Source organism: Halopseudomonas sp. MFKK-1, assembly GCF_027474385.1.
Taxonomy (GTDB): domain Bacteria; phylum Pseudomonadota; class Gammaproteobacteria; order Pseudomonadales; family Pseudomonadaceae; genus Halopseudomonas; species Halopseudomonas aestusnigri.
In genome coordinates, this window is sequence record NZ_CP114836.1 from 3660034 (window position 1) to 3775376 (window position 115343).

The 115343-nt window shown below is 59.5% G+C and carries 97 protein-coding genes, 5 tRNA genes and 1 other RNA gene (1 of these 103 running past the window's edge); 31 read left to right on the plus strand and 72 right to left on the minus strand.

The window, feature by feature from the left end; all coding sequences use genetic code 11:
* Both O5O48_RS16915 and O5O48_RS16920 read left to right on the plus strand, forming a co-directional pair.
* Window positions 1-476, plus strand: partial view of an esterase-like activity of phytase family protein gene (locus O5O48_RS16915; RefSeq protein ID WP_269687675.1) — the end only. 973 nt of this gene lie to the left of the window's left edge; only the last 476 of its 1449 coding nucleotides appear in the window; its start codon lies off the left edge, out of view; its stop codon occupies window positions 474-476.
* A 348-nt stretch (window positions 477-824) separates the two neighbouring features.
* Window positions 825-1490: an SGNH/GDSL hydrolase family protein gene (locus tag O5O48_RS16920; protein WP_269687676.1), complete on the plus strand. Its 666-nt coding sequence runs from the start codon at window positions 825-827 to the stop codon at window positions 1488-1490.
* A gap of 290 nt (window positions 1491-1780) precedes the next feature.
* Here O5O48_RS16920 and pgi read toward each other — a convergent pair whose 3' ends face one another.
* The 19 genes from pgi to O5O48_RS17015 all read right to left on the minus strand — a co-directional run bounded on the left by pgi (window position 1781) and on the right by O5O48_RS17015 (window position 31043).
* On the minus strand, window positions 1781-3430 hold the full coding sequence (gene pgi / locus O5O48_RS16925; RefSeq protein ID WP_269687677.1) for a glucose-6-phosphate isomerase: 1650 nt from the start codon (window positions 3428-3430) through the stop codon (window positions 1781-1783).
* A 1-nt stretch (window position 3431) separates the two neighbouring features.
* Entirely contained in the window at window positions 3432-4724 is a 1293-nt protein-coding gene (locus tag O5O48_RS16930) for a UDP-glucose dehydrogenase family protein (protein ID WP_269687678.1), read from the minus strand.
* Window positions 4725-4748: 24 nt separating this feature from the next.
* Window positions 4749-5630, minus strand: a complete 882-nt coding sequence (gene galU / locus O5O48_RS16935; protein WP_269687679.1) for a UTP--glucose-1-phosphate uridylyltransferase GalU — start codon at window positions 5628-5630, stop codon at window positions 4749-4751.
* A gap of 291 nt (window positions 5631-5921) precedes the next feature.
* A complete protein-coding gene (locus O5O48_RS16940; RefSeq protein WP_269687680.1) occupies window positions 5922-7100 on the minus strand; it encodes a DegT/DnrJ/EryC1/StrS family aminotransferase in 1179 nt (392 codons plus the stop codon).
* Window positions 7101-7157: 57 nt separating this feature from the next.
* Complete coding sequence (locus O5O48_RS16945) at window positions 7158-7775, minus strand: acetyltransferase (protein ID WP_269687681.1); 618 nt, start codon at window positions 7773-7775, stop codon at window positions 7158-7160.
* Complete coding sequence (locus tag O5O48_RS16950) at window positions 7772-8368, minus strand: sugar transferase (protein ID WP_269687682.1); 597 nt, start codon at window positions 8366-8368, stop codon at window positions 7772-7774. Before O5O48_RS16950 ends, O5O48_RS16945 begins: the two co-directional genes overlap by 4 nt.
* On the minus strand, window positions 8365-9519 hold the full coding sequence (locus O5O48_RS16955; protein WP_269687683.1) for a glycosyltransferase family 4 protein: 1155 nt from the start codon (window positions 9517-9519) through the stop codon (window positions 8365-8367). Before O5O48_RS16955 ends, O5O48_RS16950 begins: the two co-directional genes overlap by 4 nt.
* 20 nt (window positions 9520-9539) lie before the next feature.
* Window positions 9540-10724, minus strand: a complete 1185-nt coding sequence (locus O5O48_RS16960) for a glycosyltransferase family 4 protein (protein WP_269688727.1) — start codon at window positions 10722-10724, stop codon at window positions 9540-9542.
* Window positions 10714-11298, minus strand: coding sequence for an acyltransferase (locus O5O48_RS16965; RefSeq protein ID WP_269687684.1), 585 nt, complete (start codon window positions 11296-11298; stop codon window positions 10714-10716). The genes O5O48_RS16960 and O5O48_RS16965 overlap by 11 nt, the downstream gene beginning before the upstream one ends.
* A complete protein-coding gene (locus tag O5O48_RS16970) occupies window positions 11298-12491 on the minus strand; it encodes a hypothetical protein (RefSeq protein WP_269687685.1) in 1194 nt (397 codons plus the stop codon). The genes O5O48_RS16965 and O5O48_RS16970 overlap by 1 nt, the downstream gene beginning before the upstream one ends.
* The gene (locus O5O48_RS16975; protein WP_269687686.1) at window positions 12475-13575 is read right to left on the minus strand and encodes a glycosyltransferase; all 1101 of its coding nucleotides are present in this window, start codon (window positions 13573-13575) and stop codon (window positions 12475-12477) included. Before O5O48_RS16975 ends, O5O48_RS16970 begins: the two co-directional genes overlap by 17 nt.
* The gene (locus O5O48_RS16980) at window positions 13572-14741 is read right to left on the minus strand and encodes a polysaccharide pyruvyl transferase family protein (protein WP_269687687.1); all 1170 of its coding nucleotides are present in this window, start codon (window positions 14739-14741) and stop codon (window positions 13572-13574) included. The genes O5O48_RS16975 and O5O48_RS16980 overlap by 4 nt, the downstream gene beginning before the upstream one ends.
* Window positions 14738-16006: a hypothetical protein gene (locus O5O48_RS16985; RefSeq protein WP_269687688.1), complete on the minus strand. Its 1269-nt coding sequence runs from the start codon at window positions 16004-16006 to the stop codon at window positions 14738-14740. The genes O5O48_RS16980 and O5O48_RS16985 overlap by 4 nt, the downstream gene beginning before the upstream one ends.
* A 36-nt stretch (window positions 16007-16042) precedes the next feature.
* Window positions 16043-17068 carry an NAD-dependent epimerase/dehydratase family protein gene (locus O5O48_RS16990; RefSeq protein WP_269687689.1) on the minus strand — a complete coding sequence of 342 codons (1026 nt, stop codon included), beginning with the start codon at window positions 17066-17068 and terminating at the stop codon, window positions 16043-16045.
* A gap of 77 nt (window positions 17069-17145) precedes the next feature.
* Complete coding sequence (tviB, locus tag O5O48_RS16995; RefSeq protein ID WP_269687690.1) at window positions 17146-18423, minus strand: Vi polysaccharide biosynthesis UDP-N-acetylglucosamine C-6 dehydrogenase TviB; 1278 nt, start codon at window positions 18421-18423, stop codon at window positions 17146-17148.
* A gap of 93 nt (window positions 18424-18516) precedes the next feature.
* Window positions 18517-20346, minus strand: a complete 1830-nt coding sequence (glmS, locus tag O5O48_RS17000; protein ID WP_269687691.1) for a glutamine--fructose-6-phosphate transaminase (isomerizing) — start codon at window positions 20344-20346, stop codon at window positions 18517-18519.
* A gap of 571 nt (window positions 20347-20917) precedes the next feature.
* Entirely contained in the window at window positions 20918-22327 is a 1410-nt protein-coding gene (locus O5O48_RS17005; RefSeq protein WP_269687692.1) for an MBL fold metallo-hydrolase, read from the minus strand.
* Between the two features lie 262 nt (window positions 22328-22589).
* The gene (locus tag O5O48_RS17010) at window positions 22590-22928 is read right to left on the minus strand and encodes a tryptophan synthase subunit beta (protein WP_088278102.1); all 339 of its coding nucleotides are present in this window, start codon (window positions 22926-22928) and stop codon (window positions 22590-22592) included.
* A gap of 102 nt (window positions 22929-23030) precedes the next feature.
* Window positions 23031-31043: a retention module-containing protein gene (locus O5O48_RS17015; RefSeq protein WP_269687693.1), complete on the minus strand. Its 8013-nt coding sequence runs from the start codon at window positions 31041-31043 to the stop codon at window positions 23031-23033.
* A gap of 418 nt (window positions 31044-31461) precedes the next feature.
* On the opposite strand from O5O48_RS17015, the gene O5O48_RS17020 reads away from it, so the two are divergent.
* From O5O48_RS17020 to O5O48_RS17030, 3 genes are read left to right on the plus strand one after another with little or no spacing between them, the layout of a single operon-like run.
* Window positions 31462-32820 carry a TolC family outer membrane protein gene (locus tag O5O48_RS17020; RefSeq protein WP_228247244.1) on the plus strand — a complete coding sequence of 453 codons (1359 nt, stop codon included), beginning with the start codon at window positions 31462-31464 and terminating at the stop codon, window positions 32818-32820.
* A 22-nt stretch (window positions 32821-32842) separates the two neighbouring features.
* The gene (locus tag O5O48_RS17025) at window positions 32843-35017 is read left to right on the plus strand and encodes a type I secretion system permease/ATPase (RefSeq protein WP_269688728.1); all 2175 of its coding nucleotides are present in this window, start codon (window positions 32843-32845) and stop codon (window positions 35015-35017) included.
* A complete protein-coding gene (locus O5O48_RS17030; protein ID WP_269687694.1) occupies window positions 35001-36368 on the plus strand; it encodes an HlyD family type I secretion periplasmic adaptor subunit in 1368 nt (455 codons plus the stop codon). The genes O5O48_RS17025 and O5O48_RS17030 overlap by 17 nt, the downstream gene beginning before the upstream one ends.
* A gap of 5 nt (window positions 36369-36373) precedes the next feature.
* On the opposite strand, the gene O5O48_RS17035 is transcribed toward O5O48_RS17030, so the two are convergent.
* From O5O48_RS17035 to O5O48_RS17055, 5 genes are all read right to left on the minus strand, one after another.
* Complete coding sequence (locus O5O48_RS17035) at window positions 36374-36997, minus strand: DsbA family protein (protein WP_233049338.1); 624 nt, start codon at window positions 36995-36997, stop codon at window positions 36374-36376.
* 17 nt (window positions 36998-37014) lie between these two features.
* The gene (gene trhO / locus O5O48_RS17040; protein WP_233049337.1) at window positions 37015-37965 is read right to left on the minus strand and encodes an oxygen-dependent tRNA uridine(34) hydroxylase TrhO; all 951 of its coding nucleotides are present in this window, start codon (window positions 37963-37965) and stop codon (window positions 37015-37017) included.
* Window positions 37966-38069: 104 nt separating this feature from the next.
* On the minus strand, window positions 38070-38387 hold the full coding sequence (locus O5O48_RS17045; protein ID WP_410172334.1) for a BolA family protein: 318 nt from the start codon (window positions 38385-38387) through the stop codon (window positions 38070-38072).
* A gap of 277 nt (window positions 38388-38664) precedes the next feature.
* Entirely contained in the window at window positions 38665-39645 is a 981-nt protein-coding gene (locus tag O5O48_RS17050; protein ID WP_228247248.1) for a DMT family transporter, read from the minus strand.
* 102 nt (window positions 39646-39747) lie between these two features.
* Complete coding sequence (locus O5O48_RS17055) at window positions 39748-40695, minus strand: HPP family protein (protein ID WP_269687695.1); 948 nt, start codon at window positions 40693-40695, stop codon at window positions 39748-39750.
* A gap of 113 nt (window positions 40696-40808) precedes the next feature.
* On the opposite strand from O5O48_RS17055, the gene O5O48_RS17060 reads away from it, so the two are divergent.
* The 3 genes from O5O48_RS17060 (at window position 40809) to O5O48_RS17070 (ending at window position 46353) form a co-directional block, all read left to right on the plus strand.
* Window positions 40809-41159, plus strand: a complete 351-nt coding sequence (locus tag O5O48_RS17060) for a 4a-hydroxytetrahydrobiopterin dehydratase (RefSeq protein ID WP_269687696.1) — start codon at window positions 40809-40811, stop codon at window positions 41157-41159.
* A 395-nt stretch (window positions 41160-41554) separates the two neighbouring features.
* Window positions 41555-43510: a bifunctional tRNA (5-methylaminomethyl-2-thiouridine)(34)-methyltransferase MnmD/FAD-dependent 5-carboxymethylaminomethyl-2-thiouridine(34) oxidoreductase MnmC gene (mnmC, locus tag O5O48_RS17065; protein WP_269688729.1), complete on the plus strand. Its 1956-nt coding sequence runs from the start codon at window positions 41555-41557 to the stop codon at window positions 43508-43510.
* Between the two features lie 137 nt (window positions 43511-43647).
* Window positions 43648-46353, plus strand: a complete 2706-nt coding sequence (locus O5O48_RS17070) for a hybrid sensor histidine kinase/response regulator (RefSeq protein ID WP_269687697.1) — start codon at window positions 43648-43650, stop codon at window positions 46351-46353.
* Here O5O48_RS17070 and O5O48_RS17075 read toward each other — a convergent pair.
* Window positions 46331-47089 carry a sulfite exporter TauE/SafE family protein gene (locus O5O48_RS17075; RefSeq protein WP_228247254.1) on the minus strand — a complete coding sequence of 253 codons (759 nt, stop codon included), beginning with the start codon at window positions 47087-47089 and terminating at the stop codon, window positions 46331-46333. The genes O5O48_RS17070 and O5O48_RS17075 overlap by 23 nt on opposite strands.
* A gap of 70 nt (window positions 47090-47159) precedes the next feature.
* Here O5O48_RS17075 and O5O48_RS17080 point away from each other — a divergent pair, with 70 nt between their 5' ends.
* From O5O48_RS17080 to O5O48_RS17090, 3 genes are all read left to right on the plus strand, one after another.
* On the plus strand, window positions 47160-47399 hold the full coding sequence (locus O5O48_RS17080; protein ID WP_088276652.1) for a YheU family protein: 240 nt from the start codon (window positions 47160-47162) through the stop codon (window positions 47397-47399).
* Window positions 47400-47614: 215 nt separating this feature from the next.
* Window positions 47615-47920, plus strand: coding sequence for a hypothetical protein (locus O5O48_RS17085; RefSeq protein ID WP_088276654.1), 306 nt, complete (start codon window positions 47615-47617; stop codon window positions 47918-47920).
* Window positions 47921-48008: 88 nt separating this feature from the next.
* On the plus strand, window positions 48009-48872 hold the full coding sequence (locus O5O48_RS17090) for a pirin family protein (RefSeq protein ID WP_269687698.1): 864 nt from the start codon (window positions 48009-48011) through the stop codon (window positions 48870-48872).
* Between the two features lie 15 nt (window positions 48873-48887).
* Here the strand turns inward: O5O48_RS17090 and recR are convergent, their stop codons facing one another.
* The 3 genes from recR to dnaX are packed head-to-tail and all read right to left on the minus strand — an operon-like array spanning window position 48888 to window position 51931.
* On the minus strand, window positions 48888-49487 hold the full coding sequence (recR, locus tag O5O48_RS17095; protein ID WP_228247256.1) for a recombination mediator RecR: 600 nt from the start codon (window positions 49485-49487) through the stop codon (window positions 48888-48890).
* Window positions 49488-49490: 3 nt separating this feature from the next.
* Window positions 49491-49817: a YbaB/EbfC family nucleoid-associated protein gene (locus O5O48_RS17100; RefSeq protein WP_269687699.1), complete on the minus strand. Its 327-nt coding sequence runs from the start codon at window positions 49815-49817 to the stop codon at window positions 49491-49493.
* Window positions 49818-49834: 17 nt separating this feature from the next.
* Window positions 49835-51931 (minus strand): DNA polymerase III subunit gamma/tau, encoded by a 2097-nt coding sequence (dnaX, locus tag O5O48_RS17105; protein WP_269687700.1) that lies wholly within the window; start codon window positions 51929-51931, stop codon window positions 49835-49837.
* A gap of 220 nt (window positions 51932-52151) precedes the next feature.
* Between dnaX and O5O48_RS17110 the strand changes: the two genes are divergently transcribed.
* The gene (locus O5O48_RS17110; RefSeq protein WP_269687701.1) at window positions 52152-53807 is read left to right on the plus strand and encodes a methyl-accepting chemotaxis protein; all 1656 of its coding nucleotides are present in this window, start codon (window positions 52152-52154) and stop codon (window positions 53805-53807) included.
* Here O5O48_RS17110 and O5O48_RS17775 read toward each other — a convergent pair.
* From O5O48_RS17775 to O5O48_RS17130, 5 genes are all read right to left on the minus strand, one after another.
* On the minus strand, window positions 53692-54078 hold the full coding sequence (locus O5O48_RS17775) for a DUF6538 domain-containing protein (RefSeq protein ID WP_350227376.1): 387 nt from the start codon (window positions 54076-54078) through the stop codon (window positions 53692-53694). The genes O5O48_RS17110 and O5O48_RS17775 overlap by 116 nt on opposite strands.
* A gap of 67 nt (window positions 54079-54145) precedes the next feature.
* Window positions 54146-54242, minus strand: an RNA gene (gene ffs / locus O5O48_RS17115) — signal recognition particle sRNA small type.
* Between the two features lie 74 nt (window positions 54243-54316).
* Window positions 54317-55945, minus strand: coding sequence for a methyl-accepting chemotaxis protein (locus O5O48_RS17120; protein ID WP_233049325.1), 1629 nt, complete (start codon window positions 55943-55945; stop codon window positions 54317-54319).
* A gap of 248 nt (window positions 55946-56193) precedes the next feature.
* Window positions 56194-57123 carry an AEC family transporter gene (locus O5O48_RS17125; protein WP_233049323.1) on the minus strand — a complete coding sequence of 310 codons (930 nt, stop codon included), beginning with the start codon at window positions 57121-57123 and terminating at the stop codon, window positions 56194-56196.
* A 52-nt stretch (window positions 57124-57175) separates the two neighbouring features.
* On the minus strand, window positions 57176-57826 hold the full coding sequence (locus O5O48_RS17130; protein WP_269687702.1) for a thiopurine S-methyltransferase: 651 nt from the start codon (window positions 57824-57826) through the stop codon (window positions 57176-57178).
* Between the two features lie 111 nt (window positions 57827-57937).
* Here O5O48_RS17130 and O5O48_RS17135 point away from each other — a divergent pair, with 111 nt between their 5' ends.
* The 4 genes from O5O48_RS17135 (at window position 57938) to O5O48_RS17150 (ending at window position 63426) form a co-directional block, all read left to right on the plus strand.
* Window positions 57938-59680, plus strand: coding sequence for a potassium/proton antiporter (locus O5O48_RS17135; protein ID WP_269687703.1), 1743 nt, complete (start codon window positions 57938-57940; stop codon window positions 59678-59680).
* An 81-nt stretch (window positions 59681-59761) separates the two neighbouring features.
* Window positions 59762-62131 carry a heavy metal translocating P-type ATPase gene (locus tag O5O48_RS17140; protein WP_269687704.1) on the plus strand — a complete coding sequence of 790 codons (2370 nt, stop codon included), beginning with the start codon at window positions 59762-59764 and terminating at the stop codon, window positions 62129-62131.
* The gene (cueR, locus tag O5O48_RS17145; RefSeq protein WP_088276676.1) at window positions 62128-62517 is read left to right on the plus strand and encodes a Cu(I)-responsive transcriptional regulator; all 390 of its coding nucleotides are present in this window, start codon (window positions 62128-62130) and stop codon (window positions 62515-62517) included. Before O5O48_RS17140 ends, cueR begins: the two co-directional genes overlap by 4 nt.
* A gap of 21 nt (window positions 62518-62538) precedes the next feature.
* A complete protein-coding gene (locus O5O48_RS17150; RefSeq protein ID WP_228247264.1) occupies window positions 62539-63426 on the plus strand; it encodes a LysR family transcriptional regulator in 888 nt (295 codons plus the stop codon).
* On the opposite strand, the gene flgL is transcribed toward O5O48_RS17150, so the two are convergent.
* From flgL to O5O48_RS17215, 13 genes are all read right to left on the minus strand, one after another.
* Window positions 63410-64672 (minus strand): flagellar hook-associated protein FlgL, encoded by a 1263-nt coding sequence (gene flgL / locus O5O48_RS17155; protein ID WP_269687705.1) that lies wholly within the window; start codon window positions 64670-64672, stop codon window positions 63410-63412. The two genes, O5O48_RS17150 and flgL, sit on opposite strands and share 17 nt — an antisense overlap.
* A gap of 13 nt (window positions 64673-64685) precedes the next feature.
* Window positions 64686-66659: a flagellar hook-associated protein FlgK gene (gene flgK / locus O5O48_RS17160; RefSeq protein ID WP_228247266.1), complete on the minus strand. Its 1974-nt coding sequence runs from the start codon at window positions 66657-66659 to the stop codon at window positions 64686-64688.
* Window positions 66660-66661: 2 nt separating this feature from the next.
* Window positions 66662-67732 (minus strand): flagellar assembly peptidoglycan hydrolase FlgJ, encoded by a 1071-nt coding sequence (gene flgJ, locus O5O48_RS17165; RefSeq protein ID WP_233049315.1) that lies wholly within the window; start codon window positions 67730-67732, stop codon window positions 66662-66664.
* Between the two features lie 14 nt (window positions 67733-67746).
* Complete coding sequence (locus tag O5O48_RS17170; RefSeq protein ID WP_088276686.1) at window positions 67747-68847, minus strand: flagellar basal body P-ring protein FlgI; 1101 nt, start codon at window positions 68845-68847, stop codon at window positions 67747-67749.
* 13 nt (window positions 68848-68860) lie between these two features.
* A complete protein-coding gene (flgH, locus tag O5O48_RS17175) occupies window positions 68861-69538 on the minus strand; it encodes a flagellar basal body L-ring protein FlgH (protein ID WP_228247269.1) in 678 nt (225 codons plus the stop codon).
* Window positions 69539-69553: 15 nt separating this feature from the next.
* Window positions 69554-70339, minus strand: a complete 786-nt coding sequence (gene flgG / locus O5O48_RS17180) for a flagellar basal-body rod protein FlgG (RefSeq protein WP_088276690.1) — start codon at window positions 70337-70339, stop codon at window positions 69554-69556.
* Between the two features lie 42 nt (window positions 70340-70381).
* Complete coding sequence (gene flgF / locus O5O48_RS17185; RefSeq protein ID WP_228247270.1) at window positions 70382-71122, minus strand: flagellar basal-body rod protein FlgF; 741 nt, start codon at window positions 71120-71122, stop codon at window positions 70382-70384.
* Between the two features lie 213 nt (window positions 71123-71335).
* Window positions 71336-72733: a flagellar hook protein FlgE gene (locus tag O5O48_RS17190; protein WP_269687706.1), complete on the minus strand. Its 1398-nt coding sequence runs from the start codon at window positions 72731-72733 to the stop codon at window positions 71336-71338.
* Window positions 72734-72768: 35 nt separating this feature from the next.
* On the minus strand, window positions 72769-73449 hold the full coding sequence (gene flgD / locus O5O48_RS17195; RefSeq protein ID WP_228247271.1) for a flagellar hook assembly protein FlgD: 681 nt from the start codon (window positions 73447-73449) through the stop codon (window positions 72769-72771).
* 17 nt (window positions 73450-73466) lie between these two features.
* Window positions 73467-73907 carry a flagellar basal body rod protein FlgC gene (gene flgC / locus O5O48_RS17200; RefSeq protein ID WP_088276698.1) on the minus strand — a complete coding sequence of 147 codons (441 nt, stop codon included), beginning with the start codon at window positions 73905-73907 and terminating at the stop codon, window positions 73467-73469.
* Window positions 73908-73909: 2 nt separating this feature from the next.
* Window positions 73910-74326, minus strand: coding sequence for a flagellar basal body rod protein FlgB (flgB, locus tag O5O48_RS17205; RefSeq protein WP_269687707.1), 417 nt, complete (start codon window positions 74324-74326; stop codon window positions 73910-73912).
* A 250-nt stretch (window positions 74327-74576) separates the two neighbouring features.
* The gene (locus tag O5O48_RS17210; protein WP_228247273.1) at window positions 74577-75404 is read right to left on the minus strand and encodes a CheR family methyltransferase; all 828 of its coding nucleotides are present in this window, start codon (window positions 75402-75404) and stop codon (window positions 74577-74579) included.
* Between the two features lie 33 nt (window positions 75405-75437).
* The gene (locus O5O48_RS17215) at window positions 75438-76385 is read right to left on the minus strand and encodes a chemotaxis protein CheV (RefSeq protein WP_269687708.1); all 948 of its coding nucleotides are present in this window, start codon (window positions 76383-76385) and stop codon (window positions 75438-75440) included.
* 221 nt (window positions 76386-76606) lie between these two features.
* Here O5O48_RS17215 and flgA point away from each other — a divergent pair, with 221 nt between their 5' ends.
* The 5 genes from flgA (at window position 76607) to O5O48_RS17240 (ending at window position 79032) form a co-directional block, all read left to right on the plus strand.
* Window positions 76607-77203: a flagellar basal body P-ring formation chaperone FlgA gene (gene flgA, locus O5O48_RS17220; RefSeq protein ID WP_269687709.1), complete on the plus strand. Its 597-nt coding sequence runs from the start codon at window positions 76607-76609 to the stop codon at window positions 77201-77203.
* Window positions 77204-77205: 2 nt separating this feature from the next.
* Window positions 77206-77334, plus strand: coding sequence for a hypothetical protein (locus O5O48_RS17225; protein WP_266101882.1), 129 nt, complete (start codon window positions 77206-77208; stop codon window positions 77332-77334).
* 10 nt (window positions 77335-77344) lie between these two features.
* The gene (gene flgM, locus O5O48_RS17230) at window positions 77345-77671 is read left to right on the plus strand and encodes a flagellar biosynthesis anti-sigma factor FlgM (RefSeq protein ID WP_228247276.1); all 327 of its coding nucleotides are present in this window, start codon (window positions 77345-77347) and stop codon (window positions 77669-77671) included.
* Window positions 77672-77751: 80 nt separating this feature from the next.
* A complete protein-coding gene (locus O5O48_RS17235; protein ID WP_228247277.1) occupies window positions 77752-78210 on the plus strand; it encodes a flagella synthesis protein FlgN in 459 nt (152 codons plus the stop codon).
* Window positions 78211-78282: 72 nt separating this feature from the next.
* The gene (locus O5O48_RS17240) at window positions 78283-79032 is read left to right on the plus strand and encodes a flagellar brake protein (RefSeq protein ID WP_269687710.1); all 750 of its coding nucleotides are present in this window, start codon (window positions 78283-78285) and stop codon (window positions 79030-79032) included.
* On the opposite strand, the gene O5O48_RS17245 is transcribed toward O5O48_RS17240, so the two are convergent.
* On the minus strand, window positions 79029-80360 hold the full coding sequence (locus O5O48_RS17245) for an MFS transporter (protein WP_269687711.1): 1332 nt from the start codon (window positions 80358-80360) through the stop codon (window positions 79029-79031). The genes O5O48_RS17240 and O5O48_RS17245 overlap by 4 nt on opposite strands.
* Window positions 80361-80503: 143 nt before the next feature.
* Window positions 80504-80580, minus strand: a tRNA-Arg gene (locus O5O48_RS17250).
* A gap of 331 nt (window positions 80581-80911) precedes the next feature.
* Between O5O48_RS17250 and O5O48_RS17255 the strand changes: the two genes are divergently transcribed.
* Entirely contained in the window at window positions 80912-81235 is a 324-nt protein-coding gene (locus tag O5O48_RS17255) for an Arc family DNA-binding protein (RefSeq protein ID WP_233049306.1), read from the plus strand.
* Between the two features lie 99 nt (window positions 81236-81334).
* Here the strand turns inward: O5O48_RS17255 and O5O48_RS17260 are convergent, their stop codons facing one another.
* The 21 genes from O5O48_RS17260 to O5O48_RS17355 all read right to left on the minus strand — a co-directional run bounded on the left by O5O48_RS17260 (window position 81335) and on the right by O5O48_RS17355 (window position 99805).
* Window positions 81335-82471 carry a sodium ion-translocating decarboxylase subunit beta gene (locus tag O5O48_RS17260; RefSeq protein ID WP_228247281.1) on the minus strand — a complete coding sequence of 379 codons (1137 nt, stop codon included), beginning with the start codon at window positions 82469-82471 and terminating at the stop codon, window positions 81335-81337.
* Window positions 82472-82482: 11 nt separating this feature from the next.
* Complete coding sequence (gene oadA / locus O5O48_RS17265; RefSeq protein WP_228247282.1) at window positions 82483-84264, minus strand: sodium-extruding oxaloacetate decarboxylase subunit alpha; 1782 nt, start codon at window positions 84262-84264, stop codon at window positions 82483-82485.
* 53 nt (window positions 84265-84317) lie between these two features.
* A complete protein-coding gene (locus O5O48_RS17270; RefSeq protein WP_088276722.1) occupies window positions 84318-84575 on the minus strand; it encodes an OadG family protein in 258 nt (85 codons plus the stop codon).
* 186 nt (window positions 84576-84761) lie between these two features.
* Window positions 84762-86201, minus strand: coding sequence for a magnesium transporter (gene mgtE, locus O5O48_RS17275; protein ID WP_269687712.1), 1440 nt, complete (start codon window positions 86199-86201; stop codon window positions 84762-84764).
* A 166-nt stretch (window positions 86202-86367) separates the two neighbouring features.
* Window positions 86368-86444 (minus strand) — tRNA-Arg (locus O5O48_RS17280).
* A gap of 98 nt (window positions 86445-86542) precedes the next feature.
* A tRNA-Arg gene (locus tag O5O48_RS17285) sits at window positions 86543-86619 on the minus strand.
* A 98-nt stretch (window positions 86620-86717) separates the two neighbouring features.
* Window positions 86718-86794, minus strand: a tRNA-Arg gene (locus O5O48_RS17290).
* A 95-nt stretch (window positions 86795-86889) separates the two neighbouring features.
* Window positions 86890-86980 (minus strand) — tRNA-Ser (locus O5O48_RS17295).
* Window positions 86981-87039: 59 nt separating this feature from the next.
* Window positions 87040-87225 carry a carbon storage regulator CsrA gene (gene csrA / locus O5O48_RS17300; protein WP_083724804.1) on the minus strand — a complete coding sequence of 62 codons (186 nt, stop codon included), beginning with the start codon at window positions 87223-87225 and terminating at the stop codon, window positions 87040-87042.
* Window positions 87226-87386: 161 nt separating this feature from the next.
* Entirely contained in the window at window positions 87387-88622 is a 1236-nt protein-coding gene (locus tag O5O48_RS17305) for an aspartate kinase (protein ID WP_088276726.1), read from the minus strand.
* A 71-nt stretch (window positions 88623-88693) separates the two neighbouring features.
* Window positions 88694-91315 carry an alanine--tRNA ligase gene (gene alaS / locus O5O48_RS17310; RefSeq protein WP_269687713.1) on the minus strand — a complete coding sequence of 874 codons (2622 nt, stop codon included), beginning with the start codon at window positions 91313-91315 and terminating at the stop codon, window positions 88694-88696.
* A gap of 240 nt (window positions 91316-91555) precedes the next feature.
* Window positions 91556-92566 carry an arginine N-succinyltransferase gene (gene astA / locus O5O48_RS17315; RefSeq protein WP_088276731.1) on the minus strand — a complete coding sequence of 337 codons (1011 nt, stop codon included), beginning with the start codon at window positions 92564-92566 and terminating at the stop codon, window positions 91556-91558.
* A 1-nt stretch (window position 92567) separates the two neighbouring features.
* Window positions 92568-93587, minus strand: a complete 1020-nt coding sequence (locus O5O48_RS17320; protein ID WP_269687714.1) for an arginine N-succinyltransferase — start codon at window positions 93585-93587, stop codon at window positions 92568-92570.
* An 18-nt stretch (window positions 93588-93605) separates the two neighbouring features.
* Entirely contained in the window at window positions 93606-94775 is a 1170-nt protein-coding gene (locus tag O5O48_RS17325; RefSeq protein ID WP_434006967.1) for an aspartate aminotransferase family protein, read from the minus strand.
* Between the two features lie 108 nt (window positions 94776-94883).
* Entirely contained in the window at window positions 94884-95876 is a 993-nt protein-coding gene (locus O5O48_RS17330; protein ID WP_269687715.1) for a GlxA family transcriptional regulator, read from the minus strand.
* 193 nt (window positions 95877-96069) lie between these two features.
* Complete coding sequence (locus tag O5O48_RS17335) at window positions 96070-97257, minus strand: thiolase family protein (protein WP_228247593.1); 1188 nt, start codon at window positions 97255-97257, stop codon at window positions 96070-96072.
* A 192-nt stretch (window positions 97258-97449) separates the two neighbouring features.
* On the minus strand, window positions 97450-98262 hold the full coding sequence (locus tag O5O48_RS17340; protein ID WP_269687716.1) for an SDR family oxidoreductase: 813 nt from the start codon (window positions 98260-98262) through the stop codon (window positions 97450-97452).
* 178 nt (window positions 98263-98440) lie between these two features.
* Window positions 98441-99055 (minus strand): tRNA-uridine aminocarboxypropyltransferase, encoded by a 615-nt coding sequence (locus O5O48_RS17345; RefSeq protein WP_269687717.1) that lies wholly within the window; start codon window positions 99053-99055, stop codon window positions 98441-98443.
* Between the two features lie 59 nt (window positions 99056-99114).
* Complete coding sequence (gene ccoM, locus O5O48_RS17730) at window positions 99115-99231, minus strand: cytochrome c oxidase subunit CcoM (RefSeq protein ID WP_276530406.1); 117 nt, start codon at window positions 99229-99231, stop codon at window positions 99115-99117.
* Window positions 99232-99319: 88 nt separating this feature from the next.
* On the minus strand, window positions 99320-99499 hold the full coding sequence (locus O5O48_RS17350) for a hypothetical protein (protein ID WP_088276834.1): 180 nt from the start codon (window positions 99497-99499) through the stop codon (window positions 99320-99322).
* Window positions 99500-99547: 48 nt separating this feature from the next.
* Complete coding sequence (locus O5O48_RS17355; protein WP_088276745.1) at window positions 99548-99805, minus strand: hypothetical protein; 258 nt, start codon at window positions 99803-99805, stop codon at window positions 99548-99550.
* Between the two features lie 242 nt (window positions 99806-100047).
* Between O5O48_RS17355 and rapA the strand changes: the two genes are divergently transcribed.
* Window positions 100048-102885, plus strand: coding sequence for an RNA polymerase-associated protein RapA (gene rapA / locus O5O48_RS17360; RefSeq protein ID WP_269687718.1), 2838 nt, complete (start codon window positions 100048-100050; stop codon window positions 102883-102885).
* Window positions 102886-102913: 28 nt separating this feature from the next.
* Here rapA and O5O48_RS17365 read toward each other — a convergent pair whose 3' ends face one another.
* Both O5O48_RS17365 and O5O48_RS17370 read right to left on the minus strand, forming a co-directional pair.
* The gene (locus O5O48_RS17365) at window positions 102914-104095 is read right to left on the minus strand and encodes a patatin-like phospholipase family protein (protein ID WP_269687719.1); all 1182 of its coding nucleotides are present in this window, start codon (window positions 104093-104095) and stop codon (window positions 102914-102916) included.
* Entirely contained in the window at window positions 104095-105054 is a 960-nt protein-coding gene (locus O5O48_RS17370) for a lipid A biosynthesis lauroyl acyltransferase (protein ID WP_269687720.1), read from the minus strand. Before O5O48_RS17370 ends, O5O48_RS17365 begins: the two co-directional genes overlap by 1 nt.
* Window positions 105055-105267: 213 nt before the next feature.
* On the opposite strand from O5O48_RS17370, the gene minC reads away from it, so the two are divergent.
* The 5 genes from minC (at window position 105268) to O5O48_RS17395 (ending at window position 109239) form a co-directional block, all read left to right on the plus strand.
* Window positions 105268-106020 (plus strand): septum site-determining protein MinC, encoded by a 753-nt coding sequence (gene minC / locus O5O48_RS17375; RefSeq protein WP_269687721.1) that lies wholly within the window; start codon window positions 105268-105270, stop codon window positions 106018-106020.
* 143 nt (window positions 106021-106163) lie between these two features.
* The gene (gene minD / locus O5O48_RS17380; RefSeq protein WP_088276755.1) at window positions 106164-106973 is read left to right on the plus strand and encodes a septum site-determining protein MinD; all 810 of its coding nucleotides are present in this window, start codon (window positions 106164-106166) and stop codon (window positions 106971-106973) included.
* Complete coding sequence (gene minE / locus O5O48_RS17385) at window positions 106973-107230, plus strand: cell division topological specificity factor MinE (protein ID WP_088276757.1); 258 nt, start codon at window positions 106973-106975, stop codon at window positions 107228-107230. The genes minD and minE overlap by 1 nt, the downstream gene beginning before the upstream one ends.
* A 42-nt stretch (window positions 107231-107272) precedes the next feature.
* Complete coding sequence (locus O5O48_RS17390; RefSeq protein WP_233049294.1) at window positions 107273-107908, plus strand: RluA family pseudouridine synthase; 636 nt, start codon at window positions 107273-107275, stop codon at window positions 107906-107908.
* A 35-nt stretch (window positions 107909-107943) separates the two neighbouring features.
* The gene (locus O5O48_RS17395) at window positions 107944-109239 is read left to right on the plus strand and encodes a M18 family aminopeptidase (protein ID WP_269687722.1); all 1296 of its coding nucleotides are present in this window, start codon (window positions 107944-107946) and stop codon (window positions 109237-109239) included.
* 163 nt (window positions 109240-109402) lie between these two features.
* Here O5O48_RS17395 and O5O48_RS17400 read toward each other — a convergent pair whose 3' ends face one another.
* Window positions 109403-110356 (minus strand): NAD(P)H-quinone oxidoreductase, encoded by a 954-nt coding sequence (locus tag O5O48_RS17400; RefSeq protein ID WP_269687723.1) that lies wholly within the window; start codon window positions 110354-110356, stop codon window positions 109403-109405.
* A 97-nt stretch (window positions 110357-110453) separates the two neighbouring features.
* Here O5O48_RS17400 and O5O48_RS17405 point away from each other — a divergent pair, with 97 nt between their 5' ends.
* The 3 genes from O5O48_RS17405 to O5O48_RS17415 all read left to right on the plus strand — a co-directional run bounded on the left by O5O48_RS17405 (window position 110454) and on the right by O5O48_RS17415 (window position 115288).
* A complete protein-coding gene (locus tag O5O48_RS17405; protein ID WP_269687724.1) occupies window positions 110454-112550 on the plus strand; it encodes a carboxy terminal-processing peptidase in 2097 nt (698 codons plus the stop codon).
* Window positions 112551-112719: 169 nt separating this feature from the next.
* Window positions 112720-114510 carry a bifunctional diguanylate cyclase/phosphodiesterase gene (locus O5O48_RS17410; protein ID WP_233049291.1) on the plus strand — a complete coding sequence of 597 codons (1791 nt, stop codon included), beginning with the start codon at window positions 112720-112722 and terminating at the stop codon, window positions 114508-114510.
* A 49-nt stretch (window positions 114511-114559) separates the two neighbouring features.
* On the plus strand, window positions 114560-115288 hold the full coding sequence (locus tag O5O48_RS17415; protein ID WP_269687725.1) for a substrate-binding periplasmic protein: 729 nt from the start codon (window positions 114560-114562) through the stop codon (window positions 115286-115288).
* Window positions 115289-115343 lie beyond the last annotated feature (55 nt).

A 115343-nucleotide genomic window follows, 5' to 3' on the forward strand; every position in this document is an offset into this window, starting at 1 on the left:
CCGACTTCCTGGTACTCGAGCGCGACGGCAGCTTCCTGTATGGCGGCCCGAACGGCGCGGCCGGCGTGTCACCCAACGCACAGAAACAGGTCTACCGCATCGACCTGTCCACCGGCACCAACCTGGAAACCGTCGCCCTGCAACCCGGCATGGTACAGGACCCGGATCTGGGTCTGACCATCAACGGCAAGACGCTGGAAGAAGTAGTGCTGAACGGCGGCTGGGCGGCACTGGCAGCGGTCGGCATCTACCCGGTAGACAAGACTCTGGTGCTGGACATGGTGGTTGAGGCCAACTATCCGCACGACAAGATGGAAGGCCTGTGGCGCATCGACGATGGCCATCTGGGCGTGCTCAACGACGATGACTTCGCCACCTGGTCTACCGGCGGCGTGCTGGAGCAGAAAATGCTCGATGAAGCCACCATCGACGCGGGCCGCCTGTATATCCGCGAAGTGGATCTGTCGGTGGACTGATTCGCTGGCCTGGCTGCCCCCCGGAGCAACAGCCCACAAACGGCGGACACGCTACGCTTGGTCCACCCTACGGATCGCCGCTCTACCGTAGGGCGGAGTAAGCCAAAGGCGTCTCCGCCATTGAGGCATCAGCTCGCGCTCGTGCTGATCCACTGCACCCCAAACGGCGGACACGCTGCGCTTACTCCGCCCTACGTATGTTCGCCCCACTCGCCCGTTTGGGTGCTTGTTTACCCCGCCCCGCCGCCTAACATGCGCGATGCATATTGCGAAAATGTCTCCTTTTGTTTCAACACCTGATTCAGCCTTACTGGAGACCCGTCAGCACAACAACAAAAAGGAATGCCCATGCAAACTCTGTTCAAACGCGGTCTGGCCGCACTCGCCCTCAGCACCCTGGTCAGCCTGCCGGCCATGGCCAGTAACCCCGGCATCAGCAGCCCGGACACCATGATCCTTGGCGATTCGATCTTTGCCCTGTCCGGTGATATTCACGAGAACCTGGAAGCCGATCTGGACGAGAACATCGACACCTACGCCCGCTCCGGCTGCCAGCTGACCGGCGGTAACGTTCTCTGTTCACGGCTGTATTCGGTAGAAAACCAGTATGCCCGGGCGGACAAGAGCGGCATTCGTACGGTGATCTTCAATGGCGGCGGTAACGACATTCAGCTCAACAGCTGCCGTCCGTCGCTGAGCGCCTGCATGCCGCTGCTCAACGAGCTGGAAGATCGCATCGCCACCCTCGTGCAAAAGATGCGCAATGACGGTATCGAAGAGATCATCTTCCTCGGCTACTACAACGCCGCGGGCAGCGCCGAGAACCTGCAGGACATCAACAACTACAGCATGAACTACAAGGCTGCCGCCTACCCGGGCATGGGTGTGAAGTTTATCGATGTGCGCGCCGACTTCGCCGGCCGCGAGTCGATTTATATCACCAGTGACGGCATTCATCCGACCGCAGCCGGCTCGCGTGTGCTGTCCAACCGCATCCTGCAGGCCTTGGACTGATCCGCACTGCTAACTCCATGGTCGCCGGGGCTAAACGGCGGACACGCTTTGCTTAGTCCGCCCTACGCATTATCTCCGCCTTGGCCTGGCATCGTTATCGGCTGCGTCGCCGAGCCCTGCGACATATCGCGTGTAGGGTGGTCAACGCACCGCGTTGGCCACCGGGGTTAAGCGGCGGACACGCTACGCTTAGTCCGCCCTACGTATTATCTCCACCTTGGCCTGCATCGTTACCGGGGCTGAACGGCGGACACGCTGCGCTTAGTCCGCCCTACGCGTTGCGCCGCTGATCACGCGCTACCGGCCATGATCCGCGCCAGCAGGCCGGCGGTAGAGGCATCAGCGCCCGGCAGGCGCTCGATGTCGCCGCGGATGCAGGCCAACGCATCTACGGCGATACGTTTACCCATCTCCACGCCCCACTGGTCAAACGGGTTGATTTCCCAGATCACCGACTGCACGAACACCTTGTGTTCATACAACGCAATCAGCGCCCCCAGGCTGTAGGGCGTCAGTTCATCCAGCAGCAGGGTCGAGCTGGGTTGATTACCGCGATAGCGACGGTTACGCGGCAAGGTGTCGGCATCCTCTACCGCCGCATCACCGAGTGCCAGCAGCCGCGACTGGGCCAGACAGTTCGCCAATGCCAGCTCGTGCTGGGCCCTCAGTTCGGCCACGGCAAGGCTGTGCTGGGCCTCGCGGTAGCGCCGTGCCGGCACGATAAAGTCGCAGGTGACCGGCTCGGTCCCCTGGTGCAGCAATTGATAGAACGCATGCTGCGCGTTAGGGCCAATGGTGCCCCAGACAATCGGGCAGGTGGCGTAATCCACCGTGTCGCCGGCCAGATTGACCGACTTGCCGTTGGACTCCATCTCCAGTTGCTCAAGGTAGTTGGGCAACTCCTTGAGGCGTCCGTCGTAGGGCAGTACCGCGTGGGCGTTGATGCCCAGCATGTTGGTGTTCCAGATGCCGATCAGCCCCAGCAGCACCGGCAGGTTATCGGCCCAGGGCGTCTGACGGAAATGCTCGTCCATCGCATGCGCACCGGCCAGCAACTCACGAAAACCCGCCATGCCGATCGACAGCGCAATCGGCAGGCCAATGGCCGACCACAACGAAAACCGCCCGCCAACCCACTCCCACAGCGCCAACTGATTGGCCGGGGCAATACCCCACTCCGTCATGCGCTCGGCCGCTGCCGACACGCCGATAAAGTGGCAGGCCAAGAGCCCCGGCAGCTCGCCCAGCTCGCGCTCCAGCCAGCCGCGGGCGGTAGCGGCATTACTCAGCGTATCGATGGTGGAAAACGACTTGGATGAAATGATAAACAGCGTCGCATGGGGATTCAGGCCACCCAGCAGCTGCGACACCTGGCTGCCGTCCATGGTCGAGGCAAAGTGCACCCGCAGCGGCGAATCGTTAACCGGGCGAGAATCGGTGAGCGCCTCGGTGACCATCAGCGGGCCAAGGTCCGAGCCGCCAACGCCGATATTGACCACATCGGTAATCGCCTCACCGGTAGTGCCGCGCCACTGGCCGCTGCGTACCTTCTGCACGATGTCGTCCATGCGTTGCAACTGAGCCTGCACCTGGGCGTTGATGTCCTCCCCGGCCAGCACGCAGCCACGCTCGGCCGGCAGGCGCAGGGCCCAGTGCATCGCGGCCCGACCCTCGCTCGGGTTGACCGCAGCACCGGAGAACAGCTCGCTCATGTGCTCGGCCAGCCCCTGCTCGGCTGCCAGATCAAACAGCAGCGGCAGCGTGCGGGCGTCCAGCCGCTGCTTGGAAAAATCAAACAGCAGCGGGCCAAAGGCACGATGCAGGCTGTCAAAACGCCCTGCATCGGCGGCAAACAGCTCGGCCAGATGGCTGCTGCGCAGCTCCGCGGCATGCTGCATCAGCGCCTTCCAGGCGGCCTTGTGCGTCAATGAACTGCTCATGTCATCGCCGTCCTATGCCGTAGTAGGTAAAGCCGTTCTGCTTCATAAACGCCGGATCCCATACATTGCGGCCGTCGAGCAGCAGTGGCGCGGCCATCAGCTCGCGCAGGCGCGGCAGATCAGGGCTCCAGTAGGCTTTCCATTCGGTAACCAGCATCAGCGCATCGGCACCGGCGACCGCCGCATACGGGTCCTGATGCAGCACCAGATCATCGCGCTCACCCGCCCAGCGGGCCAGCGTGTCGAGAGCACGCGGATCATGCACATGCACCTCAACACCTTGGGCCCAGAGCGCTTCCAGCAATTTGAGCGCAGGCGCATTGTTGATGCGCGAGGTTTCCGGCTTGAACGCCACGCCCCACAGCGCCACCTTGCGGCCGCGCAGGTCGGTACCGTAATGACGCCACAGCTTGCGAAACAGCACCTCTTTCTGGCGCTCGTTGATGTTCAGCACCTCATCGAGCAACTGCGCCGCCAGGCCGCTGCCTTCGAGGGTAGAGGCAAGGCTCATTACATCGCGGGAAAAACTCAGCCCGCCGAAGCCGCAACCGGGATACAGGTAGGCATCGCCAATCCGCCGGTCAGCACCCATGCCCTGGCGCACCTGTTCGATATCCACATCCAGGCTGTCGGCCAGATTGGCCATATCGTTCATGTAGCTCAGACGGGTAGCGAGCATGCCGGTGATCGCCAGTTTGGTGAACTCCGCCTCACGCGGGCGCATCGGCATGATGGCGTCGCGACGGCGATTGAATGGCCGCAGCAGCTCGGTTACCAGTTGGCGGGCCCAGTCGGCATCAGCGCCCAGCAGCCAGCTGTCGGCACGCATGAAGCTTTGCAGCGCATTACCCTCGATCAGCAGATCCGGCAGGCTGACCACCGCCCCCGGCTGCGTCGGCGGCGTGTCGCAGTCGAGCAGGGTTTGTTGCAGCAACTCGCTGCTGCCCACCGCAAATGTGGACTGGTTCACCACCAGCCAGCGGCGCGTGCAGCGCTCCGGCAACGCGGCGATCAGCGAGAGAGCCTCGGGCATGCTGTCCGGGTTCAACGCCAGCCAGATCACCGCCAACGGCTGCGGCGGTGCGGCGAGCGGCGCAAGCATCAGCCTGCCGCCTTGCATCTGCTCAGCCATCAGGTCTGCCAGCCCGGCCTCCCGAAAGGGGCACTCGCCGCGCTGCAACTGCTCGGCATGCGGACCGGCCGGCAGATGCAACTGCACCTGGTTACCGGTCGAAGCCAGCGCCGTTGCGCTGACCAGGGCGCACAGCGTGTCACCGTAAACATCAACCTGCATGGTGCCTGTCCTCAGCCCGCGCGCTTACTGCGCATAGCGGGCCAGCAATCCCTTGAAATCCTGCCCCAACACCGGATGCTCCAGCCCGTAGGCCAGTGTCGCTTCCAGATAACCCAGCTTGCTGCCGCAGTCGAACGAGCGGCCACGCATGCGATAGGCCTCTGCCCCGGTCTGCTGCATCAGTGCCGCAATCGCATCGGTGAGCTGAATCTCGCCGCCGGCGCCCGGCTTTGTTGCTGCCAGCAGCTCGAAGATCTCACCCGGCAGCACATAGCGGCCCACAATCGCCAGATTGGAGGGTGCCGCCTCGCGGGCGGGCTTTTCCACCACCTGCTGCATCAGCGCCTGCTTGCCCTGATGCAACTGCGCGCCGCCCAGATCAACCACACCGTATTGATGCACCTGCTCCCACGGCACCGGCTCAACCATCACCTGCGCCTTGCCGGTGGCAGCGAAACGCTCGGTCATCGCCTGCAAGTCAGACGCTGCTCCCGCCTGGGCTACCAGCACATCCGGCAGCAACACCGCAAAGGGCTGATCGCCCACCACTGGGCGCGCGCAGGCCACCGCGTGACCCAGACCCAGCGCACGGCCCTGGCGCACCGCCGTAACCTTCAGCTCCGGCGGCGCAATCTCGCGCAGCACCTGCAGCAGGGCGTCCTTACCGCGCCGTGCCAGCTCGGCCTCAAGCTCGTAGTTAACGTCAAAGTGATCTTCAATGGCCTTCTTGCTCGCGTGGGTCACCAGCACAATCTCGTTGATGCCCGCCGCCAGCGCTTCCTCAACCACATACTGCACCACGGGCTTGTCCACCACGGTGACCATTTCCTTCGGAATCGCTTTGCTGGCCGGCAAAAACCGCGTGCCCAGCCCCGCTACGGGTAAAACAGCCTTGGTAACCTTCACGGCAACTCCTGATTATTCAAATTCATTCATCCTGTGGGGCGCGACGCCAACGTCCACCCTGCCCCAACCGGCCACGGCATGCCGTGGCCCTACGAATCGACGGCGGCATTAGACAACTGCGGTGCATCGCACACACTGCCCACGCACCAAACACCCCGCACCCGCAGGGACGCGGCATGCCGCGTCCGCACAGAAACCCATAACCCAACCAAGCAAGATTGGCACCACCCCAACGGGATCAATACGCCGCCAAAGAACGTCAACCCCTCTAAAACGGCGATCCCGCAACGATCAACGATGCCCAGCCTGCGCCAGTACTTGCTCAATCACTGCACAGGTTTTGGTCATCTCCGCCTCGGTCAGCGTAGGGTGCACCAGAAACATCAGACTGGTCTCACCCAGCTCACGCGCCACCGGCAAACGCTCCGCCGGCCGCCAACCCGTATCGTCAAACGCCTTCTCCAGATACACCTCGGAACAGGATCCCTGAAAACAGGGCACGCCCTCGGCCACGATCGCCTCGATAATACGGTCACGCGTCCAGCCAGCAGCCAGCTTATCCGGCACCACCTGAACGTAACACTTGTAATGGGCGTGCACACAATCGGCGGGGAATGCCGGTACGCGCACAACATCAAATGCGCGGCAGATATTCCAGATACGCTCCGCATTGCGCGTGCGCGCCGCCGTCCAGCCGGCCATGCGCCGCAGCTGAATTCGCCCGATCACCGCCTGCAGTTCGGTCATGCGCCAGTTGGTGCCAAAGCTCTCGTGCAGCCAGCGGAACCCCGGCGGATGCTCGCGCTCATATACCGCCTCCCAGCTCTTGCCGTGATCCTTGTAAGACCACATGCGCGACCACAGTTCGCGGTCGTTGGTCGTCACCATACCGCCTTCACCACCGGTGGTCATGATCTTGTCCTGACAGAACGACCACGCGCCCACATGCCCAATGGAGCCAACCGAACGCCCCTTGTAACGGGCACCGTGCGCCTGCGCACAATCCTCAATCACGAAGAGACCGTGCTTGGCCGCCAACGCCATGATCGGGTCCATATCGCACGGCCAACCCGCCAAGTGCACACAGATGATGGCTTTGGTACGTTCGCTCAGCACCGCGGCAATAGTCTCCGCAGTGATGTTCTGCGAGTCACGGTCCACATCCGCAAACACCGGCACGGCACCTGCCGTCACAATGCTCGAAGCGGACGCCAGAAAGGTACGCGGCGTGACAATCACCTCGTCACCCGGCCCAATGCCCAGCCCCTTCAGCGCCAGATCCAGCGCCTGCGTGCCATTGGACAGCGCAATGGCGTGATTGCAGTCGGCCCAGGCCGCAAACTCCTTCTCAAACTCGCGCCCCTCCTGCCCGGTCCAGTAATTGACCTTGTTGGACAAGAGCACCGCCTGCAGCGCGTCGGCTTCTTCTGAGGTGAACGACGGCCAGGGAGAAAACGGGGTGTTAAGCATCAATAAAAGCCCTTAAAAGACAGACCACACAACACTTGCTGTATGGCAACAAAACATTCAGCGGGGTCGTGCAGGCACGCCAATGAGGGTCACGACATCGGCAGTATCAGCAACGACAGCAGCACCGGCGCCAACAACGGCATCACGGCCAATCCGAACCAGTTGTCGAACACTGGCACCAATACCTATCCAGCTGCGCTCTGCAACAACAACGCCACCGGCAAGATTGGCACCCGGGCTGATATGCACGCCATCGCCGAGCACGCAGTCGTGGTCGACGGTGGCACCCGTGTTGATGATGACGCCCTTGCCTAGTTCGCTGTCGGCGTTAATCACCGCGCCGGCGAACACAACCGAGCCCAGACCAATGCGTGCATAACGGCTGACCTGGGCCGAAGGGTGTTGCAAAACAGGCAACTGCGCCCCGGCATCGAGCAACTGTTGCAGTTTGGTTAAGCGAATACTGTTGTTGCCAATCCCCACAACCACGCCTTGAAACTGCAAAAGGCTCTCTATGAGCTCTTTGGTGCCACCGATAACAGGCCAATGACCGTTAACCTTCAGCTCCGGCCAGCGATCATCAAAGAAGCTGACCTGCTCCCAACCACAGAGTTCGGCACAATCGGCAATTACCTTTCCGTGGCCGCTGGCACCCAGCACAGCAAGGTGTTTCACGAGTCGCTCCCGGTGAACTTCGACATGGTGGCCTCTCCTTCCGCACTGATGCCATCACGCACCAGTACCTTTTTTACGGTAAGAAACAACACCTTGATATCTAGCCAGAGCGACTGGTTATCCACGTACCAGACGTCCAGCTTGAACTTCTCTTCCCAGCTCAACGCATTGCGACCGTTCACCTGGGCCCAGCCAGTCAGCCCCGGCCGCACCTCATGCCGCCGCGCCTGCTCGGCTGAATACAGAGGCAAATATTCCATTAGCAGCGGCCGTGGCCCCACCAGACTCATATCGCCTTTAAGCACATTCCACAATTCCGGCAATTCATCTAGACTGGAAGAACGCAAAAACTGCCCAAAGGGCGTTAAGCGCTCAGCATCAGGCAGCGGATTACCGGCAGCATCCAGAGCATCTTTCATGGTGCGAAACTTGATCATCTCGAACGGCTGGCCATTCAAGCCCGGGCGCACCTGGCGAAATAACACGGGTGAGCCCATCTTCCGGCTGATTTGCCAAGCGACATACCCGATAACCGGAGCCAGCAACAACAATGCACAACCCGCCGCGACGATATCGAAGGCACGCTTGATCATTGAATCCCCATTTCTTTAAGCATGACAGCGTTCACTTTGTGCACATCGTACTTATCTTCCGCGATCTCACGCGAACGCTTGCCCATTCTAGCGGCCAGATCAGGGTCTTCAATGAATCGCGTCATAGCTTCGACCAACGCGTCCACTGACTTCACAGGTACAAGAAACCCGTTTTCACCATCAATAACCGTCTCGCGACAACCTGGAGCGTCGGTTGTGATGATGGGCCGACCCATTGCCATGGCCTCGAGAACTGATCGCGGGGTCCCCTCTCTGTAGGAGGGCAGTACAAAAACAGAACAACTAGCAATTGAAGGACGAACGTCTGAAACCCTCCCTAGATAAGAAATAACTCCATCTGCAACCCAAGAATTTAGCTCCGCTTCACAAATAGCGGTAGGGTTATTATCTAATCCTCCCAAGAGGTCGAACCTGATTCTAGGATAAGTTTGACGGACAATTCGAGCTGCGGCCACATACTCCCGCACCCCCTTATCCGAAAGCAGTCGGGCAGTCATCAAAAAACTAGTCGGAGCGGCGCGTTCACCAATGCTTTTGAAGCAAAAAAAATCAAGGTTAACACCAGAACCGTTTAAAATTACACTTTTAGATTCAGCAGAAAGTATATTCAAAGAGCGAAAAAGCGCTTCATCATCCGGATTCTGAAAAAAAACAAGATCGGCCTTACCCAAAGAAAGCCGATAAAGCATCTTAACTAACAACTGGACAAGCCTTCGCCTACCCTTCGCCTCCTGGGTAAAAGCATAACCAAGCCCGGTAATTAAAGCATACCGGCGATTTCGACCAACGAGCCAAGAAGCCAACATGCCATAGATAACAGGCTTAACTGTATAACAAAGAACAAAACTTGGCCTAATCGCTGCCACCAACCTAAAAAGAGCCAAACAGGACTTAATATCAGAAAGGGGATTCAAGCCTGTCCGACTTAACTTCAAACTATGGCATTTCACACCCCAGCTAGAAAGCAAATCAAAGGACTTAATGGAAGTGTGAAAATCCGGAGCCACAACATTCACTTGCATTCCAGCACTGACAATTTCCCTCAAAAGCTCGCCACGAAAATTTACCAGTGACTCTGCTGTTCCCGCAACCACCAGCACCACATCTGTAGATGACGCCTTTAAAATCATATAACCTCAAGACAGCAAATTTAAAAATCGGCGTTACAAATTGAAATATCCGACAACATATTTTTAAAAAAAGCCGAACGTCTACGCGCGAGCTTGTCTGACACGAAATCAAGGGAACGCACATAATTTTCTTTGCACGAAGAAACACGATAGTCCTCGTTATCAATCATGGCGATCAGCAGATTTTTTAGCGCAACATAGTCCCCTGAATTAAACAGATACCTTTCACCAAGGAGTTCGGGTATGCCGCCAACGCGAGAGCCGATACAAGGACAACCAACGCTCATCGCCTCAATCAGGGCACGGGGCAAACCTTCGGTCATACTAGGCTGAATATAAATATCAACACTCTCAAGCCAACGAAAAATTTCAGTTCCCGCTGAAAGCCGACCTAAAAAAACAACATGACTCGACATCCCCAAATCGGCAACTAATTTCTGATATCGACTGGAATCGCCACTACCAACGATTTGAAGTACGACGTCGTAACCAGCCCTAACCACATTATGTAGAGCTCTTATGGCCACATCAATGCCTTTGTAAGCCGCATCATAATTACCAATCAGACCTATCTTTACCCGCCCCCGCTTTGTGCGAGACAAAGCTAGAGCAGGATCAAACTCCAACTCAGCAACGTTAACATTTGAGCAAGAGATACTAACTCCCGATCTATTGGGATAACGCTGCTGCAAATAATGCTCAGTAACATAAATTACATACCTTGCACTTAAAACTCGCGCTTTAACCGCAAAAAAATCCCAAAAGGCCATAACTTTAGCCTTTAAACCACCATGGTGCCAATAAGAGTCGAAAGTGCAGCCGACCAACTCTATCACATAAGGTTTTTTTTGACGTATGGCTTCCTTTAAGACAACCATTCCAACTCTACTAGGAAGCCGAACCACGACAACATCAACCCCCCTCACCGCTAAATATATTTTTTCTGAAACGACGGAACTACCAAATACCATAAAGCGCAATCTAGAAAGGTTCGGCAAGAGCTCGAAGGAAACCCGAGGGCACGACGAAAGAGTCATTTTACTTTGAATTTTAACCTCTTTACCTTTTCTCCCTAAAACAACAAGCTCCGAAAAATGCTCTAAATATCTATCCCATGCACTTGACGGGAGACCACCGCGACTGTAAACGCTCTCCCCAGAAACATAGAAATAGTGGTCATGTGCAAACAAAGCTTTAACCTTCATTTTCACCTACTAGCTTTTTAATAATCCTGGCTGGAACACCAGCAACTACAGAGCCGGGAGGAACATTTGAAGTAACAACGGAGCCCGCAGCCACAATTGAACGACTACCAATACGAACACCCGGCATAACTCTAACCCCACAGCCAAGCCAAACATCAGATTCAATTACAACGTTACTATATGATACTGGAGCGTACTTAATAGGAACGTCAGCATCCCCAACAGTATGATTAAATGTAATAATCGAACAACCATGTGCGATTGAAACATTATCACCCACTACCAAGCCCCCTGCCCCATCTATGTAACAAAATTCATGGATTGATACATTAGAACCTAAAACAACCTCATTCAAATTTTTAAGAACAACAAATCTACCCACATACAAGGCATTCCCTAATGCGGCAGCTTCGGCTTTTACAAGACAGTATCTTAAGGCAACTGACGCGACCCCGGAATACGAACTAAAATGATCCCACAGAATCTTTCGAAATAGGGAAGGAGCTAACGAAATGACGTAGGTCAAGCCTGCCAAAAAACGCGCATGACGGCGAAACTTATCGCGACCAGACATCACTTCCTCCCATATCCACGAAAATTGCTACGAGCTATAAACTTGAGTGAAATTCGACGAAAAATATCCAACAGAATCACACCCAAAAAAACATACACATATGGCATCATCATTATTTTTTTTCTGACAATATTTCCAGACAAAGAACCAGCCTTATATTCAAGCCCATAAAAATCGCTTGAGTAGGAACCTATGAGGGCCATCACGGAAGCATAAATAACCAAGCCACTGACCATCATCAAATACTTTTCACGCACCGCGCGTGAAACCAGTGTAAAAAAAGACACAACAGTATATGCTACGAGCAAAATCCAAGCTTCTATATACAGATAGGAATAACCCTCCAAACCGACTTTAAAAGAAAATGGGTTTGGACTAACAATAAGGTACTGCGATATTAAAATGGAATTCACAACACCAGCAGCGCCGGAAAAAAGCATCACAAAAGCCAACGAGAAAAATGCCGCATAAAGCAGGATCTTTGAATACCCGTTAAGCACACAAATATATATGAAAACCACCACTCCAGAATATGGTCTAAGCGCCGTAGCCAGAACCAGGACAGCCATGAATAGAAAGATATTCTTTCGATAAAAAAGATATACAGCAAAACAACACAACGCCAGCGAAAGAACGTCTTTTGCATATATATTTGCATGATACAAAATCTGAGGCGACAAAAGAACCAACAAAACGGACCATCTATAACCTGACGACAATCCGAAACACACAACAGCCAGTAAAAGGGAAAGGTTAAACAACACCATCAACTGGGGATCATAAGGCCCACTAACAGAAAAAAGAGGATAAAGAATAACCCCTAAAACAGGATATGAGGAAGAAAACACAATCTTCGAATCAACAATACTACCAACAGCCCAGGCTACATATTCAAATGGAGAATAAATGTAATTATAGAAGCCATCATTAAACCTAATCTCATCTGGCCCAACCAAGACATCCAGATTTTTAAAATAATAGAAATTTATAGCATAAAATATTAGTGCAGCGCATGTCGCCCCGAAATAATGCAACAGTCCGAGCCTGCGAGACCTCAAATAAAATATCAAAAAAACAACAACAGAAAGAAATATAATTGAATACTCGCGCCCAACAGAATGCAAGCAAATTACGCTGCCAATGTATGAAAACAAAAATACTGCAGCAGCCTGCAGACTAGCATAGCGCTTCATAAATACTCTCAATTTTAATTTTTGAGTTCAGTATATTAAAATCAGACGCAAGCATCTTTGAGTTACATACATATGCTTGTTGAGGGCCAGCTAAAGAAAGCGATGATTCAAGTGCATCCGCCCACTCACTTACATTTAACGGCAAACGTGTAATACACTCCTTAGCCACATCAGCCTCTAGAGGTATGGCATCTGAAACCACACAACTAATACCCACTGACTGAGCCTCTATAAACGCCAAACCCAATCCTTCATAGATCGATGGAAACAGAAACACATCTGCCTCGATTAATTTCTGCAGTACAGAATCCGTCAAACCTGGAAATCTTATGCAATCGCTCACGGACATCTTCATAGCCATTTGCTCAAGGTTCTGTCTTAGCGCTCCTTCGCCATAAACCTCAATAACGAAGAATAAATTCCCCCTTCTCTTCAGTTCTGACGCCAATTCGATTAGAAATGCATGATTTTTTTGTTCAGTAAGGGAGCCGATTGAAATCATTTTTATCTTATCATCCGGGCCTTTGCGTTTCGCAGGCAAGGACGCTGGCAAGGTATTCATCAAAACACCGCAGTGAACAACAACAAAGTCCCCAAATCTAAATAAGTCATTCCCTGCGTCAACGCTTGCAGCAATACGCACCGTAGCCAGCCTATCAAATATAAAGCTTGAGACATAAGCTCTGAGGCTTTCAATCAATCTCGATCCATATCTTTTTGAGCGTAGTGCCTTTTTATCATTGTGCGAGCTCACTATCACTGGAACTCTTGCAAGTGCGGCCGCAACCACAAGAAACATTGAAAACTGGTATAGATGTGCATGAACAACATCGTACTCCCCAGACTTAACCAAGGCATAGAACTCACGAATAAACTTCAACTTGCCTTTTTTAAAATTTGGATGATGCAGAACTGAGCCTTTTTGCATCTTCTCATCCCAAACACCCTTGCTTCCAGATACAGATAACACGACGTGATTACAACGTACTGTTGGAAGTTTAGCCAAATCTATGATCCACTTTTCGACGCCTCCGGCGTCCAGCTTACTGACAACATGCAAAACGTTAATTACATTATCTTTCATATCTTCAAAGCCAGCTCTTGATAATATAATGCTTTAAGCTCTTCGAGCTTAGGCGCCTCAAGAATATCATCAACCATTGCCTCTGCCTTAGAGACGATATCTTCAGGACAATCATCAAATGTACACAATAACTGAGAACATCCCAAAGCACTTACGATACTTTCCACTTTGTGATCCCATTTCACAGCCATAGTTGGAACGCCTAATGAAATCGCAGGCAATACCGCATGCAAGCGCTGACCTATAAGAACGTCACATTCGCTTATTTGGCTTATCAAGCCGTTACACCCGGTTGGCGGCTGAATCACATTGACGGGTCTGTGTACACTTGGAATTAAATATTGCTCGATAAAAGCCTGATCAGACTCATTACCATTACTCATTATATGCAATTCAAACTCAGGACTAACCGCGTTCGCTATTGAAGCCCAAAATTTTCCGGCTCTTTTTCTAGTTATTGTTAGGTGAGAGTGGCGCCAAGCTTCAATAGGGTCCATAACCGCAAGTCCGAGCACCTTAACACCACTTCTTTGACTCGCCCTTTTGAGTTTCATATTTTCTTGATAGAGATCACAGGTAAATATGGCTGGATCACACAAACTTTTTACTTGCGCTGCAGTAGCAACCCCTTGCGTTATTAAATAATCTCTCGACGATTCATCCCTCGTAAACACTGAATCGTTCCCTATGGCATTTCGCAGAATCCATTTCGCGAGAAAACTTTTTCTTTGCGAACTTCCTACACACCAGTATACTTTCCGCTTATTATTCCCAGCCTTTGATAACAGAAAAAGCTGCAGTGGAAAGTTCAAAAAATTATCAATAAAGAGGTGTCCGCCGCCAACAACGACAAGATCAGCATCCTTGACCACCTGCTTCACTGCACAATAATTAGAACGGTAACGATATAAAAAAACCAGCAAATTCTTCAGCGCACGCGGCCAATATGACATTTTCTTTTCAGCGGCCAACATATATACCTGCGCATCCGTAGTTCGCTCAGCAGCTCCAAAGCCTATCTTTACTTCGTATGTGCCGAAGTTAAAATCATAGTATTGAAGCTCTACTGTGCGATACTTGTTTTTGAAAGTCTCGCCAATACAAGCCGCGATCAGCTGATCGCCTACGTTTTTTGATTTACCTACGCCAACGATTAGTATTTTCACTGCACACCCTTTAATGCAATACCTATAGCACTGACCCCATTTACTCTCAACAAGTAAATGAAACTCATAACGTTCCAAACCAAAGTAGCAACTAAAGTTCCGACACCCGCAGCAAGAATACCGAGCTCATCATAAAAGCTCATTAAAACCAAAATCTTTGCAACTACCGCCAACATTACAAATATTGACAAAGGCTTTTCATTACAATAAACCTTCATCAAAGTAAACGTTTGCCCAAACAATGAATTCACAAGACCTGAGGCAGCTAAAACTATCAATACAAGCTGAACGTCAGCTTCTTCGTATTGGGGACCAAATAGCGAAAGCAAATAATCTCCAAAAAAAACGCAAACAAGCAAATAAATAAAAGAAGCGAGCATTGACAAGACCACAGCAAAGGCTACCACTCCGTTTGCTTCTGGGGCATCGCCTGCTCGCTTTGCTCTGAGCAGAAGGGGTACGGCCGCTAGATTTATGGAAAATATCAGGACGGAAGAAACTATGGAGAGCTTTTGTGCAGCTGCGTATTTTGCAACAGCCTGAGGCTCATCAGCTACGCTCAGGAAGATAAAATCAATTGCAACCAGTAAGTTAACTAAAAAGCTGCATGCCAACACAAAAAACACAGGAACTACCATCGATGCATCTATAGCCCAACTGGGCTTGTTAACATCGACCCCATTTCGCCTGACAAATGCGTTCGTTGCGAGAAAAGACAAGCACATACAAAGACATGCAAGCAGAATAGGAGTCAACACTTCTTTGATACCCATCTGCCCTACTATAACCAGCAGAACGAATCCGAAGCCGCCCCTAACACTTTTATCTATAGCTTGATATCTCGACTGATTGTTTAAGTAAGCAGAAACACCTTGCTTAAAAGTATTATGCCCAACAGTGTACGCTGCAACTACATACAACAACACTTCAACACCTCCCATACCTTTGACAAAGCAGATATAGTAGGCTACTAGCGGAACAGAACTCAGAGTCAAATAAATAACAACTGCACCAGCCTTTTTTACTTTTTCCTCGAACTCTAATGCACTCCCGGATCGCATTACAATTGCATCCATACCTCCAGAACAATATATACCAATAAGCCCAGCTAATGACATAAACAGCGAGTAGCTAGCAAACGACTCAACGCCATAAACCCTTGATATATATATATTTGCTATAAAGTTCAGGGCCGAATACATGAACCCTATAAACCCTAAACCAAATACACCTTGGAGCAATCTCCTTTTTACATTAAAAGACATCAATGCAGTCCTTTTCCATCAAAGGCTGATAGCCCATCATTTAAAGAGACTTATGTACCAAGGCATCGCCAAATCAATGCCGGCATTAATATCGAAGCTCGGACTGTAACCGAGTAGCCGCTCTGCTTTATCAATATCAGCCTGGGAATGGCGCACATCACCTGCACGAAAGTCTCGATAGTGCGGTTCATTCCCGACAAGCACACCGTTAGTGCCGAGGCTTTGCTTTATGGCGTTGAATAACTGATTCAGCGTGGTGCGGTCACCCACAGCGACGTTGTATACCTGATTACGCGCATCGGCAGACTGTGCTGTCGCAGCTAGCAGATTGGCTTGCACGGTATTGTCGATATAACAAAAGTCACGACTGGTTTCGCCATCACCATTGATATAGACCGGCTCGCCCTGAATCATCGCTGCAGTCCACTTCGGAATCACCGCCGCGTAGGCCCCGTCCGGATCCTGGCGTTTGCCAAATACATTGAAGTAACGCAGCCCAATGGTGTTGAAGCCGTAGGTTTTGGCAAAGACGTCTGCATACAGTTCATTCACGTATTTGGTGACTGCATAAGGCGACAGCGGCTTGCCAATCACATCCTCCACTTTTGGCAACCCTGGATGGTCGCCGTAGGTGGAACTGCTGGCTGCATAGGTAAAGCTGTCTACCTTGGCGTCGCGGGCCGCTACCAACATATTCAGGAAGCCATCAATGTTGGTGGCGTTAGTGGTGATTGGGTCATTGATGGAGCGTGGCACTGAGCCAAGTGCGGCCTGATGCAAGACGTAGTTCACGCCTTCGCATGCCGTGCGGCAGTCATCCAGGTTGCGGATGTCCCCTTCTATAAAGCGGAAGCGTGCCCATTGTTCGGCAGTCACAAGGCTCTGCACTTCATCCAGGTTGCGTTGGTAGCCGGTGGCAAAGTTGTCCAGACCAATGACGGTCTGATCCAGTTTGAGCAGGGTTTCCAGCAGGTTGGAACCGATAAAGCCGGCAACGCCGGTAACCAGCCAGGTCTTTGGGTCTTGAGGCAGCGTCTGCAGCAGTTCTTCGTAACGGGTCATGGTGTTGTTCCGTAAAAACGATCAAGCCGGTTCGGCCATCGCGCGAACCGGCTTTGGTATCTGGTTAAGGGCCGCGCTTACAGGCGCAGGTCTGACTGGCCCTCTGGCAGTACATACTTAAGGTCATACAGCACATGCTGCGGCTTGCCGAGCTGACGGTAGTCCTGTTCGCTCATGGCAGCGAACTGCTGGTGGGCTACTGCGAGCACAATGCCGTCGTAACTGCCCGGTTGGGGCTTGGCTATCGGGGTAATGCCATACTCGTGCTGCGCCTCTTCAGCTGACACCCAGGGGTCGTATACGTCGACCGCAATGTCGTATTCGGCCAGTTCGCGCACGATGTCGATCACCTTGGTATTACGCAGATCGGGGCAGTTCTCCTTGAAGGTCAAGCCCATGATCAGTACGCGGGCACCTTCTACGTGGATGCGCTTTTTAAGCATGCCCTTGACCAGCTGAGATACGACGTAAGCCCCCATGCTGTCATTCAGGCGGCGTCCGGCCAGGATGATTTCCGGGTGGTAGCCGATGGCCTGGGCCTTATGGGTGAGGTAATACGGGTCTACGCCAATGCAGTGACCACCCACCAGGCCGGGACGGAACGGCAGGAAGTTCCATTTGGTGCCGGCTGCCTTGAGCACGGCCTCGGTATCAATGCCCATCTTGTTGAAGATCACCGCAAGCTCGTTGATCAGGGCGATGTTCAGGTCACGCTGGGTATTTTCAATGACCTTGGCGGCTTCAGCGACCTTGATGCTGGTCGCCTTATGTGTGCCTGCGGTGATGATCTGGTTGTAGAGCGCATCCACCAGATCTGCCACTTCAGGGGTGGAACCGGATGTCACTTTCTTGATGGTGGTGACGCGGTGTTCCTTGTCGCCCGGGTTGATGCGTTCGGGGCTGTAGCCGGCGAAGAAATCCTGATTGAACACCAGGCCGGATACCCGTTCCAGCACCGGAATGCACTCTTCTTCCGTTGCGCCGGGATAGACGGTGGATTCGTAGATGACAATGTCGCCGTGCTTAAGCGTTTTGCCGATGGTTTCCGACGCCTTGCGCAGGGGAGTCAGATCGGGTTGCTTGTGCTCATCAATGGGTGTGGGCACTGTGACGATATAGACGTTAGCCGCTTCAAGATCGGCAGTATCGGCAGAATAGGAAAGCAAGCAGGCTTGCTTGAGCTCCTGGTCGGAGACTTCCAGCGTGCTGTCATGGCCTTCGCGCAGGGCATTGATGCGCGATTGGTTGATATCGAAGCCGATAACCGGGCGCTGCTTGCCAAACTCGACCGCCAGCGGCAAGCCAACGTAGCCGAGGCCGATGATCGCGAGTTTGATGTCTTCCAGTTTGTGCATGCTGTTATCCGTATTGCGTTGACTATGTATAGAAGAAGAATCTGCGCACCGTCACTGGCAACCGTTCGGCTGCGACCAACGGTGCAAGTAGGGCTACTCCACCGTGACCGACTTGGCCAGATTACGGGGCTTATCTACATCCGTGCCCTTGATCAGGGCAACATGGTAGCTGAGTAGTTGCAGCGGGATGGTGTACAGAATCGGAGAAACAGTTTCGTACACCCAGGGCATGGCGATATGGGTGATGCCTTCACCGTCGTCAAGCGCGGCGCGTTCGCAGGCGAAGTTGATCAATTGCCCGCCGCGGGCGCGGACTTCCTGCAAGTTGGACTTGAGCTTCTCCAGCAGGCTGTCGCTGGGGGCGACGCTGACGACGGGCATGTCGTCGTCGACCAGGGCCAGTGGGCCGTGTTTTAGCTCGCCGGCGGCGTAGGCTTCTGCGTGAATGTAGGAAATTTCCTTGAGCTTGAGCGCCCCTTCCATCGCGATGGGGTAATGAGGCCCGCGGCCCAGGAACAAGGCGTGATGCTTTGCCTGAAACTGCTTTGCCAGCTCAGCAATCGCCGGGGCCAGCTCCAGTGTGTCGCTGATGCGGGCCGGCAGGCTGCGCAAAGCCCGCACATTGGCGGCGATGATTTCAGGGGCGCGCTCACGCACCTGGGCTAATGCCGTGGTCAGCCACAGCAGTGCAGTGAGTTGGGTGGTAAACGCCTTGGTGGAGGCCACACCAATTTCAGGGCCGGCATGGGTCAGCAACCGCCAGTCTGCCTCACGCACCAGGGAGCTGCCCGGCACGTTGCAAATCGCCAGGGTGCCCAGGTATTGCTGCTCGCGGGCATAGCGCAACGCAGCCAGGGTATCGGCCGTTTCTCCGGATTGGGAGATGGCGATCAGCAGGGTGCCATCGGGCACACAGACCTGACGGTAACGGTATTCGCTGGCGACCTCGACCTGACAGGGCAGGCCCGTCTGCTCTTCTATCCAGTAGCGGGCAACCATACCGGCGTGATAGCTGGTGCCGCAGGCGACGATGTGAATATTGCGGATCAGCGGCAACTGGCTTTCAGCCCCGGGGCCGAGGGCGGCGGTGAGGACATGATCATCCGCGAGCAGGCCATCCAGCGTGTCGGCGATGGCTGCGGGCTGCTCAAAGATTTCCTTGAGCATGAAGTGCTGATACTCGCCCTTTTCCATGCTCAGGGCCGCGTGCTGGTATTGCTGCACGGCGTGCTGCACCAGCTGGTTCTGCTTGCTCCAGATCTGGCAGTCGTCACGGGTCAGCCGGGCGTGTTCGCCTTCATCCAGATAGATAAAGCGGTCGGTCACCTGCAGCAGGGCCAGGGGGTCGGAGCCGATGTAATGCTCGCCGCTGCCAACGCCGATGACCAGCGGGCTGCCCATGCGGGCGCAATACAGGGTGTCGGGTTCATCCTGATGGATGATGCCGAGGGCAAAGGCACCGCGCAGTTCGGCCAGCGTGCAGCGCAGGGCGCTGAGCATGTTCTGCTGACGGCCGTAGTGGTGAGCCAGCAGGTGGGCGACCACTTCGGTGTCGGTCTCGGAGGTGAATACGTAGCCAAGTTCCTGCAGCTGCAGGCGCAACGGGTGGTGATTCTCGATGATGCCGTTGTGGACGATAGCCAGACGGTCGGAACAATGCGGGTGGGCGTTCTGCTCACTGGCCTTGCCATGGGTTGCCCAGCGGGTGTGGGCGATTCCCAGTTGGCCCATGAGCGGTTGCCGGGCGAGCCGCTGTTCAAGCTCGGCGACCTTGCCGGTGGAGCGGGCACGATTCACCGCTCCGGCAGCATCCAGCGCGGCAATGCCGGCCGAGTCGTAACCGCGATACTCCAGCCGCCGCAACCCTTCCAGCAGAACCGGGGTCAGGTCACGCGTGGCGATGCCACCTACAATTCCGCACATACCGTCAATCTTCCTTTGCAAGACTCGTGTCCCGTCACGAGGGGCAGTCGATTGCCGTTCGAGCAAAGCGCAACCGCATGGTTCATCGCTGACTGCCGACTAGCACAGGCAAACCCTGAAAACCGCGATTGGCTCACATCTTCAGGGTCATCCTGAAGTCGCCTGAACACGTCTGGCATGCGTCTCGAAGCAGCTCAATAGATGGCTTATTGCCACCAGCTTTTGACGAGAGGCGGGATCATAACCAGTGAGTCAAAGATGGTGCAAGCAACATTTTGACGCTGGTTTGCGCCGGGATTCTAACAGTCAAAACGTATGTTCGGGCAATAATACAAATGGATTATCGAGAATGATTCGCACGCAGTGTACGACGAATGGTTGAGAGGCTGTCGTTGCGGAGGGGGCGGCCACGACATGTCGTGGCCCTACATTCGGGTTGGGTGCACATTGGGCACAGCACGCTGTGCCGCGACAAAGGGCGGTGCGCGGGATGATTCTCTGCGACGCTGTGACGTGTCTCGCACCAGCCGTAGGGACGCGACATGTCGCGTCCGTGGTGGCTGACCCAGGGTCAGTCTGCAATCACAACGTTCAGCGACCGGTCCTGCGCTTTGGCATCAGCCCGCAGCTGCGCAGCCAATTCGGCTTTGGCTGCTGCGTCTCCGTGAACCAGACGCACTTCCCGCGGTGCAACCGGAATGTCGCGCACAAAGGCTATCAGCCCGGCCTGATCGGCGTGGGCGGAATAGCCTCCCAGTGAATGAACACCGGCGCGGATGGTGTAACGCTGACCGTCGAGTTCAACATACCCACCGGCGGGGCCGTATTGCTGGATGGCATGTCCGGGTGTGCCTTTGGCCTGGTAGCCGACAAACACGACGTTGTGCCGTATATCACCCAGCATGGCCTTGAGGTAGTTGACCACCCGGCCGGCATTGCACATGCCGCTGCCGGTAATTACCACGGCCGGCCGGCGGGTGTTGACCAGCCGGTTAAGCATCCGCTGGTGCTGGGCATGAGTCTGCACCTTGAGCAGTTGATCAAAGCCGAGCGGTCGCCGGCCGGCGGCAAGACGTGCCTGCCCTTCTGCGTTCCAGCTCTGGCGCAGCTCGCGGTACAGGGCGGTAAAACGCCCGGCCAGCGGCGCATCCAGAATGACGGGGATCTGCTGCCACTCGGGGTTGTCGTGCATGATGCCTTCGAGTTCGTAGAGCAGCTCCTGGGTACGGCCAATGCTGAAGGCCGGCACGATCACGGTACCGCCATCGGCCAGCGCCTGTTCCAGCACCCGCTGCAGGCGGGCACGCCGGGTGGCGCGATCTTCGTGCAGGCGGTCGCCGTAGGTGCTTTCCAGTATCAGCAAATCGGCGCGCTCGGGTGGCTGGGGCGGTTCGAGCAGGGGTGCGCCGGCGGCACCAAGATCGCCGGAGAAGACCACACGTTGGCTGCGCTGTTCCGGCGGATAGTCGATATCGATTTCAACATAGGCCGACCCGAGAATATGCCCCGCCGGCTGGAAGCGAATCCGGCAAATGAGATCGTCCCGGGTGATTAGGCTGACCCACTGCCCGTAGGCGTGCCCCTGGAGTAACGCGGAGACGGCGGCGACATAGCGCGAGGCCAGCGCCGCATCCGGGCGCACGCCAACCCGGAAGGCATCCTCCAGTACGGCAGGCAGCAGCAACGCCGAGGCGTCGGTAGCATGAACGGCCTGATCAAAACCGGCTGCCAGCAACCAGGGCAAGCGCCCCACGTGATCAACATGGACGTGGGTGAGCAGCAGTGCATGTACCGAGTCGAGGGGGAACTCGATGGCGAGCTGATCCTGGCCGGCACCGGCGCCGGAGGTCTCGGCGCCCTGGAATAGGCCGCAGTCGATCAGCAGGCTGTCGGTCGGTGTCATCCACAGTTGGTGGCAGGACCCGGTCACGCCGTTGACCGCGCCATGGTGCTGCACCCGCGGATAGGGGTGTTGGTTCATCAGCAAATTCCTTTTGCCTGGTTGTTATTGTCTGTTGCCGCAATCCGGCGGCGTATTGCATGCCCAGGATCATAAACGGATATGCCGGGCGATTCGGCGAACCCGGTCACGACGTGTGGCGAGCCTTGAGGCCGCAGGTGGTGGTGTCGGTGATTGGCATGATGCGGTTTGATGTGTAACCCATGTGCCCGGTTAGTACCCGGGGTCGCTGGATCCCCGCCTTCGCGGGGATGAGAGGAAAAGATGGGAGTGACGGGGTGAGCTAGATCAGTACATCCAGCTCGTCTTGATCGATCAGGCCGCTCAGTTCACTGAGCTTCGCCCGTTCGGCGGAGCGGCTGTTGAGTTTGGCGACGGCGGCTTCTGGCAGGTCGGTAATGCGAATGACGCCACGCTGCAACAGGACTTCGATCAGGTCTTCCAGCACCCGGATCATATCGGCATCGCTGCCTTGAAGACGTTGCAGGCTTTCCTTCATCGAGCGGCCCTGCTGCCACTCCATCAGTTCCCTTGCGTCATCGGCCAGCCATTCGGAGAAGCCGTTGCCGGCCTCGCTGGAAATCGCGCTGATTGCGCCATCGGTGTCACGCTTGACGTACATGCACTCCCCTTCTGCCGGAGGCTGGATTGATACAGCGACTATAGAACAAGGGCCGACACCGGTCACCCGATGTCGGCCCCTGGCCCTTGCTTTTACTGACGCTTAGACAATCAGGCTCGGATCCGGGCCTGCCAGCATGCTGTTGATATCAGACACGCTGAGCCCCTTGACCAGAATCACCTGATCCGCACCGCTGGCAATATCGCCTGTAGTGCTGATATTGAGCTGGGCACTAGCCACGCCATCAACCGAGGCGCTGGAGACCTGCAGATAGTCAGCAATTTCAGAGGGAGTGATATCGCCCAGCAGCGAACTGAGGTCAAGCACGTCGGTCCCGAGGGAGAAGTCCATGACCATGTCGACTGCCGGGGTGCCAACCGCGCCGGCATCACCGCTCTGCCAGACGAAGGTGTCAGAGCCGAGGCCACCGTAGAGGATGTCATTGCCCTGACCGCCGATCAGTACGTCATCGCCGGCACCGGCCATCAGCAGGTCGTTACCAGCACCGGCGGTGATGGTATCGGCCCCACCTTCGGTGGTGGTCTGGTCATAGAAGTCCAGCGGGTTGGCCCGCAGCAGTGCGATAACTTCTTCGGTGCTGGGCGCATGGCCGAGGGTGTCAGTCAGGTAATCGACAATACCCTGATAACCCATGCCGGCGTAGTCGGTACCCAGGCTGTCCGAGCTGACGGTGTCGCCATAAATGATGTCATCACCGGCTGTGCCGACCAGGGTGTCATCACCAACCTTCGGTACCACGGTCACGCTGCTGTCCAGAGCCAGCTCCAGGTCCTCTGCGGTATCGACGTTTTCAACCTCGCCGACCGGCCCTCTGATCCGCCACCCGTCGACCCAAACCGAGGCATTGCCTGTGGTATCGGTGTTGTCGAAGAAGCGGAGATAGTCCGTATTACTGCCGTCACCAATGCCAATGGCATTGATCTTGACGCTGTAGGGCTGCCCCACCAGCGAGGCCATGGCGCTTACTGCATCAGCCAGATCCCAGTACTGGGTGCTGTTGCCACTGCCGCCATCGGTCGGGTTACCGCTACTGTTCAGATGGAATGTCGGGTTACCGTCAGTCAGGAACAGCGCCAGGTTTTCAAAGTCAGGCGTACCAGGGGTCTGGGTATCGAACCAGCTCTTGGCTGCGCGCAGCACAGCCTCGTAGTTGGTGCCGCCCATATCGGTAGAGCCCGAGTAAGCTGCCAGGCCGGAAATTGCCAGCAGCAAAGCATTGAGCTGAGCCGGGCTGTTCAGTGAGTAGCTGGTTTCCTGGCCGACATCGCCACCGAAGGTGATCAGCCGGACGTTCACCACACCACCATGCGAGCCGAGGTCATTGACCAGTTTGGTGAGCGACTCTTTCATCAGTTCCAGACGGCTTTTGCCTGCGGTACCCGAGCTGTCATTCATACTTGCAGACAAATCCACCATCAGGGCGATGTTGTAGTCATCCGGCACAACGACACTGTAGGAGCCTTCGACATCACCGATGATGATGTCGTTGCCGCGCCCGGCGTTGAGGGTGTCATCTTCGGCGGTACCAACAATCAGCTGGTCAATCGCTGGTGAATTCACGTCGACGCTGAACTGGGCATCGTCGGTGTCGCCATCGGCATCGACGATCTCGACCCCGAAGTCCAGATGGGTATCTTCCGGCAGCAACGCGGTTTCGATATCCATCGAGGCCAGACGAATCTCATCACCATTGGTGCTGTCAAAGCCACCCTGGTGCTTGATGGTGACGCCATAGAAACCATCGATATTCAGATCATCGGCACTGATCAGAATCGTCGGTGAGGTGTCGGTCAGCGCGATGTCATTCAACGTGGCGATGACGTCACCGTTTTCATCCAGCACATCGATGCTGATTTTGGCGTCATCGCCGCTGCCATTGAAGTTGAACGTCAGGGTGGCTGAATCGACCAGTTTGGTCGCGTCCGCCGCCGGCAGGGTTGAAGTACCGGTGGCGTCAAAGAACGCCAGCGTCAGTGTTTCGCCAATTGAGAACAGGTTGTTGTCGGAGCCAATGCCCTGATTACCCCAGTTCACCTCGTCGGTGCTGCCGTTCTTGGTCGCGGTGAAGCGAATATCGGTCGCCCCATCATAGTTATTGATAACCTGAGACGCCCACAGCGTAGGAGCGATACCCCCGTTGATGCTGGTGAATACCACATCTTCCGAGCCGGTTGGCTTGGGCGTAACCAGATTAAATTCGTAGGTGCCATCCACCTTCATGAACAGGGTGAAGTAAGTGTAGCTGTCGGTACCGTCGGCATAACTGACGGTCAGCAGCTCACCCTGATACTCGCCGGCGTTGTAGACGTCTTCGCGCACGGCGGAGAATGCCTCACCCAAGCCTGCAGTATCGAAGCTCAAATTGATGCCGCTTTCCAGGTCGGATGCAACATCCGACAGGCCATCGGCACCACCGCTATAAAACCAGTTGCCGACGGTAACACCAGCCTCATTCGAGGTAGTCATATCGTCTACTGCAGAGATCAGGGGCACTGTGTCATACACACGGATGTTGACCAGTACCGGGTCTGCGGTATTGGTGCCGTCAGTGGCGGTGTAGTAGAAACTGTCGGTCAGATACGGATCGGCAAGCGGGTGATCCAGCACCGGCGCGTCATAGGTGAACTCGCCGTTGGCATAGACGGTAACCGTGCCACCCAGCGCGGTGGTCAACACAGCACCCGTCGAGCCGACGGCTGTACCGCCAGTGCCATCTGCATTGTTGGACACGCTCGATACGCTGCGGCCAGCCGGATCATTGAACAGGACGCCATTGATAGTGCCATCGGCGTCTGTATCCAGAGTGCTGCCCTCGGTGACCCCATACTGATCGGTGGTGCCACCAGAGAAGGAGTCGTTATCTTCGATCTGACCCTGCAGGCTGGCGGTGCCCAGCGTCGCCCCGTTCGGGTTGCTCAGGGTCATGGTCAGGTTTTCAAAGGTGTCTTCACCCCCCTCGAACAGCGCATCGTCAAAGGTCGGTACGCGGATTTCAGCGGTGGTTTCACCGGCCAGAATGGTCGCCACACCGGTGTAGGTGATCGGGCCAGTCAGGTCATTGGCTTCGGCGCTGCCATCCAGCATCAGCGTCCAGGTCACGGTGACGTCGGTGTCCGACGGTCCGCTCATCTCCAGGTTGAACACCAGGTCTTCGCCTTCCACGGCGATGGCGCCCACGCCCTGCACGTCGGTCTCGACCAGATCAATGACCGGGACCTCTTCGTTGTCTTCGATCTGACCCTGCAGGCTGGCGGTGCCCAGCGTCGCCCCGTTCGGGTTGCTCAGGGTCATGGTCAGGTTTTCAAAGGTGTCTTCACCACCCTCGAACAGCGCATCGTCAAAGGTCGGTACGCGGATTTCAGCGGTGGTTTCACCGGCCAGAATGGTCGCCACACCGGTGTAGGTGATCGGGCCAGTCAGGTCATTGGCTTCAGCGCTGCCATCCAGTGTCAGGGTCCAGGTCACGGTGACGTCGGTGTCCGACGGCCCGCTCATTTCCAGGTTGAACACCAGGTCTTCGCCTTCCACGGCGATGGCGCCCACGCCCTGCACGTCGGTCTCGACCAGATCAATGACCGGGACCTCTTCGTTGTCTTCGATCTGACCCTGCAGGCTGGCGGTGCCCAGCGTCGCCCCGTTCGGGTTGCTCAGGGTCATGGTCAGGTTTTCAAAGGTGTCTTCACCACCCTCGAACAGCGCATCGTCAAAGGTCGGTACGCGGATTTCAGCGGTGGTTTCACCGGCCAGAATGGTCGCCACACCGGTGTAGGTGATCGGGCCAGTCAGGTCATTGGCTTCAGCGCTGCCATCCAGTGTCAGGGTCCAGGTCACGGTGACGTCGGTGTCCGACGGCCCGCTCATTTCCAGGTTGAACACCAGGTCTTCGCCTTCCACGGCGATGGCGCCCACGCCCTGCACGTCGGTCTCGACCAGATCAATGACCGGGACCTCTTCGTTGTCTTCGATCTGACCCTGCAGGCTGGCGGTGCCCAGCGTCGCCCCGTTCGGGTTGCTCAGGGTCATGGTCAGGTTTTCAAAGGTGTCTTCACCACCCTCGAACAGCGCATCGTCAAAGGTCGGTACGCGGATTTCAGCGGTGGTTTCACCGGCCAGAATGGTCGCCACACCGGTGTAGGTGATCGGGCCAGTCAGGTCATTGGCTTCAGCGCTGCCATCCAGTGTCAGGGTCCAGGTCACGGTGACGTCGGTGTCCGACGGCCCGCTCATTTCCAGGTTGAACACCAGGTCTTCGCCTTCCACGGCGATGGCGCCCACGCCCTGCACGTCGGTCTCGACCAGATCAATGACCGGGACCTCTTCGTTGTCTTCGATCTGACCCTGCAGGCTGGCGGTGCCCAGCGTCGCCCCGTTCGGGTTGCTCAGGGTCATGGTCAGGTTTTCAAAGGTGTCTTCACCACCCTCGAACAGCGCATCGTCAAAGGTCGGTACGCGGATTTCAGCGGTGGTTTCACCGGCCAGAATGGTCGCCACACCGGTGTAGGTGATCGGGCCAGTCAGGTCATTGGCTTCAGCGCTGCCATCCAGTGTCAGGGTCCAGGTCACGGTGACGTCGGTGTCCGACGGCCCGCTCATTTCCAGGTTGAACACCAGGTCTTCGCCTTCCACGGCGATGGCGCCCACGCCCTGCACGTCGGTCTCGACCAGATCAATGACCGGGACCTCTTCGTTGTCTTCGATCTGACCCTGCAGGCTGGCGGTGCCCAGCGTCGCCCCGTTCGGGTTGCTCAGGGTCATGGTCAGGTTTTCAAAGGTGTCTTCACCACCCTCGAACAGCGCATCGTCAAAGGTCGGTACGCGGATTTCAGCGGTGGTTTCACCGGCCAGAATGGTCGCCACACCGGTGTAGGTGATCGGGCCAGTCAGGTCATTGGCTTCAGCGCTGCCATCCAGTGTCAGGGTCCAGGTCACGGTGACGTCGGTGTCCGACGGCCCGCTCATTTCCAGGTTGAACACCAGGTCTTCGCCTTCCACGGCGATGGCGCCCACGCCCTGCACGTCGGTCTCGACCAGATCAATGACCGGGACCTCTTCGTTGTCTTCGATCTGACCCTGCAGGCTGGCGGTGCCCAGCGTCGCCCCGTTCGGGTTGCTCAGGGTCATGGTCAGGTTTTCAAAGGTGTCTTCACCACCCTCGAACAGCGCATCGTCAAAGGTCGGTACGCGGATTTCAGCGGTGGTTTCACCGGCCAGAATGGTCGCCACACCGGTGTAGGTGATCGGGCCAGTCAGGTCATTGGCTTCAGCGCTGCCATCCAGTGTCAGGGTCCAGGTCACGGTGACGTCGGTGTCCGACGGCCCGCTCATTTCCAGGTTGAACACCAGGTCTTCGCCTTCCACGGCGATGGCGCCCACGCCCTGCACGTCGGTCTCGACCAGATCAATGACCGGGACCTCTTCGTTGTCTTCGATCTGACCCTGCAGGCTGGCGGTGCCCAGCGTCGCCCCGTTCGGGTTGCTCAGGGTCATGGTCAGGTTTTCAAAGGTGTCTTCACCACCCTCGAACAGCGCATCGTCAAAGGTCGGTACGCGGATTTCAGCGGTGGTTTCACCGGCCAGAATGGTCGCCACACCGGTGTAGGTGATCGGGCCAGTCAGGTCATTGGCTTCAGCGCTGCCATCCAGTGTCAGGGTCCAGGTCACGGTGACGTCGGTGTCCGACGGCCCGCTCATTTCCAGGTTGAACACCAGGTCTTCGCCTTCCACGGCGATGGCGCCCACGCCCTGCACGTCGGTCTCGACCAGATCAATGACCGGGACCTCTTCGTTGTCTTCGATCTGACCCTGCAGGCTGGCGGTGCCCAGCGTCGCCCCGTTCGGGTTGCTCAGGGTCATGGTCAGGTTTTCAAAGGTGTCTTCACCACCCTCGAACAGCGCATCGTCAAAGGTCGGTACGCGGATTTCAGCGGTGGTTTCACCGGCCAGAATGGTCGCCACACCGGTGTAGGTGATCGGGCCAGTCAGGTCATTGGCTTCAGCGCTGCCATCCAGTGTCAGGGTCCAGGTCACGGTGACGTCGGTGTCCGACGGCCCGCTCATTTCCAGGTTGAACACCAGGTCTTCGCCTTCCACGGCGATGGCGCCCACGCCCTGCACGTCGGTCTCGACCAGATCAATGACCGGGACCTCTTCGTTGTCTTCGATCTGACCCTGCAGGCTGGCGGTGCCCAGCGTCGCCCCGTTCGGGTTGCTCAGGGTCATGGTCAGGTTTTCAAAGGTGTCTTCACCACCCTCGAACAGCGCATCGTCAAAGGTCGGTACGCGGATTTCAGCGGTGGTTTCACCGGCCAGAATGGTCGCCACACCGGTGTAGGTGATCGGGCCAGTCAGGTCATTGGCTTCAGCGCTGCCATCCAGCGTCAGGGTCCAGGTCACGGTGACGTCGGTGTCCGACGGCCCGCTCATCTCCAGGTTGAACACCAGGTCTTCGCCTTCCACGGCGATGGCGCCCACGCCCTGCACGTCGGTCTCGACCAGATCAATGACCGGGATATCTTCGTTGTCTTCGATCTGACCCTGCAGGCTGGCAGTACCCAGCGTCGCCCCGTTCGGGTTGCTCAGGGTCATGGTCAGGTTTTCAAAGGTGCCTTCACCACCCTCGAACAGCGCATCGTCAAAGGTCGGTACGCGGATTTCAGCGGTGGTTTCACCGGCCAGAATGGTCGCCACACCGGTGTAGGTGATCGGGCCAGTCAGGTCATTGGCTTCAGCGCTGCCATCCAGTGTCAGGGTCCAGGTCACGGTGACGTCAGTGTCCGACGGCCCGCTCATTTCCAGGTTGAACACCAGGTCTTCGCCTTCCACGGCGATGGCGCCCACGCCCTGCACGTCGGTCTCGACCAGATCAATGACCGGGACCTCTTCGTTGTCTTCGATCTGACCAGTCACGCTGGTTGTGCTGCCCAGATTCGCACCCGATACCGAGGTCAGGGTCATGGTCAGGTTTTCGAAACTGCCCGCACCACCTTCGAACAAGCTGTCATCGAAGGTCGGAATGATGATCTGACCCGTCGTGCTGCCTGCCGGAATCAATACACTGCCGCTGTACTCGATCGGTGAAGTCAGGTCGTCGGCTTCGGCACTGCCCAGGGTCATTGTCCAGTTGACGGTCACGTCCTCATCGGACGCACCGCTCATGGTGATGCCGAATACCAGATCGCCGCCTTCGACGGTCTGTGCGCCGATACCATCAGCATCGTCCAGGTTGACGACCGGAATGGCGTCATTGTCTTCGATCAGGCCCACGGCAGACACATCACCCGACACCGCCGCGACAACATCGGTAATGGACACAACCAGGTCTTCAAAGGAACCTGGACCGCCTTCGAAAAGAGCGTCATCGAAGGTCGGAATCGACAGCAGATAACTGGTCTCACCGGCCGGAATGGTGACCGTACCGGTCAAGAGGGTGCCGCCGGGCAGATCATCGCCATCAGCCGAGCCCAGGGTGACGCTCCAGGTAAAGGTAACCGGCACCGTGCTGGGTGCAGAGAGGGACACCAGAAAGTCGAGAGAGCCGCCTTCCACCGCCTGCGCACCGTCTACATCGCCGCCGGGCTCAACCGGTGTAATGGAAATAACCGGGCCGCCATCCTCGGGCAGAAACAGGTCTTCGTCGTTGGGAATCTCAAGGGGAGCGGACGCAATCGGGCCGGTATCCAGGCCAACGTCGGGGGTCACACGCAGATCAAGACGATCAAGCAAAACGAAGGAATGGCCACCACCCTGACCACCGGCACCCGCTGCGCCGGCCGCCGGACCGGCCGCTGTCGCCTCAAGCAATTGGGTCGGGTCAACACCGGCTGCGATCGCCGCCTGAATGGCGTCAATATCCAGATCCTGGGGCTGGTCTGTTGCTGCGGCAGCTTCATCGTCGGCAACGCGGAAGGAAGAGTCACGACCCAGGTCGACCTCGCGACCATCGCTCAATTCAAGCGATACACTGCCCTGCTCGCCGGTAAATACCTGCTCACCGGCCATCAAGCGGTCGCCTTCAACCAGCAGGCGCTTCTCCCCGCTGGGCGCGACTGCAAAGACCTGACCGACAACCTGAGTAACTTTTGCGCTGGTAGCCATTTTCATGACTCCTTTCATTTCATGTGGACAACAGCCCCGGGACTGTCAATTCCTGACATCACCCGGGAACCCTCGGCTTCCCTTCACTACCCTCAACGCCGGCTCCGCTAGACTTCCCCTGACGAGACAGCCACCCTACGACGCGCGAGATTCAAAGCCAACCAATTGACGATGAAATAACATAAATATTCATTCGTCAATTTGATGACTATGTGTAAATATACTAAACCTTCAGGGAACACGCTCTTACTGTTTTAGATGCTTTGGCAATATAGCCGCAGGAAGCTGCTCCAATTTAGTATCAAAACAGTATTACAGAGATAGCTCTCCCGTCGAAAAGCCTGACTAGACTTGAGAGCATGCGTGGAGCCTGTCATCCACCGCACAAATACTACCGGCGCACCATCAAGGAGGATCTATGAAATCCTTAACCCCGTGGCAGTTTCTTGTACTGCCGCTGACCCTGTCCGTCTCTCTGGCGGTTTCGGCGCAGTCGCTGCCCGAAGCCATCCAGACCGCTATCGACAACCACCCGGAGCTGCGCGCTTCTGCCAGCAGCCGACTTTCAGCGGAAGAAGACCTCAGGGGAGCACGGGCAGGATATTACCCGACGGTTGATCTGACCGGCGGCTACGGCAGGGAAGGCACCGACAGTCCGGCCACTCGCGCTGCGGGTGAGCACTGGGAAAAACTGAACCGCGGCGAGGGCGCACTGCGTCTCGGGCAAATGCTGTTCGACGGCTTTGCCACCGCCAACGAGGTTGGCCGCAACGTCGCGACCGTCAACTCCCGCGCCTACCGCGTACTGAGCACCGCCGAGCAGATCGGCCTGGCCACTGCCGACGCCTACCATCAGGTACTGATGCGCCGCGAGATGGTACGCCTGGCTGAGGAAAACATGCGCAGCCACGAACGTGTTCATGATCAGATCCGCCTGCGCAGCGAGCGCGGCGTCGGCCGCAATGCCGACCTGGATCAGGCCGAAGCGCGTCTGGCCCTGGCCCGCAACAATCTGGTTACCGAACAGGCCAACCTGGCCGATGCCGAAGCAGTCTATTACAGCATCGTCAGCCAGCCACCGGGCGATCTGACACTGCCCGCGCCCATTACCGGCATGCTGCCCGAGTCGGTGGAAGCAGCACTGCAGGACATCCCCAATAACCCGTACATCAAGACCGCCGAGGCCGATCGCACCGCCGCCGAACGCCAGTACGAGGCCGCCAAGTCGCCCTTCTACCCGCGTTTTGACCTGGAGCTGTCACGCAACTTCGACAATGATCTGGACGGCACCGACGGCCACTACAACGAATGGCAGGCTATGGTGCGCATGCGCTACAACCTGTTCAGCGGCGGCCGTGACAAGGCTCGCATGGCGTCCAGCGCGCATCAGATCAACGAAGCAATCGAGATTCGCAATAACGCCTACCGTCAGTTGAGCGAAGAGTTGCGGCTGGCGTGGAACGCCATGGACAGCGCGCGCAAACAGGTGCCTATCGCCCAGCAGTACGTTGATCATACCGTTCGCGTTCGCGAAGCCTATCGCTCACAGTTCAACATCGGCGAGCGCACCCTGCTCGACCTGCTGGACAGCGAAAACGAGCTGTTTACTGCCCAGCGCCGGCTGACCGAAACCCGGTTCTCCGAGTACCTGGCGCAGTACCGCCTGCTGGCCGTAGCCGGCGAACTGCTGCGCAGCCAGTCGGTAGTCCCGCCGGCTGAATCCATGGCTCTGAGCGATTCCGGCTCTTCCAACTCCGATTTGCCGACAGGTCAATAACGTTTTGACAACGCCTGATGTACTGACGGGGCCGCAAGGCCCCGAACAGGGGGCGAGCAACAACGCGGGGGACGACCCCCGCAGCCGCTTCGACGATCCACTGCTTGATGCGCTGCTGATTCTCTGCACCTGCCTGCAGGTGCGGACCAGTCGTGGCGTGCTTGCCGCCGGCTTACCCCTGCGCGACCAGCGCCTGACGCCGGAGTTGCTGCCTCGCGCGGCGGCAAGGGCCAATCTGCAAGGTCGAATCCTCAATCGTCCGCTGGACCAGATTGACGCCATTGCCCTGCCCGCACTGCTGTTTCTCAAGGATGGCCGCAACGTTGTGCTTGAGTCCTGGCAGGACGGCAAGGCACGCCTGCTGACCAGTGAGTCCGCCGGCGGCGCCAAGCTGATGGACAAGTCGGCACTGGCAGAGCTGTATAGCGGCAAAGCCTTTTTTGCCCAGCCCAGACACCGCTTCGAAGTGCAGTTCGATTCCCCGCTGCCTCGCACGAAACACTGGTTCAAGGATACCCTGCGGCTTTCACGTCGCCTGTATTCCGATGCGATGGTGGCCAGCTTCCTGATCAATCTGATTGCGTTGATGACGCCGCTGTTTGTCATGAACGTCTACGATCGGGTGGTACCCAACCAGGCCACGACTACGCTGTGGGTACTGGCTATCGGCATATCGCTGGCACTGTTGTTTGATTTGATCCTGCGCACACTGCGCAGCTACTTCCTCGATCTTGCCGGGAAAAAGACCGACATCATCCTGTCGGCGACGCTGTTTGAGCGAATTCTCGGCATGAACCTCAAGGCCCGCCCGACGCGGGTCGGCAGTTTTGCGCAGAATATTCACGAGTTTCAGAGCCTGCGCGACTTTTTGACCTCGCTGACCCTGACCAGCCTGATTGATGTGCCGTTCTCACTGCTGATCCTGCTGGTAATCGGAATAATCGGCGGACCACTGGTCGCCATTCCGCTGCTGGCCTTTCCTCTGACGTTATTGCTGGGCTGGCTTATTCAGGGGCCGCTGTCGCGCTGCATAGATCAGACCCTGCACCTGTCGAGTGAACGCCAGGCGATGCTGATCGAGACCTTGGGCGGCATCGACCTGCTGAAGGTCAACTGCGCCGAAAGCGAAAAGCAGCGCCAGTGGGAAACCACCGTGGGCGCGCTCGGGCGCCTGGAGATGAAAGCGCGAAAACTCTCGACTCTCGCGGTCAACGGCACCCTGTTCATACAGCAGCTGGCCGGCATCGCGATGATTGTCAGCGGGGTCTATCTGATCGGCGATGGCGCCATCAGCATGGGCGGTTTGATCGCCTGCTACCTGCTCAACAGCCGCGCCCTGGCACCGCTGTCACAGGTATCCAGTCTGCTCACGCGCTACCAGCAGGCGCGCCTGACCATCGGCACTACCGACGAAATGATGAGCATGCCGCAGGAGCGCCAGCCTCAGGCCATTGCGACTCAACGCCGCCAGCTGCATGGGGCCATCGAGGCACGGGACCTCTGCTTTACCTATCCTGGCCAGCAATACCCGGCGCTCGACCACCTGAACCTGCGCATCCTGCCCGGCGAGCACATCGGCATCATCGGACGCAGTGGTTCGGGCAAAAGCACACTGGAGAAGCTGCTGCTGAATCTGTATCAGCCCGACAGCGGACATCTGCTGGTTGATGGCGTTGATATCCAGCAACTGGAGGTAGCCGACCTGCGCCACAACATCGGTTACGTACCGCAGGATATTCAACTGTTCAACGGCACCCTGCGCGACAACCTGACCCTGGGCGCGCGCTACGTAGACGACGAGCGCCTGCAGCAAGTAGCCGACATGGCCGGGGTTAGCGAGTTCGCCCGCCTGCACCCGCTTGGGCTGAATCTGCAGGTTGGCGAGCGCGGCATGAACCTCTCGGGCGGCCAGCGTCAGGCCGTGGCAGTCGCCCGCGCGCTGCTGCTTGACCCCCCTCTGCTGGTGCTGGATGAACCCACCAGCGCCATGGACAACAGCAGCGAGGAACGCCTCAAGCGTCAGCTGCAACCCATTTTGCACAACCGTACGCTGTTGCTGGTGACCCACCGGGCTTCAATGCTGTCGCTGGTGAACCGGCTGATTGTGATTGACGGCGGCAAGATTGTCGCCGACGGCCCCAAGGAACAGGTACTGGAAGCCTTGCGCAAAGGACACGTGAATGTCGCACGGAGCTAAACCCACCCTGCAGTTGGGTAACAAGCCTGCCCCCGCTAGCGCCGCGGCTGCAGACACGCCATTGCCGGATCTGACCCACGCCATTCTGGAGGACTCCCCCCGATCAGCTCGGCTGATGCTCTGGGCGCTGGTGGCGTTTTTGCTGACCGGGCTGCTTTGGGCACACTTTGCCAAGGTGGAGGAGCTGACACGCGGGCTGGGCAAGGCCATCCCGCCCGGCAAGCTGCAGCGGGTGCAGAACCTGGAAGGCGGCATCGTTGCCGAGATCCTGGTCCGCGAAGGTCAGATCGTCGAGAAAGGCGCCCCGCTATTGCGCCTGGACGACACCCGGTTCGCCTCCAATGTCCAGGAAACCCGGGCCGAACAGCTTGGCAAACAGGCGACCCTTGCCCGCCTGACTGCCGAGGTCGAAGGCGGCGAACTGGTCATGCCGGAAGAAGTGCTGACCGAGGCGCCAGAGCTGGCAGAGGCGGAAATCGCCCTGTATCGGTCGCGCCAGAGCCGTCTGGCGGATGAACTGGCAATTCTCGACGAGCAACGTCGCCAACGTGAACAGGAATTGAACGAACTGCGCTCGAAGCAGCGTCAATTCCGCAATAGCCTGGGGCTCTTACAGCGCGAAATCAGCATGTCGGCTCCCCTGGTGAAAGACGGCGCAATCTCCGAGGTAGAAGTGCTGCGCCTGCGCCGCGCCGAGGTAGAAACGCGCGGCAACCTGGACGGCACGACACTGGCCATCCCAAGGGCGGAATCAGCGCTGCGCGAAGCAGAGCGCAAGGCCGAAGAGGCGCAGAACCGCTTCCGCAGCGAGGCGCTGGAAGAGCTGAACCAGACCCGCATTGATCTGCAGAAAACCTCCGCCTCGGGCCTGGCCCTGGAAGATCGGGTGCGGCGCACCCTGGTGACGTCTCCGGTCAACGGTATCGTGCAGCAGCTGCTGGTCAACACCATCGGCGGCGTTATTCAGCCGGGCAGTGATCTGGTGGAAATCATTCCGCTGGAGGATACCCTGCTGTTCGAGGCGCGTATCCGCCCGCAGGACATTGCCTTCCTGCATCCAGGCCAGGAGGCCATGATCAAGATTACCGCCTATGACTACACCATCTATGGCGGGCTCAAGGGGGAACTGGAGCATATCAGCGCCGATACGGTCACTGACGAGAATGGCGACAGCTTCTATCTGATTCGCCTGCGTACCGACAAGAACCACCTGGGCAGCGAGGAGAATCCGTTGCTGATCATCCCCGGCATGGTCGCCAGTGTCGACATCATTACCGGCCGCAAGAGTATCCTCAGCTATCTGCTCAAGCCGGTACTGCGTGCCCAGGCCGAGGCGCTGCGCGAGCGCTGATACGCTCAGGCTGCAGCGCCGACCCAGCGCTGCAGCAGCGCCAGCACCTCATTTGGCGAGCGATAGCCATTGCCCAGCAGCGCCAGCTGCCCGTCGCGCTCGGCAAACAGAATCGGCAGCTCGGCCAACCCGCGATCAGCCGCCCAGCCCCAATCCTCATCGAGCAGTTGCTGCGTATCGGCCTGATCGAAGCATGCTGCAAATTCGACCGGGTCATAGCCGTTGGCAGCGGCAATCTCAAGCAAGACCGCTGGCCGGGTAATATCCATGCATTCGGCGAAAAACGCCTGCTGCATGGCCCGAACAAAGGGCCACAGCCGCTCGACGTCGAGGGCGCGCGCAACAATCAGTGCCTGACTGGCGGGACGCACGTTGTAGATCAAGGGTTCGGGCAATGCCTGCGGGTCGGAAAACGGCTGACCACTGAGCGCAGCGACTGATTGCCAGTGGGCGGCCAGCGCCTGGCGGGAGGCGTTATCAAGCGGCGCCTGCAGGTGCGGCCGCAAGCTGCCGGCCACCAGGTGGACCGGCACATCAGGATGGGCCTGGAATATCGCATCAATCAGCGGCGCCAGACCCCAGCACCATGAACACATCGGGTCCATCACGTAGATCAGGCGCTGCTGCATGGCGTACTCCGGGTCGGTCAGCTATCGGCCTTGGCGTTGGGCGAGGCCAGTTGCGGGGGCATGCCAATCGGATGCGGAAGGTTGCGCGCCTTGGCCAGCTGAATCTGGCGCTGACGCTCTTCGGCGCGTTGCCGGGTTTTCTCCGGCAGGCTGTCGTAGCAATGCGGGCAACTGATGCCCTCTTCGTATTGCGGCGATGCCATATCCTCGGCCGAGACCGGGTGACGACAGGCGTGACACTGATCGAATGACCCCGGGGCCAGATCATGGCGCACGGTTACCCGGTTGTCGAACACGAAGCACTCACCGTTCCACATCGACTCTTCGGCCGGCACATCTTCAAAGTACTTGAGAATACCGCCCTTGAGGTGAAATACCTCATCAAAGCCTTCCTCCAGCATATAGCTGGAGGCCTTTTCGCAGCGGATGCCCCCGGTACAGAACATTGCCACCTTTTTGTGACGTTTTGGATCGAAGTGCGCGCGCACGTATTCCGGAAACTCGCGAAAGGTCTTGGTTTTCGGATCTATCGCACCCTGGAAGGTGCCGATCGAGACTTCGTAGTCGTTGCGGGTGTCGATCAGCAGCACCTCGGGATCGCTGATCAACGCGTTCCAGTCCTTTGCCTCGACATAGGTGCCGACCTTGCTGGTCGGCGAAATACCGGGCACCCCAAGGGTGACGATTTCTTTCTTTAGCTTGACCTTGGTGCGGTAGAACGGCATCTCGTCGCAGTAGGACTCCTTGTAGTCCAGGTCTGCCAGACGGGTATCGGAACGCAGCCAGTCCAGCACCCGGTCCATGCCGTCACGGGGGCCGGCGATGGTGCCATTGATGCCCTCTCGCGCGAGCAGCAGGGTACCTTTGACGCCGTTGGCGACAAGGGTATCAAGCAGGGGTTGGCGAAGAGCTTCGTAATCGTCCAGCTGGACGAACTTGTAGAGTGCCACAACAACGATTGCAGACATGCTTACCTCGGTATTCAGTGAGCGCCCGCGTAAAGGGCGTACGTTTTGAAGCGGCGCATTCTAGCAAAGTGACCGCCGGCGACAAACCACCGGCAGACGGAGGGTCAGTGCTGGTCTGCCTTGCTGCCACCCAGGCAGTTGGGCGAAGCCGGCGCCTGCTGACGCTGCTGCCACTCGGCCGGTGTGTAAGTGTGCAGGGCCAGCGCGTGAATACGCTGCATCAGCTCGCCCAAGGTGGCATATACCAGCTGGTGCCGCTTGACCGAATTGAGCGCGCTGAAGCGCTCACTGACCACCACCGCCTTGAAATGCGACTCCGAGCCGGGCGGCACGCTGTGCATATGGCTTTCGTTGATCAACTCCAGATGCGCAGGGTTCAGTGCCTGCAGGGCCTGTTCAAGTGCTTGTTGGACGACAGCCATAGTCATCTCCTGAAAAAAGTTTTCTCGTAATAGCGGCGGCCTTGGCATTCGCAGGGCGGACTAAGCGCAGCGTATCCGCAGTGCTCCCACATTTTCAGCCCCGGTGGCCAACGCGGTGCGTTGACCACCCTACAGGCGATATGTCGCTGGGCCTGGCAAAGCAGCCGATGACGATGCCGGGCCACGGCGGGGATAATGCGTAGGGCGGACTAAGCGTAGCGTGTCCGCCATCGATGCTTGGCAACCATTCTAACGCAACAATCGACCGACGATTGCCTCAGGACCCGGCTGGCGGTGGTGTAACGGCAAGGCGGCGCAGACGCCGCTGCCGAATGCTGTTCATCAGGCTTGGTGCCAGCGCAATCAATGCCGAGCCTGCAACCACCATCAGTGCGCCCAGATAGGCGAGGCTGTTGAGAATCTCCGGCTCGATCACCCCCGGCCAGAGCATGGCCCCAAGGGCCACCAGCGAGAAGGTAAACAGCGGCGTAGTAGTCACGGTCGCGCTCACCCGGGACGCCTCCCAATGCGCCAGCGCTTCGGCAAAGGCACCGTAGGCAACCAGCGTATTGAGGCAGCAGCCCAGCAGCAGCCAGCCTTGCAGAGGAGTGAGGCTGAGCACCTGGGTTGGTGTAGCAAGCGGGGTGATCAGCGCAGCGCACGAGAGGTAGATGACCATCATCACCGATACCGACGACCAGACCGTCAGCAACTGTTTCTGGGCCAGGCCGTAAAGCGCCCAACTGAAAGCCGAGGCAATGGCGATCAGGATACCCAGGGTGTAGCTGCTCATTTGCGTCATCAACTCAACCAGTCGCTGATTGAAGAACAGCGCAAATCCCGGCAACAGGACGACCAGCCCGAGTACCTGGCCGACCCCGAAACGCTCGCGGAAAAGCAACATGCTGCCAATCATCAGCATGATCGGCGCGGTCTGAATAATCAGTTGCATGGTCCCTGCCGACAGCCGGTTGAGCGCCATCAGATAGAGCACGTAGTTGAACGCCAGACCCAGCACGGCGATAACCAGCAACCCCCGATTGCGCGTCGACAGCGCACGAATCGAGGGCAGTTTGCGTTTGGCGGCCAGCCAGATCAGAAGCACCAGACCGGCACTCAACAGGCGATACCAGGTCACGGTATAGGGATCCATGACCTTGAGCACTTCCTTGAGCATGATCGGCAGCACACCCCAGAGCAGAGTGGTGGTTAACGCCAACAGGAATCCGTACAGCCAACGGCCGGATGAAACATGCATGCTGCAAACTCGGAAAGCAAAGGGAGGGAACGCTATTCTAGAAAGCCGCCTCGCATCGCAACAGAGACAGTTTCAGCTGGCTTGCACCCCTAACTGTACCGGTTAGGCCTCGGTTGCAGGCTGCGCGTCGGTGACCCGGTGCCACTGCCGCCCCTGCTCATCCGGCGCCACCCTGTAGCGCGCCCAGCGGACAAACTCGCTGACCCGGCAGATGCCATTGCCACCCTCGCCCGCACCCTTGATGATGCGGTAACGCACGCGACCGGCGCGCCCCGGCCGGCTGACTACCTGCAGCACCTCGCGCACCGACCAGTTCCGACCCGGCAAGCCGTTGCTGTAGAAGCCACCCGGCTCCAGGTCGGCCGCAGTCACGCCCTTGCTCTGCGCGTTGGCGTTGGCCAGTTCGACAAGTCGCAGCAGATCGTTGAAGTCGATATCCATGTAGGCGTTCATTTGCTTGAGCGCATGCTCGAAATCTTCCGGCGCGATACCCGGCGCCCGGCCTATGGCATGCCGAGTCAACGGCAAAGGGTAGCGCCGGCTGGTGAACAGGCTGTTGAACAGCACGGCAAACAGCACAATAACCAGTACATCAAGCAAGATCGGATAGAGCACGAAACTGAAGCCCGCATCGACAATCTGCGGCCCGCCCAGCACCACAATCATGGCGGTTGCGCTGCCCGGCGGATGCAGGCAGCGGGCATACATCATGATGATGACGCTCCCCCCCACAGCCAGGGCGGCGAGCCAGAACCCGGAAGGCAACCACTGCACACAGGCCACTCCGAACAGCGCAGACAGCACATGGCCGCCAATGACCGACCAGGGTTGCGACAGGGTGCCGTGGGGCATGGCGAACACCAGCACCGCGCTGGCGCCCATCGAGCCGGTCACCCACAGCGCACTCTCTGCGCTCATCACCAGATGGGTAATCCAGTACAGCAGAATCAGCGCCAGCGTCGTGCCCAGCGCCGAGATCAGCTTTTCCTGATGGGTGGTACTGTCCGGGCGCCAACCGAGGAATCTGAGCCACCGGCGCAACCACCGCACACGAATCACCTGTCCGAATCCCCCAATTTTGTCACCATGCGCAAGATGATAGCGCGTTCCGCCCATCCGCGAACTGCTAAGCTGCCTGAGAAACCCTCTGCTGGAGCACGAACATGCACGACCTGGCCGAACGAGAATTGACATCGGCGGATAACGCCAGCGTACTGGTGCAGGAGCAGATTCTGGCCCTGCTGACCGCCCTCCCCGACTGGGAGCTGAATTGTGTCGAGGGCATTCACCGCATTGAACGGGTCTACCCCTTTGCCGACTTCGCCAGTGCCCTGGCGTTCGCCAACCGGATCGGCGCTCTGGCAGAGGAACAGGATCATCACCCGGCGCTGCTGCTCGAGTGGGGGCGGGTCACCACCAGTTGGTGGAGTCACTCGCTGGGCGGGGTGCATATGAATGACCTGATCATGGCTGCCCGCACCGAGCGGCTATTCCAGAGCGGTGAGTCCCGCTGAGGGCGATTGGCGACATCAGCGCGTGCGCTTGTAGCCATTTTGTCTAACACAATTCCACGCCGGGCCGGAACACCCGGGCATCGCGTGCTATAACAAAAAAACAGGCACTATTTATCGCTACCGCGATCCGTTTTGCGGCCCCCCGTCCAACCAGACCATGCGCCGCCTGATACCCACAAGGTATTCATGCTAATAAAAACAAGAAGGCATATGCCATGAAATCGCTGCTCAAACCCAAATGGTCCACCGTTGCGCTGGTTGTCCTGGCTACCTGGCTGCTGCTGATTCTGCCCAATATGGGGTAACGGCGGTCAGCACGGTACAATAACCGGGAATCCCGTATCCCCGGAGCCTGCGTGAGCGCACCTACTGTCAAGTCTGCCGACCTGGTCTGGATGGAAGGCGACCAGCCCTTCTCCAGTCGCTTTGATGATGTCTATTTTTCCCGCGACAGCGGCCTGGAAGAGACCCGGCACGTCTTTTTGACCCACAACCGCCTGGCAGAGCGCTGGCGCGCGATGGCCGCTGGCGACCATTTCTGCATCGCGGAAACCGGGTTCGGCACCGGACTTAACTTTCTCGCCGCCTGGCAGCTGTGGCAGGCCAGCGCGCCCGACGATAGCTATCTGCACTTCGTCAGCACGGAAAAATACCCGCTCACGCGCACGGACCTGCAACGCGCCCTGGCGATCTGGTCAGAGCTGGCAGACCTGAGTGCCGAACTGCTGGGTCAATATCAGGATCTGACGCCCGGCTGGCAGCACTTTTCCTTTGCCGGCGGACGCGTCACCCTGACCCTGCTGATTGGCGATCTGTTCGATACCCTGCCGGAGTTGGACGCTGCCGTTGACGCCTGGTTTCTCGACGGGTTTGCTCCGGCACGCAATCCGGACATGTGGCAGCCGGCGCTGTATCAGCGCATGGCGGAACTGTCACGGCCGGGTGCCACGGTCGCGACCTTTACCAGCGTCGGTGATGTGCGCCGGGGGCTGATCGCTGCCGGCTTCGAGATGCGCAAGGTCAAGGGTTTTGGTCGCAAACGCGAGATGCTCTGCGGTCAGCTGCAGCAGCCGCCAGCGCAACCCTGGCGAGCCCCCTGGTATGCTCGACCGGAAAGATCGGGAAAGCGCTCGGCGATCATCATCGGCGCTGGTCTGGCTGGCTGCAGCACGGCCCACGCCCTCGCCCGCCGCGGCTGGCAGGTACAGGTTATCGAGCATTTACCCGACGTCGCAGGTGCCGCCTCCGGCAATCCGCAAGGCATTCTCTACTGCAAGCTATCGCCCCACCATCCGCCGCTGTCGCGGTTTATTCAAAGCGCCTATCAGTACAGCCTGCGCCTGCTGCAGCGCGAACTGAAACAGGGCGAAGGGCGCTGGCATGCCTGCGGTGTCCTGCAGCTGGGCACGGACGACAAGGAACAGCGCCGACAACAGGGACTGGCAAGCCAGGGCTATCCCGCCAGTTTCCTGCAGGCAGTCGATGCCCGCCAGGCCAGCGCGCTCGCCGGCGTGGAGATCAGCAGTCCCGGCCTGTTCTTCCCCGCAGGCGGCTGGGTCAGCCCGCCCACCCTGTGCCGGCAGTTGCTTGAGCACCCCAATATCGAGGTCAGAACCACCACTGCCGTCGCCGATCTGCGCCACGACGGCAGCCAGTGGCAGTTACTGAACGAACAGGGCGATTGCCTCGCTGCCAGCGGCACGGTGATCATCTGCGGCGCCCACGAGACAGCGCGTTTCTCCCAGACCCGCCATCTGTCGCTGAAACCGATCCGCGGCCAGATCACCCATCTGCCGGCCGACGCACACAGCAGCCGACTGAAGACGGTTCTCTGCGCTGATGGCTATGTATCGCCGGCAAGGCAAGGCGAGCATCACCTCGGGGCAAGCTTTCGCTTTGACCGCCTCGACCTGACGCCCAGCGAAGAGGAAAACCGCCATAATCTGCAGCTACTGCAAAGCCTGTCGCCTGAACTGCACCGCCATTTCAGCGCGACAGCGCCGCAGGGCGCACGTGTCGGCTTGCGCTGCACTGCCCCGGACTACCTGCCGCTGCTGGGGCCAGTGCTGGACCCCGACGCATTCCTTGATCAGTACGCAGTTCTGGGCAAGGACGCTTCGCAGCAACCAACGGCCCCCGCGCCCTGGCAGCCTGGGCTGTACGTCAACACCGCACACGGATCACGCGGTCTGATCAGTGCCCCACTCAGCGGAGAGTTGCTGGCTGCCTGGCTTGGTGACGAGCCGCTGCCGCTGCCGCGGGACCTCAGTGAAGCCGTGCACCCCTCCCGTTTTCTGCTGCGTCAGTTGGTCAGGGGCAACGCCTCCAGCAGCCAGAAATCGAAGCAGTAGCGGCGGCGATAATGACCCTGTGCTAGCATTCGGATAGATCAAAACAAATAACAAAAGATCACACGCTGGTGGTCTAGCCGAGTGCACTCTGTATGCGTTTGTGCCGCGTTCTTATACTGTGCTGGGTTGCACTGGGCATGGCCTTCTCGTCCTGCTTGGCGTTCGCCCAGGTTAGTCACCAACTGGCTGAAAGCGTCGATATCAGCAACCTGCATGCTCGCCTGTCACTCGGCCGGCAGTTGCTGCTCCTGGAGGACCCACAGGGCAGCCTGACTATCGAGCAACTGCAGCGCGGCAGCGTTCAGCCCTGGCGCCCGATCAGCAGCCAACATATCAATGAAGGCAAGGACTCATCAGTCTGGTGGGTTCAATTTGCCCTGCGCAACACCCTGACTACCCCCATCGAAGGAGTAGTGGAAATCGAGTATCCACTACTGGACAACCTGACGCTCTACCAACTGCGCTCCGGGGCGGCCCCACTGATACAGCAGGGCGGCGACCATCTGCCACCCAGTGCGCGCGCGGTTGCCGTCAGCAACCACTGGTTTCCGGTCACCCTGCCGCCGGGAGAAACGCGCTTCTACCTGCGCGTTGATACCGCCAGTACCGTGTTCGTCCCGCTCTACTTCTCCAGTTGGCCAGCCAGCAGCGCGCAGCTGGAGACCAGCATGCTGGGTGCAGGGCTGTTCTACGGCATTCTGCTGGGGCTGTTTGCCTACAACCTGTTCCTGCAGCTGTCGCTGCGCGAGGCAACCTACACCTGGTATCTGGCCCATATCCTGAGCATTTGGCTGTTCATGGCAACCTTTGATGGCCTGCTGTGGAAATGGATTGACGCCAGCATTACGTTACAGACTCTGGCCATCTACACGCTGATGTTCATTCATTGCGCCGTGTCGACCCAGTTCAGCCGGCACTATCTGCACATCCGCGAGCAATTCCCGCGTCTGGATCGGATACTGCGCGTAAAGATTCTGATCGTGCTGGCCGCGATGGTGGTGATCCCGGTATTCAGCACCAGCCTTTACAACAACATGGCCAGCCTGTTTGTACTGGTCAGCTCAATAATTCTGCTCGGCACCGGCATTTATGTCTGGCGCAAGGGCTTCCGTTACGGTGCCCACTACACGTTGGCCTGGGGCTTTCTGCTCTGCTCGCTGATCCTCTCGACTGCGGGCTCGCTGGGATTTGAGCTGTTTGGTGCCAGCTACGGCACTCACTGGGTGAAGTTCGGCATGTGCGCCGAGATGATCATTCTCTCGCTGGGACTGGCCGACCGCATCAACGCCCTCAAAGAGGCACGCTACCGGGCAGACGAGGAAGCCAGACAGGCGCGCCTGGAAACCCTGGCGCAGAGCCGCTTTCTGGCACGCATGAGCCATGAAATCCGCACCCCGATGAATGGGGTTCTCGGCATGCTGCAGCTATTGATGGAAACCCGTCTGGATAACCAGCAGCGATTCTATCTGGACACCATCAGCAAGTCCGGCCAAACCCTGCTGACGGTCATCAACGACATCCTGGACTTCGCGCGTCTGGAATCCGGGCAGGTCAAACTGGAAACCCTCGCCTTCGACCCGGAAGCCCTGGTGTCGGAAACGGCAGGCCTGTTCACCGCACAGACACTGGAGAAACACATTGGACTGTATTGCAGCGTATCACCGGCACTGCCCGAGCAGTTGATTGGCGACCCCACCCGACTCAAGCAGGTATTGATGAACCTGCTCAGCAATGCATTCAAGTTCACCAGCAAGGGGCATGTCAGCGTCGAGGTCAGCGGCGCACCGAGCGATCGGGGGAACGGGCAGTGGGATATCCGCTTCGACATCAGGGATACCGGCATCGGCATAGCACGTGACGCGCAGGCAGGCCTGTTCGACTCCTTCACCCAGGCCGACAGCAGTACCACAAGGCGCTATGGCGGAACCGGCCTCGGTCTGGCAATCAGCCAGGAGCTGGTTCGCCTGATGGGGGGCACCATCACGCTGGAGAGTGACAAGGATCAGGGAACCTGCATGTCGCTTTCACTGCCGATGCAGAGCGCTGGCGCAGCACCGGACAAGCCGCTCGCAGGTATCGCCACCATCGTGACCCGTCATGCGGCAGCCCGCCCGCATTATCAGACCCAGCTCGCACGACTGGGCTACCAGGTCGAGCCCCCCGAAGGTGAGGCTTGCGGCCAACAGACTGCACTGGTGCTGCTCGACGCCCAGGACATACCGACCGACCGCCTCCAGCAACTGCTGCATCACTACGAACAGGAGAACACTCCGATCCTGCTGCTGCGGGCAGCCGACGATCATCGTCAGCTAGCCTGGCACGGCCAGGTGCTGGAGCAGAGCCTGCCGCTGCTTCCGGGGCAATTGCAGAAGGCGCTGGCGCTACTGCTCAATAGCAACCCGCCGCAGGATCAACTGACCGAGCGCCCGGTCAGCGAGCAGTGGCGTGGACGCGGGCATCTGCTGATTGCCGAAGACAACCAGGTCAATCAACTGGTGGTAAAGACGCTGCTGGAGAAAGCGGGTTACAGCCTGGAACTGACCGAAAATGGCGCAGATGCTCTGCGCCTCTACCGGGAGGACCCGGAGCGCTACGATCTCATACTGATGGACTGCGAAATGCCCCAGATGGACGGATTTGAGGCAACCCGGCGGATACGCGCCCATGAGCAGCGGGAACATCTGCCACGCACGCCGATTGTCGCCCTGACCGCCCATGTACTCGACACTCATCGCCTGGAGGGCATGACCGCCGGCATGGACGACTACCTGCCCAAACCCGTCGACAGCGAACAGCTGTATGCCTGTCTGCAGCGACTGATCAGGAGCCGAGCAATCCAATGACGCCTTCGACCAGCAGCTTGCCACCGGTCAACAGCAGAAACAGGTAACACAACCGATAGATCAGCTGCTCATTGCTGCGTTGCAGCATCCAGAACCCGAGTTTGACGCCGATCGGAGCCAACGGCATCAGCGCCAGTGACGTCAGAAGGTTCTCAGTGGAAAACTGCCCGAGATAGACATAGGCAGGAACCTTTACCCAGTTGACCAGGGTAAAGAACACGGCCAGCGTGCCCATCAACACCGTTTTCTCCAGCCGCTGAGGCAGCATGTACACATTGATCGGCGGCCCGCCGGCATGGATGCCAAAGCTGGTAAAACCGGAAACAAGCCCCCAGAACCGGCCCCGCCAGACACTGGCGGGACGCGCCAGCGTCTGATCACGGCGCAACCAGGCATTTAGCACAAAAAGGACGGCGATGGTGCCAATGAGCAGGCGGATATGCTGCTCGTTGAGCACCCGGAACGAGAGCGCACCAAGCGCAACGCCGACCATTGCTGCAGGCAGAATGATACGCAGGTTGGTCTTGTCCCAGCGCCCGCGAAACGTACGAATGGCAACCAGATCCATTGCACAGAGAATCGGCAGCAGGATCGCTGCCGCCTTCTGTGGCGACACCACCATGGCCATCAAGGGCACAGAGAGAATGGCAATATTTCCGCCAAAACCGCCCTTGGCGATGCCATACAGCAGCACCGCGGGTACGGCACAAAGATAGAACAGCGGGTCGTCGATCATCGTCCGGTCAATACCCTCTTAAAAGGCGCGAGTGTAACATTGCCCCCACCGTCAGCAGAGAAACCGGCGCATGTTGATTCCCTATCAGTTGTTGGAACCAGAAACCCTTGATGCACTGCTGGAAGACTTTGTCACCCGCGATGGCACCGACAATGGCGACGACAGCAGCCTTGAGGTGCGGGTTGCCCAGGTAAGACGCCTGCTGGAACGCAAGGAGGTGGTTATCGTATTCCACCCCGATACCGGTGATACCAGCCTGGCCCACCGCCACAGCGTGCCGCCCGAACTGCTGGAGGCGTTTCTCGAGTAACCGCAGCAGGACACCTGCGTTGAGCAGTGTGTGACATATCAGCGCAGAGCAACCGCCGGAAAGCATCGGCAAAACCACGTCGAGCCAGCTATTTCGCGACCTTCAGGTCCAAGCGGCGAGCTGATGAGGATGCCCGGATGCATGCGCGAGCGCTTGGAGACAGGCCGGTGAGCGGCTACCATAGGGGCTTCCCCATGCAGGCATGCGAGGTAGAGATGAAACAGTTAGTTGTACTGGGCCTCAGCGGCCTGCTTGGTCTGGGCAGCCTCACTGCTCAGGCATGTACCCCGGAAGAGGCGATTGCCAAAGGCGAGCTTCTGGCGCAGATGATCTACGATCGCACCAAGGACCAGCCGGGCATGGCCGAAGAGCTCAATGCACGCCTCAAGGCGCTGCAAGAGCAGGATCCGGCCAACGGCCGCTACGACTCCTGCCAAGGCTACCAGCGCATCATTGACGAGCTGGAAGGCCGCGCCCCAGCCGACACACCTGCCGAGGCGCCCGCCGAAAGCAATCAGTAAATTCGATACGATTAACGTATTTTTTGCGTTATCAAATCGAATTTACCAGTCATACAATGGCGCAAAACCTATCCTTGGGAGATGCGCCATGACTCAGCACCGTGATCTGATCGAAGCCATTGTCGGACAACCCGCCTCGGACGGCGACGGCGTGCGCCTGACCCGCGTATTCGGCGGCCGCGATGCTGCGCGTTTCGACCCCTTCCTGATGCTCGACGAATTCAACTCCGACAGCGCAGACGACTACATCGGCGGCTTCCCTTCCCACCCCCACCGCGGCTTTGAAACCGTCACCTATATGCTTGAAGGCCGCATGCTGCACGAGGACCACCTCGGCAACCGCGGGCTCCTCGGCCCCGGGGACGTGCAATGGATGACCGCAGGCCGAGGCATCATTCACTCTGAAATGCCGCAACAGGACCGGGGAACCATGCGGGGTTTTCAGCTCTGGCTGAACCTGCCCGCAGCCGACAAGATGCAACCGGCGCACTATCGCGACCTGCCAGCATCGGCACTGCCAGAGCAGGCACTCGCTGGCGGCGGACAACTCAAGCTGATCGCCGGCCGTATAGAGCACAACGGTCAATCAGTGACAGCACCGATCAGCGGCGGCAAGACCGACCCCTTGTACATCGATGTGCAATTGAACGCGAACGAGCATATCAGCTTGCCGATTCCGACCACCCACCGGCTGCTTGCCTACATCTATGAAGGAAGTGTCGCAGTGCAAGGCGAGCAGCGCACCGCCGTGCTGGAAAAGGGCCGCCTTGGGCGTTTCGGTGAAGGCGACAGGGTCAGTTTGCAGGCGGGCTCCGCCGGGGCCCGGCTGTTGCTGCTGGCAGGTCGTCCGCTGGGGGAGCCGATCGTACAATACGGCCCCTTCGTGATGAACAGCGAGGCCGAAATCCATCAGGCCATACGTGACTACCAGCTCGGACGACTGACCGACTAGGCGCCGGCGCCGACCTCAGAGGATCGGCGTTCGGCCGGCCAGCGCGTGGGCCAGGGTGCCGCCGTCGATATACTCCAGCTCGCCGCCGAGCGGCACGCCGTGGGCAATACGCGATACCCGAATACCGCGCGGGCGCAGCAACTCCGCGATGTAATGGGCGGTGGCTTCGCCTTCCACGGTCGGGTTGGTCGCCAGAATGATCTCGTCTACCGGCCGCCCCTCGATACAATCGAGCAGCGCCGGCACGCCGATTTCCTCAGGGCCCATGCCGTCAATCGGCGACAGATGGCCCTTGAGCACAAAGTAGCGTCCGTTGAATCCGCCAGCCTGCTCGACCGCCCAGACATCAGCCGGGCTTTGCAGCACACAGAGCAGGCGGTCGTCCCGGCGGGGATCACTGCACAGCGAGCAAATCTCGGTCTCGCTCAGGGTGCGGCAGCGCTGGCAATATCCCACACCCTCAACCGCCGCCTGCAGGGCATGGGCAAGGTGAGCCGCTGCAGCACGATCACGTTCCAGCAGATGCAAGGCCATGCGCTGGGCAGTTTTCGGCCCTACGCCCGGCAAACCACGCAGGGCGTCGACCATCTGACGAATCAGCGGACTGAAGCTCATCGATCAGAACGGCATCTTGAAGCCGTCGGGCAGATTCATACCCGCGGTAAAGCCGGACATTTTGTCCTTGTTTGCCTGCTCCAGCTTGCGCACAGCATCGTTCACCGCGGCCGCGATCAGGTCTTCCAGCACTTCCTTGTCTTCCTGCATCAGGCTGTCATCCAGATTGACGCGGCGCACATCGTGGCGACCGGTCATGACAACCGAGACCAGACCGGCACCGGACTGACCGGTGACTTCCATATTGGCCAGCTCTTCCTGCATTTTGGCCATTTTTTCCTGCATTTGCTGGGCCTGCTTCATCAGGCTTGCCATGCCACCTTTCATCATGACGCTATCCTCCAGTATCAGCTTGCGGGCTCGTCAATCGGACGAATCGTATCCGCACAAATTTCCGCGGAAAACTCCGCGCACAGTCGTTGGACCATCGGGTCGTTATGAATGCTCAGTTCGGCCGCCTTCTGACGCGCCGCCTTGCGGCGGGCGGCGGCAACCGCTGGCGTTTCCTGGGTGGGCGCAGACACATCAACTGTCAGCGCCACATCCGCCTGCGTAACGGCAGCGATTGCCTGCTCAAGACGCTTGCGGTGGTTTTCGTTGTAAAGCGCACTATGGCCCGGGTCCAGATGGAGTGTCCAGCGCCCCCCGTCGCGCGCGACCAACTGGCAATGCGCGGCGATACTCTGGGTCAGACCGGACAGGCCCAGCTGATCAAACAGCCCCAACCACTCGGCCGCCAAACCGCTGGCCGGGGGCAAATCACTGAGTTCATCGCCGGGTTCGTCAACAGCAGCCTCATCCGTCGATTCAGGCTGCCAATCGGCGATGTACTGACTGGCGTCCAGATCATCCTCGTCATCACGATCCACACCGCTGTCGTCAGGCGGCGGGCCATCCAGCCAGTCTGCTGGCGGCTCGTCCTGCGGTGGCCGATACGGCGCCTTCGGGTTCAGCGGGCGTGGTGTTTCTGGCGCAGGATGCTCGGGCACCTCGGCTGACGGGGCTGCCGGCGCGGGCGCGGGTTCTGTCTGCGACACCGGAGCAACTGTTTCAGGCGACACCACGGGTGCAGGTGCAGGTGCAGGTGCAGGTGCAGGTGCAGGTGCAGGTGCAGGTGCAGGTGCAGGTGCAGGTGCAGGTGCAGGTGCAGGTGCAGGTGCAGGTGCAGGTGCAGGTGCAACAGGAGTCTGAGCGACAGCTGCAGGAGCGGCAACCGACTCAGCGGTTGGCGCCTTGGTGTGTGCGGACTCAGTGCTGGCTGAACTGGGTCCTGTCGACTTTTCCGGCTCTGGCGGCGCTGACTGATCCGGTAGCGCGCCGGGCGTCACCGTAATACCACCGGAGGCGGCATCAGCAAGCGTACCCGGGCGAAACGCCAGCATTCTCAGCAGCGCCATTTCGAAACCGCCACGCGGCTCCGGTGCCAGAGGCAGATCACGGCGGCCATGCAGGGCGAGCTGGTAGAACAGCTGCACATCCTCGGCGCTGACCTTGCCGGCCAACGCCAGCACACGCTGCTGATCACCCAGGCTGTTGTCCGTTGCCTCGGGCACCACCTGCGCCATGGCTACGCGCTGCAGGGTTGAAATCAGCTCGGCCAGCACACCGGCAAAATCCACGCCCTGCTCTGCCAACTGCGCCGCGGCGGCCATCAGGCCACGGGCATCACCGGCAACCAGCGCGTCCAGCACGCCAAATACCTGAGCATGGTCGATGGTACCCAGCATGCTGCGCACCTGCTCAACCCGCAGCTGGCCATTGCCAAAGGCAATCGCCTGGTCGGTCAGACTGAGCGCATCGCGCATTGAGCCATCAGCCGCACGCCCGAGCAGCCAGAGCGACTCCTCGTCAAAGCCGATCTGTTCCTCACCCAGCACGTGACGAAGATGCTCCACCACTTTTTCCGGTGGCATGTTCTTCAGCGCGAACTGCAGGCAACGGGACAGGATGGTGACAGGCAACTTCTGCGGGTCGGTTGTTGCCAGCAGAAACTTGACATGCTCCGGCGGCTCTTCCAGCGTTTTCAGCAGCGCATTGAAGCTGTGGCTGGAGAGCATGTGCACTTCGTCTATCAGGTAGACCTTGAAGCGCCCGCGCGACGGCGCGTACTGCACATTCTCAAGCAGCTCGCGGGTGTCCTCGACCTTGGTGCGACTCGCCGCATCCACCTCGATCAGGTCGACAAAGCGGCCCTGATCGATCTCCAGACAGGCCGAGCACTGACCGCAGGGTTCAGAGCTGATGCCCCTTTCGCAGTTAAGACACTTGGCCAGAATCCGGGCGATGGTGGTCTTGCCGACCCCGCGGGTACCGGTAAACAGATAGGCGTGGTGCAGCCGGTTGTTATCAAGCGCATTGATCATGGCCTGCAGCACATGGGTCTGGCCGACCATCTCGCGGAACAGGCGGGGCCGCCACTTGCGGGCTAGTACCTGATAACTCATTGGCTCTGTTGGTATCCGTTGGTCTAAAGCGAGCGAGTAATGTACCCAAGCAGCGGCTACAATGCGAGCGCAAGACGCCAATGCCGGCGATTGTTACCCATGACAGTCCGCATCAGGCATCACGACCGGGCGCATCCGGCCGGGGCGAGGGCCTGCCCACGCTTTCTCGCCAGCTGCAGCGAGCTCCTTCAATATTCCACTTAAAGGATCCAGCCAACTCATGTCGGCCCTGAGTAATCTGTCCATCAAGCTACGCCTTGTCATCCTCAGTGCATTTGCCCTGATTCTGCTGATCATACTGAGCATCGTTTCGGTAAATGCACTCAGCAACGCTGCCAAATCCCTCAAAACGGTCTACCACGATCGACTGATTCCCACCGGCCAGTTGGGGCGCATTGAACTGGCCGTACAGACCATTCAGACAGAGTTGCTGCTGTCAGCACAGCATAACCCCAGCCATCCCCTGCGCAGCAGCCACCAGCACCCACTGGATCAGCACCTGAATGTTGTTGACGGCGCTGTGAGCCTGATCAAAAAGGATTGGAGCGCCTATCTGTCAACGCACCTAACGGCCGAGGAGAAGCAGTTAAGCGACACCGTCGATGCGCAGCTTGAACGCATGCTGACCCAGGGTGCAGTGCCTGCCCTTGTGGCTCTGCGGCAAGCGGACTTTGCCGCAGCCAACCAAATACTGCTGACCACGCTGTGGCCTGAGGCCGGCACGTTGGCAGGCACGCTCGAGCAGTTGCTCGAGCTGCAGAGCGCCATCGCCGAGCAGGAGTACCAGAACGCCGAAACCAGCTATCAGAACACGCTGATAATCGCGGCTATTACTACCCTGGTCGCCCTCACCGCACTGCTGCTGATGTCCTGGAGCATCATTCACGGTATCAGCGCTTCCGTCACCCGACTGGAGCTGGCCAGCACCCGGCTCGCCGACGGCGACCTGACCAGCCGCGCCAACGACCGCAGAACCGATGAGCTGGGACGCATCAGCCAGGCCTTCGACCGCATGGCAGAACGCTTCCAGAACACCATCAACCAGGTGGCCGGCTCCAGTGGCCAACTTGCCGCTGCGGCCGAGGAAACCTCGGCAATCAGCGTGCAAACCGGCAGCGGCGTGCGCCAGCAGCAGCATGAAGTCGAGCAGGTAGCGGCCGCGATGCACGAGATGACCACCACAGTGCAGGACGTGGCGCGCAATGCTGCCGAGGCCGCCGATGCGTCACATCAGGCCGAACAGGAAGCCCAGCAGGGCCGCCAGCTGGCCACCCGCACCATCGATGCCATTCAATCCCTGGCAGAAGAAGTGGAGCGCGCCGCCCAGGTTATCCAGCGGCTGGAACAGGAAAGCGACAGCATCAGCTCGGTGCTGACGGTGATTCAGGGCGTCGCAGAGCAGACCAACCTGCTGGCGCTCAACGCAGCCATCGAGGCCGCCCGCGCCGGAGAGCAGGGCCGCGGCTTTGCGGTGGTGGCCGACGAGGTCCGAGCGCTGGCCTCGCGTACCCAGCAGTCCGCATCCGAAATCCAGCAAATGATCACCCGCCTGCAGGAAGGCACTGGCGAAGCGGTCAGCGTGATGCAGATCAGCCGCGACAAAGCCAAACAAGGGGTAGATGCTGTTGGCCTGGCAAGCGATCGCCTGCTGGCGATCACCGACGCCGTGACCCGCATCAATGATCTCAACGTGCAGATTGCGTCGGCCGCGGAAGAGCAGTCATCGGTCGCGGAAGAGATCAATCGCAATATCAACAACGTCAGCGATATTGCACAGCAAACCAGCACGGCGTCGGAGCAGAGCGCAGCCACCAGCGAAGAGCTCGCACGCCTGGCCAGCGACCTGCAACAGCTGATCGGACGCTTCCGCGTCTGATCCACTGCATCAGGCAACGCCGGACCCTCAAGGCCCGACGCTGTCCTGTGCAACCCACCTGAATGACCAACCTCAGCATAGAACCGCCGATACCCTTCGCTTGGCGGGTAACGGGCATGACTGCGTTTAAGGCTTGATGACGACAGCGGGTATTGAGCGAACGACGAATCTCGCGTCTGCCGATGACCGGACGCAACGATTGCGGCACCGCAACACGGCAGTAGAAGACAGGGTGACGGGAAAGCTGGAGCCAGGAGGGTAAGGCCTGCATGTACCACCTCTTGTACCACCTGCACAAGAAACGGAAAAAGCCTTATAAATCAAATATTTGGAGGCAACCCCACCAGCCACACCCCGGCACACGATATGACCGCTGCGGCTGCTCCCTTCCGGGCCTGACCGGGTTCACGGCTGATCATTGCGAGGGGACCGGTGGGGCCACCATAGCGACCTGAGCTTGCTCAGGCCGCGCTATTGTAACGGCTTATGCTCAAGTTACAACCCGAATATCAGGTTTTGAAGCGACCAACCTGTTGCTGCAGGTTGGCAGCCAGGCGTGCGAGCACGTTACTGGCATCACGACTCTCCTGAGACGACTGCGCAGACTGGTTGGACAGATCACGAATGCCGCTGATGTTGCGGGCGATATCTTCGGTGGTCTGACTCTGCTCCTCGCACGCGGCGGCGATCTGCGCCGCCATGTCGTTGATGCGCATGACGGAGGCGGAAGTCTCGTTCAGCGAAGATTCGGTGGTACCGGCCTTCTCGACGCTCTGTGCTGCGAGCTGGGCACCACGCTGCATGACGGCAACAGCCTGTCCCGTGCCGCTCTGCAGCTTCTGGATCATTTGCTGGATATCACGGGTGGAGTCCTGGGTACGCGCCGCCAGTGCACGGACCTCGTCGGCCACCACCGCAAAGCCGCGGCCCTGCTCGCCGGCGCGAGCGGCCTCGATGGCTGCGTTGAGCGCCAGCAGGTTGGTCTGCTCGGCAATACCCTCGATCACACTGAGCACGCCGCCAATCTTGTCGGTGTCCTGCTCCAGATTGTTGATCACACCAGCAGCCTCTTCAACATCGGCGGCCAGGCGTCGCAGATCGTTCATGGTGGCTGACACCACATCGGACGCAGAGTGCCCCTGACGGTCTGCCTCACGGGCGGCATCAGCAGTACTATGCGCGTTGTCGGCAACCTCGTGGATGGCAGCGCTCATTTCCGTCGCTGCGGTACTGACCTGGTCTACCGCCATGTACTGCTCGTTGACCAGTTTCTCCTGCCCCTCGGCAATTGCACTCATCTGCTCGGCAGCCGAGGCTACCTGCAGGGTCGATTCGGCAACGTCGCGTATCAGCCCCTGCAATTGCTCCAGAAAGGCGTTGAATGCCTTGCTCAGCTGGCCCAATTCGTCATTGGAGTGCACCACCACGCGGCGGGTCAGGTCGCCCTCGCCGTCTGCAATGTCGCGAATGCGCTGCAGCAGCTCACGCAACGGGTTGGTAATCAGGCCGGGGAAAAATACGATCATCAGAAAGCACACGACGGCACCGATGGCCAGCACCACCGTCACCCGAGCATGGCTTGCAGCGACATCCGCTTCAGCTTCAGCCGCTTCCGCTTCAGCCTGCTGGTTGATCAGCTCGGTCATCTTGTTGATCAGCTCACGCGCCCGCGAAAACTGCTCATAACCCTGACCGTAGCTGCTATCACTCGCCCTGGCTGCATCGCCGGAACGTGCCAACCGGACGTTCTCGATTGAGGTGGCTTTCCAGACAGCAAACGCCCTGGCGAATTCATCCGCCAGCGCACGCCCTTCCGGCGTTTTGGTAGCAGCGGCGTAACGCGCAATGCGATCACTGGCCTGTTGCATGTTGTCAGTGTGCTCTGCATCCAGCCCGCTTGAGACCACGCCTTCAATAATGGCCCGCTCGGCCGCCAACGCCTGATACATGTCTCGATCGGCTTCGAGCACCACCGAGCTGCGCGGCAGCAGGTCGGTCGAGACACGTACCAGGCGCGACTCGACCTTGGAGACAGCCCAGAATGCAGACAGACCAAGGACCACAAACAGTGCGGCCAGAATCAGAATGGGAAGGGTCAATTTCCAGCGGAAACTCAAATCACGGAAGACACTAAGCATGGCTCTTTTTCACTCTTGTCAGCACGGCAGGCAGGACTCGAAAGGACGAGTCCGCGATAACTCCCTGGAGGCAGGCTCGGCTTGGATCATTAAACATCACACCGACAACAGCCAACGCGCGCCGTCACGCACACGTCAATTTTTTGCTTCCTGAAATGAGTATCGACCATGAGCGCCAAAGCATGAGTGCTTTTTAGTTGTTTTTCTCATAAAAAACAGGGCGCTTACAAAGAAGTCTTAGACTGGTCTCAGTTGGCACCTGTAAACAGCCAGGCGCTCATCAGCGGAATGTACAGCAGCGCGACAAGCGTGCTGAGCAGCGCGGTGCCGGCAACCTGCGCGGGATGGGTGTCGAGCAGCGTGGCTATGACAACCGTATTGGCGGCAATGGGGGTGATGGAGATCAGCATGATCGCCTGATAGACGGCGACGTCGTAGACCTGAAACAGACGGGCATCCAGCGCGCAGAATGCCAGCGCCAGCAACGGCCAACTGACGAACTTGCCCAGCAGCGCCAGCCCGGTAAAGCGCAAGTCTCCGGCCAGACCGCGGAAACTCAGAATGCTCATACCGATAATCATCATGCCGAATACGCTGTAGGCACCGCGCAGGTTATCGAACAGCGGCTCGAATGCATCCGGAATCTGCAGGCCGGCACTGTTGAGGCCAACCGCCAGAAAGAAGGCGTATAACGACGGCAGCCGCACTACCTTGAGCAGACAGTCCCGAATGCCGTAGCGCCCGCGCGCGGCCAGATAAAACCCGACGGAATTTTCGAACAGGGTGGTGCCGAGCATGCAGACGATATAAATCGCCAGCCCCTGCTCACCGAACAGCAACAGCGCAACCGGAATACCGAAGTAACCGGTATTACCGGTTCCGACCGCAAGCGGGATCATGTTGGCGCCGGCCCCTGGAAACCAGCGTTTGGCGATCTGCAAATGCGCCCAGCCGGTCAGACTGCACAGCGCGAAGGTCAGAAACGGCAGCAGGATGACTTCAGCAGACAGCGGCGCGTGCATCACCCCGGAAAACACCACCGACGGCGTCACGATATACATCATGATGCCAGCGATGTGCCGGCCGCTGGCATCCAGATAGCGGCCGGCTAGCCAGCCAAGACCAACCGTCACATAGAGCGGCAACAGTTTGTAGAGTAAGGCAAGGGCGGCCAGCATGAGGGCTCCGCAGCGAACAGTCGGTGCCGCAGTCTAGCAGCCCCGACACGGCTTAGTCGGCGATCAGATACACCCGCTCGGTCAGCGAACGCATGCCCTGGCTGGCAAACACGGTGTGATCGGCCAATACATCCTTCTCTTCGAGCACCTCGATACTGCAGCCCGCGTACAGTTGCCGTACTTCGGTATCGGACACGCTGAAAGGCGGCCCGGGGCGCTGCTCCTGCGGATAATCCAGGGTCACCAGCAGCAGACGCCAGCCCGCGGGCAGCAGTGCGCGTTGATGGGCAACGTAACGCGCACGCATTTCCGGCGGCAGCGCAATCAGCGCCGCGCGATCATAAATTGCGCCGATTCCCTGCAGATGCTCGGGCCGGAGTGCGAAGACATCGCCGCAATACAGCGTAAAACCGGCGCCCTCGGCCACCTCAAACTCCCCCTCCGTTTGCCATTGCAAATCCAGCCCATGCTCGTCGGAGAAACTCTCCAGCGCGCTGCGCGCCAACTCAACGCCCCGAACCGGGTGCCCCTGGCTGCGCAACCAGATCAGATCAAGCGATTTACCGCATAAAGGCACCCAAACCGGAGCCTCTGCATCGACTCCGAGCTGCGGCCACCAGCGCTGCAGCAGCGGATTGGTTGACGCCTTGTGAAACCCGATTTCCCCGCGCTGCCAGCGCTCATGCCAGAATGCCGCATCCATCCTGCTTTCTCCCTACGTTGCAATGCGTTGACTATACAGCAATTTTTTTACCGCTCCGGGCCATAAACGATATAGTGAACGCGTTCCATCCACCCGCTCCGAGCTGCTCCCATGGACTATATCAACACCCTCTTTCTGATCGGTGCAGTGCTGCTCTGCTTCAGCGTGCTCGCCAGTTCGCTGTCGTCGCGTCTGGGCATCCCGCTACTGCTGATCTTCCTGATCATCGGCATGCTGGCCGGGGTGGACGGTATTGGCCGTATTCAGTTCGAGGATGCCAACACCGCCTTTCTGATCGGCAGCCTGGCATTGGCGATCATTCTGCTTGATGGCGGCATGCGCACACGGGTGGAAAACTTCCGGGTGGGGCTGTGGCCCGCCGTGTCCCTGGCCAGCCTCGGGGTGCTGATCAGCGCCGCGCTGACGGGTGCGCTTACCGCTTGGCTGCTGGAGCTGCACTGGCTGCAGGGCCTGCTGCTTGGTGCCATCGTCGGCTCCACCGACGCCGCTGCGGTGTTCTCGTTGCTGCAGGGCAAGGGGCTGAACCTGAAACAACGGGTTGGCGCAACGCTGGAGATCGAGTCGGGTTCCAACGATCCGATGGCGATTTTCCTGACCATTACCCTGGTCGAAATGCTTGCCAGCGGCCAGACCAGCTTCAGCTGGTCCTTCGCCCTGCTGCTGATTGAACAGTTCGGTATCGGCGCACTCTGCGGGCTGGCCGGCGGCTTCGGCCTGGTCTGGCTGGTCAACAGGGTGACGCTGCCAGCCGGCCTGTATCCGCTGCTGATCACCAGTGGCGCCATCATGGTGTTTGCCGCGACCAACAAGATTGGCGGCAGCGGCTTTCTTGCCATCTATCTGACCGGGCTGATCCTGGGCAACAACCGGGTACGCAACCTGCAGAATATCCTGCAGGTGCAGGACGGTATGGCCTGGCTCAGCCAGATCGGCATGTTCCTGATGCTAGGTCTGCTGGTAACGCCCAGTGAAATGGTCATCATCGCCCTGCCGGCGGTGTTGATTGCGCTCTTCCTGATTTTCATCGCCCGGCCGATTGCGGTCATGATCTGCCTGATCCCGTTTGTGTTTTCCTGGCGCGAGAGGTTGTTTATCGCCTGGGTCGGCCTGCGCGGCGCGGTGCCGATCATCCTCGCAATCTTCCCCCTGCTGGCGGGGCTCGAGCAGGCGCAGCTGCTGTTCAACCTGGCCTTTGTGGTGGTGCTGGTCTCATTGCTGCTGCAGGGGTCTTCACTGCCGCTGGCTGCACGCCTGTGCAAGGTAGAGATTCCGCCGCAGCCTGAGCCGCTGCAGCGCACCAGTCTGGATACCGCCATCGACGGCGACTTTGAACTGCTGATCTACCAGCTGGACAACGCCAACTGGTGCGTTGGCGTTGCCCTTCGGGACCTGAAGATGCCCGGAGAGACACGCATTGCCGCACTGTTCCGCGGCAATCATCTGATGCACCCGACCGGCAGTACTCAGCTCGCCCTGGGCGATGTGCTCTGCGTTGTGGGACGGCCGCGCGATCTGCCGGCGCTGTCAAAACTGTTCAGCAAGGCGCAACCGCCTCGCTATCTGGAAAACCGCAGCTTCTTCGGCGACTTCATCCTCGAGGGCGAGACCACACTGGGCGACGTTGGCAAGTTCTATGGCTTCGCCGTCCCGGAGGATATGCGCCAGCTCAGCCTGGCGGCGTTTTTCAGCCGCCAGTTCGGCGGTCATCCGGTGGTGGGCGATCAAATCGAGTGGGAGGGTCACACCTGGGTGGTTGCCGCCATGGACAACGACTGGATCCTCAAGGTGGGTCTGAAACTGGGCGACGGTGGCAGCCCGCCATTCGGCTTTTGACGGAAGTCGGTTAGGGCACTTGACTCTAACATGATGTCAGGGTTCAAGCTGACCACATACAAACCGTAATGGAGTCACCCCATGACTGAATTCACGCTCCACATCAGCGGCATGCATTGCGCAAGCTGCGTGGGCAAGGTCGAGGCCGCTCTTGCCAATGTTGACGGCATTGACCAGGTCGCCGTCAACCTTGCCGCCGAAACGGCGCGCATCAGCCTGGATGCGCCTGCCACCCTGACCGACGCCGAGAAGGCGCTGAGTCAGGCCGGCTACCCGGCGCGGACCCAGGAAGCCCAGCTGCAACTGGAAGGATTGACCTGTGCCGGCTGCGTGCGCCGCGCCGAGCAGGCCCTTCAGGCGGTTGAAGGCGTGCTCTCGGCCCAGGTCAATCTTGCCAGTCAGCAGGCCCGAGTAACCCTGCTGGACGGCACCGACAGCGACGAGATCCTGCGCGCCTTGCGCAAGGCAGGCTATCCCGGCCAATGGCTGGATGACGCGCGACCCGCCGCCGACAGCGGCCCGAACCTGCCCAGCGAGCGCCGCTGGCTGATTGGCGCTGCACTGCTGACCGCGCCCATGCTGCTGGCCATGATCCCTGCCCTGCTTGGCGCCGGTCACTGGATGCTGCCCGGCTGGTTGCAGCTGATTCTTGGCAGCCTGGTGCAGTTTGTCTTTGGCGCCCGCTTCTATCAGGGCGCCTGGCATGCGCTGCGCAATCGCACGGCCAATATGGACCTGCTGGTCGTGCTCGGCACCAGCGCCGGCTGGCTGCTCAGCAGCTGGAACCTGTTCGCCAGCGGCGGCCACTCGCCTCACCTCTACTACGAAGCCTCGGCGACCATCGTCACCTTCATCCTGCTCGGGCGCTATCTGGAAACCCGCGCAAAGGGGCAGACGCTGGAGGCGATCCGCGCCTTGACCTCACTGCGTCCGGATGTGGCGCGGCTGCGCGATGCCGATGGCGAGCGTGAAGTGCCATTGAGCCAGATCATTCCGGGTGACCAACTGGTCGTCCGGGCCGGTGAGCGCATCCCTGTCGATGCAGAGGTAATCGAGGGCAGCAGCCACGTTGACGAATCCATGCTGACCGGTGAAAGCCTGCCCGTCGACCGCAGCCCCGGCGATGCGGTACGCGCCGGCAGCCTGAATCAGGACGGGCTGCTGGTGATTCGTACTAAAGCAGTCGGCAAGGACACCCTGCTCGCGCAGATCGTGCGCATGGTTGAAAGCGCGCAAAGCTCCAAGGCCCCGATCCAGCGCCTGGTAGACCGGGTCGCCGCCGTATTTGTACCAGTCGTGATCATCATTGCCCTGCTGACCTGGGGCATCGGCAGCCTGCTGATCGGCCCGCAAGCCGCGCTGCTCAATGCCATCGCCGTACTGGTCATTGCCTGCCCCTGTGCACTGGGCCTGGCTACGCCCACCGCCATCATGGTCGGCACTGGCGTCGCCGCCCGCTTTGGCATTCTGATCCGCGACGCCGAAGCGCTCGAACGGGCTCGCCAGGTTACTGCCGTGGTATTCGACAAGACCGGCACCCTGACCCGCGGCAAACCCAGCCTGACCCACATTGAAGCTGTGGACGGAGCCAGTGCCGATCAGGTCCTGCGCGCAGCACTGGCGATTCAGCAACAGGCCGAGCATCCGCTGGCCCGAGCGGTCTGTGACTACGCCACCGAACATGGCGTGAGCACCGAGGCCGCACAGGACCTGCAGGTGCTGGCCGGACGCGGCGCCCGCGGCGAGGTTAATGGCCTGACCACCTGGCTGGGTAATGCGCGCCTGATGGAGGAACAGGGGCTGGATCTGTCAGCCTACATGGATAAGGCGCAGGCTCTGCAGGCAGACGGTGCCAGCCTGTCCTGGCTGGCTCAGGGGGACCGAGTGCTGGGCATGCTGACTTTCGCCGACAGCCTCAAGGACAACGCAGCAGAGACCGTCGCCCGGCTCCAGCGCCAGGGCATCGAGACCCTGCTGATCAGTGGCGACAGCCAGAATGCTGCCGAGCACATCGGCCGTCAGCTGGGCATTGATCAGACCCGCGGCAATGTGCTGCCGGCCGACAAGGTCGGTGAAATCGAGCGCCTGCAACAGCAGGGCAAGATCGTCGCCATGATCGGTGACGGCATCAATGATGCCCCTGCACTGACCCGTGCCGATGTGGGTATGGCCATGTCCACTGGCACCGACGTGGCCATGCACAGCGCCGGCATTACCCTGATGCGCGGCGATCCGGCGCTGGTACCGATGGCGCTAGCGCTGTCACGCCGGACCGGCGCCAAGATTCGCCAGAATCTGTTCTGGGCCTTCGTCTACAACTGCCTGGGCATTCCGCTGGCAGCGGTGGGTCTGCTGAATCCGATGATTGCCGGTGCGATGATGGCCGTCAGCAGCGTCTGTGTGGTCAGCAATGCACTGCTGCTCAAGCGCTGGAAGCCGGAGGACGCATGAATATCAGCCAGGCCGCCGAGGCCTGCGGGCTCAGCCCGCGGATGATTCGGCATTACGAGAAAATCGGACTGCTGCCTGCACCGCCGCGCAGCGAAGGCGGCTATCGCCAATACAGCCAGCGCGACCTGCACACGCTGGGTTTTATTCAGCGCGCGCGCCGGCTGGGCTTCAGCATGGAGCAGATCGGCCATCTGCTTACTCTGTGGCAGGACCGTTCGCGCTCCAGCGCCGAGGTCAAGGCACTGACCGCCGCACACCTGCGGGAGCTGGAAGAGAAGATACGGGATCTGCAGGCCATGCATGATACCTTGGCCGAGCTGGCAGACTGCTGCAGTGGCGATGACCGCCCGGATTGCCCGATCATTCGCTCGCTGGCCGATGATTGAGCCGAACACCAAGGAGCCACCATGGAGCTGAAATCGCTGCGTCACTTTGTGGCCCTGGTCGAATATCAGGGTTTTGCCCGCGCCGGTGAGGCCATCGGCCTGAGCCAGCCGGCGCTGAGCCGCAGCATTCAGAACCTGGAACTGCGCCTGGGCTGCACGCTGGTCAGCCGCTCTGGCAAGGGCGTCGAGCTGACCCCGCAGGGCGAGCTGGTGCTGGAACATGCCCGTCGACTGATCGCCGGCAGCACCGCGATGCGCAATGCCCTGCGTCAGTTCAACGATCTCGAAGCCGGCGAGCTGCTGGTAGGCGGTGGCCCCTTCCCTGCCGCAGGCCTGCTGCCGCGGGTGCTGGGCGAGTTCAATCGACGCTATCCCGGCGTCAAGGTACGCCTTGAGGTTCAGCACTGGGTCGCACTGCGCAAACAGTTGCTGGACGAGGAGCTGGAGCTGTTCGTTGCCGACATTCGCGAACTGCAGGATGACCCGCTACTGCAGGTAACCCCGCTGCAGCAACAGCCCAGTCGCCTGTTCTGCCGGGCCGGACATCCGCTGGCTGGGCGCAGCGACCTCAGCCCGGCACTGCTTGCGCAGTATCCGCTGGCCTGCTTCCGGGTACCCGACATCATTCTGCAGGACCTGCGCCGCACCCTGCCCCGTGAGGATCCGCAGATCAGCCTGGAATGCGACAACCTTGATGTGCTCAAACGCATGGTGCAGCATTGCGATGCGCTGAGTATCGGCAGCCTGGACATCCTGCAGGATGAACTGGCAGCCGGCACCCTCACCCTGCTGGACTGGCCCGACCTGATGCCAGGCACCAGCTTCGGACTGGTGACCCGTGCCCACGGGCCACTGTCACCGGCGGCCGACGCCTTTATCGAGCTGCTGAAGGCTAGCGCAGCAGATTGAACAGGCTCAGGCTGCTGACCTTCACAAAGCTCTGCTGTGAGGCCTCAAGCACCACCGATTGCAAACTCAGACGACTCAGAGCCTCGGCATAATCCAGATCTTCCAGCTGCGAGGTCACCGTGGTGTTGATCAGTGCCACTTCCTCGTTTTCGGTCTGGGTCGATTCGATTACGTTCATGCGCGCACCAATGGTGGTCTGCACGCTCAGCACGTTGTTCATCGCGTTGTCGAGGTTATCCAGACTGACCGCAATCACGTCGCGCAGCTGCAACTTGTCGTCGGTGGTCGCGGTGCCGTTCTCCAGGGTCTGGCGCAGCAATGAGACGGTTTCCAGAACACCGCGGGTCTCCCGATTGGTGCTGGTTGCAGTACTGTCACCGGTGCTGATGGTGAAGCTGTCACCGGGCTGCAGATCGCCGTCGAGCTTCACCGAGACACCCGCATAACGGATGTTGTAACTGCCGTCGTCTTCCAGCTCCAGCGCACCGGTCACCGGCGGCACCAGCGGCAGGCCTCCGCTGTCGACAATCTCGTAGGTGTCGCCAGCCGCGCCAATCACAATGCCGACGCTGCCCTGCGGATAGAAGGTGCTGTCGTACTCGGTCTTGTTCTCTACCGTACCCAGCGAGATGCGCGCGGTGCCGGTATTGGTTGCCGCAGCCTCGGTATTGACCCGATTGACGTTGGCGATGTTGACGAACAGATCCTTGCCGTTGTCGTTGATTGGCACGGTCTTGGACCCGGCGATCTGCACCGAGCGCTGGCCCTCATCGCCCTGGTAGGTGTAGGTGCCGTCGGGATTTTTGACAAACGGTGCTTCGCTGCTCTGAAAGCCGCCAAACAGGTACTCGCCACGGGCATTGCGGGTATTGAACAGATTGAACAGTTCCTGCTCGCGCTGCTCCAGCTCGGTTGCCAGCGCCTTGCGGTCATCGTCGTTGCGCGAGCCGTTGCCCGCTTCGATGGCAATCTCGCGCACGCGCTGCAGGGCATTGTTGACCGAGTTGAGGATGCTCTCCTCCTGGGTCAGGCTGTTGTTCGCCGCCGTCATGTTGGTGCTGTATTGCTCCAGGCGGTTGGACTCCTGGTTCAGTTGCAGCAGCCGAACGGTCGCTACCGGGTCGTCCGCCGGCGTCAGCAGGTGCTTGCCGGAACTGATCTGTTCCTGGGTGCGCGTAACGCTGCTGTAGTTGTCAGAGATACCACGCACGCCGCTGTTGAACTGCTGAATGGTTGAGATGCGCATGTGAGGCTACCCGTTATCTGATACTGCTGATCAAGGTGTCAAAAATTGTGCGTGCAACCTGAATGACCTGTGCCGAGGCATTGTAGTACTGCTCGAACTTGATCAGGTTGGCCGCTTCCTCATCCAGGTTGACCGCCGACACCGAGTCACGGTTGTTGGTGGCCTGCACCAGCACAGCCTGACTGGATTCGGCATCCGTACGCGCCTGGGCGGTGAAGGTAGCCACCCGCTGGACCAGGTCGCCATAGCCGTCAACAAAGGAAAACCCCTCGGCGCCGTTGGCCTGGCCGAGCACCTTGGCGCTCTGCAACTCGGACATCACCAGCGCATTGCGATTATCCGCCACCCCGGTATTGAAGTTCAGGCTGAAGCTGTCGCCATCCTTCGGCGTACCGGTGAGGCTCATACTGAAGGTATAGGCGCCTACCGTCACTTCAACACTGTTGGTCTGACCGGGCGTGATCACCAGCGGCGACGGATTGAGCGTCGCCGTACCACTGCTCACCTGCAGCTCACCGCTGGCCGCATCATAGCCGAGCTCGATCGGCAGCAAGCCCTGCAGCGTAGCCGGATCAATCGGCGCCGGGCCGTCGATCAGGGTGGGCTGACTCATGGTGCCGGTACCGCGGTTATCCAGATTGGTGTCCACCACGGCAGGCGCGGCAAACGCCAGCTCCTGCGGCTGATCCATCACCACTTCCATGCCGGCGGCGGCGAAGCGGGTGGGTGTCAGCAGGAAGCGGTCGCCGGCGGCGATACCGCCACCACCCAGCTCGATGGTAAAGCCGTCCAGCTCAGGTGGCGGGACACTGGTCAAATCAAACGGGCCGACCACACTGTCGTCAGAGGTCCGGCGTACCGTGAACTGGGTTGAACTGGTAAATACAACGTCATACTCGGAGGTACTCAGCTGCGAGGTGTCGCTGATGCGCACGCTCAGTTTGGCATCCGGGTCGCTGTTGGTGGCACGGGCATAGCTGCGCCCATCGACCAACTCCGGGCTGTTGACGTCATTGAACAGGGCGGCACCGGCATTGCCGTTGAGATCCAGGCCCTGCCCCTGCTGACTGTTGAATTCACTGCTGATCGACAGCGCCAGCCGGCCGATGGCATTAAGCGCGGGGTCCAGCACATCGTTGCGGTACTTGAGCAAGCCACCCAGCTCGCCACCGCTGACCAGACTGGTAATGTCCTGGACCGAGTTGCCACTTTTGAGTACTACCTCAACCCTGCCGGGATCGGCACTGCCGCTGCGCACGGCCAGGGTGGATGCTTCCTTGCCGACAACCAGCGGCTGACCTGACCCGACAAAGATATTCAAGGTATTGTCGTCCTGCTGCACCACGGAAATACCGATCAGCTCGCTGAGCTGGCGCACCGCCTCGTCACGGGCGTCCAGCAGGTCATTGGGCTGGGCACCGTTGGCCGAGGCTATGGCAATGCTGTCGTTGTACTGGGCGATGGAGGTCGCCAGGCGACTGGTCTGATCCGCCAGCGTGGTCATCTGCTGGCTGATGAACTGGTTCTGGCTGTTCAGGCTGCTGTGGACGGTATTAAAGCGCGACGCCAGGCCCTCTGCCTCGGACAGAACGAGCTGGCGCGCCGGCAGGTTGGCCGGATCTTCAATCGCGGTCTGCAGGGCATCGAAATAGCTTTGCAGACCAGGGGTAATACCGGTCGCGCTGCTTGAAACCAGGGTATTGAGCTGCTCAAGCTGGGACTGGAACGCCTGTACCTCGGAGTTGGTCGAGGTGGAGGTACGCACCTGATTGGTCAGGAACTGGTTATAGATGCGCGAGACATCGACCACCTTGGTGCCGTTGCCGATATAGCCGGCACCGGTATAACTGGGTACCTGGGTGGCCTGCAGCGCCGACTGGCGGGAATAGCCGGGCGTGTTGACGTTGGTAATGTTTTGACCGGTCACCGCCAGCTGGGTCTGGGAGGCTCTGAGGCCCGTCAGTCCGATACCGAAAAGATCTGCCATGATCAGGCCCTGCTGCCGGAGTCAGTGGATGGGGTGCTGGCAGCAACGCGCTCATCGCTGTTGCTGATCAGTTGGCGCGCAATCTGCGACACCTTGCGCGCGTACTGCGGGTCGGTGGCATATCCGGCATTCTGCAGCTCACGGAAGAAGGTGTCGGGATTTGCAGTGCTGCTCAGCGCCTTGCTGTAGCGACCATTACTTTCGAGGAAGCTGACATAGTCCTCGAAGCTCTGCTCCCAGGACGCGTAGCTGCGAAAATCTGCCCGCTCCCGGGTGCGCACGCCATCACGGTATTCAGTCGTTGCCACATTGGCGCTGTCGCCCTGCCAGCCGCCATGGGCCTTGATGCCGAACAGGTTATGACTGGAGCTGCCATCGGACTGACGAATGACCGATTTTCCCCAGCCGGTTTCCAGCGCCGCCTGGGCAACCAGGTAGTGCGGATCGACCCCAAGACGCGCCGCGGCTTTCTCCGCCATCGGCAGCATGGTCTCGACAAATTCCTGACTGTTGGCGAAGCGAGTGCGCTGGGCAGCTTCAGGGCTGACTGCCGCCATCGTCGAGCGGCCGTTACGCAGCGCCTCGATGCCGCGCAGCGGTTGCCAGCTGTCACTCTCGCTGCTGGTCGGGCGCTGCGTCTGCTCGGCCTGGGCCAGACGATCTGCCCAGGCGCTGTAGTCCGCCGACACCTGCAGGCGACGACGTGCCAGCAACGCGGACTGGTCGACCCCGGGTGCTGCGCCCTGCTCACGCTCCGAGCCGGCAGCAGACTGTGGCGACAGCTGGCGCACCAGCGCATCGGTGAGGCCCAGACCGCGCCCTTCCGACAGATGCACCGATAGCTGGCTGTCGTACATTTCCTGATAGAACTTGGTCTGCGGGGTATTGAGCGGATTGCCCTCGGCAAACGCCGCGTTGGCGTCACGCATGCTCTTGATCATCATGTTGGTGAACAGCGATTCAAACTGCTGCGCCACCTTGCGCACATTCTCCGGGCTGTTGGCATTGGCACCGGATTTCAGCTGGTTGACGGTATTGATGTCGGTGTAGCTGATATTGCTGCTGACGTTCATGAGCCTGCCTCCCGTCAGATGATGACCAGATCGGCGTTCAACGCGCCGGCCTGCTTCAGGGCTTCGAGAATGGCCATCAGGTCACCGGGGGCAGCCCCGACCTGATTGACCGCACGCACGATTTCATCCAGCGACACACCCGGGCGGAAGACGAACATGCGGCTGTCGCCCTCCTCGATATTGATCTGCGAGCTGGGCGCAACCACGGTCTGACCGCCGGACAGAATGCCGTCCGGCTGACTGACCTGCGGGTTCTCGCTGATGGTCACGGTCAGGCCGCCATGGGTGACGGCAGCCGGCTGCACCCGCACATCCTGGCCGATAACAATGGTGCCGGTGCGCGAGTTGATGATGACCTTGGCCGCCGCGTTGCCCTGCTCCACGGTCAGGTTCTCGACCATGGAGATGTAATCAACGCGCTGATTGGGGTCGATCGGTGCGCGAACCCGCACTGAACCGCCGTCCAGCGCCTGCGCGACATCGGGGCCAAAGGTTTCATTGATGCGATCGACAATGCGCTTGGCCGTGGTGAAGTCTGGGCGGTGCAGGTTAAACGTCAGATGGTCGCCGGAGGTAAACGGGCTGGCCACAGCACGCTCAACGGTTGCGCCGTTGGGAATGCGGCCCGCGCTGGGAATATTGACGGTAATACGCGACCCGTCTGCACCCTCGGCACCAAAGCCGCCGACGACCAGATTGCCCTGGGCAATGGCGTAAACCTGACCGTCGATCCCCTTCAGCGGAGTCATCAGCAGGGAACCGCCGCGCAGACTCTTGGCGTTGCCCAGCGAGGAGACGGTGACGTCAATGGTCTGGCCCGGACGAGAAAACGGCGGCAGATCAGCATGAATCGCTACGGCTGCGACGTTTTTCATTTGAATACGCGTGCCCGGCGGCACGGTAATACCAAACTGGCTGAGCATGTTCTGGAAGGTCTGCACGGTAAACGGGGTCTGGCTGGTCTGGTCACCCGAGCCATCCAGACCGACCACCAGACCATAGCCGATCAACTGGTTGCTGCGCACCCCGGCAATGCTGGCGATGTCCTTGAGACGATCGGCCAGCGACAGCGGGCTGACGAGCAGCAAAACAAGACCGAAAATCAGGCTGCGCATGACAATGCTCCTGTCAGAACGGCCACAGCGGGCTGAGGAAGAACTGGCTCAGCCAGCCCGGGCGATTTGCATCGGCAAAGGCACCCTTGCCGGAGTAGGTAATGCGTGCATCCGCCACGCGGGTGGAGAGCACGGTGTTGTCGGGGCCCACATCGTCTGCGCGCACCAGGCCGCTGATGCGGATCAGCTCGTCGCCCTGATTGAGGGTGATCCACTTTTCGCCGCGAACCGCCAAAATGCCATTGGGCAGCACCTCGGCAACGGTAACGGTAATCGAGCCGGACAGGCTGTTGCTCTGGTTGGCGTCCGAGCTCCCTTCAAAGGCACGTTGACCCGACATGTTCACGCCCAGATCCAGGCCTTTGAAACCGACCGCATTGCCCAGCAGGGTCGGGTTGGCAATCGTGGTCGAACTGGACTTGTCGATTTCGCTTTCAGCCGATTTCTGCGCCGCGGTCCGTTCGGTCAGGGTGATGGTAATGATGTCGCCGACCCGGTGCGCCTTGCGGTCGTTATACAGACTCATCTCGAAACCGGGCTGATAGATCGCCCCGTTGTTGAGCTCCTGCGGCAACGGCGTGCGCGGCAGCACCGGGGCATAGGCCGGATCGTCACGCATCGGCGGCGCCTGCATGCAACCAATCAGGCTGAGCGGCACCAACAGCATCAAGAACTTAGCCAAACGGATCATGATTCCGAGCTCCCGTCAGAGGTTCTGACTGATGTACTGCAGCATCTGGTCTGCGGTGGAAATGACCTTGGAATTCATTTCGTAAGCGCGCTGGGTAGTGATCATGTTGACCAACTCCTCCACCACGCTGACGTTGGAGTTCTCCAGGGTGTTCTGCAACACGGTGCCCAGACCGTTCTGACCGGGGTTGCCGGTCTGCGGAGCGCCACTGGAGGCGGTCTCCAGGAACAGGTTGTTGCCAATGGCTTGCAGGCCGGCCGGATTGATGAAATCGGCGGTCTGAACATTGCCAATCTGCTGTGATCCGGCGTTACCAAAGGTCGTGATGCTCACCGTGCCGTCTTCACCTACGGTAAAGGTCTGCACGTCATCCGGCAGGACGATCCCCGGCTCCAGCGGGAAGCCGTTGGAAGTCACGATCTGACCGTCCGCATCCAGGTGGAAGCTGCCGTCACGGGTATAGCCGATGCTGCCGTCGGGCATCAGAATCTGGAAGAAACCGCGACCGTTGATAGCCATGTCCAGCGGCTGCTCGGTGGTCTGCAGCGTACCCTCGGTGAAGATCTTCTGGGTGCCCACCACCCGCACACCGGTACCCAGCTGCAAGCCGGATGGCAGCTGGGTATCCTGGGTGCTCTGGCCACCGGGCTGGCGCTTTATCTGATAAAGCAGATCCTCGAACTCGGCCCGGTCGCGCTTGAAGCCGGTGGTCGATACGTTGGCCAGGTTGTTGGAAATGGTCGACAACATGGTGTCCTGTGCGGACAGACCGGTCTTGCTGACCCAAAGTGCGTGGAGCATCACCTTTCTCCTCGCGTGTCAGTTAGTTGACACGCCGTTGCATTAACTCATCTGCAGAATGCGATCGGTCGCCTGCGCGTTCTCTTCCGCTGTCCGCATCATCTTGATGTGCAGCTCAAACTGGCGCGCCAGCGACAGCATGGCGGTCATCTCTTCGACCGCATTGACGTTGCTGCCTTCCAGGAAGCCGGTAGCCACCTGAACCACGCCATCGGCCACCTGAGGCTGGCCGTCTTTGGTTCGCATCAGACCATCAGCGCCCTTCTCCAGCGTCGCCGGATCGGGGTTGACCAGCTTCAGGCGATCCACTTCCGCCATGACCGCCGGGCCTTCACCCAGAGCTCGGATACTGATGGTGCCGTCCGACCCGATCTCGACCTTCTGCGCCGGGGGAATGGCAATCGGACCGCCGTTGCCCAGCACCGGCAGACCACTGCTGGTGCGCAGCACACCGAAGGCGTCAATATTCAGGCTGCCCGCCCGGGTATAGGCTTCGGTGCCGTCAGCTGCCTGCACGGCAATCCAGCCTTCGCCCTGCACGGCCACATCAAGCTCGCGCCCGGTTTCCTGCATCACCCCTGCCGACATGTCGGTACCGGGGCGTTCGGTCATGGCATAGGCGCGCGTGGCGTAGCCATCGCCAAATACCGGCATTGACCGGGCCTGCTCAAAGTCACGGCGAAAGCCGGTGGTGGTCAGGTTGGCCAGATTGTTCGCGTGCGCACGCTGCGCCATCGCGTTCTGGCTTGCCCCTGTCATGGAGATGTACAACGATTTGTCCATGCCCTTCTCCGCTTACGTGTGGGCGACAAGTAATTGCCGCTTTTACTCACTTACAAGGGATAAAGCAGGGATCATGCCAAGATTTAAAAATCAGGATTTATCGTTATTTTTCAAAAATATAGAAAAACATAAAACAAAAAAGCGGCAATACCGGCAGATCCTTTTGCCGGTATTGCCGCTGTCATTCCGACGCCGCCACTGGCGGCTGAAGCGTTAACGCAGGTTGATGATCGTCTGGGTTACCGCATCCTCGGTCTGAATGGTCTTGGCATTAGCCTGGTAGTTGCGCTGGGCAACGATCAGGTTGATCAGTTGCTCGGAGATATCCACATTGGAGTCCTCCAACGCGCCCGACTGAATGCTGCCAAGGGTGCCAGTGGTCGGCGCACCCACAACCGGGTCACCCGACGAGAAAGACTGCGCCCACGCGGTGCTGCCAAGCGGCGTCAGACCTTGCTGGTTGGCAAAGGTAGCCAGTACCACCTGCCCCTGCACCCGAGTCTGACCGTTGGTATAACGGGCGACCAGCAGACCGGTGTCGTCAATTTCCAGCCCGGCCAGTTCACCGGTGGTGAAGCCGTCCTGGCTCACTGCGGTTACCGCAAAGCTGGAGGCGTACTGGGTAGAGCCCGTCAGGTTAATGGTCAGGTCATCGACCGGCGAAGTAGCACCAGTGGGTTGCCCCTCACTGTCAAGCGGAACCCAGCCGGCGATGGTATAGGGCTGATTGGTAGTCAATTCGCCGACACTGTTGAAGTCGACGTCAAATCGAGTGGTTGCCAGCGGGTCGAATGCCGGATCGGACGCCTCGACACCGGACTGGATATCACGCCCGTCGATCAGTACGTACATATCCCAGCTGTTGGCGTCGTTCTTGACGAAGTATTTGGTCATCACATGCGAATTGCCGAGGCTGTCGTAGATGTTGACCGAAGTAGAGCTGTTGTAGGTCGCCGAGTTGGTCGGATCAAAGGTGCTGCGCGCAGCATCCAGGGCCGCTGCCTCAGCGGTGGCGATCTCTGCCGGCGTCGGATTGGCCGGATCAGCCGCGGTCGCGATCGACGCAGCGTAGGCGGCATCGTATTGCTGAACGTAGACCTCAGGACGGGTTTGCGTCGAATTCAGGTTCAGCGTAGTGACAACAGCACTGGTCTCGTTCGGATCTGCCGAGCGGGTATCGACCCGCAGATTGGTCTGCACGCCCTGGTTGATCTGCCCCGTCACTGCGTTGACACCGAACCCCTGCAGGTTCTCGCCGTTGTTGTTGACGATAAAGCCGTTGGCATCGGTACCGAAGTAGCCGGCACGGGTGTAGCTGAGCGCACCGTTGTTGCTGGTCACAAAGAAGCCGTTGCCGTTGATCGCCAGATCCAGACTGTTTTCGGTGAAGCTGATGTTGCCCTGGTTGAACAGCTGAGCCGCGTTGGCCAGCGCTACACCACTGCCGGTGGCATAGCTGCCTGAACCGAGTACCGATGCAGCATAGACATCCGCGAACTCGGCACGCGAACTCTTGAAACCGACGGTACCGGCGTTGGCAATGTTGTTACCGGTAATGTTCAGATCGGAGGCCGCCGCCCGGATACCACTCAAGCCAATGTTGAAAGACATGGTTCTATCTCCTCGCCTACTTTCGTTCGGACGACTTATTGAATTGCGTACACATTGGACAGGCTGATACTGCCCAGCCCGGCCACATTAAGAAGCATCTCGCCACCGCTACCCGCCCCCAGCGAAACGCTGTCCACATTGGCCGGCAGCAGTGTCGCCATCTGCGTATTGGTACCGTTGATGGTGGCCATGGCCTCGAAGGTGTAAACACCCGGCTCCATCAGGTTGCCGGCACCGTCGGTGCCGTCCCAGGTAAAGTCGTGCATCCCGGCTTCCAGTGCGCCCAGATTCACGGTATCCACGAGGCTGCCGGATTCGTCATAGACCTTGACGAACACGTTGCTGCTGCTGGAGCTCAACGCCAGCTGCCCTTCCAGACCGGCAGAAGTGTCCACTACCGCCTGGTCAGTCGGCACGATCACCGTCCGCCCGACCATCGACGAGGCCTGCAACGCCTGCGAAGACTGGTAACCACTCAGCAGCGACTCCATCGAGCCATTGAGGTTATCGATCCCCTCGACCGTACTGAACTGCGCCAACTGGGCAATAAACTCGCCATTTTCCTGGGGTGAAAGCGGATCCTGGTTGTTCATCTGCGCCACCAGCAGTTGAAGAAACTGATCCTTGCCCAGCTCGTTGCCGGTCGCGAAGCGGTCTGAATCGAGCTGGTACTGATCCAGCGCCGACGCACCTGATGAAACATTACTGATGCTCATGGTCTACTTATCTCCGTTCACTGACCCAGCGTCAGAACGCGCTGCAGCATGGTCTTGGCGGTATTCATGACCTCCACGTTGGTCTGGTAGGACCGTGAGGCAGACATCATGTTGGCCATTTCCTCCACTACATTCACATTCGGGTAATACACATAGCCGTCTTCATTGGCCATCGGATGATCCGGCTCATAACGCGGCTCAAGACTGGCATCGGATTCGACGATGCCAAGCACCGCCACACCGTCACCGGCCTGCTGATCCGGACTGAACAACGAACCACCGGTCGCCTGCTGACTGTTGAAAATGGTGGCAAATACCGGGTTTCTGGCCCGGTAGGTTTGATCAATGCTGCTGGAGACGGTATCGGCGTTGGCGATGTTGCTTGCGACCGTGTTCAGCCGCAGCGACTGGGCGCTCATGCCGGAACCGGCGATATCGAACACTTTATCGAGCGACATGATCAGTCTCCTCTGATGGCTGACATCAGCCCCTTGAACTTGCTGTTGAGAAAGGTAAAGCTGGCCTGAAAGTCGATGGCGTTCTGGGCATAGGCCGCCTTCTCGACTTCGGAGTCGACGGTATTGCCGTCAACCGACGGCTGCTGCTGATTGCGATAGCGCAGACCCGCCACCTGATCAACCAGGCTTTCCAGCGCCATGTGCCCGGCATTGGTCCGCTCAACCGCCATGCTTTGGCCGTCGCCAGGTGCACCGGCGCCCTGCTGGGCAGCCAGGACAGCATTGAAGTCCAGGTCCCGCGCCTTGTAGTTGGGGGTCTCGGCGTTGGCGATGTTGTTCGCCAGCACCTCGGCACGCTGGGAGCGAAACTTCAGTGCCTGCTCATGTAGCCCGAGGGCGTTATCGAAACTGATGCTCATTGCCACCTTCCTCGTTTCGGTCCGTCGACCAAAAAACGTCACTGCAAACAGCTAAGCAATCAGCATGCCAAATATTAAGTTCTTTTTATTTCAGTAACTTAGGCATAGGGCGCCAGAAAAGCGGCAATGATTTACCGGCAAGCGGCAAGACAAACCGGTTTTCGGAAGGCTGGCGGCAAGAGAAAAGCCGGCAGAAATATGCCGGCTTGGGAGGATGCTGCGCACGGGCGCCGCACTGGAGGAGACGCCCTCAACGGGCCTTGTAAACAATCCCCGGGCTGCACTGAACCATCTGGTACAGCTCCGGCAGTCCGTTCAGCGCCTCGGAGGCCCCGAGCATGAGATATCCGCCCGGCTTAAGTGTTGCGTGAATTCGTCGCAGAATGTCTTTCTTGACATCGGCAGAGAAATAGATGAGCACGTTGCGGCAATAGACAAGGTCAAACTTGCCCAGCATCGAGTAGCTGTCCAGCAGGTTCAGCGCACGGAACTCGACGCGATTGCGAATGGCAGGCTTGATCGCCCAGCGCCCCGGACCGAGCTGATCGAAATAGCGGGCCAGGCGATCCTGCGACAGGCCGCGCGCAACAGACAGGCTGTCGTACTCGGCCTTTTTGGCGGCATTGAGAATGCCGCCGGAGAGATCGGTTGCCACGATCTGGGCACCACCACGCAGTTGGCCCAGATTACTGCGCTCGAACTCGTCGATTGCCATGCTCAACGAGTAGGGCTCCTGACCCGAGGAGCAGGCTGCGGACCAGATACGCAGACGCTGGCCTGGCGAGCTCTTGATGAACTCCGGAATCAGCCGGGTTTTCAACACTTCGAACGGATAGACATCACGAAACCAGAGGGTTTCGTTGGTGGTCATGGCATCGATAACCGCTTCGCGAAGACCGCCGCGCGGCTGGGCCTGGATGCGCTTGACCAGCTCGCCGAGGTTGGCAATGCCCTCCTGCTCAAGCAGCCGATTAAGCCTGCTGGACACCAGGTACTGCTTGTTGTCACCCAGCACGATACCGCAGGCCTTCTCCAGAAAGTCCCGGAACAGCTGAAAATCCTGATTTGCCAAAGTCACGAAGCCTGCCTTGTCTCAGTTAAAACCATCTTGCTAGGCCTGACCATCAGCGTCACCGCGCAACGAACGCAAGCGCTCGATCACCCGCTGCGCCAGATCATCCGGCTTGAATTTGGCAAGGAAATCGTCCGCACCGACCTTTTTGACCATCGCCTGGTTAAACACCCCCGACAACGACGTATGCAGCATGATATGCAGCTTGTTCATGCGCGAATCGTTACGCACTTCAGCGGTCAGAGTGTAGCCATCCATCTCCGGCATCTCGATATCGGAGATCATCATCAGCAGAGACTGACTGACATCCTCACCCTGATCAGCCCTCGCCTTCAGCCAATCCAGTGCCTGGCGACCATCATTCAGCGCTACGATCTCGACACCGATTTCCTGCAGGCAACGCGCCACCTGTTTACGCGCAATCGACGAGTCGTCCACGATCAGAACCGTCCGGGCTACTGCATCGGCCTGGGACTCCGCATCAATGACACCATCGGAAATCTTCTCGTTGGTGGGTACCACCTCTGCCAGCACCTTCTCCACATCGATAATCTCGACCATCTGATTATCAACCCGGGTGACTGCTGTCAGATAGTGCTCCCGACCGGTACCCTTTGGCGGCGGATGAATCTCGGACCAGTTCATGTTGACGATGCGCTCGACCGAACGCACCAGAAAGCCCTGCACCTTGTAGTTGTATTCGGTAATGATCACGAATGCTGTATCAAGGTTGTCCAGCCCGGGGCCGCCGGTGGCGCGATTGAGGTCAAGGATCGGCAGAGTGCCGCCACGGATGTGAGCTACGCCGCGAACGACTGGATGCAGCTTGGGCATCGCCGTCAGTCGAGGGCATTGCAGCACTTCCTTGACCTTGAAAACGTTGATGCCATACAGCTGATTGCCGGCCAGCCTGAACAGCAGCAGTTCGAGTCGGTTCTGGCCAACCAGCTGGGTTCGCTGATTGACTGAATCCATCACACCAGCCATGGACTGCTCCTCATGTTTGCATCGGGTGAAACGGCATGTTTCGTGCAGGCCCATCAGCAGACGACGTTAATCTGACGGACATCACCCAACTGTTTGTAGGTAATTGTATGCGTTTTATCACCGGGTGCGCGGTATTGGCGATATTTTTTTCCGCCCCCACACAGGCAAACCCGCTCATTGACCAACTTATCGGCGTGACCAGCCAATATCTTGAGCAGCAAGTGAGCGATTATGCGCAGACCCTGGGCGGCGACCCGCGCCATGAGGTTCGCATCAACAGGCTCGATCAGCGCCTGCGCCTGCCGATATGCGCCGAGGACGCCCTTTCGGCTCGTCTGGAGAGCCCGGACATCCCGATCGGCCGGGTCACCGTGAGGGTAACCTGTGACGGCCCTTCCCCCTGGCGGCTGTTTGTGCAGGCTCAGGTCAGCCTCTACCAGCAGGTAGTGGTAAGCAGCCGCCCGTTATCACGGGGCGGCGTCATCGGTGCGCAGGACATTCGCCTGGCCGAGCGTGATACCGGCCTGCTGAACAGCAATTACCTGCTCGACCCGGCCCAGGCTATAGGCATGCAGCTCAAGCGCAACGTCAGCGCCGATACCGTCCTGAGTCATACCCAGCTGGAGCAGAATCGGCTGATACAGCGTGGCGACAAGGTAGTCATCAGCGCCGGCAACAGCAGTGTCAACGTTCGGATGCCTGGAGAGGCGCTGGAAGATGGTACACTCGGCGCCCAGATTCGCGTGCGTAACACGCGCTCCAACCGGGTCATAAGAGCCCGGGTAACCGGCCCTGGACAGGTAGAAGCAGGAATGTGATCATGCACGGCAACAGCTTTTTCCGCTTGCCGGGCGCTGCCTCTCACGCCGTGACGGTCTTCACACTATTTTTTCCTAAAGTTTTCCTTCCGGCTGCCGTTACAGCGGCTAGAGAAGATTTTACAGTTTGAGGAATTCATCATGGTCATCGACTTCAACTCGCCCAACGGCCCGAATGGCGCCGGTCGCAGCAGCCAGGCTGGCGGTGCGGCAGGCAAGCGTGAAGCAAGCTCGGTCAGCGAGTCTGGCACTCAGGCTGCGGCTAGCCAGGCCAAGTCGACAGAGAGCACGTCATCAGTCAACCTGAGCGCTCAAGCCCAGCAACTGCAAGCCATCGAAGAGAAGCTGCGCGAGCTGCCCGAAGTGGATAACGAGCGTGTCAGCCAGATCCGGCAAGCCATTGCCGATGGCAGCTACAAGGCTGACAGCAGCCGAATTGCAGACAAACTGCTGAATCTGGAAAGCTGATAGCCAGTAGTCAGATATCGACACTGGCTGTACTCTTCGACTACCCCCGCCAAGGGGCAGCCTCAGTCAGGAGATAAGCCATGCACCCACTGCAAGAACGCTTCGAGTCGGCGGAACAGGACTGCCAGCGCTATCTGGACCTGCTTGAACAGGAACGCGACGCCCTGACCCGGCAGGACATGGCCACGCTCGAGCCCCTGCTAGCCCAGAAGCGCAGCCTTGCAGACGCGCTGGTTGTTCACGATCAGGCAATCAGGCACTACTGTCAGACCCACAACATTTCGCAAGATCAATTGGCCGCCCACATCGAGCAGGCGGGCGACCCCCAGCTCCAGCAGGGCTACCAGCAGTTCCTTGAGGCGCTGGCCAATTGCAAGCAGGCCAATGATCGCAACGCCCGCCTTGTTCACCACAGCCAGCACAGCACTCGCACCATGCTTGATCTGCTGCGCAATCAGGGCGAACCGGGTAGCGGCATCTATGATCAACTCGGCAATCGCAGCCGCTCCGGCATTACTCGAAACCTGAGCAAGGCCTGATCACGAATATCATTGCCGCCAACCTCGCGGTATAGTTGTGCCTGCTGTTACGAATCATAACGAGAAGCCGACGTGTCCAACCTGTTTTCACAAGAAACCGGCCCCCAGCCGCCCAGAGAGGTGCGCGCCCCCGTTGAGATAATTTCTCTGCTACGTACCCTGATGCAGGCTCGAGACGCGCTGATCATCAGCTTCACCGACCGGGCGCAAAAATTTCAAAGTTTCATCGTCAACGTCGATGCCGACAAGGGAACGATGTGGATTGACGAAATGATCCCCCGCGAGGGCGACCGCTACGCCAGTCAGGGCGAATCCTTCAGGATTGATGCCTGGCATGAAGGCATACACATGCGCTGGAGCTGCCCGGGCGCCAGTAAGGTCATGCTTGACGACGCTCCTGCTTACGCCTTTGCGCTGCCGGACGAGCTGATCTATCACCAGAAACGCGGCGCCTTCCGTGCCAGCGTGCGGCGTACTGCCGATATTGCCGTTGAAATAGCCGCTCCCGACCGGGATCGGCGCTTCACAAGCTACCTGATGGACCTGTCTGCCACCGGCTGCAAGGTGCGCCTGGAGGGCGACCGGAGCAAATCACTGAAGCCAGGAGAAGAGTACAGCAGCAGCGTGCTCCATCTGCCTGACGTCGGCCGTGTCAGCGTCACCGTTGAAGTTCGCCACGTCGTATTCCGAGAGGAAGCCAACGAAACCCACGCCGGCCTGATGTTCAAGCTGCAATCCGCGCAGGCCCAGCGCAGCATCGACCGCTTCGTCAACTATCTCCAGCGCGAAGCGCGCCGTCTCGAGAAGGAAGACCTGTTCTAGCCAGGTCGATGATCATCCTGATCAGCGTCGAGCCCGGAGTCTGCTGCCGCAGACTCCTCGACCACCACCTCGTCCTGCATCTGCTCGATTACCGCACTCTCCTCCACCCGGGGATCAATTGCGGCTGCCAATGGGGAGCTGGCCAGGTTGCCGGCCGCCGGCATGAACTGCAGCGGCGCGGCCTCCACGAGATGATCGCCGGTGACTGCGGCAGACCGCACCCTGAAGACCAAAATGGCACTGCAGGCAGCCATAAATACGTAAAGCATACCGGGGCCCAGCCACTTCATAAGCCCTGAACTGACCAGCGGCCCCACGCTCGCACCCAGACCAAAGGTCACCAGCAACATCGCCGACAGCGGCACCCGATCATCCGGCTCAACATGGTCATTGGCCAGCGCCACAGCCATGGGATACAGGGTAAACACCATCAGGCCGAATATCGCCGTCATGAAAATCAGACCGCCGGCCGGCATCAGACCAATCGCCATGACCACCGACACTGCGGTCAGCACCATCGCACTCACCTGAATCAACTGGCTGCGATCAATCCGATCGGACAGCCAGCCGGCAGGCCATTGCGCCGCCAGCCCGGCACAAATGGTCACCGCCATGAACATACCAATTTCCGATGTCGGTAGCCCCACAGACTTGGCGTATACAGGCGCCATACCGTAAAACGCCCCCATCATCAGCCCCGCGACACCGATAGTGGTCAGCGCCTGAGGAATACGCTGCAGAAACAACCTCGCCTTCAACGGCGCAGGGCGCAGCGGTGCAGGGTGGATCTGCCGGGTGGTAGCGACAGGCACCAGACAGAGCGAAAAGCACATGGCGACATACAGCAGATGATCCAGCGAAAGCTCCGGCTTGATGGCGAAAACCACTTGCCCCAGCACCAGACCAAGGTAAGTCACCACCATATAGCTGGCGAATACCATGCCCCGCTGATGCGACTCGGACTGCTCGTTCAGCCAGCTTTCCAACACCATGAACTGGCACATCATGGCCATGCCCACCAGCACCCGCAGCCCAAGCCACACAATCACATTGTCAAACAGCGCGTGGCACAGTACCGACGCCGTCACCAGCCCGGCACCGGCAACAAAGGCGCGAATATGACCAACCCGGGCGATTAGACGGTGACCAACCGAAGCCCCCATCACCAGGCCGCCGTAATAGCCCGTCATCAACAAACCGATCCACAGTTCGCTGACGCCATTGGCTGCCAGTGTCAGGCCCAGGTAAGTGCTCAGCAAACCGCTGCCAAGCAGCATCAGCAAAGTGGCGAAATACAGTGAAGAAAAGGCGGTCAGTGCGCGAGGCATGCAGGCTCCCGTTACAATCCCTGGAGATAACTAGCCGGCAACAATGCCAGCTAAACGCAGAATAGTCGACCCACCGGCAAAGGCAGGGTTCCCGAGCCGCCGGATCGCGGACCGGGCCAGGCAGCAATCAGGAGAAAGGAAGATGGTGCGCGAGCCCGGATTCGAACCGGGGACCTACCGCTTAGGAGGCGGTTGCTCTATCCAGCTGAGCTACAAGCGCAAATACGTCGCAGGTGATGTCACAACCTGTTGAATTTAATCGAGAGTTCGAGATATTACCTGAAGCATACCTGGCATTTCCAGCGCAACGCTGGCAAAACCGAAGCAATAGCATAGTGCCATTCGTCGTAAACCCGTCACATTTCATAGACATTTTTTTGTCACCCTATAGCCTGAAACGCAAAAAAAAGGTCTACTAGGGCACCAATAGAAAAAATGTTGTCTATAACGATTGTATTCGGACAACCCATGGCCCTGGCCGCGCTTTTCCGCATTGATCTGCGGCACTTGGCCAGCATCGATTTTTTCAGCCAAGCGATTATCATTGCCCCATGAAAACAGCTACCCAACAGTACACCAGCCGAACCGCCGACAAGTTCGTGGTTCGTCTACCCCAGGGAATGCGTGACCGCATTGCAGATGTCGCCAAGCAACATCACCGCAGCATGAACTCGGAGATCATTGCGCGACTGGAACACAGCCTGCTGGATCTGCCGACGCTCCCTGAACAAAACCAGCCCTCGCGCAAGATGCTCAACGCACAGGATACGGAAGGCCTCAGCCAGCACGAACGCGAGCTGCTGACGCACTTCCGAGACATGAGCCGACGCCAGCAAAACGCCTTGCTGGCGCTGTTGGCCAACGAACAGGCCTGATTACAGTCCTGGCCTCTGCGCACATCTGATTCAGCGCAGCAAGCGCCAACAAAAAACCCGCTCAATGAGCGGGTTTTTTATTTCCAGCCAAAGCAGCGATCAGCCAACAAAGTTGAGCAGGATGCCTGCCGCAACCGCAGAGCCGATTACACCCGCCAGGTTCGGACCCATCGCATGCATCAACAGGAAGTTCTGCGGATTGGTCTCCAGACCTACCTTGTTGGATACACGGGCAGCCATTGGCACCGCAGACACACCGGCAGAACCGATCAGCGGGTTGATCGGATTCTTGCTGAACAGGTTCAGCAGCTTGGCCATCAACACGCCAGCCGCAGTGCCCGCACAGAACGCGACCATACCCAGCACCAGAATGCCAAGGGTCTTGAGCTGCAGGAAGGACTCCGCAGACAGCTTGGAGCCAACGGCCAGACCCAGGGCGATGGTAACGATGTTGATCAGCGCATTACGGCTGGTATCAGCCAGGCGCTCGACCACACCGCACTCACGCATCAGGTTACCAAAGCACAGCATGCCTACCAGCGGCGCTGCATCGGGCAGCAGCAGGGCAACCAGCATCAGCAGCAACAGCGGGAAGATGATCTTCTCGGCCTTGCTCACCACACGCAGCTGGGTCATCACAATGCCACGCTCTTTCTGGCTGGTCAGCGCGCGCATGATCGGGGGTTGCAGCAGCGGGACCAGCGCCATGTAAGAGTAGGCAGCAACCGCAATCGGGCCCAGGAGATCTGGCGCGAGCTTCGAGGTCACGAAGATCGAGGTCGGACCGTCCGCACCACCGATGATAGCGATGGATGCGGCTTCCTTCATGGTGAACTCGAAGCCGGGAATCCCTGCAGCAGTCAGTGCCAGCGCACCCAGCAAGGTGCCGAAGATCCCGAACTGCGCAGCGGCACCGAGCAGCAGCGTGCGCGGATTGGCCAGCATCGGACCGAAGTCGGTCATTGCACCCACACCCATGAAGATCAGCAGCGGGAACACGCTGGTCGGCAGACCGACTTCATAGATCATGTGCAAGATGCCCGAACCTTCGGCCATGTTGGCGACCGGCAGGTTGGCCAGGATGCCGCCAAAGCCGATCGGAATCAGCAGCAGCGGCTCAAAACCCTTGCGGATGGCAAGATAGATCAGACCAAAGCACACCACGATCATCACTGCCTGACCCCAGGCCATGTGATAGATACCCGTGGTCTGCCACAGTTGGAGGAGCTTATCCATTAATCTCCCCCTTAACCGATGGTCAGCAGCGTGTCGCCGACGGCTACTGCGTCGCCAACCTTGACGTTAACGGAGACCACACTGCCGCCGCGAACGGCGCGCACTTCGGTTTCCATCTTCATCGCTTCCAGGATCATCACAACGTCACCCTCTTCGATCTGATCGCCCGGAGCAACCAGCACCTTGAAGATGTTTCCGGACAGCGGCGCACCCTGCGGCTCGCCGTCGCCGGCGGGTGCAGCAGCAGTAGCAGCGGCAGGAGCAGCTGCATCGCCCAGCGGCTTGATACCGGAAATATCGCCACCCTCGGTGACCTGGACAACATATTCCTTGCCATTGACGCTAACGGTGTAGGCCTCAGGACCCGCCGACTTGGCGCCTGCCGGCAGCTCGTTACCGGTCGGTACCGGCTCGAATGCATCCGGGTTACCGCGGTTTTCCAGGAACTTGAGACCAATCTGCGGGAACAGGGCGTAGGTCAGAACGTCGTCGATTTCATTTTCGGCAAGCTTGATCCCCTTCTCGCTGGCCAGGCCCTTGAGCTCGGCAGTCAGCTTGTCCATTTCCGCTTCCAGCAGGTCTGCCGGACGGCAGGTGATGGCTTCGGCACCATCAAGAACGCGAGCCTGCAGCTCGGCATTGAACGGCGCCGGCGCTGCACCGTACTCGCCCTTGAGCACGCCTGCGGTTTCCTTGGTGATGGACTTGTAACGCTCGCCGGTCAGAACGTTGATGACCGCCTGAGTGCCAACAATCTGTGAGGTCGGTGTTACCAGCGGGATGAAGCCCAGGTCTTCGCGCACGCGCGGAATCTCGGCCAGAACAGCGTCAAACTTGTCGCTGGCGCCCTGTTCCTTCAGCTGGTTTTCCATGTTGGTCAGCATGCCGCCCGGCACCTGAGCAACCAGAATGCGGGAGTCTACGCCCTTCAGGTTGCCTTCAAACTTGGCGTACTTCTTCCGCACTTCACGGAAATAGGCGGCCACTTCTTCCAGCAGCTCCAGGTTCAGACCGGTATCACGCTCGGTATTCTGGAAAATTGCGACCACAGACTCGGTCGGCGAATGACCGTAGGTCATGGACATCGAGGAGATAGCAGAGTCGACGTTATCAATACCCGCCTCGGCTGCTTTCATGATCGCTGCAGTCGACAGACCGGCAGTGGCGTGGCACTGCATATGCACCGGGATACTCAGGGTCGACTTGAGCTGGCTGACCAGGTCAAAGGCAACATAAGGGTTCAGAATGCCGGCCATATCCTTGATGGCAATGGAGTCGGCGCCCATATCTTCGATCTGCTTGGCCAGGTCCACCCACATCTGCAGGGTATGCACCGGGCTGGTGGTGTAGGAGATGGTACCTTGCGCGTGCTTGCCCTGCTTCTTGACGGCCTTGAGCGCCGTCTCCAGGTTACGCGGATCGTTCATCGCGTCGAATACACGGAACACGTCGACGCCGTTGACGGCCGCGCGCTCAACAAACTTCTCGACTACGTCGTCAGCGTAATGGCGGTAGCCCAGCAGGTTCTGACCGCGCAGCAGCATTTGCTGACGGGTATTGGGCATGGCCTTTTTCAGGGCGCGAATACGCTCCCACGGATCTTCGCCCAGATAACGGATACAGGCATCGAAGGTCGCGCCGCCCCAGGATTCAACGGACCAGAAGCCTACCTGGTCGAGCTTGCCAGCGATGGGCAGCATGTCATCAAGGCGCATGCGGGTCGCCAGGATGGATTGGTGTGCATCACGCAGGATGACATCAGTAATGCCCAAAGGCTTTTTGGTATCGGTCATAGTGTCATGGCCTTTATTTGATTTTTAATGGTGAAAACCGCGAAACGGATGAATCAGGAGCGTTGACGCGCACGGTGCTGCTTGATGGCAGCGCCAATGGCGGCAACCACATCGGGGTCTACACTGGCTGGAGCAGCGCTCGCCTTCTTGCGTACCGGCTTCGGCGCGGGCAAGGCTTCAGGGAAATAACGCGACAGAATGACCGACATGATGCTGGTACAGGCAACCAGCAGAATAAGGAAACTGAAGACGGCCCCCATCCCGAGGAGCATCAGCTCAACGCCTTCAAGAACCAGGTTATTAGAATCCATTTTCTCTCCCGCAACTCTGGGCATGGTTAATCCATGCTGCTTATATAGCTGGCATAACGTCAGTGGGTGCTTGGCAGATCAGGCTGTCTCACGACAGTCCTCCCACACGAAAAAACGGCCTAATGTATCCTGATGTGACATTTTAGGCAATCAAAGCGACACACCCTGGAGAGAAAGACAATTGCACTAAAGCAGAAAGACCGTGGCAAGGCCGAGGAAGATAAAGAAGCCGCCGCTGTCTGTAATTGCGGTAATCAGTACGCTGGAGCCCAGCGCGGGATCTCCGTCCAGGCGCAGCCTTATAAGGGGAATGAATACCCCCATACAAGCCGCCAGCAGCATGTTCAGCGTCATCGCAGCCATCAGCACAACCGCCAGCGGCACGCTGCCGTAAAGCAGCAGAGCTATGGCAGCCAGCACCACACCCCAGAACAGGCCATTGATCAGGGCAACGCCTGCCTCCTTGCGCAGAAGACGACGCCCATGCGCAACCTGCACCTGGCCGGTGGCGATCCCGCGCACAATCATGGTGATGGTCTGATTGCCCGAGTTGCCGCCAATGCCCGCCACAATAGGCATCAGCGCCGCGAGGGCAACCAATTGTTCAATGGCGTTTTCGAACAGACCAATGACACGCGAGGCAATCAGCGCAGTACAGAGGTTTACCGCCAGCCAGGCCCAACGGTTACGGACCGACTTCCAGACCGATGCAAAGATATCTTCTTCTTCGCGCAGACCGGCAGCATTGAGCACCTCCGCTTCGCTCTCTTCCCGGATATAGTCGACCATCTCGTCGATGGTCAAACGCCCACAAAGCCGACCGAGATTGTCGACCACCGGCGCCGAGACCAAATCATAGCGCTCGAACGCCTGCGCCGCATCACCGGCGTCATCGGCCGGATCAAAGATCACCGGATCATCAGACATGACGTCGACAACCAGCGCATCCGGAGAACTGACCAGCAGCTTCTTGATCGGCAGCACGCCCTTGAGCAGACCTTCGGTATCGACTACGAACAACTTGTCGGTATGGTCTGGCAGCGCATCAAACCGACGCAGGTAGCGGCTGACCACCTCCAGGCTGACATCATCACGGATGGTGATCATATCGAAGTCCATTAGCGCGCCGACCTGATCCTCATCATAGGACAGCGCCGACTTCAGGCGATCGCGCTGCTGCGCATCCAGACTGTCCATCAGCTCACGGACAACGTCGCGCGGAAGGTCAGGCGCCAGATCCGCCAATTCGTCCGCATCAAGGGTGTTGGCAGCCGCGATGATCTCGTGGCTATCCATGTCGGCGATCAGGGTTTCACGAACCGCGTCGGACACCTCGAGCAGAATGTCCCCATCGCGCTCGGCCTTGACCAGTTGCCAGACGGCCAGACGCTCATCCAGCGGCAAGGACTCAAGAATATAGGCAACGTCTGCCGGGTGCAGCTCATCAAGCTTGCGCTGCAGCTCGACCAGGTTCTGCTGGTGAACCAGATGCTCAACCAGCTCCTGATGCTGCCCCTCCTGCTTGTGCACCAGATCCTCGACCAGACGATGACGACTCAACAGCTCCTGCACCTGCTCGAGGCGATCCTGCAGGCTTTCCGGCGACTTTCTGTTGATATCCGACATGGCAAGGCTTCCTGACCCGCCCGCAGCGGGCGTTTACCAATCGACGCCTCCCAGCAGCAGGAGGCCACAGCGATATGAAAACAAAGCCTATCAGGCTTTGTCCCCGAGCTCAGCTCTACTTTCGTGACGGCAAAAAAAACCCACTGAAATCAGTGGGTTTTCTATATGGCGCACTCGGGAGGATTCGAACCTCCGACCGCTCGGTTCGTAGCCGAGTACTCTATCCAGCTGAGCTACGAGTGCGTTGTGGGGGGCGCATTATAAGCGCTTTTTCTAGCATGTCATCCGCCATGTTGGCGGCTAACATAAAAAAACCTGCTGAAAGCAGCAGGTCTTCTATATGGCGCACTCGGGAGGATTCGAACCTCCGACCGCTCGGTTCGTAGCCGAGTACTCTATCCAGCTGAGCTACGAGTGCGTTGTGGGGGCGAATTATACGCATTTTTTCCGCCTTGTCACCTCTAACATCGATGTACAGACGAAAAAAAACCCACTGAAATCAGTGGGTTCTTTATATGGCGCACTCGGGAGGATTCGAACCTCCGACCGCTCGGTTCGTAGCCGAGTACTCTATCCAGCTGAGCTACGAGTGCGTGTGGGGGCGAATTATAGGCTCTTTTCCTACATCGTCAAATATTTTCTTTTGAATTCAAAAGCTAACGTCTGACAAAGCCTGCAATTCATAAAATGGCGGAGAGGGCGGGATTCGAACCCGCGATACCCTTTTGAGGTATACTCCCTTAGCAGGGGAGCGCCTTCGGCCTCTCGGCCACCTCTCCGAACACGCGGGGAATATTACCCGCGCGATTTTATTATTGCAACGAAAAACTCAATAAAATTAGTTATTTGGTTCTTCGTCCTTTTCTTTCTGGATGCGCTGGTAAATTTCCTCGCGGTGAACCGCGACTTCTTTAGGCGCATTGACGCCGATACGTACCTGGTTGCCTTTGACACCCAGAACAGTCACGGTCACTTCATCCCCTACCATCAGGGTCTCACCGACCCGTCGAGTCAGAATCAGCATTCCATTTCTCCTTGCTAATGATCAGGACACAGCTCTGCAAAAAACCGGCTAAAAGCCTGACGCAACCCGGACAGCAGGCAACGCAGGCGGACACGGCAGCCAGAGACCGTGCCCTTGCAGCGGGCCGTATCAGGCAGCCCGCCTATCCTCGGCAATACCTGTCAGGCATCACTGGAGGCAGGAGCATCCAGCCCGAACGCGGTATGCAGCGAACGAACTGCCAGCTCAAGATACTTCTCATCAATAACGACCGAGACCTTGATCTCGGAGGTCGAAATCATCTGGATGTTGATTCCTTCCTTGGCCAGCGCCTCAAACATGCTGCTGGCGACACCTGCGTGCGAGCGCATGCCGACACCCACGATGGAAACCTTGGCGATCTTGTCATCCGCCGCCACTTCGCGTGCGCCGATCTCAGCCGCCACCTGCTTAAGGATAGCTTCTGCCTTACGGAACTCATTGCGATGTACGGTAAAAGTAAAGTCCGTGGTGTTATCCATCGACACGTTCTGCACGATCATGTCGACTTCGATATTAGCTGCGCTAACCGGACCGAGGATCTTGAAGGCGACGCCGGGGGTGTCCGGCACGCCGCGAATGGTCAGCTTGGCTTCGTCACGATTGAACGCAATACCGGAGATGACGGGTTGTTCCATTGATACGTTGTCCTCAAGGGTAATAAGGGTGCCAGGGCCTTCTTTAAAACTGTGCAGCACTCGAAGCGGCACTGCGTACTTGCCGGCGAACTCGACCGAACGAATCTGCAAAACCTTCGATCCGAGGCTGGCCATTTCCAGCATCTCTTCAAAGGTAATGCGATCCAGACGCCGGGCGCACTCTACGACCCGCGGATCGGTCGTGTAGACACCGTCTACATCAGTATAGATCTGACACTCATCGGCCTTGAGCGCAGCCGCCAGGGCAACCCCGGTCGTATCGGACCCGCCACGCCCCAATGTAGTAATCGCACCGGTCTCATCTGCACCCTGGAAACCGGCAACGATGACAACACGACCTGCAGCCAACTCGGCACGCATGCGTGCATCATCAATCTGCTGGATACGCGCCTTGCCGTGTGCACTGTCTGTCAGGATACGCACCTGCGGACCAGTCATTGAGACCGCTTCCACACCGATCGCCTTCAGCGCCATGGCCAACAGACCAATGGTGACCTGCTCACCGGTGGAAACGATCACGTCCATCTCGCGCGGATCCGGATCAGCCTGAATCTGTTTGGCCAGATCGATCAAACGATTGGTTTCACCACTCATGGCGGACACCACCACAACCAGATCGTCGCCACGCTCCTTGAAGCCCTTGATTTTCTCGGCGACCTGCTGGATTCGCTCCACGCTGCCGACCGAGGTACCACCAAACTTCTGGACAATAAGCGCCATTTTGCTACGTCTATCCTCACCCAGAGGCCGGTTCCCCGACCATTGCACCAGCGCTCAGCCGAGCGCTGCCCTTATTGCTGCCCGACCCAGCTGACGGCGTCGACGAGGGCCTGATCCAGCGCCGCGACATCAGTGCCACCGCCCTGCGCCATGTCCGGGCGCCCACCGCCCTTGCCGCCGACTGCCTGCGCCGTGGTACGAATCCAGTCACCCGCCTTGAGCTGGCTGGCCAGATCCTTGGTTACACCGGCGACCAGTACGACCTTGCCGTCGCTCTCGCCGCCCAGCAGGATCGCCGCCGAACCGAGCTTGTTCTTCAGCTGGTCCACCAGCGCCATCAGACCCTTACCGTCCTGACCGTCAACCCGCTGAACCAGCACCGTGCGACCGCCAATCTGTTGGGCTGCTGCTGCCAGATCCGAGCCCGCTGCGCTGGCAGCCTTGGCCTTGAGCTGATCAACTTCCTTTTCCAACTGGCGACTGCGCTCTACCAGCGCCGCCAGCTTATCGAGCATATTGTCGCGACTACCCTTCACGGTAGCAGCTGCTTCGCGCAACCGCTCCTCGGTATCGGCAATCCAGGCCAGCGCACCGGCGCCAGTCACCGCCTCGATGCGGCGCACGCCAGAGGCAATACCGCTTTCTGCGGTGATCTTGAACAGACCGATATCACCCGTGCGCGATACGTGGGTGCCACCACACAGCTCGACGGAGAAGCCGTTGCCCATGGTCAGTACGCGCACCTGGTCACCATACTTCTCGCCGAACAGCGCCATCGCGCCCTTGTTTTTGGCCGACTCAATATCAGTGACTTCCACACCAACGACGGAGTTCAGGCGAATCTGCTCGTTGACCCGGTCTTCCAGAGCGCGCAGCTGCTCGGGCTTGATCGCTTCATAGTGACTGAAGTCGAAGCGCAGGCGCTGACTGTCGACCAGCGACCCTTTCTGCTGAACGTGATCACCCAGCACCTCGCGCAGCGCAGCATGCAGCAGGTGAGTTGCCGAGTGATTCAGTGCGGTGGCCTGGCGTACGCCGGCGTCGACCGTGGCTTGCACCTCTTCGCCGACACGCAGAGTGCCTTGCTGAATGATGACATGGTGCAGATGGGCATTACCCGCCTTGGTGGTATCCGACACCTCGGCGCGCAGGCCGGAGGCCGACAGATAACCGGTGTCACCAACCTGGCCACCGGATTCGGCGTAGAACGGGGTCTGATTCAGCACGACCACACCCTTGTCGCCTTCGTTCAGCACCTCGACCGGCTCGCCGTCGCGGAACAGCGCCACAACAGTGCCCTGCCCTTCGGTACCTTCGTAGCCCTGGAAACGGGTTTCGATATCCACCTTGACCAGGGCGTTGTAATCCAGCCCGAACTGACTGGCGGAACGCGCGCGCTCGCGCTGCGCTTCCATCGCTGCCTCAAAGCCGGCCTCATCGATGGTCAGATCGCGCTCACGGGCGATATCACCGGTCAGGTCAACCGGAAAGCCGTAGGTATCGTACAGCTTGAACACAACATCGCCGGGGATCTCGCTGCCTTTCAGCTCGGCCAGATCCTGCTCGAGGATGCGCAGGCCCTGATCCAGAGTCTTGGCGAACTGTTCCTCCTCGGTCTTGAGCACCCGTTCGATATGCGCCTGCTGGGTCTTGAGTTCAGGGAACGCCTCACCCATCTCGGCAACCAGCGCCGCAACGATCTTGTGGAAGAACACGCCCTTGGCGCCCAGCTTGTTGCCGTGACGGCAGGCGCGACGGATGATGCGGCGCAGCACATAGCCACGACCTTCGTTGGACGGCAGTACGCCGTCGGCAATCAAAAAGCTGCAGGAACGAATATGGTCTGCCACTACTTTCAGTGACGCGGCATTATCCTGCGGGCAGCCGATAGCTTCGGCCGCAGCAGCCAGCAGGTTCTGGAACAGATCAATCTCGTAGTTGGCATGCACGTGCTGCATGACCGCGCTGATGCGCTCCAGCCCCATGCCGGTGTCAACGCTCGGCGCCGGTAGCGGGTGCAACTCACCGTCGGCGGTGCGATTGAACTGCATGAAGACGTTGTTCCATATTTCGATATAACGATCACCGTCCTCTTCCGGCGAGCCCGGCGGGCCACCCCAGATATCGGCGCCATGGTCGTAGAAAATCTCGGTGCAGGGACCGCAGGGTCCGGTATCCCCCATCGCCCAGAAGTTGTCGGACGCGTAGGGCGCGCCCTTGTTGTCGCCAATACGCACCATGCGCTCGGCCGGCACGCCAACTTCCTTTGTCCAGATATCGTAGGCTTCGTCATCGCTGGCGTAGACCGTGACCCAGAGCTTTTCCTGCGGCAGGTTCAGCCACTTGTCCGAGGTCAGAAACTCCCAGGCGTAATGAATGGCGTCACGCTTGAAGTAATCGCCAAAGCTGAAGTTACCGAGCATCTCAAAGAACGTGTGGTGACGCGCGGTATAGCCGACGTTCTCCAGGTCGTTGTGCTTGCCACCTGCACGCACACACTTCTGGCTGCTCGTGGCCCGGGTGTAGGCGCGCTTCTCAAGCCCGAGGAAGCAGTCCTTGAACTGGTTCATGCCGGCGTTAGTGAACAGCAGCGTGGGATCGTTTGCCGGGATCAGCGAGCTGGAGGCAACGCGGGTGTGGCCCTTTTCTTCAAAGAAACGGAGGAAGGATTCACGGATGTCTGCGCTTTTCATAATTCCCTTACCAGAGACGGGTCGGCCAGCTGAACGTCGGGAGCATGTCGCGATCTGCGCCGCGTGGAGAGGTTGCCCCGAAAAGAGCGCGCAATCTGGCAAAGAGCCGCATTATATAGGCATCAGAGCGCACTATGCATTAACTGCTCCGTTGATATTCACTATGGCAACCATAGATTTCGACCCGCCGCAGGGCCAGCCAGTTCAACAACGGAGCGCGACGGGCAAGCCGGCGCCAGCTCAGCCTGTCAGCGAAACCGCTCTGACCAGCGTGCCTGCACGCAGTTTGAGTCGCTCGGCGGACTCGGCAGCAACCACCAGCGTTCCGGCTGCCACCCTGGCTGGCGCGGAAATCATGCGGCAGTTTTCCCGCCCCCGATTGGAAACAAGATAGGGTTGCGCCTCATCTCCCGGCGTACCGATCGCCAACAGCAGAGTGCGGCTGTCGCGTATCGCACGAATCTGGCCGCGCTGCGCTTCCAGCGTAGCGCCACCGTCAAAAATGTCGATGTAGCCCTGATAGCGCATGCCCTCTTCTTCCAGCACCAGCCGACCAGCCTCCGAATCAGGATGCACCTGGCCAATCGCATCACGGGCAGCCTGACTGAGAAAGCAGGCGTAGAGCGGAAATTTGGGCATCATTTCGGCAATAAAGGCCTTGTTGCCGATACCGGTCAGGTAGTCGGCACGGGCAAAATCCATCCGGAAGAAGTGCTGCCCCAGACTGTCCCAGAAGGGTGAACGCTCATCGGCGTCGGAAACGCCGCGCATCTCGACTACCACGCGCTCGGAGAACTCCTGTGGCGCATCTGCCATAAACATGAAGCGCGCCTTGGACAGCAGCCGCGGGAAGTCACCGCAGCGAAATTCCGGCACCAGAAAGTAGGAGCACAGCGCCGTCGCGCCGGTCAGGTCATTGACCAGGAACAGCGTCGGATGCTGCCGATACACGCCCAACTCGCTACTGGCTGCGACAGTCAGCCCCATCCGGTAGCTGTACCAGGGCTCGCGCAGACCGGCCGCACCCAGCATGCCACTGGACCCGACAATACGGCCGTCCGGGCCTTCCATGACCAGCAGATAATCGGCATCGGCCTGCATCGCGGCACCGGCGAAACTGCGCTCGATCTGAAGCAGCCGCTCATGCAGCTTTTCTTCGCTGGCAGGCAGAGAGGTCAGGCCGCCTCCGGCACTGGTTGCCAGCGCCACAAGCCCTTCAAGATCCTGCTGACAGGCTGCTCTTACCAGCATTTCAACCTCCCCTGACCAGGCGCAGCTGATCGCCAGTGGTCACCTTGAGTGCCTGCGCCGTCAATGCAGACAGAACAACCGGCGCGCCCGGCTGCCAATCCATATGCAGGGCACAGGCACGAAAATCGCCTACCCTGGTATTGGCAACCAGCCACAAGGTGTCGCCCTCTTGCGGCTCACCAAGCTCAACGACCGCCAGCTCGCTGTGACGCACGGTCTTGAGCAACGCCGTCTTTGCATGCACGACCGGGCCGCCATCGAAGATGTCAACGTAGTTGTCGGTCTCGAAACCTTCGTCCATGAGGATGTCAAACACATCCTGAACGGATGGATTCACCTGCCCTATCACTTCCTGCGCCTCGTCCGACAGCATGGGCACATAGATCGGATAGCCCGGCATCAGCTCCGCCAGATAGCCCCGCCCGCGCTCGCTGCCGATGCGCTCGGCCTCGGCATAGCTGACAGCAAAGAAGTGGCGGCCGACAGCATCCCAGAACGGCGCGTGACCTTGCTCATCACTGATGCCAACCACCTCTACCGAGGTCGACTCGGCAAACCGCTGCGGATGACTGGCCATGAACAGCAGGCGCCCGCGCGCATTGAGTTCCATTACGTCGGGCTGATGGTATTCGTCAGACAGGTGATACCCCACCAGCAGACTGTGCCCGGTCAGGTCATGGCAGAGCGACAAAACATGGATGCGGTTGTGCAGCCCCAGCTCGCGCGAGGCATGCACAAACATTTCGTTGCGGAACGTGTAGAACGGCGAGCGGAAGCCGGACGCAGCGATAATGCCGCTGCACCCGGCCAGCACACCGGTTTCGGTGTCTTCAAGCACGAAGAAGTAGCGCTCCTCGCCGCTGAAAACAACGCCCTCGGCCATGGATGCTTCGGATGCGCCAAGGATTTCAGCCAGACGCTCGCGACTGGCGGGCAACGCACTCACCCCAACCGGGCTGGCCGCCGCCAGGCGTTCAATCTGAGGCAGGTCCGCAGCCCTGCCCAAGCGCAGCATCAGCATCCACTTACCTCCCGAGGTCTAGCCGACCATCCGCCGCAGAGCAGCACGCAAGCGTGCCATGCCTTCGGCCATATCCGCTTCGTCGATAATCAGGCTCGGCGCCAGACGCACTACATCCGGACCAGCCTGTAGCACCAGTACACCCTCTTCCTGCGCCAGCGCCTGAACATCCTTGGCCCTGCCCTTGAAGCCGTCGCTCATCACCGCGCCCAGCAGCAGACCGCTGCCGCGCACCGACGAAAACACGCCAAATTCACGCCCCATTGCCTCAAGCTCGCCACGCAGGCGCTCATGACGCTGCTCGACACCACCGAGCACCTCAGGGGTATTGACGATATCGAGCACCCGCTCAGCAACCGCGCAGGCCAGCGGGTTACCGCCGTAGGTGCTGCCATGGGTACCGACCGCAAAATGCTCGGCGATGGCCGAGGTAGTCAGCATCGCCGAAATCGGGAAGCCGCCGCCGAGACTCTTGGCGCTGGTCAGAATGTCGGGCACCACGCCGCTGTGCATGTAGGCAAACAGCTTGCCGGTGCGCCCCATGCCGCTCTGCACCTCGTCAAACACCAGCAGCGCGTTGTGCTTGTCACACAGCGCGCGCACGGCCTGCAGATACTCGGCACTGGCCGGAATCACACCACCCTCGCCCTGCACCGGCTCAAGCACCACGGCGCAGGTCGCATCAGACATGGCGGCTTCCAGCGCCGCAATGTCCTGGTACGGCACATGGCTGATACCACCCATCGCCGGACCGAAACCTTCGGAGTACTTGGGCTGGCCACCGACGCTGACGGTAAACAGCGAGCGCCCGTGGAAGCTGTTGGTACAGGCGATAATCTGATGCTTCTGCGCCCCGCCGGTATTGTGCCCCCAGCGACGCGCCAGCTTGAACGCGGCCTCGTTGGCCTCGGCACCGGAGTTGGCGAAGAACACCCGCTCGGCAAACGTCGCCTGCACCAGCTTGTCAGCCAGGCGCAGCGCCGGCTCATTGGTCATGATATTGGAGACGTGCCACAGCTTGTGCGCCTGCTCGGTCAGAGCCTCGATCATCGCCGGATGCGCATGCCCCAGCGCGTTGACCGCGATGCCACCGGCCAGGTCGACGTATTCTCGGTCCTGCTGATCCCAAAGGCGCGAGCCCGCGCCGCGAACCGGAACCATATTCACCGGTGCGTAATTGGGAACCATCACCCGATCAAAATCGGACCGACCGACCGTTGCTGACACTGTCATCTCCTTTCTCTTCAATGGCGCCCCAACCGGGTGCGCATAAATATGAATCCGCCGGCGGCGAACTCAGTTGTCTTTGGCTGACCCCTCGGCAGCCTGCTGCGCGCGCCGCTGGTTACGATCTTCCCGCGGTGTGACGCCGAAACAATTACGATAGGCACTGGAAAAATGCGGCCCGGACGAAAAGCCGCAGGACAACCCTATCTGAATGATGGATTTGCTGGTCTGCAGCAACATCTGGCGCGCCCGGTTCAGGCGCAGCTCAAGGTAATACTGCGACGGTACGCTATTAAGATACTGCTTGAAAATCCGCTCCAGCTGGCGCCGTGATACGCAGACGTGACGCGCAATTTCGTCAGTCGTCAGCGGCTCTTCAATATTCGACTCCATGAGGATCACGGCTTGCGTCAGCTTCGGATGACTGCTGCCCAGCCGATTGCGCAACGGCATGCGCTGACGCTCGCTGCCATCGCGCGTCCGCTCGATTACCAGGTCCTCCGCAACCAGCGCTGCCAGATCCTGCCCCTGCTCCTGCGCGACAATGGCCAACAGAAGATCGGTGCCGGCCTGCCCGCCGCTGCTGGAGCACACCTGAGCTTCACGCGTAAACAACTGGGTGACTGCCTCAACCGCGGGGAAACGCTCACGAAACTCGTCAACCATTCGCCAATGAACCGCGCATTGCCCACCGTCAAGCAATCCAGAGGCGGCCAGCGCCGCAACACCGCCCTCCAGACCGCCGATCAGCACACCCTCGGACTGCCATTGCTGCAGCCGTGGCGCCAGCCAGTCGGGCAACTGATCGGACGCCGACAGATGTTCAGCCACCAGCCATAGCTGGGCGAAGCCGGGTGCACACTGCTCGAGGGGAGAGGGCTGGAGCAGCAGACCATCTGCAGCGCGCATTGACTGCTCATCCAGGGTGCAGCATTCAATCTGGTAGCACAGTTCCTCAGCCATACGATTGGCCGACAGCAGGACCGACAGTGCCGGCATCAGGCAGCCGGGGTGGGTGCCGGGCAGGAGCACGAAGACAACCCGGCGCAGCTCAGTGGCCATGATTACCCATCTCGTGCAGCAGCTCGCTCAGAAGCGTCACCGGACGTATTCCGTCTCAACATTAAAACCCGCATTGTGCCACAAGGGTTTGTACCGCACACCGTAACAGTAGCGTTAAATCTGCAACAAAAAAGGCGCCTGTCCCAAAGGGCAGGCGCCTTTCCCCGCAGGGCCGCTTGCGCGGCCACGCAGATCAGCCGCGATAGGCTTCGAACAGGCCGGTTGCACCCATGCCACCGCCAACACACATGGTGACGATGCCATAGCGCTTGCCGCGACGCTGCAGTTCGCGGACCAGATGGCCGACCTGACGGGAGCCGGTCATGCCGAACGGGTGACCAATGGAGATGGAACCGCCGTTGACGTTGTACTTCTCGTTATCGATCTTCAGGAAGTCACGGGCGTACAGGCACTGGGAAGCAAAGGCTTCGTTCAGCTCCCACAGATCGATATCGTCAACAGTCAGGCCACGGGCTTTCAGCAGCTTCGGCACCGAGTAGACCGGGCCGATGCCCATTTCGTCAGGCTGGCAGCCGGCAACGGTGAAGCCACGGAAGTAAGCCAGCGGCTTCAGACCCAGTTCCAGCGCCTTGTCCAGACTCATGACCAGCGTCATGGAAGCACCGTCGGACAGCTGCGAAGCGTTACCGGCAGTCACGGAACCGTCTTCGGCGAAGACCGGCTTCAGGCTGTTCAGGCCTTCGATGGTCGTGTCCGGGCGATTGCAGTCGTCGGCATCAACAACGCCATCAACGATACTGATTTCACCGGTGGCCTTGTCCTGAACCTGATATTTGACCGCCATAGGTACGATTTCGTCATCGAACAGACCTTCAGCCTGGGCACGGGCAGTACGCTGCTGGCTCTGCAGCGCGTAGGCGTCCTGCTGCTCGCGGGTCACGTTGTAGCGGCGCGCAACGATTTCGGCGGTCTGACCCATCGGGTAGTAAATGCCCGGGAAGTCTTTTTCCAGAATCGGATTCACAAAGTGATCGGTATTGCGGCTCTTGGCGGTCAGAGTGATGGACTCAACACCACCGGCAACGATGGCATCGGAACAACCGGATGCAACCTGGTTAGCCGCGATGGCGATAGCCTGCAGGCCGGAGGAGCAATAGCGGTTCAGGGTCATACCGGCAACGTCGATACCCATTTTGGACAGAACAGCAACGTTACGACCGATGTTGTGGCCCTGAGCACCTTCGTTGGAACCTGCACCAACAATGCAGTCGTCGATCATCTTCGGATCAACACCAGTGCGCTCCAACAGGGCATTGACGCAGTGGGCAGCCATGTCATCCGGGCGGGTCATGTTGAATTTGCCACGGAAGGACTTGGCCAGGCCAGTTCGTACACTGTCGACGATTACGACTTCACGCATTGCGATACCCTCATTTCTTGCCGATGGATTGGGACGACCCAGCCGTCCGGAGGCCGACAAGAATAAAGGCGTCACAACGCAGGGTAAACACAATAGGCAGGCGTGATAAAACGCTATTTGGCAGCGAACACCCGTCAGCAGCTGGCGATCAGGCGCCATACTGCTGACAGATGCCGCATTGCAGGGTGCGAATCAGCCGGCTTGCAGGCGCTTGGCAGCGAGGCGGAACATCTCGTCGTAGATCACCTGCGGATTGGCGCGTTTCTGCTCCAGCGCCAGACGACCACGCTCATGCGGCAGAATCATGAACTGATCAGCCTCACTTTCACGGTAGGTAATGTCAGCCACCTCGGCCGCGCTGATCGGCGAGCTCTGCAGCAGCTTGGCCATATCGTCGCGCGCTTTACTGTCAGGCCCATGATAGGACTCCAGCAGATTGGTCTGAAAGAAAGACGGACACACTACGCTGACCTTGATACCCAGCGGGTGCAACTCGGCCAGCAGGCTCTCCGACAGCGCCACAACGCCGGCCTTGGCGACGTTGTAATTACTCATACCCGGGGTCTGAATGTGCGCTGCCATGGAGGCGATATTGATGATCCGACCGTGACCCTGCTTCATGAAAACCGGCATGAATGCCTTGCAGCCCTTGACCACGCCCATCAGATTGATGCAGATCTGCGAATCCCAGTCCTCCAGCGACAGGTCCCAGAACATGCCGCCGGACGCAATGCCGGCGTTGTTGATCAGGACATCAACCCCCTGCATGCGCTCTTCGCAGCTTTGCTCCAGCGCAGCAAGCTGACTGAAATCACGCACATCGCAGCGCTGGGTGAACGCCCAGCCGCCGGCAGCCGTTGCCATTCGCCGCGTTTCTTCCAGCCCGGCGTCATTGATATCGGCGAGGGCCAGACGAGCCCCCTCACGCGCGTAGCGCAGCGCCAGTTCGCGACCCAGGCCACTGCCCGCACCGGTAATCACGACCCGCTGTCCTGTTGTTTGCATGTGTTCCCCTTATCTGTCACCAGACGGTGCTGATACGACTGTTCTTGTTGTTTTGTTACGGACTGTAAGTCTGTAGTTCGCAGTCTAGCGAGCGCACGGGGCTAGCGCGGCAAATAACACGGATAATAAAAGTCGTGAATGGACAGCCCTAGGGAAGCATTGATCCGCCGCGCCGGCTTTACTGGCGATCGCGGTAATTGCGCTGGTAGCGTTGTTCGCCCATTGCGCTGATCTGACCGTCGATCAGCGCCTCGAACGGAGCGAGCAGCCGATCGCGTTCAAATCCGGGGTGCAACAGCAACAACGCCTCGGCGCCGGCCTCGATGGTGGACAGCGCATCGGCACGGGGTGCCTTGCGCAGGCGATATCGGCTGCTCAGACCTGAAGCAAGCCGGACCTGCGGCAGCGATTGCAGAATCGGATTGAGATACAGCAACTTGCGCGCCTTGCGCCAGGTGCCGTCGAGCAGGATCAGGCGCCGCGGGCGCGTGTCGCGAGCAACACTCAGTTCACGGGCATCCGGACCGGGAAACAGCAGCTCATTGCGCCAGCCGGAATCACTCAGACGCCTGACCCAATCGGGATGATCCGCCAGTGACTCGGTGACCAGCAAGTGCGCATTAACCAGACCTGCAACCAGCAGGCGGGCGGTATTGAGGGCGTGGGAGGCTTCATCCGGATGCTGAATCACCAGCACCTGGGTATCGGGCCACAGCCTGGGAATCAGGTGACACAGACAGTGGCTGAGCGGACGCGCACAGGTCTTACAGCGCGGACGAGAACCTTGGGGCATCACGGGCTACCAGCATTACACGGCAGGCCATTATGCCCCAGTCAGCAACACCAGGCAGATCACTGGTTTTTCTTTTTGTGCGCATCGCGCCAGATGAACAGACCAACACCGCCCAGAAAAGCAACCATCAGACCGACAGTAATCACACCAGCAATGACCGCTTCATCAACGTACATAAGGCACCTCCTGCGTTTTCAATGACTGCAGGTTAAGCCTTACGACATGCGGGGTTATTGACACGGATCAATGGCAGGTGTTGCCACACTAACGCGACTTCTTTCCTTTCTTGCGCTTCTTGCCACCGGCCTTGCCAGACGGCAACGGCAGCGCCCGGGAGAACGCATCACGCATAGCCTCCAGGCGAGCATCGTGGATATCGTGAATGCGTTGACGACGCGCCTCGGCAAAGTCGATTACAGCAGGGGTGTCATGTTTATCTGTCATCGCTTGACCTTCACGGACGATGTTGAGAGCCATCAGACTAGCATCGCCTCAGACTTCGATGTCAACCAGCAACCCCTTCTTTGGCAGGTCCAGCTCGCGTTCCTCCGGCGGCTGCTCCTGCAGGGTATGCACGCGACGGCGACGACGGCGGCGGTCCGGCCAGCGCCCCTTGTCCTGACGGCGACGCTCAACCTGCTCAGTTGTGGCGTCGTGCACGGGCTCGGTGGCCGCGGACGGCTTGACCTCTGTTTTGGCCCTGAACGCATCATTTTGCGCTCCTGCAGGCGGCAAACCCGGAATCAGCATGATTGTTGAACCTCATCGCCCGGACGCCGGATTTCCAGCGTCAACACACACCACGTCTACAATGGTTATCGACTGTCAGACCAATAGGTTTACCCCTGTACTGTGTCATTGCGCACAAAACTGAGCAATTTTTAATCAATGCAAGATATTCAGACCGACCGGATCGGCGCAACACCGCGGTTTCGGGTACCCGGGCGATCGGGTAAGATATGCGCCCTTTTTTGCACCACCAGGAGAGCGGCATGACAGGTTTTACCCCCGGACAACGCTGGGTCAGCGACAGCGAATCGGAACTGGGTCTCGGTACGGTACTGTCGCAGGACGCGCGCCTGGTAGTCATGCTCTTCCCCGCCAGCGGCGAAACCCGCCACTACGCGCTGCGCAACGCGCCGCTTACCCGCGTGCGTTTCAGTCCGGGCGACAGCATTACCCACCACGAAGGCTGGAGCATGATCGTCAGCGACGTGGTCGAAGAGGATGGTCTGCTGGCCTACGCCGGCCTGCGGGACGACGGCACCCCGGCCGCCTTTGCCGAAACCATGCTGGACAATTTCATTCAGTTCCGGCTGGCCAGCGATCGTCTGTTCGCCAGCCAGATCGACCCCCTGCCCTGGTTCAGCCTGCGCTTTGAAAGCCTGCGCCATTTCTGCCGCATCCAGCGCTCACCGCTGCTTGGCCTGGCCGGAGTACGCACCCAACCGATCGGCCATCAGCTGCATATCGCCCGCGACGTTGCCGACCGCATGGCGCCACGCGTGCTGCTGGCTGACGAAGTGGGTCTGGGCAAAACCATCGAAGCCGGCCTGATCCTGCATCGCCAGCTGCAGACCGGCCGCATCCGTCGCGTGCTGATCGTCGTACCGGAGAACCTGCAGCATCAATGGCTGGTCGAGATGCGCCGTCGCTTCAATCTGGAGTTCGCACTGTTCAATGCCGACCGCTGCAACGGTGCCGAAAACAACCCCTTCGAGGAGGCCCAGCTGGCATTGGTCGCGCTGGAGTTCCTGCTGGAAAACGACAAGGCACGGGACTACCTGGACCAGTCCGATTGGGATATGCTCATTGTCGATGAAGCACATCACCTGGTCTGGCACGAAGAGCAGCCAAGCGAAGAGTACACACTGATTGAAGGCCTTGCCCGGCGCACACCGGCGGTACTGTTGCTGACAGCGACCCCGGAACAACTGGGCCAGGCCAGTCACTTTGCCCGTCTGCGTCTGCTTGACCCGGACCGCTTCCACAGCATGGAAGAGTTCATCAGGGAAACCGAGCGGTACCAGCCGGTCGCCGAAGCAGTACAGCACCTGCTCGAGCAGGACAGCATCAGCGCAGAGGACAGTGCTGCCATCACCGGCTGGCTGGGTGATAGCGCCACCAGCCTGCTGGATAGCGTGAACAGCGATAGCGCTGACGCCGCGGCTGCTCGCGAGAGCCTGATCCGCCAGCTGCTGGACCGCCACGGCACCGGCCGCGTTCTCTATCGCAATACCCGCGCCGCAATCGCCGGCTTTCCGGAGCGCGAGCTGCACGCCTACCCGCTGCCCTGCCCCGAGCAATATCAGGATCTAGAAGGCCAGGCTGCCCTGTATCCGGAACAGACGATGCAGGCAGATCGGGACGCCGACGCCCCCTGGTGGCAGGCCGACCCGCGGGTCGAATGGCTGATCGACACCCTCAAGCTGCTCAAGCGCACCAAGATTCTGGTCATCTGTGCCCACGCTGAAACAGCACTCGATCTGGAGGACGCCCTGCGTGTGCGCAGCGGGATTCCGGCGTCCGTTTTCCATGAAGGCATGAGCATCATCGAGCGCGATCGTGCGGCGGCGTTCTTCGCCGACGAGGAGTTCGGTGCCCAGGTACTGATCTGCTCGGAAATCGGCAGCGAGGGCCGCAACTTCCAGTTTGCCCACCATCTGGTCATGTTTGATCTGCCAAGCCATCCGGACCTGCTCGAGCAGCGCATCGGCCGTCTCGACCGTATCGGCCAGCAGCACACCATCCAGCTGCATGTGCCCTATCTTGAAGGGACCGCCCAGGCTCATCTGGTCGAGTGGTACGACAGCGCGCTGAACGCCTTCCGCGCCACCTGCCCGACCGGCAATGCCCTGCAGCACCAGTTTGGCAGCGAGCTGCTGCAGCACCTGGACCATCCGCACCAGGACGGCTGGGAAAGCCTGATCGAACGTGCCCGCACGCAGCGTCTGGCGCTGGAAGAGGAGATGCACAACGGCCGTGACCGGCTGCTGGAACTGCATTCGCGCGGCCACAAGGACTCCGAACAGATGCTGGAGACCATCGCCCGTCAGGACAGTGACTTCCAGCTGCCTATTTATATGGAACGCCTGTTCGATGTATTCGGCGTCGACAGCGAGGATCATTCCGACAACGCACTGATCCTGCGCCCGGGCGAACGCATGCTCGATGCCGGCTTCCCGCTGGGTAACGACGAAGGCGTGACCATCACCTATGATCGCGACACGGCCCTGTCACGCGAAGACATGCAGTTCCTCACCTGGGAACACCCGATGCTGCAGGGCGGTATGGACCTGGTGCTGTCCGGCAGCATGGGCAACAGTGCCGTCGGCCTGCTGAAGAACAAGGCCCTCAAGCCCGGCACCATGCTGCTGGAATGCATCTACGTGTGCGAGGCGGTCGCCCCGCGCGCACTGCAACTGCAACGCGTGTTGCCACCCACGCCGATCCGCTGCCTGCTGGATATCAACGGTAACAACCTGGCAGCCAAGGTCAGCTTTGACACGCTGGATTCGCAGGTCGAATCGGTGCCGCGGCAGCTGGCTGTGAAGATCGCCAAAACCCAGCGTGAGCCTATCGAGAAGCTGCTGGGCCAAGGGGAGCAGGCAGCGGCCGCGCAGCACCAGCAGCTGGTTGAAGCCGCACGACAGCAGCTGGGCAACGAGCTGCGCGAAGAGATTGAGCGCCTGAAGGCCCTGCAACAGGTCAACCCGCTGGTCCGCGATGAAGAAATCGAGGCGCTGGAGCAACGCCTGCGTGAGGGTGACCACCTGCTGCAACAGGCCAAACTGCGGCTCGATGCGATTCGCGTTCTGGTGGCTGGCTAAGGGCGGACCCGGCTGGCGCCGAAGCCGCTCAGGAGGCGTTCGGCACCAGACAGAGCAGCCCCAAAAAGCGCTGCAGGGCATCGCGCTGGGCCATCGCATCACGCCGGCCCAGCTCTATCAGCTCGCGGGTGTAATCCGCTTCAAACAGCAGATAACTGACCACGCTGCCGCCTGATGCCCGGGTTGCACCGCTGCCGCGCAGGAAGGCCCGCAGGGAGCGAGGCAGCAGCTTGCGATGCCTGGCCGCGATCACATCCAGCGGTTCGCTCGGCGAAATGATCTGTACCTCAACCTGACGTACCCCCCTGCCCGACTGCCGTGCAGCGCTTGGCAGGTAACCGGCAAGCCGATTCATCCGGTCCAGCAGCTCGACATCCGCTTCAAGATTATCGACAAAGGTACTGTTCAGCAGATGCCCGCCGATCTGCGCCAGCGTTGGCGGCGCAGCAGCCCGCAGGCGCGGCCCGCGTCGCCCGCCTGGAGGATCGGCCAGATTGTCCGACACACCGATCACCAAAACCTTGTTGGCACCCAGATGCAGCGCCGGGCTGATGGGCGCCTGCTGGCGCACAGCCCCATCGCCGAACCACTCGCGGTTGAGCAGAACCGGGGGAAATACCAGCGGAATGGCCGACGACGCCATCAGGTGCTCCAGCCCCAGCCGCGTCTGCACACCTACCCGCCGGTGCCGCGACCAGGGCGCGATCCGCTCGCGGCCCTGATAGAAATTGACCGACTCGGCCGACTGATAGCCAAATGCACTGACCGATACCGCCTGCAGCAGGCCGGCCTGCAGCGCCTCATCAATCCGGCCAAAGTGCAGGGTGCGCTGCAGCAGAGCGCGCAACGGCGTGTTATCCAGCAGGGCCGTCGGCTGCCTGCCTGGAAACCCCAGCAGGTTGGCCTTGAGCCAGCGCCAGGCCTGAGCAGTAACGCCCGGCCAGTCTGTCCGGTACACCTGGTCACAGTGAAAACCGGACCAGACCGCATCCAGACGATTCACCCCTTCGGCAAAGTGCTGCGCATGGGTCGCCAGCGCCAGCGCATTGATTGCGCCCGCAGACGTGCCGCAGATGACCGGAAAGGGGTTCGCCGCGCCCTCCGGCAACAGCTCGGCGATGACCGACAGTACGCCGACCTGATACGCCGCACGGGCACCGCCTCCAGACAGGATCAGCCCGGCGCAATCACTGCCGATGCGCGGATTCATCAGCTGCGCCGTGCCCGGCGCTTGCGCCGACGCCGCTTGGCATACGGCCGGCTTTGCCCTTCAGGCCGCGTCTTGAAGCGGCGATGCACCCACATGTATTGCTCAGGCTGCTCACGCACAGCCTGCTCAACCCACTGATTGATGCGCAGTGCGTCCGCGGTCTCGCTTTCGCCGGGAAAGTCAGTCAGCGGCGGATGCACGCTCAGCCGGTAGCCCTGTCCGTTTGGCAGCCGGGTCTGGGTAAAGGGCACCACCAGTGCCTTGCCCAAGCGGGCAAAGGTACTGGTCGCGGTAACGGTCGCCGCTTCAACCCCGAATAACGGCACAAAGACACTGGCCTTACGGCCGTAGTCCTGGTCCGGCGCATACCAGATTGCCCGGCCGGTGCGCAGCGAACGCATCATGCTGCGCACGTCCTCGCGCTCCACCGCCTTGGCATCAAGATTGTGCCGCTCGCGGCCCCGGCGCTGCACAAAATCAAAGGCCGCGTTGCGATGCTCACGGTACATGCCATCGATGGTTACCGCCTGCCCCAGCAGGGCAGCACCGATCTCCAGAGTGGTGAAGTGCAGCGACATCAGGACCACACCCTTGCCCTGGGCTGCAGCATTGGTCAAATGCTCAAGACCCTCGATATGCGCCAGGCCAGCCAGCCGCTTGCGCGGCCACCACCAGGCCATGGCCATTTCAAACAGGGCGATGCCGTTGGAGGCAAAGTTCTCGCGCAACAGGCGCTCACGCGCAATCTCCGACATCTCGGGAAAGCACAGCGCCAGGTTGGTGCGGGCGACCTCACGACGCTCGCCCATGAGATGGAACATGCCCCACCCTACAACCCGCCCCAGAGCCAGGAGCCAGCGGTACGGCAACTGGATCACCAGCCACAGCAGTCCCAGCCCAAGCCAGAGTAACCAGTAACGCGGATGCAGCAATGCTGCAGAAAAGCCCGGCCTTTCCATCAACGGATCCATTCAACGAAAACCCACATTCTATGACCTGAAGCCGCCTGATCGCCAGCCGCGATACCCGAACGACGCCAAAGCCCCGCCAGTCAGACCGAAGCCGGCTTGCGATCAACCGGCTGTATCTATATAAGGAAGCGCAGAACAGCGGGTACGCCCGCGGCCGCTCCGAGCGCCGGGGCGCGCCCCAATTTGCAAACTGGATTGATCATGACTGCTGATACTACCCTCGACCTGCTCGACAACGACCCGGTATTCCACCTCAAGGGCGGCATGCTGACGATGACGCTGGTCGAGCTGATTCGCCTGGCACCGGACCAGTTCGCCCGGCAGCTGGCTGAAAAGGTCGAGCAGGCGCCCAATTTCTTCGTCGACACCCCGGTGGTGATTGCCCTCGACAAACTGAACGAGCCGCTGACCGACCTTACCTTGCGCCACCTGTTGAACCTCTGCCGTGACCACGGCCTGCAGCCGGTTGCCCTGCGCGGCGGCGAGGCGTTCCGCGAGCTGGCTCAGGGCGCCAATATGGTGCTGCTGCCCCCCGGCCGTCAGCGCGAGCGCAGCCTGGATCTGCCTGAACCGCCCCCCAAACCGGCACCGGCACCGGCCGTCGAAATCCCGCCGCCACCGGCCGCCATCGCAGGCAAAATCATCACCGAGCCGGTCCGCAGCGGCCAGCAGGTGTATGCCCGCGGCGGCGACCTGATCGTCATGGCCCCGGTCAGCGCCGGTGCCGAGCTGCTCGCCGACGGCCATATCCACGTCTACGGGCCGCTACGCGGGCGCGCCCTTGCCGGTGTACAGGGCAACCAGGAGGCGCGTATCTTCTGTCAGAGCCTGGAAGCCGAGCTGGTTTCCATTGCCGGGCAGTACAAGGTGGCCGAAGATCTGCGCAAGCAACAATGGAAGCAGGCCGTGCAGATCAGCCTGGCGGGTGACAGCTTGAAGATCAGCGGGCTTTAACCGATACTGTCGAGCCATTCGGGGGCCCTCTTTCTCTGGTCTGTGACCGAGTTCCGCCGTAGCCATATTCCTTATCACCGCACCGGGAACCAATTGAGTCCGGTGCGCTCCACTATCCAGACAATTTCGACAGGAAGGTCATTTTGGCAAAAGTCATCGTTGTCACATCAGGCAAAGGCGGGGTGGGCAAAACGACCACCAGTGCCGCCATCGGTACCGGACTGGCACTGCGCGGTTTCAAGACCGTCATCGTCGACTTCGACGTGGGCCTGCGTAATCTGGATCTGATCATGGGCTGCGAACGCCGCGTGGTCTACGACTTCGTCAACCTGATCAATGGCGATTCCAATCTGAATCAGACCCTGATCAAGGACAAGCGCTCCGACAACCTGTTCATCCTGCCGGCGTCCCAGACCCGCGACAAGGACGCCCTGACCGTCGAAGGCGTGGAGCGTGTTCTGAACGAGCTGAAGGAAACCTTCGACTACATCGTCTGCGACTCCCCGGCCGGCATCGAGAAAGGTGCTCACCTGGCCATGTATTTCGCCGACGAGGCCGTTGTGGTCACCAACCCGGAAGTCTCCTCCGTGCGCGACTCCGACCGCATGCTGGGTCTGCTCTCGAGCAAATCCCGCCGCGCCGAAAACGGCGAGAAGATCAAGGAAAACCTGCTGCTGACCCGCTACAACCCCGAGCGTGTTGAAAACGGCGAAATGCTGTCAGTGTCAGACGTGGAAGACATTCTCTCCATCCCGCTGCTGGGCGTTATCCCCGAGTCACAGGCCGTTCTCAAGGCCTCGAACCAGGGTATTCCGGTGATCATGGACGAGAAAAGCGATGCCGGTCAGGCCTACAGTGACGCCGTCGAGCGCCTGCTGGGCAAGGATATTCCGCACCGGTTCCTGGAAGCACAGAAGAAGGGCCTGCTGCAGCGCCTGTTCGGAGGGCGTTAATGAGCATTTTCGATTATTTCCGCGATCGCAAGAAGTCGACGCCCGCGTCGATTGCCAAGGAGCGCCTGCAGATCATCGTCGCCCACGAGCGTGGCCAGCGTAATCAGCCGGACTACCTGCCGCAGCTGCAGCAAGAAATCATCGATGTCATCAGCAAGTACGTTCCTATCGATCGCGAACAGGTACACGTCGCGCTGGACAATCAGGATGATTGCTCGATTCTTGAACTCAACATCACCCTGCCCGAACGCCCCTGAGCAAGTCGGTGCCGCCCGTCCGGGCGGCACCGCGGATTTCCCATGCCCCTGACCCATATCGGCATCATTCATCAGGATCCGACCTTCCTGATCGTCGACAAGCCGACCCTATTACTGTCTGTCCCCGGCCGCGCCGAGGACAACAAGGACTGCCTGATCACCCGCCTGCAGGAAAACGGCTACCCCGAAGCCCGCATCGTTCATCGACTGGACTGGGAAACCTCCGGCCTGCTGGTCATCGCCCGCAACCCCGACGCCCATCGCGAACTGTCTCGCCAGTTCCATGACCGCGAGACCGAGAAGGCCTATATCGCCCTGTGCTGGGGCCAGCCCGAAGGCGACGCGGGACATATCGATCTGCCGCTGCGCTATGATCCACCCAATAAACCAAGGCACATCGTTGACCACGAACTGGGCAAGCACGCACAGACGTTCTGGCGGGTGCTTGAGCGCCATCAGGACTACTGCCGGGTGGAGCTGACGCCCATTACCGGCCGCTCGCACCAGCTGCGCGTGCACATGCTGGCCATCGGGCATCCGCTATTGGGTGACCGCCTGTACGCCGAGGGAGCCGCACTCGAAGCCTGCCCGCGTCTGGCACTGCACGCCGCGAGACTGACCATCAGCCACCCGGAAACCGGCGAGCGCATGGCATTCGAGAGCCCCTGCCCGTTCTGAACACGGGCCTGAATTCAACCTTGCAGGAGACCGTCATGCAGGACCAACAGCTTCAGGATCTGGCCGATTTCATCGCCAGTTCACCCACCCCCTTCCACGCCACCGCCACCCTGCGCGAACGCCTGATCGCAGCCGGATTTGAAGCACTGAACGAGCGTGAAGACTGGCAGTTGAAAGCGGGTGGGCGCTATCTGGTCAGCCGCAACGACTCCTCGATCATTGCCTTCCAGCTGGGTGCCGAGGGCGCGTTGGCAAGTCGCGGTCTGCGGCTGATCGGCGCACACACCGACAGCCCGTGCCTGCGGGTCAAGCCGCAGCCGGAAAAAGACCAGCAAGGCCTCTGGCAACTGGGCGTGGAGATCTACGGCGGCGCCCTGCTCGCCCCCTGGTTCGACCGCGACCTGTCGCTGGCCGGCCGCGTGACCTTCCGCCGCACCGATGGTGCGCTGGAAAGTCGGCTGATCGATTTTCAACGACCAATTGCGGTCATTCCCAACCTGGCGATTCATCTCAATCGTGGCGTCAACGACGGTCAGGCGATCAACCCGCAAACCGACATGCCGCCATTGCTGGCACACAGCCTGGAGGCCGGCCGTGACCTGCGCGCCCTGCTGGCGGCCCAACTGCAACAACAGCACCCGGATTGCACCGACATTGCCGTGCTGGACTACGAACTGAGCTTCTACGACACCCAGCCGCCGGCACAGATTGGCCTTGAGGGTGATTTTTTCAGCGCCGCCCGTCTGGACAACCTGCTGTCCTGCCACGCCGGCCTGCAGGCATTGCTGAACAGCGATGGGAGGCAACCCTGTCTGCTGGTGTGCACCGACCACGAGGAAGTCGGCTCATCCTCCTGCTGCGGCGCCGACGGCCCCTTCCTTGAGGACGTGCTGCGCCGCCTGGTGCCGGACGACGCAGAACGGATTCAGCTGATCCAGCGCTCGCTGCTGGTCTCGGCCGACAACGCCCACGCCGTGCACCCGAACTTCGCCATGAAGCATGACGAAAACCATGGCCCCAAACTCAACGCCGGTCCGGTCATCAAGATCAACAGCAACCAGCGCTACGCCACCAACAGCGAGACCGCTGCGTTCTTCCGCCACCTTTGCGCCAGTGCAGACGTCCCGGTCCAGGCCTTCGTAGTGCGCAGTGACATGGGCTGCGGCAGCACCATCGGCCCAATCACCGCGAGCCGTCTGGGCGTGCGCACTGTCGACATCGGCGCACCGACCTTTGCCATGCACTCGATCCGCGAACTGGCCGGCAGCCGCGACCCGGGCTACCTGATTACCGTACTGACCGCCTTCTGCAACAGCGCACAGCTGATCTGAGCGCTGCCCCTTCGCGGACACGCTGCGCTGTAGGGCGGACTAAGCGCAGCGTGTCCGCGAAAGCCCCATCACAACAAGCGCTGGCAGACTCCCGCACAGCACCACAAAAAAGCCCCAAGCGTCAGCAACGCCTGGGGCTTGTTGTGGCTCGGAGCGCGGACAATCAGTCTTCGCGCACCAGAATCACCTTGCCGACCACCTGATCACGCGCGAGCTCTTCAAACGCAGCAGCCGCATCGGCAAACCCGAAGGTTTTTGCCACCATCGGCTTGAGCTCACCGGATGCAAACTGGGGCATCAGGCGCTGCTCCATGTCGGCCAGCAGGGTGGCCTTGAACTCGGCATCACGGGTCCGCAGGGTTGAGCCGATCAGACTGATGCGCTTGGCCAGCACCTTGGCCAGATCCAGCGTCGCATCGCGGCCGCCCATCAGACCAATCAGTACCCAGCGCGCATCCAGCGCCAAGAGATCCAGATGATCAGCAGCGTAGGTAGCGCCGACCGGATCAAGCGCAACATTGAACGGACCAAAATCCTTCAGCGCAGCAATCCCGCCCTGACGCAGCACGCCACCCTCGGCACCCAGTTCAACACAGGCATCCAGCTTGTCCTGACTGCCGACACTGACCCAGCAGGGGTTGCCCTGCGCCTTGCACAGCTGAATTGCCGCAGTGCCCACGCCACTGGCACCGGCGTGAATCAGCACCTTCTCGCCCGGGCGCGCATTGCCCAACACAAACACATTCAACCAGGCGGTGCTGAACACCTCCGGAATGGCTGCCGCCTCGGCCCAGTTCAGGTTGTCCGGCACCGCCAGCAGATGGCGCTGGTCAACCACCACTTCTTCAGCCATACCGCCGCCGGCCAGCAACGCACACACGCGATCACCGATCTTCCAGCGCACCCCTTCGGTTACCTCAATCACCTCGCCGGCGCACTCCAGGCCCAGCACACTGGTTACCCCGGGTGGCGGTGGATACATACCCGCTTTCTGCAGCAGGTCTGCGCGGTTCAAACCGGCGGCCATCACACGAACGCGAACTTCGCCAGATTTCAGCTCTGCAGCAGGCTGGACCTGCCAGGACAGCTCTCCGCCCTCAGCTTGCAATCCTCTCACGCTACCTCCATAGTTCATTCAATAGTGGCCATACGCGGGAACTCTGCGCTCCCGTCGGAACTCCAAAAGCATACTCTCTCCGGACACGATACCCCAGATGAAAGGTTTCCCTCTCCTGCGCCAGTCCTGTCTCATTGCCCTGCTGAGCTTCAGCGGCAGTGTGCTCTCGGCCGAGCAGAATCAAGCCCTCGACCTCGATTCACTGCAGCCGACCCGGGATCAGGTCATTGCCAGCCTGAATACCGTCGAATTACTGCGCCGCCACCACTACAACCGCATTCGTCTGGACGACGATCTGTCCGCCCAGATCTATGACACCTATATCAAGCAGCTCGACCCCCAGCGCAGCCTGTTTACCCAGCAGGATATCGATGCCTTCGCCGGCAATCGTCTGCGCTTCGACGACCTGCTGAAGGCTGGCGATCTGAGCGTTGGCTTCGCCATGCACAAACGCCAGCTGCAGCGCGTCCAGCAGCGTCTGGCCTTCACCCTGGACCTGATCGACAACAAGCTGGACACGCTTGACTTCAGCAGCGACCAGGAGATTCTGGTTGATCGCGAAGACGCGCCCTGGGTCGCTGACGAACAGGGTCTTGAACAACTCTGGCGCGCACAGGCCAAGGACGAGGTACTGCGCCTGAAGCTGGCTGGCAAAGACATGGCCGGAATCAGGGAGCTGCTGGGCAAGCGTTACCGTGGCCAGCAGATCCGGATCAACCAGACCCGCTCCGAGGATCTGTTCCAGAGCTATATAAATGCCATGGCCCAGGTCTACGATCCGCATACCCAGTATCTCTCGCCGGAGAACGCCGAGAACTTCGACATCAACATGAGCCTGTCGCTCGAGGGTATCGGTGCGGTACTGCAAAGCGACAACGAATACACCAGGATCGTGCGTCTGGTACCGGCGGGGCCTGCACAGCGCAGCCAGCAGCTGGCAACCAGCGACAAGATCATCGGCGTAGCCCAGGGTAACGACGACATGGTCGATGTGGTTGGCTGGCGCCTGGACGAAGTCGTCAAGCTGATCCGCGGCCCCAAAGGCTCGCCCGTGCGCCTGGAAGTCATCCCGGCCAGCAACCCGCCGGGCGATCTGACCAGCAAGGTAATCCAGCTGACCCGCGAAGCGGTCAAGCTGGAGGATCAGGCTGCCAAATCGTCAATCATCACGATCAACCAGCAAGGCCACGATTACCGCATCGGCGTGATCGAGGTGCCCGGTTTTTACATCGACTTCAAGGCCTACCGCCAGGGTGACCCCGACTACCGCAGCACCACCCGTGACGTGCGCCGCCTGCTTGGCGAACTGAGCACCCAGAATGTGGACGGCGTCGTGCTGGATCTGCGTGATAACGGTGGCGGCTCACTGCAGGAGGCAACCGAGCTGACCGGCCTGTTCATTGACCAGGGCCCCACCGTGCAGGTGCGCGACAGCCAGGGTCAGGTTCAGCAACTGGACGACCCGGAAGCCGGTATCGCCTACAACGGCCCACTGGCCGTGCTGGTCAACCGCCTGTCTGCCTCGGCCTCGGAAATTTTCGCCGGCGCGATGCAGGACTACGGCCGCGCACTGGTCATCGGCGAGTCCACCTTCGGCAAGGGCACCGTGCAATCAATCCAGCCGCTCAACCACGGTGAACTAAAGCTGACCCTGGCCAAGTTCTACCGGGTGTCCGGTCAGAGCACCCAGCACCGGGGTGTGGTACCGGACATCAGCTACCCGTCGCTGCTCGACAGCAAGGAAATTGGCGAAAGCGCCCTGCCCCACGCGATGCCATGGGATACCATCGCGCCGGCGCGCTTCCGCGCCAGCAGCCAGCTGCAGCCGTTTATCTCGCAGCTGCAGAAACAGCACGAGGCGCGTGCAGCGAAGGACCCGGACTTCATCTACACCCTGGCCCGCATCAACCTGGATGCCGAGATTCGCGCACAACAGACCGTCCCGCTGAATGAAGCCAAGCGCAAGCAGCGCCAGGACGACTATGAGGCCCGCCTGCTCGCACTGGAAAACCAGCGACTGACTGCGCGGGGCGAAGAGCCGCTAAGTACGCTGGAGAACCGCGACCCGCTGCTGGAGCCCGACCACAGCGAGGAAGAGGAAAACCCGGCACAGGACGATGCCTTCCTGGTCGAGACCAGTCACATCCTGCTCGACCTGCTGCAACTCGAGCATCAGGTCGCGACCGTCGACTGACTCCCTCCAGCCGCCATCCGATGGCCCATGCCGTCGGATGGCAATCATACTGTCATCCTTCTGTCACACCCCAGTGACACACTTGCGCGGTCAGGACGAATCCCGCGCACGCCTCTAGCGCGAGCCCGGGCGGCCAGGTACGGCCACTTTCATTTGCCTGGGAACCTCTATGACCGTGTCCGAACAACGTCAGGCCCTCATCTCCATACTCAACCGCGGCGCGGTCACCAGCCTGTTTCAGCCGATCGTCTCGACGCTGGAAGAGCGTATTGTCGGTTTTGAGGCGCTCAGCCGCGGTCCGTCCGACAGCCCGCTGCACTCCCCGGTCACCCTGTTCGCCGCAGCCCGCCACCACGGCATCCTGACCGAATTGGAGATGCTCTGCCGGGATCGCGCGGTCAGCCGCTTCTGCAATCTGAACCTGCCGGGCAAGCTATTTCTCAATGTATCGCCGGAGAGTCTGCTTGAGCATCAGCACTACCCGGGGCGGACACTGGAGATTCTGCAGCGCAATGGACTCAAGCCTGACCAGGTCGTCATTGAGCTGACGGAGCAGGCACCTATCGAGGACCTGTCACTGCTGCGCAGCGCATTGCACCACTATCGCGACATGGGATTCTCCATCGCACTGGATGACCTTGGGGCTGGCTATTCCAGCCTGCGCCTGTGGTCAGAGCTGCAACCGGAGTTTGTGAAGATAGACCGTCATTTTATCGATGGCATTCACCGAGACCCGGTAAAACGGGAGTTTGTCGCCTCCATCCTGCATATGGCCAAAGCGTCCCGTGCCTGCGTTATCGCAGAGGGCATCGAGCAGCCCGAAGAGCTGGCAGTACTGGAGGACATAGGCATCGACTGGGTTCAGGGCTACCTGCTCGGACGCCCAGACAGCCACCCGCGCGTCGACGAAATCCAGCTAGGCGAGCGCATCGGCCAGAGTCCGTCCAGCGTGGTGGATGACGCACCGATTCACAGCCTGCTGCTACCCATACCGGGCGTACCGGACGACACCAAAGTACAGACCGTCCTCGACAGCTTTCAGCAGCAGCCAACCCTCAACACCCTGGCGATCATCAATGAGCAGGGTCACCCCGTCGGCGCAGTGCAACGGCATGCCCTGAGCCATATCATGCTCAAGCCCTTTGCCCAGGAAATCCACAGCCGCAAGCCGATTCGACAGTTGATGGACCCCGACTGCCTGATCGTCGATATCCGTCAGAGCCTGCAACGTGTCAGCCGACTGCTGACGAGCCGCGCGCGCCAGCGCCTTGAGGATGACTTCATCATTGTCGATCAGGGTATTTACAAGGGACTGGGACGCGGGATCGACGTGCTCCGTCAGATCACCGAGCTGAAACTGCAGCAGGCAAGACACGCCAATCCGCTGACCCTGCTGCCTGGCAATATACCGATCCAGCAGTGCCTGCAACGCCTGCTGGAGCGCGGAGTCGATGCGCAGCTGTGCTATATCGACCTGGACAACTTCAAGCCCTTCAACGACCTGTATGGCTATGGCAAGGGTGACGAAATCCTGCTTGGCCTCGCGCAGCTGCTGCGCGAGCTCTGTGATCCGCGTTGCGACTTCGTCGGCCACATCGGCGGCGACGACTTCATCCTGGTAATGCAAAGTGACGACTGGCGGGAGCGCCTGCATAGCCTGGATAACCGCTTCCAGCAGCTATGCCGCACCCTGTACCGGGCCGAGCACCTGCAAAGCCGGAGCTTCACCGCACCCGACCGGGAAGGCCGCTGGCGCAGCCATGATCTGCTGAATCTGTCGATCGGCATTCTGCCCCTGATTGGAAGCCGCGCTCGCCAGTTCGACCCGGCACGTCTGGCCGAACTGGCGTCCAGGGCAAAGCACGAGGCAAAACGGCAGCGGGGCTTCAGCCTGGTCATTCAGGATCTACCGATTGACGGTCTCGACGGCAGCGAGCGACACCTCAATCTGTGTAGCTGAATACCGGCGTTGATCTATGCTTAGGTAAGTCCAAGATACAGGTCATATCGTGAGGCTGATACCAATCTATCTGGGGGCGCTGTTGCTGCCGTGGTCGGCTTCCAGCCTTGCGGCCCCCATCAAATGGGGCTTCTCGCCTTCAGATCCGCCTCCGTATGTGGTGATGGACGGCGCCAGCCTGCAATCCAGCCTGACCAAAGACCTTGGTCAGCTGGTAGCCAATGCTACTGACCGCTCGGTGCAGTTTATCCCGGTACCCAACAACCGGATCGACGACGCCTTCAACCGGGGGCAAATCGACATTATCTGCAATACCCAACCCTCCTGGCACACTCACCCCGAGCAGATGCTCTGGAGTGAGGTGCTGTATGAGGACGCTGACGTCATCGCCACGCGCAGCACCAGCCAGCCCCCCTCCAGCATAAATGACCTCAGGGGGGCTATGGTGGGTACCACACTGGGCTACCACTACAGCAGCAAGCTCACGGACGCGTTCGAGAGCGGCCAACTGACTCGCCACGACGTCCGCGATCTCAATACCCGCATCAAGATGCTGGAACGCCGCCGTCTAGACGCGACCGTAGAGCTGCGTCGGCCGTTGCAGCACTATCTGCTTGGCAAGCCGGCCGGCATCCGCATCAGTGACTGGGAAATCGAACGCTTCGCCCTGCGCTGCGCCACGCCGAGACAACCGGAGGACCACCGACGGTTGATTGATGCCATTCATCGCCTGCTGGATGAGGGGCAGATCACCGACCTGGTAGACCGCTACCAGTAACCTCGAGGTTACCCACAGCTTCTGTGGATAAGTCTGTGAAGAAAATCAGGAAAAG

What these genes read in the sequence shown, in the direction of transcription:
- O5O48_RS16920 (WP_269687676.1), top strand. Translation starts at nt 825, where the DNA reads ATGCAAACTCTGTTCAAACGCGGTCTGGCCGCACTCGCCCTCAGCACC.
- pgi (WP_269687677.1), bottom strand. Translation starts at nt 3,430, where the DNA reads ATGAGCAGTTCATTGACGCACAAGGCCGCCTGGAAGGCGCTGATGCAG.
- O5O48_RS16930 (WP_269687678.1), bottom strand. Translation starts at nt 4,724, where the DNA reads ATGCAGGTTGATGTTTACGGTGACACGCTGTGCGCCCTGGTCAGCGCA.
- O5O48_RS16940 (WP_269687680.1), bottom strand. Translation starts at nt 7,100, where the DNA reads ATGCTTAACACCCCGTTTTCTCCCTGGCCGTCGTTCACCTCAGAAGAA.
- O5O48_RS16950 (WP_269687682.1), bottom strand. Translation starts at nt 8,368, where the DNA reads ATGATCAAGCGTGCCTTCGATATCGTCGCGGCGGGTTGTGCATTGTTG.
- O5O48_RS16955 (WP_269687683.1), bottom strand. Translation starts at nt 9,519, where the DNA reads ATGATTTTAAAGGCGTCATCTACAGATGTGGTGCTGGTGGTTGCGGGA.
- O5O48_RS16960 (WP_269688727.1), bottom strand. Translation starts at nt 10,724, where the DNA reads ATGAAGGTTAAAGCTTTGTTTGCACATGACCACTATTTCTATGTTTCT.
- O5O48_RS16965 (WP_269687684.1), bottom strand. Translation starts at nt 11,298, where the DNA reads ATGTCTGGTCGCGATAAGTTTCGCCGTCATGCGCGTTTTTTGGCAGGC.
- O5O48_RS16970 (WP_269687685.1), bottom strand. Translation starts at nt 12,491, where the DNA reads ATGAAGCGCTATGCTAGTCTGCAGGCTGCTGCAGTATTTTTGTTTTCA.
- O5O48_RS16975 (WP_269687686.1), bottom strand. Translation starts at nt 13,575, where the DNA reads ATGAAAGATAATGTAATTAACGTTTTGCATGTTGTCAGTAAGCTGGAC.
- O5O48_RS16985 (WP_269687688.1), bottom strand. Translation starts at nt 16,006, where the DNA reads ATGTCTTTTAATGTAAAAAGGAGATTGCTCCAAGGTGTATTTGGTTTA.
- O5O48_RS16990 (WP_269687689.1), bottom strand. Translation starts at nt 17,068, where the DNA reads ATGACCCGTTACGAAGAACTGCTGCAGACGCTGCCTCAAGACCCAAAG.
- tviB (WP_269687690.1), bottom strand. Translation starts at nt 18,423, where the DNA reads ATGCACAAACTGGAAGACATCAAACTCGCGATCATCGGCCTCGGCTAC.
- glmS (WP_269687691.1), bottom strand. Translation starts at nt 20,346, where the DNA reads ATGTGCGGAATTGTAGGTGGCATCGCCACGCGTGACCTGACCCCGGTT.
- O5O48_RS17005 (WP_269687692.1), bottom strand. Translation starts at nt 22,327, where the DNA reads ATGAACCAACACCCCTATCCGCGGGTGCAGCACCATGGCGCGGTCAAC.
- O5O48_RS17010 (WP_088278102.1), bottom strand. Translation starts at nt 22,928, where the DNA reads ATGTACGTCAAGCGTGACACCGATGGCGCAATCAGCGCGATTTCCAGC.
- O5O48_RS17015 (WP_269687693.1), bottom strand. Translation starts at nt 31,043, where the DNA reads ATGGCTACCAGCGCAAAAGTTACTCAGGTTGTCGGTCAGGTCTTTGCA.
- O5O48_RS17020 (WP_228247244.1), top strand. Translation starts at nt 31,462, where the DNA reads ATGAAATCCTTAACCCCGTGGCAGTTTCTTGTACTGCCGCTGACCCTG.
- O5O48_RS17030 (WP_269687694.1), top strand. Translation starts at nt 35,001, where the DNA reads ATGTCGCACGGAGCTAAACCCACCCTGCAGTTGGGTAACAAGCCTGCC.
- O5O48_RS17035 (WP_233049338.1), bottom strand. Translation starts at nt 36,997, where the DNA reads ATGCAGCAGCGCCTGATCTACGTGATGGACCCGATGTGTTCATGGTGC.
- trhO (WP_233049337.1), bottom strand. Translation starts at nt 37,965, where the DNA reads ATGTCTGCAATCGTTGTTGTGGCACTCTACAAGTTCGTCCAGCTGGAC.
- O5O48_RS17045 (WP_410172334.1), bottom strand. Translation starts at nt 38,387, where the DNA reads ATGGCTGTCGTCCAACAAGCACTTGAACAGGCCCTGCAGGCACTGAAC.
- O5O48_RS17050 (WP_228247248.1), bottom strand. Translation starts at nt 39,645, where the DNA reads ATGCATGTTTCATCCGGCCGTTGGCTGTACGGATTCCTGTTGGCGTTA.
- O5O48_RS17060 (WP_269687696.1), top strand. Translation starts at nt 40,809, where the DNA reads ATGCACGACCTGGCCGAACGAGAATTGACATCGGCGGATAACGCCAGC.
- mnmC (WP_269688729.1), top strand. Translation starts at nt 41,555, where the DNA reads ATGGAAGGCGACCAGCCCTTCTCCAGTCGCTTTGATGATGTCTATTTT.
- O5O48_RS17070 (WP_269687697.1), top strand. Translation starts at nt 43,648, where the DNA reads ATGGCCTTCTCGTCCTGCTTGGCGTTCGCCCAGGTTAGTCACCAACTG.
- O5O48_RS17075 (WP_228247254.1), bottom strand. Translation starts at nt 47,089, where the DNA reads ATGATCGACGACCCGCTGTTCTATCTTTGTGCCGTACCCGCGGTGCTG.
- O5O48_RS17080 (WP_088276652.1), top strand. Translation starts at nt 47,160, where the DNA reads ATGTTGATTCCCTATCAGTTGTTGGAACCAGAAACCCTTGATGCACTG.
- O5O48_RS17085 (WP_088276654.1), top strand. Translation starts at nt 47,615, where the DNA reads ATGAAACAGTTAGTTGTACTGGGCCTCAGCGGCCTGCTTGGTCTGGGC.
- O5O48_RS17090 (WP_269687698.1), top strand. Translation starts at nt 48,009, where the DNA reads ATGACTCAGCACCGTGATCTGATCGAAGCCATTGTCGGACAACCCGCC.
- recR (WP_228247256.1), bottom strand. Translation starts at nt 49,487, where the DNA reads ATGAGCTTCAGTCCGCTGATTCGTCAGATGGTCGACGCCCTGCGTGGT.
- O5O48_RS17100 (WP_269687699.1), bottom strand. Translation starts at nt 49,817, where the DNA reads ATGATGAAAGGTGGCATGGCAAGCCTGATGAAGCAGGCCCAGCAAATG.
- dnaX (WP_269687700.1), bottom strand. Translation starts at nt 51,931, where the DNA reads ATGAGTTATCAGGTACTAGCCCGCAAGTGGCGGCCCCGCCTGTTCCGC.
- O5O48_RS17110 (WP_269687701.1), top strand. Translation starts at nt 52,152, where the DNA reads ATGTCGGCCCTGAGTAATCTGTCCATCAAGCTACGCCTTGTCATCCTC.
- O5O48_RS17775 (WP_350227376.1), bottom strand. Translation starts at nt 54,078, where the DNA reads ATGCAGGCCTTACCCTCCTGGCTCCAGCTTTCCCGTCACCCTGTCTTC.
- O5O48_RS17120 (WP_233049325.1), bottom strand. Translation starts at nt 55,945, where the DNA reads ATGCTTAGTGTCTTCCGTGATTTGAGTTTCCGCTGGAAATTGACCCTT.
- O5O48_RS17125 (WP_233049323.1), bottom strand. Translation starts at nt 57,123, where the DNA reads ATGCTGGCCGCCCTTGCCTTACTCTACAAACTGTTGCCGCTCTATGTG.
- O5O48_RS17130 (WP_269687702.1), bottom strand. Translation starts at nt 57,826, where the DNA reads ATGGATGCGGCATTCTGGCATGAGCGCTGGCAGCGCGGGGAAATCGGG.
- O5O48_RS17135 (WP_269687703.1), top strand. Translation starts at nt 57,938, where the DNA reads ATGGACTATATCAACACCCTCTTTCTGATCGGTGCAGTGCTGCTCTGC.
- O5O48_RS17140 (WP_269687704.1), top strand. Translation starts at nt 59,762, where the DNA reads ATGACTGAATTCACGCTCCACATCAGCGGCATGCATTGCGCAAGCTGC.
- cueR (WP_088276676.1), top strand. Translation starts at nt 62,128, where the DNA reads ATGAATATCAGCCAGGCCGCCGAGGCCTGCGGGCTCAGCCCGCGGATG.
- O5O48_RS17150 (WP_228247264.1), top strand. Translation starts at nt 62,539, where the DNA reads ATGGAGCTGAAATCGCTGCGTCACTTTGTGGCCCTGGTCGAATATCAG.
- flgL (WP_269687705.1), bottom strand. Translation starts at nt 64,672, where the DNA reads ATGCGCATCTCAACCATTCAGCAGTTCAACAGCGGCGTGCGTGGTATC.
- flgK (WP_228247266.1), bottom strand. Translation starts at nt 66,659, where the DNA reads ATGGCAGATCTTTTCGGTATCGGACTGACGGGCCTCAGAGCCTCCCAG.
- flgJ (WP_233049315.1), bottom strand. Translation starts at nt 67,732, where the DNA reads ATGAACGTCAGCAGCAATATCAGCTACACCGACATCAATACCGTCAAC.
- O5O48_RS17170 (WP_088276686.1), bottom strand. Translation starts at nt 68,847, where the DNA reads ATGCGCAGCCTGATTTTCGGTCTTGTTTTGCTGCTCGTCAGCCCGCTG.
- flgH (WP_228247269.1), bottom strand. Translation starts at nt 69,538, where the DNA reads ATGATCCGTTTGGCTAAGTTCTTGATGCTGTTGGTGCCGCTCAGCCTG.
- flgG (WP_088276690.1), bottom strand. Translation starts at nt 70,339, where the DNA reads ATGCTCCACGCACTTTGGGTCAGCAAGACCGGTCTGTCCGCACAGGAC.
- flgF (WP_228247270.1), bottom strand. Translation starts at nt 71,122, where the DNA reads ATGGACAAATCGTTGTACATCTCCATGACAGGGGCAAGCCAGAACGCG.
- O5O48_RS17190 (WP_269687706.1), bottom strand. Translation starts at nt 72,733, where the DNA reads ATGTCTTTCAACATTGGCTTGAGTGGTATCCGGGCGGCGGCCTCCGAT.
- flgD (WP_228247271.1), bottom strand. Translation starts at nt 73,449, where the DNA reads ATGAGCATCAGTAATGTTTCATCAGGTGCGTCGGCGCTGGATCAGTAC.
- flgC (WP_088276698.1), bottom strand. Translation starts at nt 73,907, where the DNA reads ATGTCGCTCGATAAAGTGTTCGATATCGCCGGTTCCGGCATGAGCGCC.
- flgB (WP_269687707.1), bottom strand. Translation starts at nt 74,326, where the DNA reads ATGAGCATCAGTTTCGATAACGCCCTCGGGCTACATGAGCAGGCACTG.
- O5O48_RS17215 (WP_269687708.1), bottom strand. Translation starts at nt 76,385, where the DNA reads ATGGCTGGTGTGATGGATTCAGTCAATCAGCGAACCCAGCTGGTTGGC.
- O5O48_RS17225 (WP_266101882.1), top strand. Translation starts at nt 77,206, where the DNA reads ATGCACGGCAACAGCTTTTTCCGCTTGCCGGGCGCTGCCTCTCACGCC.
- flgM (WP_228247276.1), top strand. Translation starts at nt 77,345, where the DNA reads ATGGTCATCGACTTCAACTCGCCCAACGGCCCGAATGGCGCCGGTCGC.
- O5O48_RS17235 (WP_228247277.1), top strand. Translation starts at nt 77,752, where the DNA reads ATGCACCCACTGCAAGAACGCTTCGAGTCGGCGGAACAGGACTGCCAG.
- O5O48_RS17245 (WP_269687711.1), bottom strand. Translation starts at nt 80,360, where the DNA reads ATGCCTCGCGCACTGACCGCCTTTTCTTCACTGTATTTCGCCACTTTG.
- O5O48_RS17255 (WP_233049306.1), top strand. Translation starts at nt 80,912, where the DNA reads ATGAAAACAGCTACCCAACAGTACACCAGCCGAACCGCCGACAAGTTC.
- O5O48_RS17260 (WP_228247281.1), bottom strand. Translation starts at nt 82,471, where the DNA reads ATGGATAAGCTCCTCCAACTGTGGCAGACCACGGGTATCTATCACATG.
- oadA (WP_228247282.1), bottom strand. Translation starts at nt 84,264, where the DNA reads ATGACCGATACCAAAAAGCCTTTGGGCATTACTGATGTCATCCTGCGT.
- O5O48_RS17270 (WP_088276722.1), bottom strand. Translation starts at nt 84,575, where the DNA reads ATGGATTCTAATAACCTGGTTCTTGAAGGCGTTGAGCTGATGCTCCTC.
- mgtE (WP_269687712.1), bottom strand. Translation starts at nt 86,201, where the DNA reads ATGTCGGATATCAACAGAAAGTCGCCGGAAAGCCTGCAGGATCGCCTC.
- csrA (WP_083724804.1), bottom strand. Translation starts at nt 87,225, where the DNA reads ATGCTGATTCTGACTCGACGGGTCGGTGAGACCCTGATGGTAGGGGAT.
- O5O48_RS17305 (WP_088276726.1), bottom strand. Translation starts at nt 88,622, where the DNA reads ATGGCGCTTATTGTCCAGAAGTTTGGTGGTACCTCGGTCGGCAGCGTG.
- alaS (WP_269687713.1), bottom strand. Translation starts at nt 91,315, where the DNA reads ATGAAAAGCGCAGACATCCGTGAATCCTTCCTCCGTTTCTTTGAAGAA.
- astA (WP_088276731.1), bottom strand. Translation starts at nt 92,566, where the DNA reads ATGCTGGTAAGAGCAGCCTGTCAGCAGGATCTTGAAGGGCTTGTGGCG.
- O5O48_RS17320 (WP_269687714.1), bottom strand. Translation starts at nt 93,587, where the DNA reads ATGCTGATGCTGCGCTTGGGCAGGGCTGCGGACCTGCCTCAGATTGAA.
- O5O48_RS17325 (WP_434006967.1), bottom strand. Translation starts at nt 94,775, where the DNA reads ATGGTTCCCAATTACGCACCGGTGAATATGGTTCCGGTTCGCGGCGCG.
- O5O48_RS17330 (WP_269687715.1), bottom strand. Translation starts at nt 95,876, where the DNA reads ATGGCCACTGAGCTGCGCCGGGTTGTCTTCGTGCTCCTGCCCGGCACC.
- O5O48_RS17335 (WP_228247593.1), bottom strand. Translation starts at nt 97,257, where the DNA reads ATGCGTGAAGTCGTAATCGTCGACAGTGTACGAACTGGCCTGGCCAAG.
- O5O48_RS17340 (WP_269687716.1), bottom strand. Translation starts at nt 98,262, where the DNA reads ATGCAAACAACAGGACAGCGGGTCGTGATTACCGGTGCGGGCAGTGGC.
- O5O48_RS17345 (WP_269687717.1), bottom strand. Translation starts at nt 99,055, where the DNA reads ATGCCCCAAGGTTCTCGTCCGCGCTGTAAGACCTGTGCGCGTCCGCTC.
- ccoM (WP_276530406.1), bottom strand. Translation starts at nt 99,231, where the DNA reads ATGTACGTTGATGAAGCGGTCATTGCTGGTGTGATTACTGTCGGTCTG.
- O5O48_RS17350 (WP_088276834.1), bottom strand. Translation starts at nt 99,499, where the DNA reads ATGACAGATAAACATGACACCCCTGCTGTAATCGACTTTGCCGAGGCG.
- O5O48_RS17355 (WP_088276745.1), bottom strand. Translation starts at nt 99,805, where the DNA reads ATGCTGATTCCGGGTTTGCCGCCTGCAGGAGCGCAAAATGATGCGTTC.
- rapA (WP_269687718.1), top strand. Translation starts at nt 100,048, where the DNA reads ATGACAGGTTTTACCCCCGGACAACGCTGGGTCAGCGACAGCGAATCG.
- O5O48_RS17365 (WP_269687719.1), bottom strand. Translation starts at nt 104,095, where the DNA reads ATGAATCCGCGCATCGGCAGTGATTGCGCCGGGCTGATCCTGTCTGGA.
- O5O48_RS17370 (WP_269687720.1), bottom strand. Translation starts at nt 105,054, where the DNA reads ATGGAAAGGCCGGGCTTTTCTGCAGCATTGCTGCATCCGCGTTACTGG.
- minC (WP_269687721.1), top strand. Translation starts at nt 105,268, where the DNA reads ATGACTGCTGATACTACCCTCGACCTGCTCGACAACGACCCGGTATTC.
- minE (WP_088276757.1), top strand. Translation starts at nt 106,973, where the DNA reads ATGAGCATTTTCGATTATTTCCGCGATCGCAAGAAGTCGACGCCCGCG.
- O5O48_RS17390 (WP_233049294.1), top strand. Translation starts at nt 107,273, where the DNA reads ATGCCCCTGACCCATATCGGCATCATTCATCAGGATCCGACCTTCCTG.
- O5O48_RS17395 (WP_269687722.1), top strand. Translation starts at nt 107,944, where the DNA reads ATGCAGGACCAACAGCTTCAGGATCTGGCCGATTTCATCGCCAGTTCA.
- O5O48_RS17405 (WP_269687724.1), top strand. Translation starts at nt 110,454, where the DNA reads ATGAAAGGTTTCCCTCTCCTGCGCCAGTCCTGTCTCATTGCCCTGCTG.
- O5O48_RS17410 (WP_233049291.1), top strand. Translation starts at nt 112,720, where the DNA reads ATGACCGTGTCCGAACAACGTCAGGCCCTCATCTCCATACTCAACCGC.